At 60.0% G+C, this 113,262-nt stretch carries 111 protein-coding genes (2 of these 111 cut by a window edge); 35 read left to right on the top strand and 76 right to left on the bottom strand.

The window, feature by feature from the left end:
- From IB250_RS02635 to norR, 9 genes are all read right to left on the bottom strand, one after another.
- On the bottom strand, positions 1-1,857 hold the 5' portion of the coding sequence (locus IB250_RS02635; RefSeq protein WP_123494299.1) for an efflux RND transporter permease subunit. 528 nt of this gene lie to the left of the window's left edge; 1,857 of the gene's 2,385 nt are visible here — the first part of the coding sequence; its start codon is at positions 1,855-1,857; its stop codon lies off the left edge, out of view.
- A gap of 28 nt (positions 1,858-1,885) precedes the next feature.
- Positions 1,886-2,953 (bottom strand): WD40/YVTN/BNR-like repeat-containing protein, encoded by a 1,068-nt coding sequence (locus tag IB250_RS02630; protein ID WP_192342847.1) that lies wholly within the window; start codon positions 2,951-2,953, stop codon positions 1,886-1,888.
- Positions 2,954-3,339: 386 nt separating this feature from the next.
- Positions 3,340-3,810, bottom strand: a complete 471-nt coding sequence (gene ubiT / locus IB250_RS02625) for a ubiquinone anaerobic biosynthesis accessory factor UbiT (RefSeq protein ID WP_192342846.1) — start codon at positions 3,808-3,810, stop codon at positions 3,340-3,342.
- Positions 3,804-4,694 carry a U32 family peptidase gene (locus tag IB250_RS02620; protein ID WP_192342845.1) on the bottom strand — a complete coding sequence of 297 codons (891 nt, stop codon included), beginning with the start codon at positions 4,692-4,694 and terminating at the stop codon, positions 3,804-3,806. The genes ubiT and IB250_RS02620 overlap by 7 nt, the downstream gene beginning before the upstream one ends.
- 10 nt (positions 4,695-4,704) lie before the next feature.
- On the bottom strand, positions 4,705-5,700 hold the full coding sequence (gene ubiU / locus IB250_RS02615; RefSeq protein WP_192342844.1) for a ubiquinone anaerobic biosynthesis protein UbiU: 996 nt from the start codon (positions 5,698-5,700) through the stop codon (positions 4,705-4,707).
- A gap of 132 nt (positions 5,701-5,832) precedes the next feature.
- On the bottom strand, positions 5,833-7,068 hold the full coding sequence (glp, locus tag IB250_RS02610; protein WP_192342843.1) for a gephyrin-like molybdotransferase Glp: 1,236 nt from the start codon (positions 7,066-7,068) through the stop codon (positions 5,833-5,835).
- On the bottom strand, positions 7,065-7,619 hold the full coding sequence (moaB, locus tag IB250_RS02605; RefSeq protein WP_192342842.1) for a molybdenum cofactor biosynthesis protein B: 555 nt from the start codon (positions 7,617-7,619) through the stop codon (positions 7,065-7,067). The genes glp and moaB overlap by 4 nt, the downstream gene beginning before the upstream one ends.
- Before the next feature lie 247 nt (positions 7,620-7,866).
- A complete protein-coding gene (gene pdxH, locus IB250_RS02600; RefSeq protein ID WP_192342841.1) occupies positions 7,867-8,514 on the bottom strand; it encodes a pyridoxamine 5'-phosphate oxidase in 648 nt (215 codons plus the stop codon).
- Between the two features lie 78 nt (positions 8,515-8,592).
- A complete protein-coding gene (gene norR / locus IB250_RS02595; protein WP_192342840.1) occupies positions 8,593-10,122 on the bottom strand; it encodes a nitric oxide reductase transcriptional regulator NorR in 1,530 nt (509 codons plus the stop codon).
- A 154-nt stretch (positions 10,123-10,276) separates the two neighbouring features.
- On the opposite strand from norR, the gene ytfE reads away from it, so the two are divergent.
- The gene (gene ytfE / locus IB250_RS02590; protein ID WP_008075057.1) at positions 10,277-10,951 is read left to right on the top strand and encodes an iron-sulfur cluster repair protein YtfE; all 675 of its coding nucleotides are present in this window, start codon (positions 10,277-10,279) and stop codon (positions 10,949-10,951) included.
- A gap of 75 nt (positions 10,952-11,026) precedes the next feature.
- Here ytfE and IB250_RS02585 read toward each other — a convergent pair whose 3' ends face one another.
- Together IB250_RS02585 and IB250_RS02580 are read right to left on the bottom strand one after the other, a co-directional pair.
- Positions 11,027-11,464 carry a hypothetical protein gene (locus IB250_RS02585; protein ID WP_192342839.1) on the bottom strand — a complete coding sequence of 146 codons (438 nt, stop codon included), beginning with the start codon at positions 11,462-11,464 and terminating at the stop codon, positions 11,027-11,029.
- Between the two features lie 28 nt (positions 11,465-11,492).
- A complete protein-coding gene (locus IB250_RS02580) occupies positions 11,493-12,683 on the bottom strand; it encodes an NnrS family protein (protein WP_192342838.1) in 1,191 nt (396 codons plus the stop codon).
- A 571-nt stretch (positions 12,684-13,254) separates the two neighbouring features.
- Between IB250_RS02580 and IB250_RS02575 the strand changes: the two genes are divergently transcribed.
- Together IB250_RS02575 and IB250_RS02570 are read left to right on the top strand one after the other, a co-directional pair.
- Positions 13,255-13,938 (top strand): Crp/Fnr family transcriptional regulator, encoded by a 684-nt coding sequence (locus IB250_RS02575; RefSeq protein ID WP_008075049.1) that lies wholly within the window; start codon positions 13,255-13,257, stop codon positions 13,936-13,938.
- A 5-nt stretch (positions 13,939-13,943) separates the two neighbouring features.
- Positions 13,944-14,129: a protein DnrP gene (locus tag IB250_RS02570; protein WP_225603289.1), complete on the top strand. Its 186-nt coding sequence runs from the start codon at positions 13,944-13,946 to the stop codon at positions 14,127-14,129.
- Positions 14,130-14,300: 171 nt separating this feature from the next.
- Here the strand turns inward: IB250_RS02570 and IB250_RS02565 are convergent, their stop codons facing one another.
- The 6 genes from IB250_RS02565 to IB250_RS02540 all read right to left on the bottom strand — a co-directional run bounded on the left by IB250_RS02565 (position 14,301) and on the right by IB250_RS02540 (position 19,978).
- Complete coding sequence (locus IB250_RS02565; RefSeq protein ID WP_192342836.1) at positions 14,301-16,142, bottom strand: nitric oxide reductase activation protein NorD; 1,842 nt, start codon at positions 16,140-16,142, stop codon at positions 14,301-14,303.
- Between the two features lie 78 nt (positions 16,143-16,220).
- Complete coding sequence (locus IB250_RS02560; RefSeq protein WP_063340224.1) at positions 16,221-17,648, bottom strand: cbb3-type cytochrome c oxidase subunit I; 1,428 nt, start codon at positions 17,646-17,648, stop codon at positions 16,221-16,223.
- Positions 17,649-17,651: 3 nt separating this feature from the next.
- The gene (locus IB250_RS02555) at positions 17,652-18,092 is read right to left on the bottom strand and encodes a c-type cytochrome (RefSeq protein WP_038982840.1); all 441 of its coding nucleotides are present in this window, start codon (positions 18,090-18,092) and stop codon (positions 17,652-17,654) included.
- A 263-nt stretch (positions 18,093-18,355) separates the two neighbouring features.
- Complete coding sequence (locus tag IB250_RS02550) at positions 18,356-18,613, bottom strand: cytochrome C oxidase subunit IV family protein (protein WP_192342835.1); 258 nt, start codon at positions 18,611-18,613, stop codon at positions 18,356-18,358.
- An 11-nt stretch (positions 18,614-18,624) separates the two neighbouring features.
- Entirely contained in the window at positions 18,625-19,212 is a 588-nt protein-coding gene (locus IB250_RS02545; protein WP_123494271.1) for a cytochrome c oxidase subunit 3, read from the bottom strand.
- A complete protein-coding gene (locus IB250_RS02540) occupies positions 19,196-19,978 on the bottom strand; it encodes a CbbQ/NirQ/NorQ/GpvN family protein (RefSeq protein ID WP_412548329.1) in 783 nt (260 codons plus the stop codon). The genes IB250_RS02545 and IB250_RS02540 overlap by 17 nt, the downstream gene beginning before the upstream one ends.
- A 208-nt stretch (positions 19,979-20,186) precedes the next feature.
- On the opposite strand from IB250_RS02540, the gene IB250_RS02535 reads away from it, so the two are divergent.
- The 11 genes from IB250_RS02535 to IB250_RS02485 all read left to right on the top strand — a co-directional run bounded on the left by IB250_RS02535 (position 20,187) and on the right by IB250_RS02485 (position 29,410).
- Entirely contained in the window at positions 20,187-21,878 is a 1,692-nt protein-coding gene (locus tag IB250_RS02535) for a cytochrome D1 domain-containing protein (RefSeq protein WP_192342834.1), read from the top strand.
- A 24-nt stretch (positions 21,879-21,902) separates the two neighbouring features.
- Positions 21,903-22,217, top strand: coding sequence for a c-type cytochrome (locus IB250_RS02530; protein WP_192342833.1), 315 nt, complete (start codon positions 21,903-21,905; stop codon positions 22,215-22,217).
- Positions 22,218-22,233: 16 nt separating this feature from the next.
- Positions 22,234-22,560, top strand: a complete 327-nt coding sequence (locus IB250_RS02525) for a c-type cytochrome (protein WP_192342832.1) — start codon at positions 22,234-22,236, stop codon at positions 22,558-22,560.
- Positions 22,557-23,735: a cytochrome D1 domain-containing protein gene (locus IB250_RS02520; protein WP_192342831.1), complete on the top strand. Its 1,179-nt coding sequence runs from the start codon at positions 22,557-22,559 to the stop codon at positions 23,733-23,735. The genes IB250_RS02525 and IB250_RS02520 overlap by 4 nt, the downstream gene beginning before the upstream one ends.
- A gap of 1 nt (position 23,736) precedes the next feature.
- On the top strand, positions 23,737-24,195 hold the full coding sequence (locus tag IB250_RS02515) for an Lrp/AsnC family transcriptional regulator (RefSeq protein ID WP_063340233.1): 459 nt from the start codon (positions 23,737-23,739) through the stop codon (positions 24,193-24,195).
- On the top strand, positions 24,192-24,707 hold the full coding sequence (locus IB250_RS02510) for an AsnC family protein (RefSeq protein WP_192342830.1): 516 nt from the start codon (positions 24,192-24,194) through the stop codon (positions 24,705-24,707). Before IB250_RS02515 ends, IB250_RS02510 begins: the two co-directional genes overlap by 4 nt.
- Positions 24,700-25,143, top strand: coding sequence for an Lrp/AsnC family transcriptional regulator (locus IB250_RS02505; protein ID WP_123494260.1), 444 nt, complete (start codon positions 24,700-24,702; stop codon positions 25,141-25,143). The genes IB250_RS02510 and IB250_RS02505 overlap by 8 nt, the downstream gene beginning before the upstream one ends.
- The gene (locus IB250_RS02500) at positions 25,118-25,633 is read left to right on the top strand and encodes a nitrite reductase (protein WP_192342829.1); all 516 of its coding nucleotides are present in this window, start codon (positions 25,118-25,120) and stop codon (positions 25,631-25,633) included. The genes IB250_RS02505 and IB250_RS02500 overlap by 26 nt, the downstream gene beginning before the upstream one ends.
- 198 nt (positions 25,634-25,831) lie before the next feature.
- Positions 25,832-27,010, top strand: a complete 1,179-nt coding sequence (gene nirJ / locus IB250_RS02495; RefSeq protein ID WP_192342828.1) for a heme d1 biosynthesis radical SAM protein NirJ — start codon at positions 25,832-25,834, stop codon at positions 27,008-27,010.
- 70 nt (positions 27,011-27,080) lie between these two features.
- Entirely contained in the window at positions 27,081-27,920 is an 840-nt protein-coding gene (gene cobA, locus IB250_RS02490; protein WP_192342827.1) for a uroporphyrinogen-III C-methyltransferase, read from the top strand.
- Complete coding sequence (locus IB250_RS02485) at positions 27,917-29,410, top strand: cytochrome D1 domain-containing protein (protein WP_192342826.1); 1,494 nt, start codon at positions 27,917-27,919, stop codon at positions 29,408-29,410. The genes cobA and IB250_RS02485 overlap by 4 nt, the downstream gene beginning before the upstream one ends.
- Before the next feature lie 796 nt (positions 29,411-30,206).
- Here IB250_RS02485 and IB250_RS02480 read toward each other — a convergent pair.
- From IB250_RS02480 to IB250_RS02435, 10 genes are all read right to left on the bottom strand, one after another.
- A complete protein-coding gene (locus IB250_RS02480) occupies positions 30,207-30,950 on the bottom strand; it encodes an SDR family NAD(P)-dependent oxidoreductase (protein WP_192342825.1) in 744 nt (247 codons plus the stop codon).
- Between the two features lie 115 nt (positions 30,951-31,065).
- The gene (locus tag IB250_RS02475; RefSeq protein WP_192342824.1) at positions 31,066-31,593 is read right to left on the bottom strand and encodes a nitrous oxide reductase accessory protein NosL; all 528 of its coding nucleotides are present in this window, start codon (positions 31,591-31,593) and stop codon (positions 31,066-31,068) included.
- A gap of 31 nt (positions 31,594-31,624) precedes the next feature.
- Positions 31,625-32,455 (bottom strand): ABC transporter permease, encoded by an 831-nt coding sequence (locus tag IB250_RS02470; RefSeq protein ID WP_063340241.1) that lies wholly within the window; start codon positions 32,453-32,455, stop codon positions 31,625-31,627.
- On the bottom strand, positions 32,452-33,375 hold the full coding sequence (locus tag IB250_RS02465; protein ID WP_192342823.1) for an ABC transporter ATP-binding protein: 924 nt from the start codon (positions 33,373-33,375) through the stop codon (positions 32,452-32,454). Before IB250_RS02465 ends, IB250_RS02470 begins: the two co-directional genes overlap by 4 nt.
- Positions 33,372-34,664, bottom strand: a complete 1,293-nt coding sequence (locus IB250_RS02460) for a nitrous oxide reductase family maturation protein NosD (RefSeq protein WP_192342822.1) — start codon at positions 34,662-34,664, stop codon at positions 33,372-33,374. The genes IB250_RS02465 and IB250_RS02460 overlap by 4 nt, the downstream gene beginning before the upstream one ends.
- A 27-nt stretch (positions 34,665-34,691) precedes the next feature.
- On the bottom strand, positions 34,692-36,611 hold the full coding sequence (nosZ, locus tag IB250_RS02455) for a TAT-dependent nitrous-oxide reductase (protein ID WP_063340244.1): 1,920 nt from the start codon (positions 36,609-36,611) through the stop codon (positions 34,692-34,694).
- A gap of 55 nt (positions 36,612-36,666) precedes the next feature.
- Complete coding sequence (gene nosR, locus IB250_RS02450) at positions 36,667-38,847, bottom strand: transcriptional regulator NosR (RefSeq protein WP_192342821.1); 2,181 nt, start codon at positions 38,845-38,847, stop codon at positions 36,667-36,669.
- 109 nt (positions 38,848-38,956) lie between these two features.
- Entirely contained in the window at positions 38,957-40,345 is a 1,389-nt protein-coding gene (gene hemN / locus IB250_RS02445) for an oxygen-independent coproporphyrinogen III oxidase (protein WP_192342820.1), read from the bottom strand.
- Between the two features lie 22 nt (positions 40,346-40,367).
- Positions 40,368-41,714, bottom strand: a complete 1,347-nt coding sequence (locus IB250_RS02440) for a coproporphyrinogen III oxidase (RefSeq protein WP_192342819.1) — start codon at positions 41,712-41,714, stop codon at positions 40,368-40,370.
- Positions 41,715-41,831: 117 nt separating this feature from the next.
- On the bottom strand, positions 41,832-42,275 hold the full coding sequence (locus IB250_RS02435; RefSeq protein ID WP_192342818.1) for a CopD family copper resistance protein: 444 nt from the start codon (positions 42,273-42,275) through the stop codon (positions 41,832-41,834).
- Between the two features lie 217 nt (positions 42,276-42,492).
- Between IB250_RS02435 and IB250_RS02430 the strand changes: the two genes are divergently transcribed.
- Together IB250_RS02430 and IB250_RS02425 are read left to right on the top strand one after the other, a co-directional pair.
- Positions 42,493-43,203, top strand: coding sequence for an SOS response-associated peptidase family protein (locus IB250_RS02430; protein WP_192342817.1), 711 nt, complete (start codon positions 42,493-42,495; stop codon positions 43,201-43,203).
- Positions 43,204-43,278: 75 nt separating this feature from the next.
- Positions 43,279-43,695 carry a CBS domain-containing protein gene (locus tag IB250_RS02425; protein WP_123494235.1) on the top strand — a complete coding sequence of 139 codons (417 nt, stop codon included), beginning with the start codon at positions 43,279-43,281 and terminating at the stop codon, positions 43,693-43,695.
- A 195-nt stretch (positions 43,696-43,890) separates the two neighbouring features.
- Here the strand turns inward: IB250_RS02425 and IB250_RS02420 are convergent, their stop codons facing one another.
- The 3 genes from IB250_RS02420 to IB250_RS02410 form a co-directional block, all read right to left on the bottom strand.
- Positions 43,891-44,145 carry a hypothetical protein gene (locus IB250_RS02420; RefSeq protein ID WP_192342816.1) on the bottom strand — a complete coding sequence of 85 codons (255 nt, stop codon included), beginning with the start codon at positions 44,143-44,145 and terminating at the stop codon, positions 43,891-43,893.
- Between the two features lie 170 nt (positions 44,146-44,315).
- A complete protein-coding gene (locus IB250_RS02415) occupies positions 44,316-44,621 on the bottom strand; it encodes a hypothetical protein (RefSeq protein ID WP_192342815.1) in 306 nt (101 codons plus the stop codon).
- Between the two features lie 120 nt (positions 44,622-44,741).
- Positions 44,742-44,936, bottom strand: a complete 195-nt coding sequence (locus IB250_RS02410; RefSeq protein WP_007895586.1) for a hypothetical protein — start codon at positions 44,934-44,936, stop codon at positions 44,742-44,744.
- 188 nt (positions 44,937-45,124) lie between these two features.
- Here IB250_RS02410 and IB250_RS28560 point away from each other — a divergent pair, with 188 nt between their 5' ends.
- On the top strand, positions 45,125-45,319 hold the full coding sequence (locus tag IB250_RS28560) for a hypothetical protein (protein WP_123494229.1): 195 nt from the start codon (positions 45,125-45,127) through the stop codon (positions 45,317-45,319).
- Between the two features lie 261 nt (positions 45,320-45,580).
- On the opposite strand, the gene IB250_RS02405 is transcribed toward IB250_RS28560, so the two are convergent.
- From IB250_RS02405 to IB250_RS02395, 3 genes are all read right to left on the bottom strand, one after another.
- Entirely contained in the window at positions 45,581-45,811 is a 231-nt protein-coding gene (locus IB250_RS02405) for a hypothetical protein (protein WP_192342814.1), read from the bottom strand.
- 116 nt (positions 45,812-45,927) lie between these two features.
- Positions 45,928-46,164, bottom strand: coding sequence for a hypothetical protein (locus IB250_RS02400; RefSeq protein WP_192342813.1), 237 nt, complete (start codon positions 46,162-46,164; stop codon positions 45,928-45,930).
- Between the two features lie 103 nt (positions 46,165-46,267).
- Positions 46,268-47,494 carry an RtcB family protein gene (locus tag IB250_RS02395; RefSeq protein WP_192342812.1) on the bottom strand — a complete coding sequence of 409 codons (1,227 nt, stop codon included), beginning with the start codon at positions 47,492-47,494 and terminating at the stop codon, positions 46,268-46,270.
- A 91-nt stretch (positions 47,495-47,585) separates the two neighbouring features.
- On the opposite strand from IB250_RS02395, the gene IB250_RS02390 reads away from it, so the two are divergent.
- Complete coding sequence (locus IB250_RS02390; protein WP_192342811.1) at positions 47,586-47,825, top strand: hypothetical protein; 240 nt, start codon at positions 47,586-47,588, stop codon at positions 47,823-47,825.
- Between the two features lie 11 nt (positions 47,826-47,836).
- The gene (osmE, locus tag IB250_RS02385; protein WP_123494221.1) at positions 47,837-48,199 is read left to right on the top strand and encodes an osmotically-inducible lipoprotein OsmE; all 363 of its coding nucleotides are present in this window, start codon (positions 47,837-47,839) and stop codon (positions 48,197-48,199) included.
- A gap of 153 nt (positions 48,200-48,352) precedes the next feature.
- Here osmE and IB250_RS02380 read toward each other — a convergent pair whose 3' ends face one another.
- Positions 48,353-48,556, bottom strand: coding sequence for an SPOR domain-containing protein (locus IB250_RS02380; protein ID WP_192342810.1), 204 nt, complete (start codon positions 48,554-48,556; stop codon positions 48,353-48,355).
- Positions 48,557-48,777: 221 nt separating this feature from the next.
- Here IB250_RS02380 and IB250_RS02375 point away from each other — a divergent pair, with 221 nt between their 5' ends.
- Positions 48,778-49,140: an NUDIX hydrolase gene (locus IB250_RS02375; protein ID WP_192342809.1), complete on the top strand. Its 363-nt coding sequence runs from the start codon at positions 48,778-48,780 to the stop codon at positions 49,138-49,140.
- A gap of 33 nt (positions 49,141-49,173) precedes the next feature.
- Here IB250_RS02375 and IB250_RS02370 read toward each other — a convergent pair whose 3' ends face one another.
- From IB250_RS02370 to IB250_RS02335, 8 genes are all read right to left on the bottom strand, one after another.
- Positions 49,174-49,947: a 1,6-dihydroxycyclohexa-2,4-diene-1-carboxylate dehydrogenase gene (locus IB250_RS02370; RefSeq protein WP_192342808.1), complete on the bottom strand. Its 774-nt coding sequence runs from the start codon at positions 49,945-49,947 to the stop codon at positions 49,174-49,176.
- 206 nt (positions 49,948-50,153) lie between these two features.
- On the bottom strand, positions 50,154-51,167 hold the full coding sequence (gene benC, locus IB250_RS02365) for a benzoate 1,2-dioxygenase electron transfer component BenC (RefSeq protein ID WP_192342807.1): 1,014 nt from the start codon (positions 51,165-51,167) through the stop codon (positions 50,154-50,156).
- 9 nt (positions 51,168-51,176) lie between these two features.
- Positions 51,177-51,665, bottom strand: a complete 489-nt coding sequence (gene benB / locus IB250_RS02360) for a benzoate 1,2-dioxygenase small subunit (protein WP_008012367.1) — start codon at positions 51,663-51,665, stop codon at positions 51,177-51,179.
- A complete protein-coding gene (benA, locus tag IB250_RS02355; protein WP_008072149.1) occupies positions 51,662-53,026 on the bottom strand; it encodes a benzoate 1,2-dioxygenase large subunit in 1,365 nt (454 codons plus the stop codon). The genes benB and benA overlap by 4 nt, the downstream gene beginning before the upstream one ends.
- A gap of 255 nt (positions 53,027-53,281) precedes the next feature.
- Complete coding sequence (locus tag IB250_RS02350; protein WP_123494213.1) at positions 53,282-54,241, bottom strand: AraC family transcriptional regulator; 960 nt, start codon at positions 54,239-54,241, stop codon at positions 53,282-53,284.
- A 193-nt stretch (positions 54,242-54,434) separates the two neighbouring features.
- Positions 54,435-55,364: a catechol 1,2-dioxygenase gene (gene catA, locus IB250_RS02345; protein ID WP_192342806.1), complete on the bottom strand. Its 930-nt coding sequence runs from the start codon at positions 55,362-55,364 to the stop codon at positions 54,435-54,437.
- A gap of 51 nt (positions 55,365-55,415) precedes the next feature.
- Positions 55,416-55,706: a muconolactone Delta-isomerase gene (catC, locus tag IB250_RS02340; protein WP_192342805.1), complete on the bottom strand. Its 291-nt coding sequence runs from the start codon at positions 55,704-55,706 to the stop codon at positions 55,416-55,418.
- Between the two features lie 10 nt (positions 55,707-55,716).
- The gene (locus IB250_RS02335; protein WP_192342804.1) at positions 55,717-56,877 is read right to left on the bottom strand and encodes a muconate cycloisomerase family protein; all 1,161 of its coding nucleotides are present in this window, start codon (positions 56,875-56,877) and stop codon (positions 55,717-55,719) included.
- A gap of 127 nt (positions 56,878-57,004) precedes the next feature.
- On the opposite strand from IB250_RS02335, the gene IB250_RS02330 reads away from it, so the two are divergent.
- On the top strand, positions 57,005-57,895 hold the full coding sequence (locus tag IB250_RS02330) for a LysR family transcriptional regulator (RefSeq protein WP_192342803.1): 891 nt from the start codon (positions 57,005-57,007) through the stop codon (positions 57,893-57,895).
- Position 57,896: 1 nt separating this feature from the next.
- Here IB250_RS02330 and IB250_RS02325 read toward each other — a convergent pair whose 3' ends face one another.
- The 5 genes from IB250_RS02325 to IB250_RS02305 form a co-directional block, all read right to left on the bottom strand.
- Positions 57,897-58,148 (bottom strand): DUF1652 domain-containing protein, encoded by a 252-nt coding sequence (locus IB250_RS02325; protein WP_192342802.1) that lies wholly within the window; start codon positions 58,146-58,148, stop codon positions 57,897-57,899.
- A gap of 245 nt (positions 58,149-58,393) precedes the next feature.
- Positions 58,394-59,293 (bottom strand): polysaccharide deacetylase family protein, encoded by a 900-nt coding sequence (locus IB250_RS02320; protein WP_192342801.1) that lies wholly within the window; start codon positions 59,291-59,293, stop codon positions 58,394-58,396.
- Positions 59,294-59,533: 240 nt separating this feature from the next.
- Positions 59,534-59,692, bottom strand: coding sequence for a hypothetical protein (locus IB250_RS02315; protein ID WP_008075203.1), 159 nt, complete (start codon positions 59,690-59,692; stop codon positions 59,534-59,536).
- A 67-nt stretch (positions 59,693-59,759) separates the two neighbouring features.
- Positions 59,760-60,071 carry an AzlD domain-containing protein gene (locus IB250_RS02310; RefSeq protein ID WP_162830927.1) on the bottom strand — a complete coding sequence of 104 codons (312 nt, stop codon included), beginning with the start codon at positions 60,069-60,071 and terminating at the stop codon, positions 59,760-59,762.
- The gene (locus IB250_RS02305) at positions 60,071-60,769 is read right to left on the bottom strand and encodes an AzlC family ABC transporter permease (protein ID WP_032830637.1); all 699 of its coding nucleotides are present in this window, start codon (positions 60,767-60,769) and stop codon (positions 60,071-60,073) included. The genes IB250_RS02310 and IB250_RS02305 overlap by 1 nt, the downstream gene beginning before the upstream one ends.
- 136 nt (positions 60,770-60,905) lie before the next feature.
- Here IB250_RS02305 and IB250_RS02300 point away from each other — a divergent pair, with 136 nt between their 5' ends.
- On the top strand, positions 60,906-61,292 hold the full coding sequence (locus tag IB250_RS02300) for a DUF2784 domain-containing protein (protein ID WP_052966899.1): 387 nt from the start codon (positions 60,906-60,908) through the stop codon (positions 61,290-61,292).
- A gap of 15 nt (positions 61,293-61,307) precedes the next feature.
- Here the strand turns inward: IB250_RS02300 and IB250_RS02295 are convergent, their stop codons facing one another.
- Positions 61,308-62,885, bottom strand: coding sequence for a sensor domain-containing diguanylate cyclase (locus IB250_RS02295; protein ID WP_192342800.1), 1,578 nt, complete (start codon positions 62,883-62,885; stop codon positions 61,308-61,310).
- 150 nt (positions 62,886-63,035) lie between these two features.
- A complete protein-coding gene (locus IB250_RS02290; RefSeq protein WP_192342799.1) occupies positions 63,036-63,563 on the bottom strand; it encodes a DUF3087 family protein in 528 nt (175 codons plus the stop codon).
- 226 nt (positions 63,564-63,789) lie between these two features.
- Between IB250_RS02290 and ppnN the strand changes: the two genes are divergently transcribed.
- Positions 63,790-65,163 (top strand): nucleotide 5'-monophosphate nucleosidase PpnN, encoded by a 1,374-nt coding sequence (ppnN, locus tag IB250_RS02285; protein ID WP_123360795.1) that lies wholly within the window; start codon positions 63,790-63,792, stop codon positions 65,161-65,163.
- Between the two features lie 272 nt (positions 65,164-65,435).
- On the opposite strand, the gene IB250_RS02280 is transcribed toward ppnN, so the two are convergent.
- The 7 genes from IB250_RS02280 to IB250_RS02250 all read right to left on the bottom strand — a co-directional run bounded on the left by IB250_RS02280 (position 65,436) and on the right by IB250_RS02250 (position 80,077).
- Positions 65,436-65,795 carry a DUF6124 family protein gene (locus tag IB250_RS02280; RefSeq protein WP_192342798.1) on the bottom strand — a complete coding sequence of 120 codons (360 nt, stop codon included), beginning with the start codon at positions 65,793-65,795 and terminating at the stop codon, positions 65,436-65,438.
- A 414-nt stretch (positions 65,796-66,209) separates the two neighbouring features.
- Positions 66,210-66,743, bottom strand: coding sequence for a hypothetical protein (locus IB250_RS02275; protein ID WP_192342797.1), 534 nt, complete (start codon positions 66,741-66,743; stop codon positions 66,210-66,212).
- The gene (locus IB250_RS02270; RefSeq protein ID WP_225603251.1) at positions 66,740-75,229 is read right to left on the bottom strand and encodes a DUF637 domain-containing protein; all 8,490 of its coding nucleotides are present in this window, start codon (positions 75,227-75,229) and stop codon (positions 66,740-66,742) included. The genes IB250_RS02275 and IB250_RS02270 overlap by 4 nt, the downstream gene beginning before the upstream one ends.
- Positions 75,230-75,259: 30 nt before the next feature.
- Positions 75,260-76,969: a ShlB/FhaC/HecB family hemolysin secretion/activation protein gene (locus IB250_RS02265; protein ID WP_225603287.1), complete on the bottom strand. Its 1,710-nt coding sequence runs from the start codon at positions 76,967-76,969 to the stop codon at positions 75,260-75,262.
- A gap of 484 nt (positions 76,970-77,453) precedes the next feature.
- On the bottom strand, positions 77,454-78,881 hold the full coding sequence (locus IB250_RS02260; protein ID WP_192342795.1) for an FAD/NAD(P)-binding protein: 1,428 nt from the start codon (positions 78,879-78,881) through the stop codon (positions 77,454-77,456).
- A gap of 158 nt (positions 78,882-79,039) precedes the next feature.
- A complete protein-coding gene (locus IB250_RS02255) occupies positions 79,040-79,384 on the bottom strand; it encodes a hypothetical protein (RefSeq protein WP_192342794.1) in 345 nt (114 codons plus the stop codon).
- A 129-nt stretch (positions 79,385-79,513) separates the two neighbouring features.
- Entirely contained in the window at positions 79,514-80,077 is a 564-nt protein-coding gene (locus tag IB250_RS02250; protein WP_192342793.1) for a helix-turn-helix domain-containing protein, read from the bottom strand.
- Between the two features lie 15 nt (positions 80,078-80,092).
- On the opposite strand from IB250_RS02250, the gene IB250_RS02245 reads away from it, so the two are divergent.
- The 7 genes from IB250_RS02245 (at position 80,093) to IB250_RS02215 (ending at position 87,356) form a co-directional block, all read left to right on the top strand.
- Positions 80,093-81,100 (top strand): DMT family transporter, encoded by a 1,008-nt coding sequence (locus IB250_RS02245; RefSeq protein ID WP_192343198.1) that lies wholly within the window; start codon positions 80,093-80,095, stop codon positions 81,098-81,100.
- A gap of 180 nt (positions 81,101-81,280) precedes the next feature.
- Positions 81,281-84,211: a monovalent cation/H+ antiporter subunit A gene (locus IB250_RS02240; protein WP_192342792.1), complete on the top strand. Its 2,931-nt coding sequence runs from the start codon at positions 81,281-81,283 to the stop codon at positions 84,209-84,211.
- Positions 84,211-84,555: a Na+/H+ antiporter subunit C gene (locus tag IB250_RS02235; RefSeq protein WP_008029186.1), complete on the top strand. Its 345-nt coding sequence runs from the start codon at positions 84,211-84,213 to the stop codon at positions 84,553-84,555. The genes IB250_RS02240 and IB250_RS02235 overlap by 1 nt, the downstream gene beginning before the upstream one ends.
- Entirely contained in the window at positions 84,552-86,237 is a 1,686-nt protein-coding gene (locus IB250_RS02230) for a monovalent cation/H+ antiporter subunit D (protein ID WP_192342791.1), read from the top strand. Before IB250_RS02235 ends, IB250_RS02230 begins: the two co-directional genes overlap by 4 nt.
- Positions 86,234-86,722, top strand: a complete 489-nt coding sequence (locus IB250_RS02225; protein WP_192342790.1) for a Na+/H+ antiporter subunit E — start codon at positions 86,234-86,236, stop codon at positions 86,720-86,722. The genes IB250_RS02230 and IB250_RS02225 overlap by 4 nt, the downstream gene beginning before the upstream one ends.
- On the top strand, positions 86,719-86,997 hold the full coding sequence (locus IB250_RS02220; RefSeq protein WP_123494180.1) for a K+/H+ antiporter subunit F: 279 nt from the start codon (positions 86,719-86,721) through the stop codon (positions 86,995-86,997). Before IB250_RS02225 ends, IB250_RS02220 begins: the two co-directional genes overlap by 4 nt.
- A complete protein-coding gene (locus IB250_RS02215) occupies positions 86,994-87,356 on the top strand; it encodes a Na+/H+ antiporter subunit G (protein ID WP_123360814.1) in 363 nt (120 codons plus the stop codon). The genes IB250_RS02220 and IB250_RS02215 overlap by 4 nt, the downstream gene beginning before the upstream one ends.
- Positions 87,357-87,501: 145 nt before the next feature.
- Here IB250_RS02215 and IB250_RS02210 read toward each other — a convergent pair whose 3' ends face one another.
- From IB250_RS02210 to IB250_RS02195, 4 genes are all read right to left on the bottom strand, one after another.
- On the bottom strand, positions 87,502-87,939 hold the full coding sequence (locus tag IB250_RS02210; RefSeq protein ID WP_192342789.1) for a DUF3995 domain-containing protein: 438 nt from the start codon (positions 87,937-87,939) through the stop codon (positions 87,502-87,504).
- A gap of 228 nt (positions 87,940-88,167) precedes the next feature.
- A complete protein-coding gene (locus tag IB250_RS02205) occupies positions 88,168-89,184 on the bottom strand; it encodes an ABC transporter substrate-binding protein (RefSeq protein WP_192342788.1) in 1,017 nt (338 codons plus the stop codon).
- 119 nt (positions 89,185-89,303) lie between these two features.
- Entirely contained in the window at positions 89,304-89,507 is a 204-nt protein-coding gene (locus IB250_RS02200; protein WP_192342787.1) for a hypothetical protein, read from the bottom strand.
- A complete protein-coding gene (locus IB250_RS02195; RefSeq protein WP_008067697.1) occupies positions 89,507-89,977 on the bottom strand; it encodes a hypothetical protein in 471 nt (156 codons plus the stop codon). Before IB250_RS02195 ends, IB250_RS02200 begins: the two co-directional genes overlap by 1 nt.
- Positions 89,978-90,387: 410 nt before the next feature.
- Here IB250_RS02195 and IB250_RS02190 point away from each other — a divergent pair, with 410 nt between their 5' ends.
- From IB250_RS02190 to IB250_RS02180, 3 genes are all read left to right on the top strand, one after another.
- On the top strand, positions 90,388-90,636 hold the full coding sequence (locus IB250_RS02190) for a hypothetical protein (RefSeq protein WP_192342786.1): 249 nt from the start codon (positions 90,388-90,390) through the stop codon (positions 90,634-90,636).
- A 157-nt stretch (positions 90,637-90,793) separates the two neighbouring features.
- On the top strand, positions 90,794-91,024 hold the full coding sequence (locus IB250_RS02185) for a hypothetical protein (protein WP_192342785.1): 231 nt from the start codon (positions 90,794-90,796) through the stop codon (positions 91,022-91,024).
- Between the two features lie 137 nt (positions 91,025-91,161).
- Complete coding sequence (locus tag IB250_RS02180) at positions 91,162-91,401, top strand: DUF2789 domain-containing protein (protein ID WP_192342784.1); 240 nt, start codon at positions 91,162-91,164, stop codon at positions 91,399-91,401.
- Positions 91,402-91,426: 25 nt separating this feature from the next.
- Here the strand turns inward: IB250_RS02180 and IB250_RS02175 are convergent, their stop codons facing one another.
- The 14 genes from IB250_RS02175 to IB250_RS02110 all read right to left on the bottom strand — a co-directional run bounded on the left by IB250_RS02175 (position 91,427) and on the right by IB250_RS02110 (position 109,537).
- Positions 91,427-92,650 carry a methyl-accepting chemotaxis protein gene (locus IB250_RS02175; RefSeq protein WP_412548328.1) on the bottom strand — a complete coding sequence of 408 codons (1,224 nt, stop codon included), beginning with the start codon at positions 92,648-92,650 and terminating at the stop codon, positions 91,427-91,429.
- A gap of 594 nt (positions 92,651-93,244) precedes the next feature.
- The gene (locus IB250_RS02170; RefSeq protein ID WP_007907888.1) at positions 93,245-93,649 is read right to left on the bottom strand and encodes a TraR/DksA family transcriptional regulator; all 405 of its coding nucleotides are present in this window, start codon (positions 93,647-93,649) and stop codon (positions 93,245-93,247) included.
- Positions 93,650-93,976: 327 nt separating this feature from the next.
- Positions 93,977-94,999 carry an ABC transporter permease gene (locus IB250_RS02165; RefSeq protein ID WP_007907889.1) on the bottom strand — a complete coding sequence of 341 codons (1,023 nt, stop codon included), beginning with the start codon at positions 94,997-94,999 and terminating at the stop codon, positions 93,977-93,979.
- Positions 95,000-95,055: 56 nt separating this feature from the next.
- Positions 95,056-96,621 carry a sugar ABC transporter ATP-binding protein gene (locus IB250_RS02160; RefSeq protein WP_123494373.1) on the bottom strand — a complete coding sequence of 522 codons (1,566 nt, stop codon included), beginning with the start codon at positions 96,619-96,621 and terminating at the stop codon, positions 95,056-95,058.
- Positions 96,622-96,690: 69 nt separating this feature from the next.
- On the bottom strand, positions 96,691-97,617 hold the full coding sequence (locus tag IB250_RS02155; protein WP_007907891.1) for a sugar ABC transporter substrate-binding protein: 927 nt from the start codon (positions 97,615-97,617) through the stop codon (positions 96,691-96,693).
- A gap of 367 nt (positions 97,618-97,984) precedes the next feature.
- Complete coding sequence (locus IB250_RS02150; RefSeq protein ID WP_192342782.1) at positions 97,985-99,037, bottom strand: Gfo/Idh/MocA family protein; 1,053 nt, start codon at positions 99,035-99,037, stop codon at positions 97,985-97,987.
- Between the two features lie 153 nt (positions 99,038-99,190).
- Positions 99,191-100,051 (bottom strand): sugar phosphate isomerase/epimerase family protein, encoded by an 861-nt coding sequence (locus tag IB250_RS02145; protein WP_192342781.1) that lies wholly within the window; start codon positions 100,049-100,051, stop codon positions 99,191-99,193.
- A gap of 152 nt (positions 100,052-100,203) precedes the next feature.
- Positions 100,204-101,229: a Gfo/Idh/MocA family protein gene (locus IB250_RS02140; protein ID WP_192342780.1), complete on the bottom strand. Its 1,026-nt coding sequence runs from the start codon at positions 101,227-101,229 to the stop codon at positions 100,204-100,206.
- Between the two features lie 31 nt (positions 101,230-101,260).
- Positions 101,261-103,192, bottom strand: coding sequence for a 3D-(3,5/4)-trihydroxycyclohexane-1,2-dione acylhydrolase (decyclizing) (iolD, locus tag IB250_RS02135; RefSeq protein WP_192342779.1), 1,932 nt, complete (start codon positions 103,190-103,192; stop codon positions 101,261-101,263).
- Positions 103,193-103,343: 151 nt separating this feature from the next.
- The gene (locus IB250_RS02130; RefSeq protein WP_192342778.1) at positions 103,344-104,165 is read right to left on the bottom strand and encodes a TIM barrel protein; all 822 of its coding nucleotides are present in this window, start codon (positions 104,163-104,165) and stop codon (positions 103,344-103,346) included.
- Between the two features lie 26 nt (positions 104,166-104,191).
- Positions 104,192-105,694 carry a CoA-acylating methylmalonate-semialdehyde dehydrogenase gene (locus tag IB250_RS02125; protein WP_192342777.1) on the bottom strand — a complete coding sequence of 501 codons (1,503 nt, stop codon included), beginning with the start codon at positions 105,692-105,694 and terminating at the stop codon, positions 104,192-104,194.
- Positions 105,695-105,738: 44 nt separating this feature from the next.
- On the bottom strand, positions 105,739-106,548 hold the full coding sequence (iolB, locus tag IB250_RS02120) for a 5-deoxy-glucuronate isomerase (protein WP_192342776.1): 810 nt from the start codon (positions 106,546-106,548) through the stop codon (positions 105,739-105,741).
- On the bottom strand, positions 106,545-107,438 hold the full coding sequence (gene iolE, locus IB250_RS02115) for a myo-inosose-2 dehydratase (protein WP_192342775.1): 894 nt from the start codon (positions 107,436-107,438) through the stop codon (positions 106,545-106,547). The genes iolB and iolE overlap by 4 nt, the downstream gene beginning before the upstream one ends.
- A gap of 161 nt (positions 107,439-107,599) precedes the next feature.
- Positions 107,600-109,537 (bottom strand): bifunctional 5-dehydro-2-deoxygluconokinase/5-dehydro-2-deoxyphosphogluconate aldolase, encoded by a 1,938-nt coding sequence (locus IB250_RS02110; protein WP_192342774.1) that lies wholly within the window; start codon positions 109,535-109,537, stop codon positions 107,600-107,602.
- 310 nt (positions 109,538-109,847) lie between these two features.
- Between IB250_RS02110 and IB250_RS02105 the strand changes: the two genes are divergently transcribed.
- Positions 109,848-110,768: a MurR/RpiR family transcriptional regulator gene (locus IB250_RS02105; protein ID WP_007907898.1), complete on the top strand. Its 921-nt coding sequence runs from the start codon at positions 109,848-109,850 to the stop codon at positions 110,766-110,768.
- A gap of 88 nt (positions 110,769-110,856) precedes the next feature.
- Positions 110,857-111,468 (top strand): glutathione S-transferase, encoded by a 612-nt coding sequence (locus IB250_RS02100; RefSeq protein ID WP_192342773.1) that lies wholly within the window; start codon positions 110,857-110,859, stop codon positions 111,466-111,468.
- A 250-nt stretch (positions 111,469-111,718) separates the two neighbouring features.
- On the opposite strand, the gene hcnC is transcribed toward IB250_RS02100, so the two are convergent.
- A complete protein-coding gene (gene hcnC / locus IB250_RS02095) occupies positions 111,719-112,978 on the bottom strand; it encodes a cyanide-forming glycine dehydrogenase subunit HcnC (protein ID WP_192342772.1) in 1,260 nt (419 codons plus the stop codon).
- On the bottom strand, positions 112,971-113,262 hold the end of the coding sequence (hcnB, locus tag IB250_RS02090) for a cyanide-forming glycine dehydrogenase subunit HcnB (protein ID WP_192342771.1). It continues 1,118 nt past the right edge of the window; only the last 292 of its 1,410 coding nucleotides appear in the window; its start codon lies beyond the right edge, outside the window — the gene reads right to left on this strand; the stop codon is at positions 112,971-112,973. The genes hcnC and hcnB overlap by 8 nt, the downstream gene beginning before the upstream one ends.

Here is a 113,262-nt window from a genome sequence, read left to right as displayed (position 1 = left end):
CTCGTTGGTGGCCGCTTCGATCCCGGCATTACCGGCGGCAAGGATGAATTCCAGGCCTTCCTTGTTGTTCTCTTTGGCGAAGTCCTGCACCGCATGCACCGCCCGGTCCAGGGTTTCGGCCTTGTGGTCGTTGAGGAATACCAGCACCGGTGCCAGGGAGCAATTGTTGTTGTACAGGCCATCGGCACGGGCGATGGAGTTGTTCAGCACGTCCGGGTTGCGCGACAGGGTTTCCCATTTCAGGTTGCCCTCGTTCATGCCCTTGATCATCTGCTTGGACACGGTCACCAGGGAAATGGCCGACTGCACGCCCTCGGTGTTCTGCATCTTCCACATCAGCTCGTCGATCGGCGCCATGGCCTCGTAGCGCGAGCAACCTTCAGACTTGGTCTTGACCATCACCACCAACACGTCGGAACTGGTGGAGTAGTTATTGATGATGAAGCTGTTGTCCTTGTTGTAGCGCGAGTCCGGACGCAGTTCCGGCGCGCCCTGGTCGAGGTCACCGATTTTCAGGTTCTGGCTGTACCAGAGGCCACCACCGAAAGCGATCAGCGCCAGGGCAATAGAGATCGGGGCGACTTTGGGGCTGGCAAAATTCGACAGCAGGCGCCAGAAAGGATGCTCGCGGTGCGCGTCTTTCTTGCTGCGTTCGACCGCGCGTTTGCTGATACCGACGTAGGAAATCGCCACCGGCAGCAGGATCAGGTTGGTGAACACGATCACCGCCACGCCGATGGACGCGCCGATGGCCAGCTCACGAATCACCCCGATGTCGATGATCAATAGCGTGATGAAGCCCACCGCATCCGCAAGGATCGCGATCATACCCGGCAGAAACAGCTGACGGAATGTGCGCCGCGCTGCGGTCAGAGCATTCTCCGCCTCGCTGGACTGCAAGGCGATACCGTTGATTTTCTGCACGCCGTGGGAAATCCCGATGGCGAAGATCAGGAACGGCACCAGCATCGAGTACGGATCAAGCCCGAAGCCGAAGAAGTGCATCAAGCCCAGCTGCCAGACCACCGCCACCAGCGTCGTGCTCAATACCGCAATGGTGCTGCGCATGCAGTTAGTGAACCAGTACAGCAGGATCAGGGTAATGACGAAGGCTACGCCGAAGAACATCACCACCATGACCAACCCATCGATCAGGTCGCCGACTTTCTTGGCGAACCCGACAATGTGGATCTTCACATTGGGGTTTTGGGCTTCGAACTTGTTGCGGATCTTGTCTTCAAGTTCGTGGGAGAACTTGCGGTAGTCCAGCGCCAGCAACTTGCCCTGATCCTGCGGGTCCGGGTAGGACTCCAGCAGCGGGATGTCGACGATGCTCGACTTGAAGTCGTTGGCCACCAGGCGCCCGACTTGCCCGGACTTGAGCACGTTATTACGCAGCAGGTCGAGGCTTTGCTGGGAGCCGTTATAGCTCTGGGGAATCACTTCACCACCGGCGAAGCCCTCCTCCGTCACCTCGGTCCAGCGCACACTCGGGCTCCACAGCGACTTGAGGCCGGAACGGTCGACGCCGGAAATGTAGAACACCTCGTCGTTGATCTGACGCAGGGTCTCCATGTACTCCTTGGAGAAGATGTCGCCGTCGGTGGCTTCCACGGAAATCCGCACCGTGTTGCCCAGGTTCGCCAGATCGTTGCGGTGCTCCATCATTTTTTCAATGAACGGATGCTCGAGCGGGATCATTTTTTCGAAACTGGTGGACGGCCGGATCAACGTCGCCTGCCAGAACAGGAAAACACTGACCAGCAGGCAGATAACGATGACTGCCGGGCGGTTGTTGAAAATCAGGCGCTCAAGAAACGTCGCCTTATCCTGATGAGGAGTGCTTAAGGATGTCATAGACCCGCCTTCTTATTATTTGCCCGGCTCATTTGGACGACCCGTTTTTTCCATTCTCTGCTCCGGTGGGCGAAGTGACGCGAACGCCACCCTGTCCGGCCAGAATCAGATTGCCGTTGCCTGCCGCAGTCACCGCCGAAACGGAAATGCGATCCGGACGGTTGAACACGCTGAAGGTTTCGCCGTCGTCGGTGCTGCGAATCACGCTGCCGCCATTGCCGACGATCACGATGGAACCGTCATCGAGCAGCGTGGCGCCAGACAGGCCGAATTCCAGTGTGCCACGTGCAGCCTTGAGCTCGACCTGCTCCCAAGTGCTGCCGAAATCCGTGGAGCGGTACAGATTGCCGCGCAACCCGTAGGCCAGCAGCGTGGCCGGTTGCGCGGTGCCAATCACACCGAACAGCGAGCCTTCATAGGGGCCTTCAAGCTTTTCCCAGGTCTGCCCATCATCGGCGGAACGGAACATGCTGCCCTGTTCACCGACGATGAAAATGCCGGAATCCTTGACCGCCGCAATAGCGTTGAGGTGGTACTGGTCTTCGTTGTCGAGGCGATCGCTGACGTTTTCCCAGTTTTTACCGCCGTCGGTGGTTTCCAGCAAGGCACCGTAAGCGCCCACGGCAAAGCCGCTGTTAACGTCCTTGAACCAGACGTCGAGCAGCGGCGATTCGCGTGTCAGGTCTTCGAATTGTTTGCTCCAGGTGACGCCGCCGTCTTCGCTGGCGAGGATCTGCGCGTCATGGCCAACGGCCCAGCCGTGTTTGTCATCGACAAAAAACACTGCCGTCAGCAGTTGCCGGGTCGGCACCTTGGCCTGGGTCCAGGTCACGCCCTGGTCATCGGAATACAGAATGTGCCCGCGATCGCCGACCGCCACCAGGCGTTTGCCCGCGTGTACGACATCGAGCATCAGGCCTTTGCTGGCCTTGGCGGATTCAACGGAATAAACCACATCGGAGGCCGACGCGGCAGCGGCCAGCGCAGGCGCCGACAGCACGGTACAGCCCAACAGCGAGAGCGCTGTAGCCAGCAACGCGAACCGGCGTAACGCTGGCGGGCGGCAAATACTCACACCCATGACAGGCTCACTCATAGACCTTCCCTCACATTATTATTGTTAGGTCGTTCAACCCTTCAGGGCGCCGTAAGGGATGCGCATCGGGATTGACCTATTCAGGAGCATAGTCCTGAAACCCGCAATCCAGAGCCCCTTCGGAAGCTGGCTTATCCTATCGGGGTTTGGAAAGGTCTGACAATCGACGCCACGTTATGTTTTGTTAACTGGAGGGGATATGGGTTGTGGGTGAATGAGGAGGTATTCGGAGGGGTGATTGGGGTTTGGGGTTTGGGGTTTGGGGTTTGGTGTACATATCCGTTTCTGCGGTAGCGCAGAAACGGATATGTACACCATCAAAAATCCCGGTCGGCTATCAGGCCGCCATCGCAGGCAAGCCAGCTCCCACAATTGAACGACGTCGATTACCCCGCCGCCAACCCCTTCCCCGCCCGCTCCAGATTGCGCCACAACCAAACAGGCAACACATCAGGATCCAGACTGTCGATCAGATTCTTCAACGCCAGCCCAAGTTCGGTATCACCCTCAATCACCAAACGCCGGCGAAAGAACAGCGTATCTGGATCCTCCTGACGACTCGCCAACAGTAAAAACTCCCGCCAGTTGCCACTGATCGTCACATGCGCCACGGCCTGCTCGGCAATCCGCAACCCTTTACCGCTAAGGGTCAGGTACCAGGACAACCCCAGATCGGGAATCCGCAAGCACAACCAACGCCCACGTAAAACTTCAAACTCACCATCGCGCAACGGCCCGGCGAGGCAGCGATTCAGCGCCTGTTGCAACGCCAGACGCTGCACGGCAAAAGGCACCCGGCGCACCAGCGGCAGTAACCGGTCGGCACCTTTCAACAGCCACTTTTTTCCATTCAACACAGGCCGACCTCCTCGACGCGCAGCATGCCGGCCTGGCCATGCCAGTAACCATTGCACCCTTCGACAAACAGCGGCGGTGTCTCGCCCAGACGAACCCGTTGATAGGCGGCAATCACTTCGGCCATGCCCTGAGCGCGAGGGCTCAAGCGCAACAGATCGGCACCGCAGGCCACCAGCCCGGAATAATCGGCCAGCAGATTGGTCACCTCGGCCGACATTGTCTGAATACCGTTGATGGTGAACAGCGCCTGCCCTTCCTGGCTGGTCAGCGCCAGGCCGTCGGGGTAGTTGATGCAACAAAACTGGCAGTCGTCCTTGGGCCGGTTTTCCGCTCGGGCCGTAAAGCAGCGGGCGGAATAGGCCAATGGCAAATGCCCATAGGCGAAGATTTCAACTTCCGGCACTGCACGGCCCAGTTCGCGTACCTGTTCGATCACATCACCAATCAGCGCCGCCGAACACTCCACGGGGGGCACCCAGCGGGTCATGCCGCAGTCAAGCAATTGCGCCAATGAGTGACCGTTGTACAGATTGAGGGCCGGGCCGCCCACGAACGGCAACTTGCGTTCGGCCAAAAACTGCACCGCGCCCATGTCGTTGGCTTCCACCAGCAATTGGCCGTTGTCGCACAACCGGCGCAGGCTGGAGAGTTCGGACGCCGCTTCGATCAGCGTCAGGCTGGAAAGCACCAACTGCGCCTGACTGCATTCCTGCAACTCGCGTCCCAGCCCCAGCCATTGATCCAGCGAAAATGCCCGGCGTTTCGAGCACACGGTTTCTCCCAGGTAAATCACATCCAGGGGCAAGGCCGACATCTCGGCGTAAAAATTGCTGAGTTGCTCCTTGTCCCAATAAAACAGGACCGGTCCCAGGCTGAGTTTCATGTCGAATCCCTCATTGCCATGATCGATGATAAGCACCCAGGGTGGTCTGGCTGCCTTCGGACAAACCGGCCAACACCTGACGCCATTCCTCCTTGACCCGAAAACTGCCCGGTGCGCCACGATGGGCGTCCAGTGCCGCACGCCAGACGCGGGTGACTTGTTCGACATAGGCCGGGCTGCGTTGGCGGCCCTCGATCTTCACGGCTTCGACGCCGATGGCCGTCAGTTCCGGCAGCAAGTCCAGGGTGTCGAGGCTGGTGGGCTCCTCCAGCGCATGAAAGCGTTTGCCGCCGACCAGGAAACGGCCCTTGCACAAGGTCGGGTAACCGGCCGGTTCGTCAGGGGTATAGCGATCGATCAGCACTTCGCTGAGACGCGCGCTCAAGCCTTCGGCGTCCTCGCTCCAGCGCACCGCCTTGGCAGGCGAACAGACACCGCACAGGTTCGGCGACTCGCCGGTAATGTAGGAAGACAGATGGCAACGCCCTTCGGCCATGATGCATAAGCTGCCGAAACCAAACACTTCGATGGGAACCGGGCTGCTGGCGGCGACCTGGCGTACTTGCGCCAACGACAACACCCGCGGCAGCACCGCGCGGCGAATGCCGTAGCGCTGCGCATAAAACTCCAGCGCGGCGGCATGGGTCGCCGACCCCTGGACCGACAGATGCAACGCCAGATTCGGGTGACGCTGACTGGCGTAGTTGAGCACTCCGGGGTCGGCGGCGATCAGCGCATCGACGCCGAAATCGGCGGCACGATCCACCGCCCGCTGCCAGCGCTCCCACCCCTTGGGCTGCGGGTACGTGTTGACCGCGACGTAGAGTTTGCGTTGATGCTGACGGATATGGGCGACCGCGGCGTCGAACTGTTTGTCGTCCATGTTCAGCCCCGCGAAATGCCGGGCATTGGTGTCATCGCGAAAGCCGACATAGACGGCATCGGCGCCTTGGCGCACCGCCGCTTTAAGCGCAGGCAGGTTCCCTGCCGGGCAGACCAGTTGCATGGGTAATCCTCATGAAAAAACGCATCCGGGCCATCGCCTGATGCCCATGACGCGAAGGTCCGGGGTGATCGAAAAAGGCGCTGCCAGTCTAGCGAGACCGGCAGGCACGGCCTTGACGGCAATCAATTGCCATCAATGCATCAGGTCGGCGAAGGACAGGAACATCACGTTGTCGTGCTTGAGCACTTGCTGCTCGCACTCGATCACCGCCAGCCCGTCGGCCCAGCACGCGGCGGTCAACATCGCCGAGCTTTGCTGAGGGTGCAGTTCCACACTCAACTGGCCATCGGCGCCGGGCGTCAATCGGGCCCGCAGGTACTGCCGACGCTTGTTACGCTGCAACCAGTCGAACCCGGCGGGCACGGCCAACGGCACCGGCAGTACGTCAGTCACGCCTTGGGCCCTGAGCAGGAACGGACGCACCACCACCAACGCGGTGATCAGCGCCGCCGAAGGATTTCCCGGCATGCCGATCCAGGGTTTGCCGGCCACTTCACCAAAGGCCAGTGGCTTGCCCGGCTGAATGGCCAACCGCCAAAAATCGACGTTACCCAGTTCCTCGATCGCCTGTTTGAGGTGATCTTCCTCGCCCACCGACACGCCACCGGAACTCAACAGCAAGTCGCATTCCGAAGACGCCAGGCTCAAGGCATGCCGGCTGGCCGCCAACTCATCGACCATGACGCCATAGTCGTGCACCTCGACGCCCCAGCCGCGCAATAACGCGGCAAGGCAATACCGGTTGCTGTTGTAAATCTGCCCCGGCGCCAAGGGATCGCCCGGCTCACGCAGTTCATTACCGCTGCTGAGCAGGCACACCTGCAACGGCCGATAGACCTCGACCCGCGCGATACCAGCGCCAGCCAGCAACCCCAGTTCTTGTGCGCGCAGGCGTTTCCCGGCCTTGAGCAACAGATCCCCGCGACGAACTTCCTCACCCTCCTTGCGCACGTGATCGCCCACGGACACGGACGGGAACCAGACGCGCTCGCCCTCGACCCGGCAGCGCTCTTGCGGCACCACGGTATCGGCGCCCGGTGGCAATGGCGCGCCGGTAAAGATCTGCACCGCCTGCTGCGCGAGCAAGGGCATGCACGCTTGATCCCCCGCCGCAATGCGCCCGCCAATCGATAAACAGCCACCCGCCTGGGGCAAGTCAGCCGCCCTGAGGGCATAGCCGTCCATGGCACTGTTGTCCCAGGCCGGCAGGTTCACCGGGGAATGAATGTCCGCCGCCAGCACCCGCCCCATGGCTTGATCCAGACGCACCATTTGCGCCGGGGGCGGCGGCGGTGCCTGGTCCAGCAGACGGCTGATGGCCTCGTCCACGGGCATCAGGTTGCCGATGTCGCACACCCGGCCAGTCATGTGCGCGTCTCGCAGGCGTCGATGACCCGCTGCGCTTGCGGTTTCAGATGCGGGGCGAAATTGCACGGACCGGTGCGACTGTCCAGTTGTTCGAGCAGGATCTTGTTCCAGGCAGTCCGGCAGGCACCCGGCGAGCCGGGAACGCAGCACACCAGCACGCCGTTACTCATGCCGGCCAGTGCCCGGGACTGCAGACTGGACATGCCGATTTCCTCCAGAGACACCTGGCGGAACAGTTCGCCGAAGCCTTCAACGTGCTTGTCCAGCAATGGCAAGACTGCTTGCGGTGTGTTGTCGCGAGCGGTGAAACCGGTGCCGCCGGTCATCAACACCACTTGCACCTTGGGGTCGGCGATCCATCGGGAAACGGTGGCGCGGATCTGATAAATGTCGTCCTTGACCAGATCACGATCGATCAACACATGCCCGGCTGTTTGCAGCAAATCCGTCAGGGTCTGTCCCGACGTGTCGGTGTCAAAGGTGCGCGTATCGCTGATGGTCAGCACGGCGATGTTCAGGGGTTCAAACGTGCGTTGCGCCAGATGGGCCATATCCAGGTCTTCCCGTAGATGAGGGTATGGCCCGAAGCCTGAACTGGAATAGCGAGCGAGCCTATTCCTCCAAGGAGGTACCTCGTCGGGGACATAGAGAGAATGTGCCGGACACAAAACCTGTGGGAGCGGGCTTGCTCGCGAATGCGGTGTGTCAAACAACATTAATGTCGACTGACACACCGCATTCGCGAGCAAGCCCGCTCCCACACTGTCCTCCATCGCTACAGGTCCCGCGCAATGGGGCTCAAGGCGCCAAGCGATTTCGTTGCCATGCACCATCGCGCAAACGATAGTCGACACGATCATGCAAGCGGTCAGCCCGCCCCTGCCAGAACTCCAGACGCTCAGGGTGCAGGCAGTAGCCGCCCCAATGTTCAGGACGCGAGACGGCCTGGCCAACGAAGCGTTTGATGGTTTCAGCCAGCATGGATTCCAGCGCTGCGCGACTGGCCAGCGGACGGCTTTGCGGTGAAGCCCAGGCACCCAGGCGACTGGCCATGGAACGAGAATCGAAGTACGCATCCGACAACGCTGGGTCGAGCCTGGACACCTGCCCTTCGATACGCACCTGACGCTCCAGCCCCGGCCAGAAAAACGTCATCGCGGCATAGGGATTGGCGACCAGTTGCTGCCCCTTGTCGCTCTGGTAATTGCCGAAGAACGTAAAACCTTCATCGCTCAACCCCTTGAGCAGCAGAACCCGACAGTGCGGCCGTCCTTCAGGGTCGACCGTCGCCAGCACCATGCTATTGGCCTCGACAGGCGCGCACTCGGTGTCGCGGGCCTGTTGCAACCACTGCCGGAACATCGCCAGCGGATCGTCCAGCGCCGCCTCATCTTGCAGACCATTAAGGGTGTAGTTACGGCGCATCTGAGCCAGGGAAAGCGGCATGACGGTGATCTCCGGAAGGTTTTACGCAGTGTGCGAGGCACTGCGCAAAGCCACCTTGACCGCCATCAACACTGTCGCCTACTTGAGACGCAGCCGCCGTGCCAGTTTGTGCAGGTTGCTGGGGTCAACTTCGAGGATTCGCGCGGCGCTGGCCCAGTTTTCCCCGGACAGGCTCAGGGCCTGGAGGATTTTCTTGCGCTGGTAATCGTCGACGGCTTCGCCCAAGGGCTGGAACGGCAAATCAGCCGTAACGTCCGGGGATGGCTCGACCACCGCCCCCGATGCCGCCATCGCGCTGTCGAGATCGAGAATTTCAGGCTCCAGCGTCATGATCAACGCGCGACTCGTACCGCGACTGAGCTGCTTCAACGCAGCCCGACTGATCACGTGTTCCAGTTCGCGCACATTGCCCGGCCAGGTATAAAGCAACAGCGCGCGTTCGGCCGCCGGCGAAAGGCGCAAACCACGCAGGCCGAGCCGCGCCCGATTGAGTTCAAGGAAATGCCCGGCCAGCATCAACACATCGTTACCGCGCTCGCGCAGGGGCGGAATCGGCACCGGGTACACCGAGAGCCGGTGATACAGATCGGCGCGAAAAAAGCCGTCGCGGATGCTGTCCGGCAGATGCCGGTTGGTGGCGGCGATGATCCGCACATCCACGTGCAGCGGCTTGTCAGCACCGAGGCGCTGGATCTCGCCGTTCTGCAAGGTGCGCAATAACTTCGCTTGCACGCTCAAGGGCAACTCCCCGACTTCATCGAGAAACAGCGTGCCACCGTTGGCGGCATCGAAGCGTCCGGCACGGTCACTGGTGGCGCCGGAAAAGGCGCCTTTGACATGCCCGAACAACTCACTCTCTGCCAGCGACTCCGGCAAAGCGGCGCAGTTAACGTGTATCAGCGGTTTGTGGTGGCGCCTTGAAAGACGATGCAAACGCCGGGCGAACAGCTCTTTGCCAACGCCAGTCTCGCCCAACAGCAATACCGGCAGATCGGAGTCGGCCAGTACGTCCAGCTCATTGAGCAACTGATGCAACACCTCACTCTGCCCGAGGATCTCGCCCTCCTCGACCGGCATTCGCAAATCCTGGGGATCGCTGCGGGACAGACGCAAGCTGCGGTTTTCCTGCTCGAGCCGGGTGACCCGCACAGCGGCTTCAATCTGCAAGGTGCAGCGTTTGAGCTCTTCCCGCGCCCGGCTGTCAAAGGTCCCGGCGTGCAGCGCATCGAGGGTGATCGCGCCCCAGATCCGCCCTTCGACATACAGGCTCACGCCCATGCAGTCATGCACCGGCAGCGGTTCGCCGACGTGGTTGTCGAGCAAGCCGTCATAGGGATCTGGCAGGCGACTGTCGGGTTCGAACCAGGTCGGCTCGCGCGACGCCATGATCGCCGCCAGCCGGGGATGCTGGGCGATGACGAACCGGCGCCCCAACGCTTCATGAACCAGCCCCACCGTCGCAACGGGCCTGAGGCTGTCATCATCCAGACGCAACAAGCCCACGGCGCCACTGTTGAAGTATTCGCGCAGGGTCTGGACCAATCGTTGCAACCGCACGGCATTGGGCAACTCGACGATCAGGTCGGCTGCCAGGCTTTCTCGCAGCATGGTAGTAATCACCCTCTATGGTTGGATTCACCCTAAAGCGTCAGGGTGCCTATCACCACAACTAAAAATTAATCCATGTTTTTCAATCACTTAAATATGGCATGCCGGATGCAATGAGCCTGGGGAACCGTCGAAACCCAAACAAGGAACCCTGATGAGCCAGACCCTATTGGAACAAAGCCTCGGCCAACTGGCCTGCGACATTCCCGGTGCCACCCGGATCTTCCATACCTTCAAACTGGACTTCTGTTGCGGCGGGCATAAAAGCCTGCGTGAAGCGGCCCTGGGTAAAAACCTCGATCCGGTCCTCATTGCCGACGCCCTGAACATTCTGCAAGACGCCGGCGAAACCCAGCACGACTGGCGCAACGAACCTTTGGAACTGTTGATCGCCCACCTTCTGGCGCGCTACCACGCCCGTCACCGCGAGCAATTGCCGGAACTGATCCGCCTGGCCCGCCGCGTCGAGCAGGTCCATGGTGCGCGCAGCAGCTGCCCCAACGGCCTGGCCGATCTCCTGACCGACATGCAGCAAGAGCTCGAAGGCCACATGCTCAAGGAAGAACAGGTGCTGTTCCCGATGCTGCAACAGGGCATCGGTGCTCAAGCGGCTCCGCCGATCCAGGTGCTGCGCTTCGAACATGATCAACATGGTGAAGCACTGGAGAAAATGCTCGCCCTGACCAATCACATCATCCCGCCTGCCGATGCCTGTAACACCTGGCGCGCTCTCTATCGCGGGCTGCTGGAATTCAAAGACGACCTGATGCAACACATCCATCTGGAAAACAACGTGCTGTTCATCAACGCCCTGAACCCTCGTCATTGATCGATCGCCAGTCACACCCAACCCGCGTCAGCCCATCGGTTGGCGCGGGTTCTGTTTATCCTGGACTGCTTGTGATCAACCATGCCAATAGAACATCGCCTTGGCCAGGATCACGATCAACACCATGTGCCCGAGGATGCTGCGGCGAATCCAGCTGGCGCGAGTCGTGGTCAGGCGCGAATGGGTCAGCCAATAGGCCAGCAGCAAGTAATGGCCGATGATGCTCAGGGCCAACAGGATCTTGAGGCTCAGCAACAGGCCAAAACTGCTGGCCAGCGGCTGACCCAATGCGCCCCGGTACTGCCACGCCAGGCCGATGCCGGCGCCATACAACAGCAACACCACGCCATGCAGTACCTTGCGCGAACGCACGGCAATCGCCTGATCCGCCGTGGATTGCGCGGTATCCGCCAACTGCTGGCGTGCGCGATACCAGATGACCACCTCGAAAAACAGCGTGCCGATGAAGACAATCGCTGCCAGCAAATGCGTGACCAGCAAAAAGGGATACATCAGCGCCAGCCTCTGTCAGTTCGCCTGCTCATCCCGGATGACCGTCCACCCGGGCCCGCAGCAGCATCGGCCCATAACGCCAGGCATACAGCGAAAACGCCAGCGCCCAGCACAGACCGGCCAGCCACAATGCCGGCAAGGGAAAGAACTCGATCAACACGACCCGGCTCAGACACGCCAGATTGAGCAAGATGAACGCCAGGGTCATCCCCGACGGCGGCTCCAGCGCACGGCCGGTATGCCCAAGGCTGACTCGCGCGATCATCGCCAACACCAGGCCGCCCATGGCCCCGATCGTCAGGCAATGCACCGCCAGACTCGGGTTAATCGGCGCGCCGAAATGCCACAGCGCCATCCCGAGACAGGCCACCGCCAACCAGCCATAAGCCAGGTGCAGCGACCACAGCAACGGTACGTGCCAGAGTGCCCGGTCATGCCAGCGCACCAGTCGCACCAGATGTCCCGCCGCCAGCACCGCGAACAGCAGGCCCACCCAGGCATTAGGGTTGAGCGCAGGTCCTGCGGCATATAACAACGCCACCAGCGGCGAGCCCACCAACAGCAATCGATCCAGCCAGGGCCAGGCTGCAACGCCTTCCACCCGACCAAGTCCACGCTGGGTGAAGAATGGAATCACCCGCCCGCCAATCAACCCCATCATCGCCGCCACCAGCCAGATACCCGTCAGCACGCCCTGGCGCTGCCAGCCTTCATGCCCCTCGACCAGCCCGTACAAAGACAACCCGTCGGCCACGGCCAACAACAGCAAGACCACCACAATCGGGTAGTTACGTTTCTGCCGCACCTTCCACAAGGTGAAGCCCATGAGCACCGCCACCGCCAACGGGAACGCTATTTCCAGCACCGCGAGCAACGGCCACGGCGCGTTGGCCAGCCAGGCCACTCGCGCCAATAACCACAGCAACGCCAGAGCGGCCAACGGCTTGCCGCTGAGGCCGGGGCGACCGGTCCAGGTCTGCACGGCCGTCAGCAAAAAGCCCGCGATAATCGCCAAGCCGAACCCGAACAGCAATTCATGCCGATGCCAGCCCAGCCAACCGCCTGCCGGCTGCCAGTCGGACATCGAACCACTAAAAGCCGCCAGCCACAGCGCAATGGCCAGCACCGCCAACAGGCAGCCAGCGAGGAAAAACGGCCGAAAGGCCAGCCGTAACAGCGGCGCGATGGCCATCGCTTTACGGCGGTCAAGCACTTGCATAAAGCCACTCCTCTACCTGTTTGCTGACCTGGCGCCAACCCGTACGCGCCGAGGTAAATCCAGGGCCAATCATCGGCTATTACCGATTCATTGCCTTTGTCGCAGATCAAGTGTGCAAGGGACGTGCCCCCGATGCTCATTCGAACCCCTGTAGCGAGAGGACTTACCCTTGTGGGAGTGAGCCTGCTCGCGATAGCGGCGGTACATTCAGCATCAATGTTGGCTGACCCACCGCTATCGCGAGCAGGCTCGCTACCACAGGGGTGATCGGATCAGGGTACAAATGACCCTTTGATGGTCATTTAAACCCTATAGATCACGGTACTTTTAACCCTGATCGATGACACCCCCAATAAACAAGGCCCTCCAAGCCTGGCCCGCGTCTTGCTCTGCATGGGCAACCTTTTAGAAATCCTGGATCCCTTTCGATTACCCGGAGTCGTCATGAAAAAAGTCATCCAGCCACTGGCCTGGTTTGTTGTGTTGACCTCAATCCTGGCCCTGGCCAGCGGCGTCTCCCTGGGTCTCGTCTGACCTGATCCTCCTTTCTCTCTCTTCAGGATGAATTTTCATGGTGCTTCATCGCGTCCATCACCAGATTCTGCGCAGTCATCACTTGTTCGAGCCGTTGAACGAAGAACAGCTGGATGAACTGATGAGTACCAGCCACTTGCTGAGCATCGACAAAGGCGAGCCGTTGTTCCGTCAAGGTGAGCCGGCCGATTCGTTCTATTTCATCATTGCCGGCGCGGTGAAAATCTACCGGCTGACACCCGATGGGCAGGAGAAAGTGTTCGAGGTCATCAGCGATCGGCAAACTTTCGCCGAGGCGATGATGCTGATGGACACCCCGAACTATGTGGCCTCGGCCGAAGCGATCTGCCCCACCCAGCTCTACCGGTTATCCAACAGCACCTACATGCGCCTGCTGCAGAGCAACAGTCGGCTGACCTTTGCGCTGCTGGGCAAGCTCTGCGTTCGCTTGCATCAACGGGTCAACGAAATCGAAACCCTGTCACTGAAAAACGCCACCCACCGGGTCGTGCGTTATTTGCTGACGCAACTGGTACGCCAGCAAACCGTTGACAGCCAATTCGAGCTGCCGATGGCCAAGCAGCTGATTGCCGGTCATCTGTCGATCCAGCCGGAAACCTTTTCGCGGATCATTCGCCGCTTGATCGATGAAAACATCATCACTCAAGACGGCCGTCAGATCGCCATTCTTGATCGTCTGCGCCTGGAACAGTTCGAGTGAGTGCCATGCCCGTCTGCCTCTATTGCCAACATGCCAACCCACCACAAGAAGTCGAGTGCCGCCAATGCGGCATGTCCCTGCCGGCATTGGCTGCACAGGCGGGGGAACGCCGGCAGCGCCGATTCATGTGGTTCTGCGTTGGCCTGACGATCTTCTGCGTGACGATGTTTTTCTGGCTGCCGCGCAGCTGAAGACCGCATATATCCCCTGTAGCAGCTGCCGAAGGCTGCGTTCGGCTGCGAAGCAGTCGTAATCCTGAGCCCACGGTACTACTGAAACACCGCAGTGAATGGTTTTACGACTGCTTCGCAGCCGAACGCAGCCTTCGGCAGCTGCTACAAGGACGCAGGTGGTCAAGGACATTACGGTTGAGTCAACTGCCGATACAACTGCGGCAAGCGCAGCGGTAACTGCTCAGGCTGGCGGATCAAGGTGTAGCCATTGGCGCCGAACATGTACGGCAGGTAATCCCCGGCTTCGCGATCGATCGTGATACAGAACGGCGTCAACCCCTGACGCCGCGCCTGCAGCACCGCCTCGCGGGTGTCTTCAACACCGTAGCGCCCTTCATACAGATCCAGATCATTCGGTTTGCCATCCGTGAGCAGCAGCAACAGTTTGCTGCGCCGCTTGCTCGTGCCCAATAGTTGCGTGGCCTGGCGAATGGCGGCGCCCATGCGCGTGTAATACCCCGGCTTGAGACCTTGAATGCGACCTCGGGTGGTGTCGTCATAACGCTGGGTGAACGCCTTGAGTTCCTGCATGCGCACTTGCTGACGGCGCAGCGAGGAAAACCCGTAAAGGGCGAAATCATCGCCCAGCACCGACAAGGTTTCGCCGAACAGCAGCAGACTGTCGCGGATGACGTCGATGACGCGGTGCTCATCGTTAAGGTGGGCGTCGGTGGACATCGACACATCGGCCAGTAACAGGCACGCGAGATCGCGGCGGGTCTGCCGCTGCTCCATGAACAGACCGCGTTCGGCACACTGGCCATGCTCGCGCTCAACGTGAAAATCCAGCCAGGCCTGCATGTCCAGCTCAGAGCCTTGGGGTTGCTGGCGTAACCATTGGCGGTCATTACGCAGGTGCTCAAACTGGCGCCGCAAGCGGTGCGCCGACGCCTTCAGCCGTAATGGCAACGGCTGTGCCTCACAGTCGCGGGGCACCATCATTTGCAGATTGACGAAGCTGTCCTGCATTTGTTGTTTGCGGTAGTCCCACTCCGGCAACTTGATGCCCTCGCCCAGGGGAATATCGTCGACATCGGCCGGTGGCAAATCCAGGTGCAGCTTCAGACCGCCGCCCTTGCGCAGACGGGTGCGAGATAGCGTCAGTTCATCCAGGTCATCGGCAACTCGGGCGGCGTCCGGGTCTTCGCTGTCGTCCGACCAGCGATCCAGGTCCACGTGCTCGGTCCAGCTGAACAGGTTCTCCAGACGCACCACCAACAGCCCGCCTTCACGGGTGCTTTCATCGATCCGCGTCGCGCGTTTACGCCCGCTTTTCTGTTCGCCGGGCGGCGTGGTCAAAGACTCTTCGGATTCATCGCCCAGATCCGCAGCCTGCGGGCTGGCGAGGTTTTGTGGTGGGTACAACCACAGCGGCAGCGGCCACGCGGCCCGTTCGCTGCGAGGAAAATACTCGACACTGCCGGGTTCGCGCAGCGCCTGGCATAGCGCCCGTTCGAGTGCCGCTTCGCTGGCGTTCAACGAGGCCGGATCGGGGCGCAATTGCAGATGGGCATCGACCAGTCGTTTGTAACGAGCACGCAGCGCGGGATAGCGCCGCAACAGCTGTTGCGTCCAGCGTTGATTGTCCCGACCCCAGTGACGCATCTGGCCGGCCTGTGCCGCCAGCAACGCGAGCCAACGATAGAGTTCCTCGTTCAATGCAACTTCAGGAAACACCGCCAGGCTCGATGGCAGCCGCAAATGACTCGCGTCACACCACGCCAACGGCACTTGTTTGCAGGTGCCGGCGATTTGCTGCAACACGTTTCGGCGCAGCAGCAGATCGCGGTCGCTGGCCGCTTCCACACCGATGCCATTGGCACCGCCCATGGCGCGAAACAACAGCGCCAGCGGGCGTTGCTGGCTGGCCAGTTCAACCCGTGCTTCAGGGAAGTCCGGGCTGGCACGCCGGGTGATGAAACGATGCCAGACACTGCCTACCCACTCTTCCAGTTCGACGGTAAACGCCATGATGCTTGCCCTTCCCGGAAACCAAAAAAACGGCCCGCTGTATCAGCCGGGCCGACCTTTTCTAGCTGTTGCACTCGCTCATGAAGGTACTACCGCAGCCGGGGCGCGCAAGGCGGCGCGGCTGCGTTGCTTGAAGCTGAGCAGGTAACAGAGCAAGCCTGCGAAGAAGCCGAGACCGGCGCCCAGACGCGCCCAGAACAGCACCTGCAGATGTTCGACCGTGGCCATGAATGGCAACGCGATCCCGTCGGCCTGCCAGCGTTGCAGGTAAACCTGGACAACACCGGCAGCGGTGAGGAACAGCGTGATCATCACCATCGACAGGGTCATCAACCAGAAGCCCCAGATTTCCAAGGTCTGCGAACGCTCATCAGCGGCTTCACCCAACCCGCGCAATCGCGGCATGGCGTAGCTGATCAAGGTCATCACGATCATCGCGTAAGCACCGTAGAAGGCCAGGTGACCGTGCGCCGCCGTCAGTTGCGAACCATGGGTGTAGAAGTTGACTGGTGCCAGGGTGTGCAGAAAACCCCAGACACCCGCACCGAAGAACGCGGTGACTGTGGTGCCCTTGGCCCACAGTGTGGCGGCGCGGTTCGGGTGTTGCCGGCGACGGTTCTTCACCATGCTGAAGGCGAAGATCACCATGGCCAGGAACGGTAGCGGTTCGAGTGCCGAGAAGATCGAGCCGACCCACAACCAGACCTCAGGCGCACCGATCCAGAAGAAGTGGTGACCGGTGCCGATGATCCCGGTAATCAGCGCCATGGCGATGATCACGTACAGCCATTTCTCCACGACTTCCCGGTCGACGCCGGTGATCTTGATCAGGACAAAAGCGAGCATCGAACCCATGATCAGTTCCCACACACCTTCCACCCAAAGATGCACCACCCACCACCAGTAGAACTTGTCGCGGGCCAGGTTGCCGGGGTTATAGAAGGAGAACAGGAAGAACACCGCAAGGCCGATCAGCCCGGTCATCATCACCATGCTGACGGTGGTCTTGCGACCTTTGAGCAGGGTCATGCCGATGTTGTAGAGAAAGCCCAGGCACACCACCACAATGCCCATCTTGGTGATGGTCGGCTGCTCCAGGAACTCCCGGCCCATGGTCGGCAACAACTCGTTGTGGGTCAGTTTGGCCAGGCCCGCATAAGGCACCAGCAGGTAGCCCAGGATCGTCAGCACGCCAGCGGCGGCGAATACCCAGAACAGAATGATCGCCAGTTTCGGACTGTGCAGTTCGCGGTCGGCCTCTTCCGGAATCAGGTAGTAGGCAGCGCCCATGAAGCCGAACAGCAGCCAGACGATCAGCAGGTTGGTGTGCACCATCCGCGCCACGTTGAAGGGAATGATCGGGAACAGAAAGTCCCCCACCACGTATTGCACACCCATGATCAAACCGAACAGCACCTGACCGAGAAACAGCATCAGGGCAAACACGAAGTACGGTTTGGCCACGGCTTGCGAGGCGAATTTCAGATGCGGATTAGCCATGCTCATCTCTTAGCCCTCCTTGTTTGGCGGCCAGCCATTGGTGTTGATGTTCGAGCTCCATTTGAGGAACTCGGCGATGTCATCCACCTCTTGCTCGCTCAACTTGAACTGCGGCATCGCGCGCCGGCCCGGTACGCCCAGCGGCTGCATTTTCATCCAGGCATGTAGAAAGGGTTTGAAGCCCGCCTCCCCGCCACGCCGCTGGAACACGTTACCCAGCTCAGGCGCAAAGTAGGCGCCCTCGCCCAACAGCGTGTGGCAGCCGATGCAGTTGTTTTGCTCCCAGACCGTCTTGCCGCGGATCACTGATTCAGTTAACTGCGCTTCATTGCTGCGCTCTGGAAAGGTCTGTTCCGTGTGATAGGTCAAGGCCAGGAATATCAGGAAGAAGAAGATGCTTCCCCCGAAGTAGATATTCCTGGCCATGCCTTTGGTGAAGGTCTCTGACATGGTCGCTTCCTCTTTGCTTGGCGTGCCCATGATAGAAAGCGAAGGGTTGAAACCTGCTTGATGGCGATCAAGAAAGGCAGATGGTTTTGGTCGGGTAATACGCTTAAGTCGTACTCGGTCCATGTAGCAGCTGGCGAAGCCTGCGTTCGGCTGCGCAGCAGTCGTAAATCCTGCCGCCTCGGTCCATCTGAAACACCGCGGTGGCTGATTTCACGACTGCTGCGCAGCCGAACGCAGGCTTCGCCAGCTGCTACATGGATTGGTTAACCGATTGAAGCCAGCGTCAGCCCTACAACGGCGGCCAACACCACCCCCCAACTCACCATCAACAGGCGCCACAATCGCGGGGCATGGCGCATTTCCATAAAGCCATCGGCAATCAGCCAGGCCTTGCCGACCGCCACCAGCAAAATGGCCACCGACAGCAGCCATGTCGCGCCCATCTGTGCCAGCACCACCGTGCACACGCTTAACGTGGCCAGCGCTGCCCAACAGACCAGCAAAAACCTGGAAGCCAACATCAGAACCCCCGTCAATTCAGAACGTAGACCAGCGGAAACAGCACCACCCAGATCAGATCGACCATGTGCCAATACAGCACACCCGATTCAAGCCCGCTGCGGTTGGCGGCGTTGTACAAACCACGACGGCAGCGCTCGGCGAGCCACCCGAGGATGACCATGCCGAGCAGTACATGGAGAAAATGAAAACCGGTGAGGATCCAGTAGAGGGTGAAAAACGTGTTGTGCTCCATGCCCAGCCCCGAGGCCAGCAAGTGCCGGTATTCCGTGATCTTCAACACCACGTAGACACTGGCGGCGAGCAACGCTGCCAGCAGGTAGACAGCGCCGTGGCGAGACCGGGAGCGCTTGACTTGCTCTTGAGCCAGCGCGGCGAACAGCCCGGCGGTGAGCAGGCTCAGGGTCATCGCCAGGCCGGTAGAGGTGTTGAGCAACTGACGGCTTTCACCGAACAGTTGCGGTTTGAGTGCCTGGGTCACGGCGAACGCCAGAATCAGAATGGCGAACACCGACAGCTCGGCCAGAATGAAAAACCACATCGCCAGATCGCCTGGCAAGTGCCCCGGCGCAACGCGTCTGGCCTCAGCCGAAGTGGACATCAACCACGCCCATCAGCGCCGCAACCGTCAGCGGATCATCGCTCAGCGGCTCGGCCAGGCAGGCCATGCATGCCTCACGCGGGCTCATGCCGGAGCGGATCATTCGCGCGGTGAAAATCAGCAGCCGCGTCGAGGCGACTTCCTCCAAATCATGTTGATCCAGCCGGCGCAGTGCCTGCCCCAGCCTCACCACTTGCGCCGCCAGCGCGCTGTCTACCTGCGCTTCCCGGGCGACAATGCGCTCTTCGTCGGCCACCGGCGGATAGCCGAAACGCATCGCCACGAAGCGTTGTCGGGTGCTGGGCTTCATGCCTTTGAGCAGGTTCTGGTAGCCGGGGTTGTAAGACACCACCAGCATGAATGACGACGGTGCCTGCAGCACTTCGCCAGTGCGCTCCAGGAACAACTCGCGACGATCATCAGCCAGTGGATGCAACACCACCACTGTGTCCTGGCGCGCCTCGACCACTTCGTCCAGATAACAAATACCGCCTTCACGTACCGCTCGGGTCAATGGCCCGTCCTGCCACCAGGTGCCTTGGGCACCGATCAAATGACGGCCAATCAAGTCGGCGGCGCTCAAATCATCATGGCAGGCCACGGTGTACAGCGGCAGTTTCAACCGATGGGCCATGTGCTGGACGAAGCGGGTCTTGCCGCACCCCGTCGGGCCTTTGATCAGCACCGGCATGCCGTGTCGCCAGGCTTGCTCGAACAGCACCTCCTCATTATTGAGCGGTTGATAGAAGGGTTCGCAAGACTGGATTCGGTCCATGGGCTGTCTGTTCCAAAAGCGGATTCAAGCCACACGCTACGGGCCCCTGCGACAACCTGGCAAGTGACATGGCCGGCAAACTTGATCGCGGTCAAGCGAGCATTGGCCTGCTCGGGCATAGCCTTGCACGGCACTAAGAACCTGCGTTCTGCGCTGCCGTTTCAGCACATCGCAAAGGTCTTGCCTGAGGAGAAATGGAATGCTGATCAGCAATAGAAAAACGTTTGCTCTGACTGTCGCCACATTGTGTTCGACGCTGGCCCTTGCGGTGACTCATGCGGCCCGGGCCGACGAGCCCGCTGCCGCTGCGGCCAGCCCGCTGATGGTCAAAGCCGCCGGGGCGCCCGACATGAGTCAGGCCGAGTTCGACTCTTCCAAGGAAATTTACTTCCAGCGTTGCGCCGGCTGCCACGGCGTTCTGCGCAAAGGCGCCACCGGCAAGCCACTGACACCGGACATCACCCAGTCCCGCGGGCAACCGTTTCTGGAGGCGTTGATTACCTACGGTTCACCGGCGGGCATGCCGAACTGGGGGACGTCCAATGCGCTGACCAAGGATCAGATCACGTCAATGGCCAAGTTCATTCAGCACACGCCGCCGACGCCGCCGGAATGGGGCATGGCCGAGACGCTGAAAACCTGGAAAGTGCTGGTCAAGCCTGAGGATCGTCCGAAGAAGCAACTGAGCAAACTCAACCTGCCCAATCTGTTTTCGGTGACGTTGCGCGATGACGGCAAGATTGCCTTGATCGACGGTGACAGCAAGAAAATCGTCAAGCTGATCGAGACCGGTTATGCGGTGCACATCTCGCGAATCTCCGCCTCCGGTCGCTACCTGCTGGTGATTGGTCGAGACGCGCGGATCGACATGATCGACCTGTGGCCGGTGGAGCCGACCAAGGTCGCCGAAGTCAAAGTGGGCATCGAGGCGCGCTCGGTGGAGACCTCCAAGTTCAAGGGCTACGAAGACAAATACACCGTCGCCGGCTCCTATTGGCCGCCGCAATTCACCATCATGGATGGCGAAACCCTGGAGCCCAAACAGATCGTCTCGACCCGAGGCATGACCGTCGACAAGCAGGAATATCACCCTGAACCCCGGGTCGCAGCGATCATCGCCTCCCACGAATGGCCGGAGTTCATCGTCAACGTCAAGGAGACCGGCAAGGTCATGCTGGTCAATTACCAGGACATCAAAAACCTCACCATCACCTACATCGATGCCGCGCCCTTCCTGCATGACGGCGGTTGGGACAGCACGCACCGCTACTTCATGACCGCCGCCAACAACTCCAACAAAGTCGCTGTGATCGACTCCAAAGATCGCAAGCTGGCAGCGTTGGTGGAGGTCGGCAAAACCCCTCACCCGGGGCGCGGCGCCAACTTCAACCACCCGACCTACGGCCCGGTCTGGGCCACCAGCCATCTGGGTGATGACGGCATTTCCCTGATCGGTACCGACCCGGTCAAACACCCGCAATTCGCCTGGAAACAGGTCGCCTCACTCAAGGGCCAGGGCGGCGGATCGCTGTTTATCAAAACCCACCCTGATTCCCGTCACCTGTATGTCGACACCACCCTCAACCCCGACGCCAAGCTGAGCCAGTCGGTGGCGGTGTTCAACATCGACAAACTCGACGCCGGCTACACCGTGTTGCCCATTGCCGAGTACGCCGGCATCAAGCAAGGCGCCATGCGGGTGGTACAGCCGGAATACAACAAGGCCGGCGATGAAGTCTGGTTCTCCGTGTGGAGCGGTCAGTCAGAGGAATCGGCGCTGGTAGTGATCGACGACAAAACGCTGAAGCTCAAATCAGTCATAAAGGACAAACGACTGATCACCCCCACCGGAAAATTCAACGTCTACAACACCCAACACGACATCTATTGAGCTCCATCAATGCAAGGAATCCCCATGAAAAATATTCTGTTTTCACTGTTCGCCCTGACCGCTGCGCAGAGTGTGCAGCCGGCCATGGCCCAAGACGGCCAGGAGCTGTTCAAGAGCAAACCCTGCGCCGCCTGCCATTCCATCGACACCAAGCTGGTCGGCCCGGCGCTCAAGGATGTCGCGGCCAAGAACGCCGGCGTGGCCGGGGCCGTGGACACCCTGGCCAGCCACATCAAGAACGGTACGCAAGGCAACTGGGGCCCGATGCCAATGCCGGCCAACCCGGTGACGGATGAAGAAGCGAAGACACTTGCAACCTGGGTCCTGAGTCTCAAATAGCCAACTGGAGGGCGTCATGAAGGTTTATCGACACGCTACGATTCTGGCGGCCCTCCTCCTCATTTGCGCAACCACGGTTGCCGCGCCCGACGCCAAGCGTCAGGCACAACTCGAACACCTGCTGGCCCAGGACTGCGGCGCCTGCCACGGACTGCACATGACCGGCGGGCTGGGTCCCGACCTGACCCGCGCAACGTTGGCGGGCAAGTCCAGGGACAGCCTGATAGCCACCGTCAGCCAAGGCCGGCCCGGCACGGCGATGCCCGGTTGGGCCCCGCTGCTCAGCCCGGATGACATCGGTTGGCTGGTCGATCTTCTTCTCCAGGGATATCCCGCACCATGATCCGATCAATCCTGCTTTTAGCGGCGACCGGGCTGTTGTTGTCCGCGTGTATTCAGCCACCGTTGCGCGGTACCGGCGATCTGGGGGTGGTGGTGGAGCGTGCCACCGGCAGCGTGCAAATCATCGAAAGCGACACCCGCACGGCACTGGTCCGACTCGAGGGTTTGGGCGATCTGTCCCATGCCTCGGTGGTGTTTTCCCGCGACCAGCGTTATGCCTATGTGTTCGGCCGCGACGGCGGGCTGAGCAAGATCGACCTGCTGACCCAACGCATCGATCAACGGGTGATACAGGGCGGCAACAGCATCGGCGGCGCGATCAGTCAGGACGGCAAACTCATCGCCGTGTCCAATTACGTGCCCGGCGGGGTCAAGGTGTTCGATGCCGAAACCCTGCAACTGGTGGCCGATATTCCGGCCACGCCCCTGGCCGATGGCAGCAAGCGCTCACGGGTGGTCGGCCTGGTCGACGCGCCCGGTCAGCGGTTTGTGTTCAGCCTGTTCGATACCGGCGAGATCTGGACCGCCGATTTCAGTCAGGGCAACACGCCGCAAATCAGCCGATTCACCGACATCGGCCAGCAACCCTACGACGCGCTGGTTACCCCCGATGGTCGCTATTACATGGCGGGACTGTTCGGCGAAGACGGCATGGCGCAACTCGACCTCTGGCATCCGGAGCGCGGGGTGCAGCGAGTGCTCGGTGATTACGGACGCGGCCAGGCGAAATTGCCCGTCTACAAAATGCCGCATCTGGAAGGCTGGGCCGTCGCCGATCACCAGGCCTTCGTGCCCGCCGTTGGCCGGCATCAGGTGCTGGTGATGGATTCGCGCACGTGGAAGCAGACCGCTGCCATCCCGGTGGCTGGCCAACCGGTGTTCGTCACGTCCCGACCGGATGGTCGGCAGCTGTGGGTCAATTTCGCCTACCCGGACAACGATCGGGTTCAAGTCATCGACAGCGAAACCCATGCCGTGGTCGCCGATCTGCGGCCAGGGCCGGCGGTGCTGCACATGGAATTCACCGCTCGCGGCGATCAGTTGTGGTTGTCGTTACGCGATGGCGATCAGGTTCAGGTCTGGGACCCGTACAGCCTGAAGCAACTGAGCACCCTTCCCGCCACCGCGCCGAGCGGCATCTTCTTCAGCAGTCGTGCGCAAAAAATGGGCTATTGAAATGAACCTCGACCTGCTCAGCCGCCAACTGATCGACCGCTTCCAGCACGGCATGCCGCTGTGCGCGGAGCCTTACAAGGAGATGGCGCGGATTCTCGGTTGTCGCGTAGCCCAGGTGATGGCTTGCCTGGAAGAAATGGATCAGGCCGGCACCCTCTCACGGATCGGCCCGGTGTTCGAACACAGTCGTGCCGGGGCCAGCACCCTCGCCGCCCTCGCCGTGCCCGCCGAACGCTTGCAACAGGTCGCCGAGCACGTCAGCCAATATCCCGAGGTCAACCATAACTACGCGCGGGAGCATTTCTACAACCTGTGGTTTGTGCTGACCGGCCCTGATCGCCAACACATCGAACGGGTTCTCGAACAACTTGAGAAAGACACCGGCCTCATGCCGCTGGATCTGCCGATGTTGACCGCTTACCGCATCGACCTCGGTTTTGCCCTGGGAGAAAGCTCATGACGCCGGGGTTGAGTCCCAAACAGGCACTGGCACTGCGTCGGCATCTGGAAGGCGGGTTGCCGCGGGTATCGCGCCCCTACCTGGCCCTCGCCGAACGGATAGACGCCGACGAAAACCAGGTGCTCGCGCAAATGCATCAGTGGCACGAACAAGGGCTGTTTCGCCGGATCGGCCTGGTGCTCAACCATCGCGCGCTGGGTTTTACCGCCAACGCCATGCTGGTGCTGGATGTTCCGGACGCGCTGATCGACGAAGTCGGCCAGCGCCTGGGCCGGGCGCACGGCATAACCCTCTGCTACCAACGGCCGCGGCGCCTGCCGCAGTGGCGCTACAACCTCTTTTGCATGGTTCATGGGCGCCAACGCGCGCAGGTCGAGGCGCAGATCCAGGCGTTGCTGGAAGAACACCTGCTGAGCGACCTGCCCCACCAACTGCTGTTCAGCACTCACGCATTCAAACAGTGCGGCGGACGCTTTACCCCCTCACCAACTGGAGCCCCCACCCATGGATGACCTCGACCGTCGGCTGATCAACCGCCTGCAACTGGGCCTGCCGCTGGTGCGCCACCCGTGGCAGGCACTGGCCGCCGAACTGGAGAGCAGCAGTACCGAACTGCTCGACCGCCTTCATGAACTGCTGGAAGACGGCATGCTCACGCGCTTCGGCCCGATGTTCGACATCGAACGCCTCGGCGGCGCCTTCACCCTTGCCGCATTGGCGGTGCCGGAGGAGCGTTTCGAAGACGTCGCCGAGCAACTGCATGCACTGCCTGAAGTGGCGCACAACTACCGACGCGAACACGCCTGGAACATGTGGTTTGTGCTCGGCTGCCCGACCGAACAAGGTATCGCCGAAACCCTGCAGCACATCGAAACCCTGACCGGCCTGCCGCTGCTCAACTTGCCCAAAGAGGAGACCTACCATGTCGGTCTGTACTTCCCGGTCTGAAGACACCCTGGCTCAGCGTCTGATCGAGCTGACCCAGGCCGGCCTGCCGTTGCTGGACGACCCGTGGGCCTGGCTCGCCGAACAGCTGGAGCTGAGCATCGAATCCACCCTGGATTTGCTCAAGCGCTTACAGGCCGAGGGCGCCATCCGGCGCATCGCCGCCGTCCCCAACCACTATCGCCTGGGTTATCGCTACAACGGCATGACGGTCTGGGATGTGCGCGACACAGATATGCCGCGCCTTGGCGCACTGATCGGTGCGCAGCCCTTCGTCAGTCATTGCTATCGGCGCCCGCGACGAACCGCGTGGCGCTACAACCTGTTCGCCATGATCCACGGTCGCAGCCGCGAGGAAATCGACAGCTACCGCGAGCACCTGCGCTACTTGCTGGGCGACGCCTGCGCCGCCGACGAGATGCTGGTGAGCAGCCGCATCCTGAAGAAAACCGGTTTGCGCTTAACGCCGGTCAGTTCAACGCATGCCGTGTAGCAGCTGGCGAAGCCTGCGTTCGGCTGCGCAGCAGTCGTTAAATCAGGCAGTGCGGTATGTCAGACACATCACGCACGCAGGTTTTACGACTGCTGCGCAGCCGAACGCAGCCTCGCAAGCTCGGCAGCTGCTACGGGCATCAGGTTTGCGTTTACCACCCGCTTCGCGCTGAACACACCCCGACTCAAGGAGATTTGCATGTTGAGGATCAGCCAATACCTGCGTGCCCTGACCGGCCAGGCGCCTGCCCCCAGAACCAGCCCACCGGGCAGCAACCGGCCGCCGGTGGTGATCTGGAACCTGCTCAGGCGCTGCAACCTGACCTGCAAACACTGCTACGCCACGTCCGCCGACAGCGTCTTTTGCGATGAACTGGATACGCCCGCCGCACTGACCGTAATCGACGATCTGCACGACGCCGGGGTGAAGGTGCTGATTCTTTCCGGTGGAGAACCCTTGTTGCGCGACGATCTGTTTGTGCTCAGCGCCCACGCCCGCACCAAGGGTTTCTTTGTGGCGTTGTCCACCAACGGCACGCTGATCGATGAGCAGAACATCACGCAGATCCGCGCGGCGAATTTCGATTATGTCGGGATCAGCATCGATGGCCTGGAAGCCACCCATGATGCGTTCCGCCAACTCAAGGGCAGCTTCGCCAGTTCCATGCGGGCGATTCGGCTCTGTCGTGAACAAGGCATTCGCGTCGGCCTGCGCACTACGCTGACCCAGGAGAACCATCAACAATTGCCGCAATTGCTGGCGCTGATGCGCGAGTACGACGTGCAGAAGTTTTATCTGTCGCACCTCAACTACAGCGGTCGCGGCAAACGCAGCCGCAAGCTCGACGCCCGGCAGCAGATGAGCCGCGAAGCGATGACACTGATCTTCGAACGGGCCTGGGAAGACATCGAGCAGGGTCGCGACAGCGATTTTGTCAGCGGCAACAACGATGCCGACGCGATTCTCTTGCTGCAATGGGTGGGCCTGCATCTACCCGAACATTACCCGCGTCTGGAACACATGCTCCGCGCCTGGGGCGGCAACGCCTCGGGCAGCGGCATCGCCAACATCGACAACACCGGCGAAGTGCACCCCGACACCTATTGGTGGCAGCACTCGGTGGGCAACGTCCGGCACACGCCGTTCCGCACGCTCTGGCTGGACCGGCCGGACGCCTTGTTGCAGCAGTTGCGCGCGCATCCGCGCGCCGTCGGTGGCCGTTGTGGCCAATGCCGCTGGTTGAACATCTGCAACGGCAATACCCGCACCCGTGCCTGGGCCGAAGGCGACCTCTGGGGCCAGGACCCCGGTTGTCACCTCAGCGATGAAGAAATCGGTATGCCTCCATTAATCACCATCCCTTGCGTCATGCACTGAAGCACCCGCCTGGCGAGCCATCTGGCAAAGGATGGGGCCGGCCCACCTGATGAAGAACCAAGGACGTCCCATGCACCCATCGATTGTTTTACCGGCCGCACTTGCGTCCCCGTTCAGACCGGGCGAAGTGGCCCTGGTCGGCGCCGGCCCCGGTGATCCACGCTTGCTGACCTTGCGTGCCTGGAGCCTGTTGATGCAGGCCGACGCCGTGGTTTACGACCGCCTGATCAGCCCCGAGCTGCTGACGCTGATCCCCCTCACCTGCGCCCGGCATTACGTCGGCAAGGCCAGCGGCTGCCATAGCCTGCCCCAGGAACAGATCAACGAACTGCTCGCCGACCTCGCCGATCAGGGGCAGCGCGTGGTCCGACTCAAGGGCGGCGACCCGTTCATATTCGGCCGTGGCGCCGAGGAGCTGGAGTATCTGCTGCAACGCAACATTGACTGCCAGGTGGTCCCGGGCATTACCGCCGCTTCCGGCTGCAGTGCTTACGCCGGCATCCCGCTGACCCACCGGGACCTGGTCAACTCCTGCCGCTTCATCACCGGTCATTTGCAACGCGATGGTGAGTTGCAACTGCCCTGGAGCAGCCTCGCCGACAGTACCCAGACCCTGGTGTTTTACATGGGGTTATCGAACCTCGGAATTATCGCCCAGCGCTTGATCGAAGCCGGAATGGCCGCCGATACACCGGCGGCGCTGATCAGCAATGGCACGCGTCCCGACCAGCACGTCGCCCGAGGCAAGCTGCACCAGTTGCCGACCCTGGCGCTGGATTGCCCACCGGGCATTCCGACGCTGACGGTGATCGGCAAAGTGGTCGATCTGTTCGCCACCCAACAGCAGGAATACCCGGCGCGCTTTTACTCCGCTCCCGTGTTGCAACGCCACGGCAAGGTGGCGATATGAGGCGCATGCTGCTTGCCCCATTGTTATGGATCAGTGCAGCCCATGCCGGTGCAGCGCTTCCATCCTCCGACGCGGCCGCCGACCTCTACCAACAACATTGCCAGCGCTGCCATGGCGCCAACCGTTTCGGCGGTACGGGGCCGGCCTTGCTGCCGGAGAGTCTGAGCCGGATCAAACCCGATGAAATCCGCAGCGTCATCCAGAACGGCCGCCCCGCAAGCCAGATGACCGGGTATGCCAACCTGTTCAGCCCGGCACAGATCGACGCGCTGGTGGACTATCTTCAGCAACCCCCCGCCACCCCGCCCACCTGGAATAACGACGACATTCGCGGCAGTCATTCCATCCTCGCCGACATCAGTAAACTGCCCGACACGCCCCAGCATGGCGCCGATCCGCTGAACCTGTTTGTGGTGGTGGAAGCCGGCGACCACCACATCGACATCCTCGACGGCGATCGTTTCGCAGTGCTGGCGCGGTTTGCTTCGCACTTTGCGGTGCATGGCGGGCCGAAGTTCTCCCCGGATGGACGCTTCGTCTACGTCGCCTCACGCGATGGCTGGGTCAGCCTGTACGACCTGCACAACCTGAAGCTGATCGCCGAGGTCCGCGCCGGGCTCAATACCCGCAACCTGGCGGTGAGCAAGGATGGCCGCTGGGTGCTGGCGGGCAACTATCTGCCGGGCAATCTGGTGGTGCTCGATGCCCGCGATCTGTCACTGGTCAAAACCATCCCCGCAATCGGCCAGGACGGCACCGCGTCTCGGGTCAGCGCGGTCTACACCGCCCCGCCACGGGACAGTTTCATCGTGGCACTCAAGGATGTGAAGGAAGTCTGGGAGTTGTCGAGCGCCGGCACACCGGACTTCGAACCACGACGGATCCAGGCCGAGGATGTGCTGGACGACTTTTCCTTTTCACCGGACTACAAGCAACTGCTGGCCACGTCGCGCAAGGCCAAGGGCGGCCAGGTGATCGACCTCGACAGTGGCAAGGTGGTCACCGACATACCGCTGCCAGGCATGCCGCATCTGGGGTCGGGAACCTACTGGAAACGCAACGGTGAGTGGGTGTTCGCCACGCCGAACATCAGCAAGGGACTGATCTCGGTCATCGACTTCAAGACCTGGAAACTGATCAAGGAAATTCCGACCCTGGGGCCGGGGTTCTTCATGCGCAGTCATGTCAACTCGCGGTATGCCTGGACCGACGTGTTCTTCGGGCCGGACAACGATGCGATCCACTTGATTGACAAACAGACTCTGGAAATCGCCCACACCTTGCGCCCGATGCCTGGCAAGACGGCTGCCCATGTCGAGTTCACTCGCGATGGCCGCTACCTGCTTTTGAGTATTTGGGCCAACGATGGCGCGTTGATTGTGTACGACAGCAATACCCTTAAGGAGATCAAACGCCTGCCGATGAACAAGCCGTCGGGTAAGTACAACGTGGGGAACAAGATTGAGTTTGTGGAGGGGACTTCGCATTAGGGCTTGGGTTTGGGTTTGGGTTTGGGTTTATATCCGTTTCTGCGGTAACGGCTGCTATTGGTTCCGCTCTTACAGCGGGTTACTTGGAAAAGCGCCAAGTAACCAAGCGCTTTTGCCCCTGTCGTTCGGTGCCTCGCCCAGGCTCGGCATGCCCTCGCTCCGGTCCTGCTCCGTGGGCCCGCCGCGATCGGCCATCCATGGCCGTGCGCGGCTAACCCGGCATCCATGCCGGGTTGCCCACTGCGCAGAACCTCCGCTCGGCCTCTCGAGGGGGCGAGTACCACAAAAGCACCGCGAGGCGGCCTACCGGCCGGCCTGCGTCCTCAACACCTGCGCGTACACCTGATCGTTCCCACGCTCCGCGTGGGAATGCATCCCGTGACGCTCCGCGTCACCAGTGCGCAGGACTCAAGTCTTGCGTCGCGAGCGGAACGCGGAGCGTCCCCGGCGGCATTCCCACGCAGAGCGTGGGAACGATCAGTGTGGGAAAGACTCCTGTTGCTTTGGCTTTGGCTTTTGATCTTGATCTGCCCCGTCGGAAGGCCGAGCGCAGGTTCTGCGCAGTGGGCACCGCGGCATGGATGCCGCGGTAGCCGCCCCCGGCCATGGATGGCCGATGGTGGCGGGCCCACGGAGCAGGACCGGAGTGAGGGTACCCTGAGCCTAGGCGAAGGGCCGTACGTCAGGGGCGAAAGCGTTTTGGTTACTTTGGCGCTTTTCCAAAGTGACCCGCCGTAAGGGCGGAACCCTAAGCAGCCGTTACCGCAGAAACGGATATGTACGCCGAGCTCACCCATCACCTCAACGTATAACCGTTATCAACCTTCCAATCCTGCCCATAGACACCCCGGGCGCCTTGGGACAGTTGAAAAATAATCACATTAGCCACCGCCGACGCATCGAGAAAATGACCGGGCAGCAGACGTTTGCCCAAGGTGTCAGCGATATCATCGAGCTCCCCATCGCTCAACCCCAGGTTGTCCCACATCGAGGTCGCGGTCGGCCCCGGCGAGACCAGATTGATGCGCACGTCATAACGCGCAAACTCCACCGCCAATGTGCGTGCCTGAGCCGCCAGCGCGGCCTTGCTGGCAATGCAGGCGGCCAGACCGGGAAAGCTCGAACCGGTCAGGAAACTACCGACAAACACCACCGAAGCCGGGCTCGCCAACTCACCGCGCAACGCCGCCAGGGTGTTCAACGCCCCGGCCCCATTGACCGCCCATTGGCGCTGGAAGGCCGGCATGTCCAGGCTGTCGGCCATTTCGGCAATGCCCGCGTTGGGCACCAGATAATCCACCCGCCCCAGCGCCGCTGCCCTGCGGGCCAGCCCTTGCAAGTCTTCCTCGCACGTGACGTCCCCGGCGCACCATTGCAGCCGTTCGCCGTAGATCTGCTGCAAGGCTGGCAAATCACCGGCAGTGCGTGACATCGCCAGCACCTTGACCCCACGCGGCAACAGCGCGGCGCACAACGCCAGGCCAATCCCGGAGCTGGCACCGGTGATCACCGCCAGACGATCCTGAAACTCGGTTTGCATCATGTTCTCCTGGGCATCGTTAATGCCAAGCACTGGGGACGTTGTGAGCCCCTATCTTTGAACAGACGCAGAAATACTGACTTGACGGCGATCACTTTTCTCGATGGCGCGCCGCTCAATGAGTCGAGTGCGACATCGCTGGCTGCTGCTGAAGTACCGCCTGATCGATCTCGCTGAACCGCAGCACACGACCGCCCTGGTCGGCGGCCAGTTTTTCCGCAGCCTGCTGACTGGAGAAGGACGCCAACACCACACCCATTGCCCCCTTGAGCTGGGTGCCGACCACGTAAAACGCATCCTTGGCATCGATCAGATGGGCATCATTGGGTGCGTTCCACGGGCTGCGGCCCATGTCGTGGACATACAACCGGGCCTCGCCATGATGATTTTCCGGTTGCAGCCACCAACCGATCATCTCCGCCGTGGAGCAGAATTTCTTGATGCCGCTGCGCTCGACCACTTCGCCCTTGGGCCCGGGGAAGCCGTCGATGATCATGCCGCAAACATGGCATTCATCACTGGGATGGAAGGCAGCGGCGGCGTCGCTGTAGGTGGCTTGCACGGGTTTGTCACAGGCCGCCAGCAGCAGGCCGAACATCAGGCCCGCCACGGCACGTACCGTCGTCGAATACAGATTACTCATCGTCAGATGCTCCAAAAACCAGGGTGTGAATTCATGTCGCCCGTCGACGGAACAGCAACCAGGCCAAGCCCAAAGGCACCGCCACCCACAGCAACAGGCACAACCAGAGCATCGAGCCCGGCACAGGCAAATCGCTGCCAAGGGTCAGCACGCCAGCGCTACCGGCGCCGGGCTCGAAACCGGAGAGATTGATCAGGCGATAGACGTCGGCGGGGTTGAGTAGCAGTAACCAGGGCAATACTTTCGGGTTGAACTGCCCTTCGCTGAGCACCAGCAGTGCCAACAGCGCCAGGTCGAACACCAGCACGAAGAAGAACCACACCCCCAGCGCCAGACCGGCGGCGGTGGATTTCTCGGCAGACACACTGCTCAGCACATAGGCCAGCCCTAGAAAGCCCCAACCCAGTAACGTCGACGACAGCATGAATCGTCCAAACGCCCAGAGCAGCAGGTTCAGTTCGACGTCCTCCACCAGCACCGCAATCGCGAGCATCGCGCAGCCGAAACCGATGAGGGTCGCCAGCGCCAGGATCAATCCGTGGCCGACGAACTTGCCGAGCAGAATGTGCCCGCGCCCCAGCGGATAGGTCAGCAACAGCAATAACGTGCCGCTTTCGTCTTCGCCGACGATGGCGTCATAGGCCAGCAGCAAGGCAATCAACGGCATCAGGAACGTCGCCAGGCTGGCCAGGCTGGCGATCGTGGCGGGCACCGAGGTGAAGCCCAATTGCCCGGAAGCCGCCGCCCCCAACCAGGCGATGCCGGTCGCCAACACGGCGAACAACAGGCTGATCGCCAACAACCAGCGGTTGCGCAAACCGTCATTGAATTCCTTGCGGGCCATGTTCCAGATCGGGTTCATACGGTCTCTCCACTGGGGGTCGCACCGACCCGGCCCATGTAATAGCGGTAGATGTCCTCCAGGGACGGTGGGTCGATTTCCACGTCGGCCGGCTCGTGTTCATTGAGCAGTTGGCGCAACAGGTCCAATTTGTTGCCATTGAGCGCAGCCACTTCAAGGCCCTCCACGCCCCAGCGCTGAGTGACATGCCCGGCGTTGTTCCAGGAGCGCTGCAACGGCCCGGCGTGCTTGAGCCCGTTGGCGCGAATCAGCGTCGGCAACCCGGCTTCCTCGCGCAGGCTGCGCAGACTGCCGAGGGCCAGCAGGCGCCCCTGGGTCAGAATCGCGGCACGGTTGATATGCGCCTCGACCCCCGGCAATACGTGGGAACAGAGAATGATGCTGGTGCCCTGGCTGCGTAGCCGGTCGAGTAACCGATAGAGGTCTTGAGTGGCGATCGGATCGAGGCCGACGGTCGGCTCGTCGAGCAATAACAAACGCGGCTCGCCAAGCAAGGCTTGCGCCAATCCCAGACGCTGGCGCATGCCTTTGGAATAGGTCTTGACCCGTCGATGCGCCGCGTTCGCCAAGCCGACTTCCTCCAGCAGCACGTCCACCTGCGCGGGCGCTGCGCCTTTGAGTCGGGCGAAATGTCGCAAGGTCTCCAGGCCGCTCATCTGCGGATAGAAGGTCACGTTCTCCGGCAAATAGCCCAGCAAACGCCGAACCTGCGGATCACTGGGCGTGCGGCCGAACACCCTGACCTGCCCTTCACTGGCCTGGAGCAGGCCAAGCACCAGTTTCATACTGGTGGTCTTGCCCGCGCCGTTGTGCCCGAACAAGCCGAGCACTTCGCCTTCGCCCAGGCTCAGGTTCAACTGATGCAACACGGTGGTGTACCCATAGCGCTGGCTGACGCCTTCCATGTCGATGACGTTCATGCGGTGGGCTCCTGGGTCAGGGGTTGGGTGGTGGGATTCATCAGCGGATGGCTGTCCAGGACGCCTGGCGATTTCATCACCGGAAAGGCCCGTTGCACCCAGCGCAGCAATTCGATCCCGGGGCTGTTCATCAACAGCCGCACCTGCGGGTACAGCCACAGCAAGCGGTCGACGTTGTCGTTGGGTTCGTAGGCGATATCGCCCAGGCCATCGTTGTTGCGATCCCAGCCCAGGTAATCGCTCCAGTAATTGCCCCGGCCATCCGCCGACCATTCCTGCAAGCGGGTGGCGACATACTTGACCTGTCGTTGGTTGCCGACAAAGGCGTTGTCGGCGATGCGGTTGTCTTCGGAACCGGCGGTGAGGTGAATGCCCACGGCGCTGTGCTCGAAGTGGTTGTGTTCGATGCTGTTGAACAGCGAGTTGTAGATGAACAACGCCTTGCCCTCGGCGCCGCTGATCATGCTGTCGCCGGTCGAACCGTCGCGCACGTCCGTGACGAAGTTATCGCGCAAGGTTGAATAGGTGATGTAGTTCATCAGGAAGCCGTAGTTCTGATCCTGTTCGGAGCGGTTGCCAATCACCGTGAGCTTGCGGCTTTGCATCAGGGCGTAGCCGGTACGGGTACGGCGGGTGGTATTGCCGATCAACCGGTTGTCGTTGGCGAACATGTAATGCACGCCGTAACGCAGGTCTTCCAGGGTGTTGCCCTGCAGCAGGTTGCCGTTGGAGGTGTCGATGTAGATGCCATCGCGGGTGTCGCGCACCTGGTTGCCGATGACCCGGGCGCCATGCACCGCATACAAGTGGATACCGTTGCCGCGATCCTGGGAGCGCAGCGCCGGATCCCCCTGGATACGGTTGTCGATCAGGCTCGCATCCTGCGTCCCGTCGACCCAGATACCGAAACCCTGGCCTTGCAGGCGATTGCCTTTGATCACCGCGCCACGGGCCGTGGGCTGGAGGAACACCGCCGAATTCATGGCCGTGAGGTCGTGCCCCCAGTCCAGAAAGGTACAGCCCTCGATCCGCACATCAGGCGCGCTGACGATCACGCCGTTACCCTGCCCTTGCGCTTGAAACACCGCGCCGGGCTCGCAGAGAATCTGCATCGGTTGATCGACGCTGAACGAGCCACGGTACTCCCCCGCCGGCAAGTGCCAGCGTTGTTCAGCGTCAACCCGCAACGGCAACGTGGTGATGGGTTGCACCGCCGCCAGTGCGCCGCCTGACATCAACAGGAGCACAAGGGCAATGGCCTTCACCGGACTTTCCTTGATTTCGGTCATCGGCCCGCTCCCGTCGATTGGCAACTGTCAGGCCCGCTCGACCTTCATGCGACCGACCATTTCCATGTGCAGCGCATGGCAGAACCAGCTGCAGTAGTACCAATGCAGGCCGGCCTTGTCGGCGGTAAAGGTGATGGACGAGGTTTGCTGCGGGCTGATCTCCATGCTGGCGCCATGGTTGGTCATGACGAAACCGTGGGACACGTCCTCGATCTGGTCGATGTTGGTGATGATCACGGTGACCTCGTTGCCTTGCTTGACCGTGAACTCGGTCAGCCCATAGGCCGGGGCCATGGAGGTCATGTAGACCCGCACATGATTGCCGTCGCGGATGACCTTGTTGTCGGTCTCCAGGTTGATCCCGTCTTTCTTGGCCAGTTCCACGGTGGCGGCGAAGAACGGGTCGTTGCGGTTCCAGATCTTTTGGGTCTTGATCTGGTCCCGACGCGCCAGGATGCAATCGTGGGGTTCGGCAAACGCAGGGCCGTCATGCACCAGCTTCATTTCGTCGCCGGAAATATCGATCAGCTGGTCGTTCTCCGGGTGCAGCGGCCCGGTCGGCAGGAAGCGGTCCTTGGAGAATTTGCACAACACCACCAGCCACTTGCCGTCCGCTTCACTGGTTTCGGTCAGCGAGGCGTGGTTGTGGCCGGGCTGGTAATGCACGTCGAGCTTCTGCTTGATGTAATTGACCTTCTCGCCCTTGTAGGCGCGTATCGCTTCCTCCATGTTCCACTTCACCACCTGACTGTCGATGAACAGCGTGGTGTAAGCATTGCCGCGACCGTCGAAGGTTGTGTGCAACGGGCCCAGGCCCAGTTCCGGCTCGGCGACGATAACCTCGCGCGGATCCTTGAATTTATCGGCGAACAAGTCGTCCAGCCGGTCGATGGCAATCATCGAGACCGTTGGCGACAGCTTGCCGTTGGCAATGAAGTACTTGCCATCGGATGAGGTGTTGAGGCCGTGGGGGTTCTTCGGCACCGGGATGTAGCGAGTGAACTCGGAGTCCTTGCCGTCGGTTTTACGACCGTCGACCACCGGCACTTTCGAGTCTTCCAGGGTGATGAACTTGCCGGCCTTGATCGCAGCCTCGATGCGCGGGATGTTGAACACCACGACCCAGTCGCGCTCGTTGCGCATCATGCCGCCAAGGTCGTAAGCCTTCTCCGAGTTGTAGCAGGTGGACGCGGCGTACTTGCCGGTGTAATCGGCGTCGGAGTTGTCCAGGTTGCCGTCGACGATCACCTGGAAGGCCATCTCCATTTTCTCGGCATCGATGGCGTTGAACATGGTGAAGCTGTTCTTGTCTTGCAGATCGAACGTGCGGCCGTCATTGGGGTGCGGGATGACGAATTCAGCATTGGCGAACACGTACTTGGTGTAGGGCACTTTTTGCAGACGCAGGCCGTGGATGGCCTGCACGTTCGGCACGGTGAGGATCTTGTCGCACTTCATGATGTCCAGGCGGATGCGCGCGACCCGGGAGTTGGCCTTGTCGTTGATGAACAGGTATTTGCCGTCGTACTTGCCATCGGTCATGGAGATATGCGGGTGATGGCAATCGCCGTTCTGGAACTTTGCACTGTCGCCCAGGATCCGTTTGCTTTCGTTGGTCAGGCCCCAGCCGGTGGCCGAGTCGACGTTGAACACCGGAATACGCATCAGCTCACGCATCGACGGCACGCCGAGCACCCGCACTTCGCCCTGATGACCGCCGCTCCAGAAGCCGTAATATTCGTCCAGCTCACCGGGGCCGACATGGATTTTCGCCTGCGCATCCTTGACCGCCGCGGCCCACGACTCGCGGCTGAACACTGCGCCGCCCAACGTCGTCGCACCCGCCAGCACCGCACCGGTGACGGCGCTGCTGCCCAGAAAACCGCGACGGCTGAGTCCCGCGTGTTCTTCTTCCTGCACGGGTTTTGTGGATTCTGTGTCAGTCATGTTGCGTACTCCTTGAAGGGATAAAACGGTCACTGCGCAGGGGCGCTCGCGAGCTTCATTCAGCCGCCTGCACTTGCACGACGGGTATCAGCTGCACCGCCACGGGTGCCGGTTTGCCGCGCTTCTTGCGCTTGTTGATCAGCGGCGGGCATTTGTCTTCGTTGTGGTAGGTCATCTGGCAATCGAGGCAGTAGTGGCACTCGTTGGCATTGATCCGGCCATCAGGGTGAATCGCCTGGATCTCGCATTCCTTGGCGCACAACTGGCAGGGGCTGCCGCATTCCTGGCGGCGCTTGAGCCAATCGAACAAGCGCAATTTGGTCGGGATCGCCAGCGCTGCACCCAACGGGCAGATGTAGCGGCAATAGACTTTGCGCGTGAAAATGTTGATCACCAGCAGCGCCACCGCGTAGAGCACGAACCACCATTGGCGGTCGAATTTGAGGGTGATGGCGGTTTTGAAGGGTTCCACCTCGGCGAACAGCTCGGCGGCGGACATCGATTCCAGGGAGATGCCGAAAAGCAGCAGCAAGATGATGTATTTGATCGCCCACAGCCGCTCATGCACCGCAAAGGGCAATTCGTACTGGGGGATTTTCAACTTGCGCGCGGCTTCGTTGATCAGTTCTTGCAAGGCGCCGAACGGGCACAGCCAGCCGCAGAACACCCCACGGCCCCACAGCAGAATGCTCGCGGCGGTAAAGACCCAGAGCATGAAGATCAGCGGATCGGTGAGAAACAGCTCCCAGCGAAAGTGCTCGAACAGCGCATGCACAAAGGTCAGGACATTGACCACCGACAACTGCCCCAAGGCATACCAGCCCAGAAAGACCACGGTAAAGAGCAAGTAACCACGACGCAGCCAGTGCAGAAAGCGTGGCCGGCGTGTGAGCTTGTCTTGCAGGAACAGGATGGCCGTGAGCAGCAACAACGCGCTCGCGAGGACGGCGATCTGGAAGTGTTTCTGGTACCAGATGTTCAACCACATCGGCCGGCTGGCTTCCTCGATGGCCGCCCGTTCTTCGGCACTGGGCGCAGGTCGCTCAAGGTAGGGTTCGGGCAGTTGATAAGGCAGTTCGAAGCTGCTGAAGGTGCCGCTGACCGGTCCCGTCTGACGCCGCACCAGGAGCTCCAGGGACCAGGGCGACCCCGGATCGAAACCGGCCGGTTTGCGCACAATGAACACCGACATTTCAGTGAACTCGGGTATGCCCTTGGCAAATACGTCAGAGAGCCGCTGATGGTCCATGTCGCGAAAGCTGATGACGTTGCCGAACTGGCGCAATTGCACCCGATCGAAAATCCCTCCGCGCACATAACCCGAGCCTTTATAGGAAAACAGCCCACGCCCCAGCACCACGATGGCCTGTTCGCCGGGTTTGAGTTCCTGCATGAGGAAGCGATATTGATTGTCGCCCAGCAGCGCACGGCCAATGGTCGGTGGGTTCAAGTCGGCGGTGTACAGCTCGATAAAGGTGTCATCGACTTGATCCGGGCCGGCGTTGTCGACGCCTTCGGCGTCGGTGCCCTTGAAGGCGGCATCGACCTGCCCACGGGTCAGGTTCAACCGGCGAATGGCGCCGTTACCGGTCAGTTGCTCCCAGGTGGCGGGCTCGTAGAAATCCTGGCGCACGGTGGCAGGTTTGTTTACCACCCCGCCCCTGTCCTCGATCAGCTTCAACGATACGGCCACCTCATGGACGGCACGCATGATGACCTCATTGACCACCATGGCGGTGACGGTTGCGCCGGCGATGGCATCCACGGTGACCGCGCTCGGATCGCTGGAATGCCCGACGACGACCCGTTGGCTGACCTTGATCCCTTTGTATCGGGCGCTGAAACCGTGGAGTTTTTCTTCGGGGATGCCGATCAGCAGAATCGGTTCGTGGTGCTCCAGCACATAGGCGTCCTGAATCACCCCGGCGGTGTCGAGAATCACCTGGGTGTTGATGGGTTTGCCCGAGTAGGCCGGAATATCCACCACATCCAGGCTCTGGAATACATACCCGATGACCTTGCCGGCCGCCGACAGCGTGCGTACCTTGAACGTGCCTTCGGCGGCGGACACCGAATCGGTTTGAGGGAAAACCTTCTCGATGCGCTGCTGCTCGATGTCGCCGTATGACTTGGCCTGCACCGTCGCGAACGCGGCGATCATCAGCAAGACCATCACCGCCAGCCCGACGCTCCAGATGCGCGGATTGCCAGGTGTCGAAGGCTGATGGCTTGTCATGAGCACGCTGATTTCAAAGGGGCTTGCGGCCATGTTAGGGAGCGCTGTGTGCCTCGCCCTTGATTGAAATCAACTCGATAAAATTCCTCGAGCCAAACGTCCCGACGCTTCAAACGGTGCGGGAAAACCGGCCTTTTTGCTCCCCTCCCAGATAGGCGTCAAATGCCATCGCGGCACTGCGCATCATCAAATGCCCTTGCGGCAACAGCACCAATTGGTCGCTGTGAATCTGCAACAATCCGTCACGCACCTGCTCGTCCAGTTGCGCCAGCGCATCGGCAAAATACTCGGTGAAGCAAATACCATGACCCGCTTCGAACTTGGCGAAATCGATCCTGCCGTGGCACATCAGGTCGCTGATCACCTCACGGCGCAGCAAGTCGTCGGCGCTCAAGCGGTAACCTCGATGCACCGGCAACAAGCCTTGATCGATACGGGCGTAGTACTGCGAAAGCTCCTTGACGCTCTGGCTGTAGCTGTCGCCGACCTTACCGATCGAAGACACCCCAAGGCCGATCAGGTCGCAGTCGGCATGGGTCGAGTAGCCCTGAAAATTGCGTTGCAGAGTGCCATGGGCGCGGGCCAGCGCCAGTTCATCGTCCGGCAAGGCGAAATGATCCATGCCGATATAGACATAACCGGCCTCGGTCAGGCGGCGGATGGTCAGCTCGAGCAACTCCAGCTTGCGCTCCGGTGGCGGCATGTCCGCCGGACGAATCAACCGTTGCGCGCGCACCAGCTCGGGTAAATGGGCGTAGCTGTAGGCGGCAATCCGGTCCGGGCGCAGGGCGATGATCTTGTTGAGGGTGATGTCGAAACTCTGCACCGTTTGCAGTGGCAGGCCGTAAATCAGATCGACGCTGATCGACTTGAATTGCGCCTCACGCGCCGCCGCGACCAGCGCGTAAATCTGTTCTTCACTTTGCTGGCGATTGACCGCCGCCTGCACGTCGGGATCGAAGTCCTGCACGCCGAAACTCAAGCGGTTAAAGCCCAATTGACGCAGCGACTGGATCTGCTCGGTATTGATGGTGCGTGGATCGACCTCGATGGAAAACTCATGGTCATCGCTGTCGTCCATGTCGAACGCCTGGTGCAGGCAGTCCATCAGATCCGCCAGCTGCTCACGGGTCAGATACGTCGGTGTGCCCCCGCCCAGGTGCAGTTGCGTGAGTTTGCGCGTGCTGTCGAATAAGGCCGCCTGCATCACGATTTCACGTTTGAGGTACGTCAGGTATTCGACGGCCCGATGGGTTTTCCGGGTAATGATTTTGTTGCAGGCACAGTAATAGCAAAGGCTCTTGCAGAACGGGATGTGGATATACACCGACAACGGCTTGGGCACCGTCGCCAGGTTACTGTCGGAGGCGGCACGCTGATAGTCGTCGACGGCAAACGCCTGATGAAACTGCGGCGCCGTAGGGTAAGAGGTATAGCGCGGCCCGGGGCGGTCATACTTTTCGACCAGGGTTCGATCGAAATCGAATGCAGGTTTCATGATCAATCAACTCGCAGGTGGGTTAATGCCTTGCACTGCCCGAATCCTTTTCAAACAGGTTGCAGATGGCATCCACTTCCGGCCGGCCGGCGGGAAGAATGCTGATGAAACGGTCCGACAATTCAATCAACCCCTCACGACTCAATTGCTCCAGCAATGGCCAGACAGATGAAAAATACTGATGGAAAATCAGCCCATAGCGCCGCTCGATGGCGCGGATATCCAGCTCTTGATCACACGCCAGACGCTCCATGACCATGTGCCGTATCTGATCCCCCGCCTCGAAACGCCAGCCACGAGACGTCGGCAATTGACCCCGGTCCAGTTGCTGCTGATAGCGCTCGATTGCGTCGGTGTTTTGCGTGTACAAATCGTCGATCTGACTGATAGCCCCCAAACCGAAGCCGATATGGTCGCAATAGCCGTGACGGGTAAAACCGTCACACGTGCGACGTAACCGGCCGCGCTCCTGAGCGATCGCCAGATCATCGTCGGGCCGCACAAACTGCCCCATACCGATGTAGTGATAGCCCACGGCGATCAACTGTTCGAAGGCGATCTGGCGCATCGCGCCTTTATCGTCCTGGCTGCACAGTTCCCTGACCTTGTCGCCGAGCCTTGGCCGATAGCGGCGTGGTGGTCGGGCATAGTCGAACACCATCAGCCTGTCCGGCTCCAGCTCAATGATCGCCGCCAGCTTCAGCGCGAAGCTTTCTGGCGTTTGCCAGGCATGGCCAAAACCCAGATCGACATTGATCGATCGATAACCAAAGGTGCGGGCGGCATCGATCAGTGAATGAATGGGGGCCGGATTCTGATAGCAGGCCACCGACATGTCACAGTCGGTGTCGATATCCGGAATGCCAATGCTGACATGATTGAATCCCTGGTTGCGCAGCGCGCCCATGGTCGTCCAATCGGTATGGTGAAGGTCGACGTCAACGCTGTAGTCGCCGCACTCATGTTCGAGAAAGTTGAACCGGCCACGCAGATGACTCATCAGCCGCTCGAGATCAGCGCTGGTGGGTGTTCCGCCGCCCAGATGAAATTGTTCGACCCGCTGCTGCGAACTCAGGTGACAACCGACGAGGTCGATCTCGTGTTCCAGGCGCTGGAGGTACTGTTCGATGTCGCCATGCTCGCAGGAGGCATCGCGCGGGGAACAAAAGGATGGCTTGAGCCGGGAAGGCAGCTGCACGTTCAGGGCGATCGGGCGTCGTTTCTGGCGGCTGACGCGCAAGGCACGGAGCAAATCCAGAGAGCCGATGCCGTCATGAAACTTTTGCGTGTCGGCATGGCAGTTGGGGTCGAGTACGCCCTGATCGCACCGAGCGATCAGCTCGCCGGGGGCGTGAGAAAAATCGAGCATGACAGGTCTCCGAGACTGGCTGCGGATCAACAGTGTCCGGGATTGGCGATCAACGCTCCTTGACTTGTATCAAGCGCAAGCCAAGTGCTTGCAGGACAGACCATCGGTCAGAAACGGTCACCACGTCAGGTAAAACATCCCCTTGGCCAGCAGCACAATGACGACCATATGGCCGAACACACTGCCATGGATGAAATGCAGGTATCGAGCGTTCATTCGGCCGCTTTTGAACAAAAACATGGCGCCCAGGAAATGCAGCAGCACGCTCACGGCGACCATGATTTTCAACAGCAACAAGGTGCTGAACGATGAGGCCATTGGCGTTGCAAGAACGGGCAAATAGCGCAGCCAGACCATGCCCAGCCCCGCGCCGAACAATACCAGCAGCACCCAAGGCATCAGGGTGCGGGCGCGGCGGCCAATACCCTCCTCGACCAGCAGCATCACTTTGGTGGGCAACTGTTTGCGGATGCTTTCCAGAAAAAGGACTTCGAAGAACACCGTGCCGATAAAGATCAGGGCGGCAAACAGATGAAAGGTCAGAAACAGCGGATAGAGCATGATTTTTCGCCCTCGATTCAGCTGTCGGTTTCTCCGCAGAATACAGAGCAACTCGGCTCAGGCGATTGACATCAATCAAGAAACCCGCGAATCCCCAATGTGGCCTGGTCGCGTGTCGCAAATGACCCTGTTTTTTGAAGGCGTTACTGGTTAGGCAGCCTCAAAACTCACCTTGAAACTATTGTCTAAGCTTAAGCTTCAGCATGAGGGCTCAGCCATGTGCGGACGACTTTCGCAGTATCGAGGTATCCACGAGTTCGTGGCGGCGCTGAGTATGCCCAACGCCCTGGTCAACAATGCTGGCGACCAGCCGCTCGAGCTCTACAACGCCGCGCCGTCGACTCAGCTCGCCCTCTTCCACGAGGAAAGCGGCATGTTGCACGCCGACAGGGTTCGTTGGGGCTGGCGACCGCACTGGGCCAGGGATCACGCGACACCGATCAACGCCAGGGTTGAGAAAGTCGCCCACGACCCATTCTTCAAGGAGATATGGCCGCACCGGGCAATTATTGCCATCGACAACTGGTTTGAATGGGTTTACGAGGGCGGTCCGAAGAAACAGCCGTACCTGATCCGTCGCAAGGATCACGCGCCGATCCTGTGCGCCGCCATTGGTCAGTATCCAAGGTACGAAAAGGAGCCGGAAGAGCATGACGGCTTCGTAATCATCACCGCGGACAGTGAAGGCGGCATGGTGGATATTCATGACCGTCGGCCTGTGACGCTCAGTCCCGAACTGGCTCGGGAATGGATTGACCCCTACACGCCCAAGGAGCGCGCCGAACAGATAATCCTGCAGGAACGCGAACCCTGCGACGTCTTCGAATGGTTCAAAGTGAACATGGCCGTGGGCAACGTGAGGAACCAGGGCTCAGAATTGATAGAGCCGATCTCCGCCACCATGACGAGTGGAGGCAAAACAATCTGAACCCGCACTTCCCTTCCAAGTCGAAAAAATTGGCAGCCCTTAATCACAGAAGCATCACTTTAAAGGAGTCTTTTCATGAAGATTTCGGAAGTTATGACGAAAGATGTTTTAACAGCCAAACCAAGCCAGACGATCCAGGAGGCCGCGAATATGATGGCCAGGATCGATAGCGGCGCCATCATGGTTGAGGAGCAAGAGCGTTTGGTTGGCATGATCACGGACCGGGATATAGCCATTAGAGCCGTAGCCGAAGGACTCCCCGGCAAAACCCCTATCAGTAAAGTAATGACTGGCGGCATCCGCTATTGCTTTGAGGATGAAGACATAGAGCACGTGGCTAAAAACATGGCGGACGTGCAACTGCGCCGTCTGCCCGTGCTTAACCGGGACAAGCGTCTGGTGGGCGTCGTATCGTTGGGAAACATTGCCAGCACTCGATCTCAATCCGCCGCTGCGACGGTTTTGCGCGGAGTGGCACAGGCTCATCATTAACCGGGCCGCTAAGCGTTCATCAGGATTAAAACTCGCATGGATCTGGCACGCTCGCCTGGCCTGGAATCCTGTTCGAAACCCGTCTTCAGGGTCAGGCGAGTCCTTGTGCACACATCCACCGCAACCGTCTCGCAGAGATAACCTTCCCACACCCAGTCCGTCGTTCGCTGGGTCGCATGCTTATTGCACGACACATCAGTTTGGCTCGACGAGCAGGTCCTCGTCCTCCGCGCCTAGCGCCGGCTCTTTGTCTTCCAATTTGTCGGTTTCACGCTTCTTTTTCAGGCGGGCTCGAGCGCGCTCGGTGTCATAGATCTTTCCCTCGGCCAAGCTGCTCAGGGTTGTTGAAATCCGATAGAAACCACCGCACGGCTCGCAATGAATGCGCAAGCCACTCCCGTACGAAGAATCTTCCAGCGCATAAGTATTTCCACAAAGCGGGCAGTTCATAGCCACCTCCTGATCATTCAGCCATAGCCGCTTCAGCCCGCCATCAACGCTGACAACCTGGATAGGGAGAGTGACAAATAGCGGGGATGCTCTTCTGAAACTTGTTCCTCATCGACCTATCGTCCGATAGATCGAGCAAATGCCCGCGCTGACGGTGTTACAGCCAGGACCTAATCCGAAGTCTGCGGCTCCTTGGAGCGAATCGGCGCGATGACCGACCTCTCCTCGGTGTCGCGATGCAATAAGGCAACGTGGTAGTCATAGGTGGATATCAACGGCACCGGCTCATCAATTCGAGACATCTCAAGCCATCGTCTTGTGCGTTCGATGTCAAAGAACTCGTTCTTTAATTTCATTTTCGCCACAAGGTTCGCAGAGACCTTGTAGCGTCCACATCCGGCCGGGCATTTGATTTCTGACCAGTCGTCAGCCGCATGAACAGTATTAGAGGCCGCCTGACAAATTAGGCACTTCATGTTCGATCTCCGTATCCATGAACTACCAACTGTAGACGATCCGCGACCAAGGAGCGTTCACTTCGCAGAAAGATAAAAGCATCAAAAAGCGAAGAGCCCAGCGCAATGGCTGGGCTGCGGTTATCTTCTGTTTTCCAGCATCTTATCGGCGAGTGCTTTGGCCCTTTGGATTAACAGATTCTGCCTGTCTTCGTGGGTGGCTTCTCCTACCACCGGTGCCGTCAGATTGCTTTCGGCAATCAACGCGGCACAGAAGTATTGATCCCAAACAGCGCCTTGCTCCGACTCCTGTCTATTCATTTGGTCGGCGATCATATGCGGCTCCTTTTGATGAGGTAGCCCTTTAAGTTTACTCCCGAATCGTGGACTACCCGCGTCGCGAAGGATGACCGGCACCTCATTGCAATCCGTCGACTGGCGACAAGTCGTTTCCTCAACTAGGATTTTTAGCGCACAGGACTTCGCCCACTGTATTGTCGGGCGACTCATCAAAGGAGAGATAGATGACATCTACTCGAATTTCCGAGCAAACCTATCGTGGATGGTCCAACCCCATCTTGCTCGAACTCAAGGAGAGAGAACATCAGCTAAGCCCTTCGGCACGCCAGGCTCTGCAAAATGTCCTGGTGGAGAGAAGGCTTCTTGACACTGGCAATCCATCCGGCAGCGATCGGCGCAAGGCTGATCCAGTCGGGTAACGACAGGCATCAATAACGTTTGTCCACGCTCATCATCGACGCTGCTGGCTCTCTGCCGGCAGCGCGTTCGTAAGCCATTCCAAATTCCAGACAAAAAAAAAGCCCAGGCAGCTGATGGACGCCTGGGCTTTAAAAATGCATAAACCGTGGTGGTGAACGCGAGGCAATATTACCCAATCGCGCGACTTGTAACAAGATATTCTGACTCACTATCCAGTTACTAAATATCCTAACTCATTAAATATCCACACTATTTTTAAGTCATCTGCTGACTGTTCCACTCCCGACACCATCGCTTGTAGCGGAAAAAGCTCCCCGTGCATCGCGCACCAGCTCACGCCATTCGGCGTTGTTTATGAGCCCGGCTCCCTCCATTTCATCCGCAACTTTCAGCAATTTGTCGTAGTGTTCTTCACAATCCATCCCGACCTCCGGTTCTCTCAAGAGCCGGTACCAGGCATCGAGGGCTGCCTTTTTTCGATCATCATTCATGGCCAAACTCCCTGGGGCTGTCAGCTCTTGGAAGTTGATTCAGGAATGACCGTTCCTCAGTTCCGACATACGGCAGCTGCGGCGTTACAAACAATCCCGGACAGCCAGCGATGTCTCTAGAAAGGGGCTTCGCCCTGCCCCGGCTCAGCCCCCGAGCCGGACTCGGGATACGATCTCGCATTGAGGTACGTCATCCATCGCTCGTACGCTTCATGCTGCCATTTCATGACCCGCTCCCATTCCGGACCGCTCATCTGATGCGCCGAGATCAGTTTCATCATTTCCGTGGTGGCCGCATCCAGGTCAACGATCAGCTCATGTGCATGGTGTTTGAAATCATCGGTAGTCGTCATTTTCGAGATGGCCTCGCCCCAGCGAATAAATCACTACCTCAATACGACAGCAGAGCTGTTATCTCACGTTAATGTTCCCGACCAATGGAAGCACCTTCCATCACTATCCCTTCACGCAGACCACCTGCCGCAAAGTGTGCAGCACTTCCACCAGATCACGCTGTGCGTACATGACTTTATCGATGTCCTTGTAGGCCATCGGAATCTCATCGATGACCGCCGCATCCTTGCGGCACTCCACATGAGCGGTCGCGCGAATCTGGTCCGCGACAGTGAAGGTATTTTTGGCTTTGGTGCGGCTCATGGTCCGACCAGCACCGTGGCTGCAGGAACAGAACGATTGCTCGTTGCCAAGCCCGCGAACGATGAAGCTTTTGGCGCCCATGGAGCCGGGAATAATCCCCAGTTCGCCCTTCTTCGCCGACACCGCGCCCTTGCGGGTGACCAGGACGTCTTCACCGAAGTGCCGCTCTTTCTGCACGTAGTTGTGGTGGCAGTTCACTGCCTCCAGCGCGACCTCGAAAGGTTTGCGGATCACTTGCCGCGCTGCCTGAATCACCGCCTGCATCATCAATGCCCGGTTCTGCCGAGCGAAGTCCTGAGCCCAGCCCACCGCTTCGACGTAGTCATCGAAGTGCCGGCTGCCCTCCTTGAAATAGGCCAGATCGCGGTCCGGCAGATTGGCGATGTGCTGGCGCATGTCCGCTTGAGCCAATTGAATGAACAGAGTCCCGATAGCATTGCCAACGCCGCGAGAGCCGCTGTGCAGCATGAACCAGACGCGGTTGGCCTCGTCCAGGCAGACCTCGATGAAGTGATTACCGGTACCGAGGGTGCCCAGGTGCTGACGGTTGTTGGTGCTGGCGAGTTTCGGGTATTTGTCGGTGATCGCCTTGAACCGTGAGCTCAGCGCCGCCCAGGCTTGATCGGCCTGGTGTGGAACGTGGTTCCAGGCGCCTTCATCACGGCGGCCACGGCTCAACGTGCGGCCATGTGGCACGGCTTTTTCGATGGCACTACGCAGGCCGTGCAGGTTGTCCGGCAAGTCGTCGGCGGTCAGCGACGTGCGCGCGGCAATCATGCCGCAGCCGATGTCCACTCCCACGGCCGCCGGAATGATCGCGCCCACGGTGGGGATCACGCTGCCGATGGTGGACCCTTTGCCCAGATGCACGTCCGGCATCACCGCCAGGTGCCTGAAGATAAATGGCATCTTCGCGATATTGATCAATTGCTGCCGGGCTTCGCTTTCAACCGGCACTCCCTCGGCCCAGAGTTTGATCGGCTTGCCGTTGGCGACTTCCAGCAATTGGTAGACAGGTTTTTGCATGATTTCGACTCTCTTGCGATCAGACGAACATAACGCTCCAGACAGGTAAATAGGACTACTATTTCGTAGCGGGGAATTGCAGGAGGTCATCATGTGGCTTAACGAATATGAACAGCAACTTCGGCGCGACCTGCAAGGTGTAGCCTCGGACCTGAGGTGGTCGGCGGTAGAGCTTTTGCGCATCGCAGAGCAGTTGCGCCTGGCCGGCAATGATGTGGACGCAGAGGCAACACTAAGGCTGTGCGCGTTGTTCCAGGGCGATGAAGAGCGACTGGCGGGCTATGCTGAAGAAGTAAAGGCAAAATCCATCACTCGAACGAAAGCTCACTAGAGAGCGCTGCCATGAACAAGCGTCTATGCGCGCTGATCGCCGTGCTGGCGGCGTCAGGTGGCTGCAACACGGAATCACACATTTATCGAGACCAACCGCTGGTCGCCAAGGTCGAGACTGGCATGAGCAAGGAACAAGTCCAGCAGATTGGCGGCCAGCCTTTATCGATCACCAAGCGCACGGTGGAACCTGGTACCTGCTTTGACTACAAGCTGACCCAGGCCGGCCATCAGCAGCCGTACAACGTCAGTTTCGACAAGCTGGGCAAGGTCGACCACAAAAGCTTCATGACCTGTGCGCAATGGAGTCGTGCCCAACAAAAAGCCAGAGAATATTCCCCTTCCACAGGCGGGATGGGTGGCGGCGGCTACTGACCTGTAGCAGCTGCCGAGCCTGCGAGGCTGCGTTCGGCTGCGAAGCAGTCGTAACCTTGCATACAAGGTCATACTGAAACACCGCGCCGCCTGAAATCACGACTGCTTCGCAGCCGAACGCAGCCTCGCAGGCTCGGCAGCTGCTACAACGCACTATTTGTCTGGTTTGTGGCTACGCGACGCTTTACCCGACCGCGCTCTGTAGGCGGGAAGCGAAGCTGCATAAGCCAGCGCCTCCTCTCTGCTGCCAAAGGCTCCCAACCGGTCACCTTTGGTGCACACCCGCCAGGGGCCGTTATTCACGCTGAGTACGTCGTAGCCGTTCATGTGCATTTTGGTCAGCATCGGAACGCTCATAGTCACCTCCATTTCGGCAGTGATAGTCCTGGATCGACTCAACTACCTTACACCCGACCTTCACTGAAGTGCCAACCAGACGTCGCGTCAGGATTCCGGCATTTCATTGCACTTTCAGCCGGCCTGTCGACTCCAACCCTTGAAGCAGACACTTCTGCGGATTTCGGTCTGAATATTGCATTTTTATGTCTGTTTTGTGACAGATGGCAGTCGAGTAACCCATGAAAGTACGTGCAACCGTCATTTGCGAGCAGGATCGGCATATCCTCCTCGTGCGCAAACCCAGGGGGCGCTGGACCCTGCCGGGCGGAAAAGTCGAGCCTGGCGAAACTGCTGCGGGCGCGGCCACAAGAGAGCTTTACGAAGAAACAGGGCTTGAGGTCGACGACCTGCTGTACTTGATGGAATGGGAAACGACCAGCACTCGGCATCATGTCTACGAGGCGTTGGTCGTAAACTTGGCAGAGGCTCGACCACAGAATGAAATCTTTGACTGCATCTGGTATCCGCTGGACGCGGTACAAAACCTGAACACAAGCGACGCCACGCTCAAAATCGTCAAAGCGTTTCAGCGTCGCTTGTAGATCACAGGTATTAACCGCGCGACTGCAAGCCACTCAGCCCAGATCGCCGCCTCCGACCGGCATGACCATGCCGGTGATGTAAGAGGCTTCGTCGCTGGCCAGAAACAGGATAGCGCTCGCCTGCTCATCCAGCGTGCCGTAGCGCTTCATCAAACTGCTGTCGAGGGTCTGGTCGACAATCTGCTGATACCAAAGCTTTTCCTGAGCGCTCTGTTGCGCGGTGTTGCGTGGGATCAGGCGCGGTGGCGCCTCGGTGCCACCGGGGGCGGTCGCGTTGACCCGCACGCCACGACCGGCCGTTTCGAACGCCAGGCAAGCGGTCAGCGCATTGACCCCGCCCTTCGCCGCACCGTACGGCACGCGATTGACGCTGCGGGTGGCAATGGACGAAACGTTGACGATGGCACCGCTGCCTTGTTCGAGCATGAACGGCAGCGCGGCATGGCAACACCATAATGTCGGAAACAACGAACGGCGAACTTCGGCTTCGATCTGCGCCTCTTCATAGTGCTCGAAAGGCTTGGCCCAGATCGTGCCGCCAACATTATTGACCAGCACGTCGAGGCGACCAAAGCGTTCGACAGCGGTGCGCATCACGCGCAAGCATTCGCTGTATTGCTCAAGGTCGGCGGTCAGGGCGAGCACCTGGCTGCCCTGTCCTAATTCCTTCTGGAGTTCGAACACCAGCTCGGAGCGGTCGACCAAAATCAGTCGTGCACCTTCGCCGGCCATGCGTTCAGCCACACGCCGGCCGATGCCTTGGGCGGCACCGGTAATCAGCGCGACTTTTTCGTGGAATCTGTTCATGTGTACCTCGTGACGAAGGATGCCGGTCCGTTAGGACGTACCGGACGAAACACTGTCCTGTGGGAGCGAGCCTGCTCGCGATAGCTGTCTCACTGGCGACATCCCAGGTGAATGTTCCGGCCTCTTCGCGAGCAGGCTCGCTCCCACATTGGGATCTTTGCCGAGCACGGTATTTGTGTACGACTTCGCTCCCACAACAGCCCGGCTCAAGCCGCGCTGGCGGCAAATTTCTCGTAGTAGAAGTTCACCGGCGCAATGCCTTGTTCGCGGATGAACTGGCTGACCGCTTCGACCATCGGCGGCGGGCCGCACAGGTAGACGTCGACGTCGCCATCGTTCAAATGCCGTGGCTCGATGTGTTGGGTCACGTACCCCTTGAGCGGGTGCCGACTGTCGGGATTGGCCACGCAGGCACTGAAGCTGAAGTTCGCAATTCGTGCGGCGAAGGCTTCGAGGCGATCGAGTTCCACCAGGTCGAAATCGTTGGTCACGCCGTAGATCAGATGCAGCGGATGTTCGCTGCCCTGTTCGGCGATTCTTTCCAGCATCGCGGTAAACGGCGCCAGACCGGTGCCACCGGCCAGCAGCAACAATGGACGGCGGATGTCGCGCAGATAGAAGCTGCCCAAAGGCCCGGCGAGGCTCATGCTGTCACCGGCCTTGGCCATGCCGGTGAGGAAACTGCTCATCAAGCCGCCGGGCACGTTGCGAATCAGAAAGCTGACTTCGCCGTCGCGCTGCAACGAGCTGAACGAGTAAGCGCGGGTCTGCTCACTGCCGGGCACCCCGAGGTTCACATACTGCCCCGGCAGGAACGCCAGCTTGCTCAGGGCTTCGCCCTTGATCGACAGCGCGATGGTGCTGTCGGACAACTGACGCACGGCGCTGATGGTTGCGTCGTAACTGGCCTGACGGGTGCGGCAGACATCCGATGAAACCGGCACCCGCACCACGCAATCGCTCTGCGCCCGCATCTGGCAGGTCAGGACAAAACCCTGTTGCGCTTCGTCGGCGCTGAGGGCGTCTTCGATGTAGTCCTCGCCCAAATCATAGCGGCCAGCCTCGGCGAAGCACTTGCAGGTTCCGCAAGCGCCGTCGCGGCAGTCCAGTGGAATATTGATGCCCTGGCGATACGCGGCATCGGCCACGGTTTCCCCAGCATTGGCGTCGATGAATCGGGTGACGCCGTCTTCGAAATTGAATGCAATGGAATGAGTCATGACGCCGCCTCAGAGGTGGTAGACATCGATGACCTGGCGAACGTAGTCGTTCTTCAGGATCACTTTCTTGGCCTTGATCAACGGGTTCTCACCGCGCACATCCAGGGTGTAGAAACTGCTGCCGAAATAGCTGTCGACGGTCTTGTAGCGAAAGCTCAGGGTGTGCCAGTTGAAGCGCACCTTGCACAGCCCGTCGGCCTGTTCGAGCAGCTCGATATTGCTGAGGTTGTGCGAGGTGCGGGTGTCCGGCACGCTGGCACTGGAACGCTCGGTCTTGATGCGGAAGATGCGGTCTTCCAGGCCGGTGCGGTTGCCGTACCAGATCAGCGAGATTTCCCGCTGCGGGTCTTCTGTCAGCTCGTCGTTGTCATCCCAGGACGGCATCCAGAATGTCGCGTCCGGCGCGTACAACTCCAGCCAGTCGTCCCAATGTTTGTCGTCGAGGTAGCGTGCTTCGCGGTAGAGAAAGTCGCGCACCGCGTCATAGGTAATGGTCATTGCACGGCCTCCACTGCAATCAGTTCGGACTGCTCCGCGGCCAACGCCTTGAGCATCGTTTGCTGCCAATACTTGTGTTGCAGCACGAACAGGCCTTCGTCTTCGGTACGCACGCCGCTGAGCAGCGGATGCAGGTCGATTTCCTTGGCCGCGTCATCAGCGCCTTCGACCCAATGTTCGGCGCCACGGGACATGTCGTTCCACGTGGTGACGCTGCCCTGGTAACCCGTCTGACAGGAGCGAAACTCTTCCAGATCGTCCGGGGTCGCCATGCCGCTGACGTTGAAGAAATCCTCGTACTGACGAATCCGGCTCGAACGGGCGTGGTCGCTTTCGCCTTTGGGGGCGATGCAGTAAATGGTGATTTCGGTGCGGTTGACCGAGATCGGCCGGGCGATGCGGATCTGCGAGCTGAACTGGTCCATCAGGTACACGTTCGGGTACAGGCACAGGTTGCGCGAGTTCTCGATCATCCAGTCGGCGCGAGCCTTGCCGAAATCCCGGGCCAACTCGTCGCGACGCTCGTACAGCGGACGGTCCTCGGGGTTGGACCAACGGGTCCAGAGCAGCATGTGGCCCTTGTCGAAGGAATAGAAACCGCCGCCCTGCTTGGCCCAGGTGCCGGCGCTCATGGTCGGATTGCAATCGCCGGCTTCGCGCTGTTTGCGCTGGTTCTGGGTCGCCGCGTAGTTCCAGTGCACCGAGCTGACGTGATAACCGTCGGCACCGTTTTCGGCGGTGAGTTTCCAGTTGCCTTCGTAGATGTAGCTGGAGGAACCGCGCAGCACTTCCAGGCCATCGGCGGACTGGTCGACGATCATGTCGATGATCTTCGCCGACTCGCCCAGGTGCTCAACCAGCGGCACGACATCGGCCTTGAGGCTGCCGAACAGGAAGCCGCGATAGGATTCGAAACGCGCGACTTTGGTCAGGTCGTGGGAACCTTCGCAATTGAAGCTCGCCGGGTAGCCAGCCGCTGCCGGGTCCTTGACCTTGAGCAGCTTGCCGGAGTTGTTGAAGGTCCAGCCGTGGAATGGGCAGGTGTACGAACTCTTGTTGCCGGTCTTGTGCCGGCAGAGCATCGCGCCACGGTGGCTGCACGCATTGATAAAGGCGTTCAGTTCACCGTCCTTGTTGCGCGCGATGAAGATCGACTGACGCCCCATGGTGGTGGTGTAGAAATCGTTGTTGTTGGGGATCTGGCTTTCATGGGCGAGATACAGCCAATTGCCTTCAAAGATGTGTTCCATCTCGAGGTCGAACAGCCGTGGATCGGTGAACATCTCGCGCTTGCAGCGATAGATGCCCTGCTCAGGGTCTTCTTCAAGCAGGGAGTGAAGGTATTCGGGTCGCAGGGACATGGCCGCCGCCTCCATTGTTTTTATTCAGGCAGGGCCATGCTAGGACGAGAGGATGGGGCGGACTATCCGCAGGGTGCAGACCTGTATCCGTTTACTGCAATCCGTTAGTGCTGATGCCTGATCGTTCCCACGCTCTGCGTGGGAATGCAGCCCGGGACGCTCTGCGTCCCAATAGCGGACGGGGAGCGTCCGTTGAGGCATTCCCACGCGGGAGCGTGGGAACGATCAAACAGCGGTGGGGTGGCGTTTGCGAGGTCAATGACGGCGCTTGAGGGTGTCGGAAGGCAATTCGCCGAACTGTTTGCGGTAGCTGTCGGAGAACCGGCCCAGGTGCAGAAAACCGTAATCCATGGCCACTTGCGTGACGTTGCGCACGTTGCAGGTCGGGTCGCTCAGGTTGGCGTGAATGCGTTCGAGCTTTTTCTGCCGGATGTAGTTTTTCGGCGTGTCCCCCGCGTTGCGCTCGAACAACCCATACAGCGAACGCAGGCTCATCCGCGCCTGACGCGCCAGTTCTTCGCTGTCGATGTCCTGCTTGAGGTTGCACGCGATGTAATCGACCAGCGCCTCGAACGTGGCCGAGGGTGAGCCGGGATCGGTGCGCATGACGTTGGTCTTCATCAGGCCAAGCATCTTGCTGACAACGATTTGCGCATAGTGCTCCTGCACCCGGGGAATCTGCTCGGTGGCTTCCGCCTCCTGGCAAATCATCGCCAGCAGACCGACGAAACCTTCCAGCTCATTGAGCTGATAACGGTTCTCCAGAAACCGTACGCCCTGCCCCGGGTACCGCCAGCGCTGCTCTTCGCACACCGACTCCAGCAGCCGGCTGGGGACTTTCAGGATGAATTTTTCGCAATCACTGGAATAGGTCAGATCCACTGGATCGTCAGGGTTGATCAGCAGCAACTCGCCGGGAGCGAAGTAATGTTCCTGACCATGGCCACGCCACAGGCAGTTGCCGCGCAGCAGCACTTGCAAGTGATAGATGCTGTCCAGCGCATGGGACATAACCCGCACGCTGGCGCCGTAACTGATGCGGCACAGGTCGAGGCTGGCGAATTTGCGATGATCGAGGCTGGCCAGCGGCCGGCCGGCCCTGGGCATCCGCAGGCAATGATTGCCGACATGCTGATTGACGTAGCCCGACACCGCGTAGGGGTCGGCATGGTCGAAGACTCTGCTGCGATGACTCAACAATTGCGCTTGCATCATCGGATCACTCTCATTGTTGTTATCGATTGCGTCAGGCCATTCCAGGGCAGTGCTCATATCGATGTGTCAGTTGACCGACCTGTGGGAGCGAGCCCTGCTCGCGAAAGGGCCATCAGCTTCAACATCAACGTTGACTGACACTCCGCTTTCGCGAGCAAGCTCGCTCCCACAAAGGTTCGGCTGGTCGAGAGTATCAGTCCTCGAGCGCGCGAACCCGTTCGTGGCGTTGCTGCTCCTCAGGCTGGGCAGACGACTGCAGGGTGAAGTCAAAATCGATTTCGGCAAAGCGCCCGCTTACACCGTGGGCCGCCGCACGCTGCGGATCATCGCTGAAGGTGATCTTGGCGATCAGTTCGTCACGGGTGGCATAGGCGAAATCGTCATGCAGGTACTGATCGCCGTCGAGGTTGATCTGGGTGGTCAGGTGACGATGATCCGGCGCGGAGATGAAGAAGTGAATGTGCGCCGGACGCTGGCCATGACGGCCCAGTTGATCGAGCAATTGCTGGGTCGGACCGTCCGGCGGGCAGCCGTAGCCCGACGGCACGATGCTGCGAAAACGGTACCGGCCCTCGGTATCGGTAACGATACGACGACGCAGGTTGAATTCCGATTGAGTGGTATCGAAGTACGAATAAGTGCCGCCGGTGTTGGCGTGCCAGACATCCACCACCGCGCCAGCCAGCGGTTCGCCGGCGGTGTTGCGCACCTGGCCTTGCATGAACAGCACCACACCCGGATCGACGCCGTCATCCAGCCGCGCTTCGCCTTCCGATATTGGCGCACCGGCCACATACAGTGGCCCTTCAATGGTCCGCGGTGTGCCGCCGGCTTTGCCGGCCTGCTCGTCTTCGGCGTCCATCAGCAGGTCGAGGTAATGCTCCAGACCGAGCCCGGCCACCACCAACCCGGCCTCTTGACGCGCACCCAGCACGTTGAGGTAGTTGACGGCTTTCCAGAATTCTTCCGGGGTCACGGCCAGGTCTTCGATGATGTTCACCGAATCCCGCAGGATGCGATAAATCAGCGCCTTGACCCGCGGGTCGCCGGCTTCGTTATGCAGACCGCTGGCGTCTTCGAGAAACTTCTGGGCACTGGCAGTGTGGGAAATCTTGACGTTCATGGTGGTTCCTCATCTTGTAATTATTAGCGTAGCGAACTGAACAGGCTGGGTTCAGCGGTCATCCTCGCGAATGGAAGAAGGATGCCGGCACATCGCGGTGACTTCGATGGCCATGTACGGGTACAGCGGCAATTGCATCAGCAGGTCATGCAGTTCCTGAACGCTGTCGACATCGAACACGCTGTAATTGGCATAGAGCCCGGCGATGCGCCATAGATGACGCCACTTGCCTTGCTCTTGCAGGCGCTGGGCCAGGGCCTTTTCGTCGGCCTTGAGCTGAGCGGCGCGTTCCCGGTTCATGTCGACCGGTAAATTCACAGTCATTTTTACGTGAAACAGCATGATGCCCTCCTCAGGCTTGATGAACGGCAGTGGATATGGTCCTGGATACTTTGTCCCGACGGAAAAACGCCAGGCGCTCTTCATCCAGAACAAGGCCCAGCCCCGGTGTTTGCGGGACGTGCAGTTGGAAATCACGGTAGACCAATGGCTCGCTGAGAATGTCTTCGGTAAGCAGCAGCGGGCCGAACAGCTCGGTGTCCCAGCCCAGTGTGTTCAGCGTGACGAAGGCATGGGCCGAGGCCAGCGTGCCGATACCGCCTTCGAGCATGGTGCCGCCGTACAGGCCAATACCGGCCGCCTCGGCAATCGCGGCGGTTCGCAACACGGCACGTGGGCCGCCGTTCTTGGCGATTTTCAGGGCGAATACCGAAGCCGCGCCCTCCCGCGCCAGGTTGAAGGCATCTTCCACGCATTCGATGGATTCATCGGCCATGATCGGCGCCGGGCTCACGGTATTCAGGCGCACCATACCGGCGCGGTTATTGCGCGAGATCGGTTGTTCGATCAGGTCGATGCCGTTACTTCCGAGGATCCGGCACGCCCGCAGGGCAACCGCTTCGTCCCAGGCCTGATTGACATCGACCCGCACGCTGGCGCGATCGCCCAGTGCCTTTTTGATCGCAATGACGTGGGCCAGGTCGCGGTTGACCTCGCCTGCGCCGATTTTCAGCTTGAAGATCCGATGGCGGCGCAGGTCGAGCATTTGCTCCGCTTCGGCAATGTCCTTGGCGGTGTCGCCGCTGGCCAGGGTCCACGCCACCGAAAGCGCATCACGAACGCGACCGCCCAGCAGTTCGCTGACCGGCAGCCCCAGGCGCTTGCCTTGGGCGTCGAGCAAGGCGCTTTCGATACCCGATTTGGCGAAGGTGTTGCCACGAATGCTGCGCTCCAGGCGCAACATTGCGGCATTCACATTGCCGCTGTCCTGGCCGAGCAGCAATGGCGCGAAGTGTGTATCGATATTGGTCTTGATGCTGTCCGGGCTTTCGTTGCCATAGGCCAGACCGCCAATGGTGGTCGATTCACCAATCCCTTCAATACCGTCGGCACAGCGCACACGGATGATCACCAAGGTCTGGTTTTGCATCGTGTGCATCGCCAGCTTGTGCGGGCGGATGGTCGGCAGATCGACGATGATCGTCTCGATCGATTCAATGGCAGTTGCACGCATGTCGATACCCGTCAGGTTCTTAAAGTTCTGGAACGGATTCTCGTACGGCTTTTTCCGGGCGGCCAATATAGAATTGGTCTGGCTCGATACCTTAAAGGTATTTAACAGATCAGCGTCCGGAGGCCTCATGGAACTGCGTCACCTGCGGTATTTTCAGGTGTTGGCTCAAACCCTCAACTTCACCCGCGCGGCCGAACTGCTGCACATCGCCCAACCGCCGCTGAGCCGGCAGATCCAGCAGCTGGAAGACGAACTCGGGGTGCTGCTGCTGGAGCGCGGCCGACCGCTGAAGCTGACCGACGCCGGACGGTTTTTCCACGAACATTCCACCGCCCTGCTCGAACAACTGGGCAAGGTGTGCGACAACACACGGCGGATCGGGCTGGGCGAAAAGACCTGGCTGGGCATCGGCTTTGCGCCATCGACACTCTATGGCGTGCTGCCGGAACTGATTCGCCGACTGCGCAGCGGCGAACCTCTGGCGCTTGAGTTGGGGCTCTCGGAAATGACTACGTTGCAACAGGTGCAGGCGCTCAAGGCCGGGCGCATCGACATTGGTTTCGGGCGAATCCGCATCGACGACCCGGCGATCATCCAGACTGTTTTAACTGAAGACCGGCTGGTCGCCGCCCTGCCCGCCGGCCATCCATTACTGGCCGGACCGATCAGCCTTCGTGACCTGGCAAAAGAACCCTTCGTGCTCTATCCCGGCAACCCGCGGCCCAGCTACGCCGACCACGTGATCGCGTTATTCGAATCCTATGGCGTGCACATCAACGTGGCGCAATGGACCAATGAGCTGCAAACAGCGATCGGTCTGGTGGGCGCGGGAATCGGGGTGACGTTGGTGCCGGCCTCAGTGCAGTTGCTGCACCGCGACGACATTGGCTTCACCCCGGTGCTGGAAGACAACGCGACCTCGCCGATCATCCTCAGCAGACGCGTGGGCGATGTATCGCCGGGGTTGAATCATTGTTTGCAGATGATCGATGAACTGCTGCCGCGCGAAGGTTCGTAAATCAAGCCATGACTCCGGCAAACGCTCGGCGCCCGGCGCGCATTTCGGTGCGAAGTTCGCCGATCAGGTTGGAAATATCGCGGACACTGGTCAACTCGTCGGGCGATACGCCGGTAATCAACAGTTCAATCCGCCCGGTGCTGTGATCGAAGACCTTGATCCGCAATGTTTCATCGCGATTCACGGTGCATTCGCAGGACAACGGTTTGAAACCGGACTCCACAATGCTGCAAAGCTGGGGAACTGGAATCATGGCGAGCGCCCTCGGGGACGGTTTTCCGATTGGATCCACTCAGCGTAGATCAACTTGCGCAACTCGCCAGCGAGTTCTGTAGCAGCTGCCGAGCCTGCGAGGCTGCGTTCGGCTGCGCAGCAGTCGCGAATCCAGCTAACGCGGTTTGCCTGATACACCGCAAGTTCTGGTTTGACGACTGCTGCGCAGCCGAACGCAGCCTCGCAGGCTCGACAGCTGCTACACAGTTAATCGCCCGACATCGATCAGTGGGTATCTGCGCCCCATAACCAGTTCCAGATCCCTGGCAACTCAACCGCTTCTGAACTGTCACGGACAGTACGCGCCATGGCCGCCCGTTGCAGCGCTGCCGTATCGTCGTAAAACGCTTTCTGCGCCGTGGCCAGACCGGTGGCACTGGCACTGTCGAGGAGGATTTGCAGGTATTCCCGGGTATGCCGGGCGGTGTAGCGATTCAGGTCGTGAAAGGTCACCACCACCGGAATCACCCCGTCCACCGTCGGCAACTCGCCGAGGGCAATGCGCTCTCGGACTTCGGACAGTTGCCGCAGCATATTGGCCCGCCGACGGGGGCTGGCGTTGAAGCCCCAGATCTTGCCGTCATTGGCGCTCAGGTCGGTCAACAATACGTGCATGCCATGTTGTTGATAGGCCGCAAAGGTGCGCTTGTCGTAGTTCCAGAACGGCGGGCGCACCAGGGTCGGCGTGGTTTTGCTGATCGCGGTGATGTCTGCGCTGCCATCAGTAAGCGACTGTTCCAGCTCTTCCGGGTCCAGAGAACGATGGTTGGTGTGTCGGCGCGTGGCGGTGTGGAAGCCCAGCAGGTGACCTTCGGCGTGTTCGCGACGCATGATCTGTCGACCCGCTTCACTGCCGCCGGCGCGTGAGTCACGGGTCTGCACGAAGAACACCGCTTTAATGTCGGGTTGCAGCGGATTGCGCGCGAGGCTGTCGAGCACGGTGATGGTCGGGTTGTAAAAACCGGACGCGCTGGGCCCGTCATCAAAGGTCAGCAGAAAGCGGATCGGCGCTTGCTCGCGCAGACTTTGTTGCGTCTGCGGCGTCATTTCAATGGGCGCGGCAATGCAGCCCAGCAGGCCGACTGCGATGGCGAACGCGGAGAAAACCTTGACCAGCTGCTTCATGTTTTGCCTTGGACCAGACCTTGCGGTCATCACGTTTAATGGCAAAAACCCCTCGCCCATTCATCCCTCGACCGGCCCGCAGATCGCTGCAAGCCGAGGTTGGATAAGGGTACACAGTGTTTGGTTCCGGGGGGCGTCAAAAGGAAGATGAAGACTCTGTGCCATGTTCTGCAATTTTCAGGCATTGGAAGCTAAAAAGCCCCGCCATCAGTGGCAGGGCTTTTGGCAGGTGCAGATCTGTCAGGGCTTCAGCGGGCGCTCCTGGTCGCGGTCCGACAGTTCTTTACCGTCGTCGGGATGCTTCCAGTCAGGCGTCGAACGCCTCTGCCGCTCGAGCTCTTCCTCCGTCGGCTCATCGATGTCCTCATCCGGGTCCGGACGCTTTGGTTCAGTGGCCATGTCCACCTCCATTCCTCAAGGGATCAGTCATCTTCCTTAAGCGTAGAACAGTTTCTCCGGGGACGACTCAGAGCCACCACCGCAGCAAAAAGAAGAACCCCATGCTCAACAACATGCTGAGCAAGGTGTTACGGGTGTAAAGGACCAGGCCCACGGCCACCAGCGAACTGATCAGGTACGGGTTGTCCCACTGCAGGTTCAACTGCTTGTCGGGCATGAACACGATCGGCCCGCAGATGGCGGTAAGCATGCCCGGCACTGCGAAACCGAGGAACTGCCGGGCATTGCTGCTCAAGCGCACCGGCAGCCGAGGCTCGAGAAATACGTAGCGGTTCAGGAACACCAGCAGGCCCATCCCGATAATCACAGCCCAGACCATCATGTGCGCCCCACATAGAGTTTGTTGCAGATAAAGCCTGCGGTCATGCCCGCCAACCCCGACAACACCAGGGCCGAGCCCCATTGCCAATAGCTGAACAGCACCGAACAGAACAGTGAAACCGCCACGCAGACCACCGTCGGAACATTGCGCACCACTGGCGTGATCAAGGCGATAAAGGTCGCCGCGATGGAAAAGTCCAGCCCCAGGTGTTCCAGGCCCGGAATGCTGCTGCCCAGCACAATGCCCGCCAGGGTGAAGAGGTTCCACGCGATGTAAAACGTCAGGCCCACGCCCAGGGCATACCAACGATTGAACTGCTGTTTGTCATGCTGACTGGTCAGGGCGAACAACTCGTCAGTGAGCAAAAAGCCCAACCCCACACGCCAGCGACCCGGCAACGGGGAAATCACTGAACGCATGCTCATCCCGTAAAGCAAATGCTGGGAGGTCAGCAACAGCGTGGTCAACAGAATCGAAAAGACCCCGGCACCGCCCTTGAGCATGCCGATGGCGACCAGTTGAGCCGCGCCGGCAAACACGATGCTCGACAGCCCCTGGCCTTGCAGCGGTGTGAGATTGGCCTCGATGGCCATGGATCCGGCCAGCAACCCCCAAGGCGCGGTCGCCAGGGACAACGGCATGATGGCTGCGGCACCGCGAAGGAATGCACTGCGCGGCATGAGTGAGTTCGACATAACGCTCTACAACCAGGGAAAGACTCCAGACTGTGCCAGCAGTCACGGCCCATGGCTTGAACTATCTTGCGCACTTTTGGCGATTATCCGGCGCGAGTACCATGGAACGATTCACATAACGCGTCAGGGAATCGACATGCTTTACCGAATCGCCGCTGACGGGCTGGTCCTGTCTCACTTGTTGTTCATTCTGTTCGTGCTGTTCGGCGGGCTGCTGGTGCTCAAATGGCACCACCTGGCCTGGTGGCACCTGCCCGCCGCCGCGTGGGGCGTGATCGTGGAAGTTTTCCACCTGACGTGCCCACTGACCGATTGGGAAAACCTCATGCGCCACGCGGCCGGGCAAACCGGTTATGGCGGCGGTTTTATTGAACATTACGTGTGGCCGATTATTTATCCGGCCGGGCTGACCCCCACGATTCAGCTAGGGTTGGGCAGCGTGGTGCTGGCGATCAACGTGCTGATCTACCTGCGGCTGATCCGCTTATGGAAGCTGCGACATCCGACTCATTCAGGGCAATAACCGCTCTGGTTGAGTTCAGTTGGCAATGACGCTCATATTCCGGCCACTGGCCTTGGCCACATACAGCGCTTTGTCTGCGGCGCCGATCAAATCTTCGGGCTGGCTCTGCGCCGTCTGGTTGTAGGCACAGACCCCCAGGCTGACCGTGACGAGGCCTTCGGGGCTGCCGCTATGCTTGATGTCGATTTGCTGAACCGCGCGACGGATCTTTTCCGCCACCAGAAACGCCCCCACATAATCGGTGCCGGGCAGCACCACCGTAAACTCCTCACCACCGAATCGGGCAGCAAGATCGCCGGGGCGCTGGATGTTGTCGGTGATGACGGTGCTGATCTTGCGCAAACACTCATCGCCCGCCAAATGACCGTAGTGATCATTGAAACTCTTGAAATGATCGACATCGATCATCAGCAACGCAAGGCTGGTGTGGGTACGCCTGGCACGGCCCATTTCCGCCAGGATGAACAGGTCGAATTGACGCCGGTTGGAAAGGCCGGTCAGTGCATCCTCCAGAGCCAGCAACTTGAGGCTATGGTTGACCTCAATGAGTTTTTCCTGAGCCTCCAGCAATTCGTTCTGAATATTATTCTGCTGCTTCATGACACGGATCAGGCGATAGCCGAGAACGCTCACAAACCCCAGCAGCAATGCGACGATCCCCGCACTGAGCATTGACTCCTGCACCCAGCTGGCCAGGACTTCTTTTTTGTCGAGCGCGGCAAAAACGATAAGCGGATAACCCTCCACCCGCCGAAACCCCACCACCCGCTCCACCCCGTCCACGTAGGATCTGACGATTGCCGTACCGGAATCGCCCTTGGGCAACAGTTGGGTAAACAGCGGCCCCTTGGCGACGCTGGTGCCGATATCGGTTTCCTTGAACGGGCGGCGAACGACGATGGTGGCGTCGTCGGCGATCAAATTGACCACCCCGTTACTGCCCATGTCGATGCTGTTGTACAGGTCCAGGAAATGGTTGAGAAAGATCGAAGCCACCACCACGCCGGCAAACCGGCCATCGGCGTGATTGATCCGGCGTGACACGGTCATGATCCACTCACCGGTCGAGCGACTTTTTATCGCCGGACCGATATGAGGGCCGCGGTCGGGATGATCACGGTGGTAGATGAAATATTCACGGTCGGAATTATTGGCATTGGGCGGTATGACGTTAATGGCGTTGGCGAGCCAGCGTCCTTCTTCGTCGAATACGAATAACCCATGGATCTGCGCCAGCTCACTGCGCTGGGCGTGGAGCAAACGTTGCAGTCTGGGCATTTTCGCCGGTTCCATGCCGTCGATTTCGAGGCGATCCACCAAGGCAAACAGCAGCGTGTCGGCCTGCTTGATCGATGCCTGCGCCTGCGAGGCGAGGGTTTGCGCCAGGTTGGACATCTCCACTTCGCTGCCGCGCAAATGATACTGACGGGCATTCCAGCCTTCACCGATCACGATGGCCGTCATGGACAGGCACACCGCAACGAGCAGGAAGACTGCGTATCGAACCTTGAGTTTCGACTCAACCTGCCCGGGTAACCAAGGCGTGGCGAGTCGGGTGCTTTCGATACGATCTTTGACGGACGGATGCCCCATGACGCTCCCTTAATCCCTTATGACATGGCGAATTTTCCCGTTCGCCCTTTTAGCGCCAGCCAGCCGTGGCTGGCGCTCAGACCACTATGACTCATCAACGAATACGATAGGTGATTTGCGCGAAAATGCTCATCGCCAACAATCGCAAGGCTACATCTGCGTCTGTTTCACCGCCTCAAGCCAGGCCGGATTCAATTGCGTCTGTTCGGTCTCGATGCCCAGCGCTTCCATCCGCGCCTTGTGTTGGTCCATCTCACGGGTCAGCTGGCTATGGTCGCTGGAGTTGCCGTCCAACTGGTGCATCTGACTCAACCCCAAGTGATAAAAACGCAGCAGCTTCATGGCGCTCGGATCGCCCTTCTCCACTGCCGCCGTCACCTGGTGCATGACGTTGGTGATGCTCATCAGGCTGCGCTTGAGCTGCCAACCATAGACCGCTGGCGCCATCCATTCCTGGGTCCAGAACTTGCCGCGCATCAGCGCCGCCATCAGCAACAATGCGGCAAACACGCCGCCCACGTTGAAACGCAGATTGTCGCCGCCGGGCTCGCCGAACAGCGCCACCGCCGCCGTGGACAGCACCATCGCCAGCGCCAGGAACATCAGGGCGATGATCACCGTGCTGCGCCGCGTCTGGCGTCGATAGGTTTGGGCATTCATCGGCTGGATTTCGAACATCGCGACGGGATTCCTTACGTCAATGGAAAAGGCTCTGTGGCAAAAAGAGTGCGGGGCATTATCGCCTCCCCGAAGGATTTAGCTATGCTGGGGCTCCTTTTCATCTTTCCATCGTCAAACGGGGAACATGGCGATACAGCGCAGTTCGTGCCATCTTCTCCATGGATACACACTATTCGGATGCCATGCGCCTGCCGGCGGGTGACATCGTTTTAAGGATCATTGAATGACCCAACGACATGTAATCAACGCCTCGGTCAGCCCTAAAGGCAGCTTGGAAACACTGTCCCAACGTGAAGTACAGCAACTGAGCGAAGCCGGAACCGGCCTCACCTACACCCTTTTCCGCCAGTGCGCCCTGGCCATCCTCAATACCGGCGCTCACGTCGATAACGCCAAGACCATTCTGGAAGCCTACAAAGACTTCGAAATCCGCATTCACCAGCAAGACCGCGGCGTACGCCTGGAACTGCTGAACGCCCCGGCCGACGCTTTCGTCGATGGCGAAATGATCGCCAGCACCCGTGAAATGCTCTTCAGCGCCCTGCGCGACATCGTCTACACCGAAAACGAACTCGACGCCTTGAGCATCGACCTGAGCACCTCCCAGGGCATCAGCGACTACGTCTTCCACCTGCTGCGCAACGCCCGCACCCTGCGCCCCGGTGTCGAACCGAAAATCGTGGTGTGCTGGGGCGGCCACTCGATCAACACCGAAGAATACAAATACACCAAGAAAGTCGGCCACGAGCTCGGCCTGCGCAGCCTGGACATCTGCACCGGTTGCGGCCCGGGCGTGATGAAAGGCCCGATGAAAGGCGCGACCATCGCCCACGCCAAGCAGCGCATCCACGGTGGCCGCTACCTCGGCTTGACCGAACCCGGGATCATCGCCGCCGAAGCGCCGAACCCGATCGTCAACGAACTGGTGATCCTGCCGGACATCGAAAAACGTCTGGAAGCCTTCGTCCGCGTCGGTCACGGCATCATCATTTTCCCGGGTGGCGCGGGCACAGCCGAAGAATTCCTGTACCTGCTCGGCATCCTGATGCACCCGGACAATGAAAGCCTGCCCTTCCCCGTGGTCCTCACCGGGCCGAAAAGCGCCGCGCCGTATCTGGAGCAGTTGCACGCCTTCGTCGGTGCCACCCTCGGTGAAGCCGCGCAGCAACACTACGAGATCATCATCGACGACCCGGTTGAAGTGGCGCGGCAGATGACTCAGGGCCTCAAAGAGGTCAAACAGTTCCGCCGCGAGCGCAACGACGCGTTCCATTTCAACTGGCTGCTGAAGATCGACGAAGGCTTCCAGCGCCCGTTCGACCCGACCCACGCCAACATGGCCAACCTGCAACTGAGCCGCAACCTGCCCTCCCACGAACTGGCCGCCAACCTGCGCCGCGCGTTCTCCGGCATCGTCGCCGGCAACGTCAAGGACAAGGGCATTCGCCTGATCGAAGAACACGGGCCGTACCAGATCCGTGGCGATGCGGCGGTGATGCAGCCGCTGGACAAATTGCTCAAAGCCTTCGTCGCCCAGCACCGGATGAAACTGCCGGGCGGCGCGGAATATGTGCCGTGTTATCAGGTGGTGGCGTAACAATATTGATGTGAGCTTTAACATCACCCCTGTGGGAGCGGGCTTGCTCGCGAAGGCGGCGTAACAGTCGACATCTCTGTTGAATGTTAAGCTGCTTTCGCGAGCAAGCCCGCTCCCACACTTTGACAAGAAACCCCGCGTGCTGCGGGGTTTTGATCGTTCCCACGCTCTGCGTGGGAATGCCTCAACGGACGCTCTGCGTTCGGCTCTGGAAGGGACGCGGAGCGTCCCGGGCTGCATTCCCACGCAGAGCATGGGAACGATCATCCTCGCTAACCTCGCGGATCGAAGTTATCCAGCACCCGGTTCACCGCCAGCTCTCCGAGCATGACCACCGATTGAATCCCCAACATCATGTTGCGATGTGGCATGTCCATCAACCCGGCGAACTCACTGAGCATCATGCTCGCTGACGCCAGGGATTCGCAGGCGTTGACCAGCAGGGTTTCGTTATCGACCTCGGCGCCGACATGGTAAATGGTGCTGGGTTTGCGCTTGGTGTGTTTGGGGATGGGCGGTTTGAGGTAGTAATCGAGGGCGCGGTCGGCGGCTTCGTTGAGTTTTTTCGAATCGAGGGATTCGTAGGGGGATGTTGGATCGGTTTCCGGTGGGTTGGGTGTGGCTTTGAACATGGTAATGCCCCTTGATTAGTGGAGCCGCCACGGTTCGCTGCGAAACGAAGATAGGTGGCAGCTGTACGCAGGTTCGCAGACCGGGAATCAAGGAACCCGGCAGACCCGAAGATCTCCCGCGCACAGCCGCCATAACGCAATTCAGCGAACGAAAAACGTCATCTGAAAAGGAGCGGTGGCGCTGTGCGCCTTGATTGACCCGGGCTGCGAAACCCGATCGCTGATTCGTCAGCAACCCGGAAACGATAGAGCCCGGCCTCAAGGCGCACAAGCCGGCGGATTCTGGCGTAGTCGTAGGCAGCGGCGCAAGAATGTGTAGCCTGAGTGAGTATCTGGAGATGTCGATTAAACATCGCCTGTTTAGCGGTCTCACGTCGGGTTTTGCGGTGGATGGGCCGCCCCCTTCCGCCATAACTAATAGCGAATCCACTTTCCCGTACTTATTATTTCTGGACTATTACAATCCACCAAATAAAGCCATTCTGGATCATGCCCTACCGTACCTACCAAAACCCCTAGCGTGTCAGGATGATCGGGCATCGCACCGGTGTGAATTGCTCCAATATAACTATTTTCACCCTCGGGATTGTGCAGTTGAAAACGCAATGACCCGTCGGCATTGTAGATCGCAGCATTATCGGGAAAACCAAAAAACCAGGGAGCTTCAGGGCAACTAAATTTTGAAGGTTCTTTATCAAAAACAACCAAAACCCCAGTTCTATCAGGCAGTATGCAGGGGGTACCCGCAACAGGAAACTCGACAGCCGCCCCCCCTTCAGACACTACAAATTTCATCACCTTCACGACTGGACTGACCTTCACATACCTGAGGTGTTCCATTTCAACTTCAAAATCAGTTCTGCCACCCTGCCAATCATAGAACTCCTCGAAGACTGCTCCATCAGCATGAGTCACCACACTCCTTACACATGCAACAAGACCACTCATTTCAACAACCTCAAACTGCCAACATCAACATTATAGAATTCAGGATTTTCACGAGGAGTTTTATCCATAAAATTGACTTGATTTGCTCCACCCGGCAGCCTTATTTTTTGAGTGGCATCCCACATATCACCAGCAGTGCCCTCACGAACTCCGACACCTGGCCTTATAGTGAACTCAACTTTATACAAATTCCCGTCTTTAAATTCGCTGGAAATCGCCAGTTTATTTCTAACATCCGCTATCGAATTTACCGGAAAATCTGTAGCCCAGCCCCCTAGAGAAGAAGCCGGATTTGATCCGGTTTTTTCGCTATTACGCATAGCGTCGTATTGTCTCTGGTCTATAACCATAGTCATGGTACGCGGCTGCTCTAAAACCTTATCGGTCACTATTGTTCCTTCTTTCCAGGCCGCGCGCTGCGTTCCCCAATAGGGAGGTTTTACCCCACCCGCTTGCTCCGTCAAAAGCAGGTCGTTCGCTTTCTTCTCATCATCGACACGTGGAAGGCCATCACGGTCCGTAACCTGCCCTGCGTTGATGTTTTCCGCACGATGCTCCTTTCCTGGAACGAAGTCACGCTGCGCGGTCTGCCCAAACCCTTCAGCGTCACGAGTAGAGTTCAACTCGATGAGGCGCTTCTCCAATACCGTTTTCTCAGCTTTCGCCAAGGTATCCCGGGCGACCAGCTCCTTCAAAACCGCAAGAAGGCTGCCCTTGGCCATCTTGCCGGCCGGCATCACCTCAAGAAGCAACTCGAGATCAATATTCGAATTGACCCCGCCACTCGCCAGAACACGTAACCGGTCCATTTGCTCTGCTTGGGTCCCGGCATCGGCACTGAGCGCACCAATTTCAGGAAGCTTCCTGATAGCAATGGACTCTCCATATTGCTCAGCCCACTTGTCCGGTACTACACCCATGCCATCTGGGGCGTTGTTGTAGGTGGAGTTGCTCGAAGGATTGAAGAGACGCGAGTCGTTGTACTGCCTGTCCGTAGACGTGAACGCAACGACCTTGTCGCCGTTCGCGACGATGGGGCTCCCATCCGCCCACGTCAAAAGCACCTTCTCGTTCTGCAGTTGAGTGACCACTCCTCGGGCAACACGCAGATCGTCAGCCAAGTGCTGACCCTCTGGGTTATTCGGGCTATAGCCGGACAGAATTCCCTGTAGTTCATTGTTGGTCTGCTTATCGACCTCACCACCTGCTACGAATGTCAGTAGAGCGTTCCATTCGAAGCCAGATTGGCTTTTGCCAGTTGAGGCATCTAAATTCTTGGCCTCAAGAGCAAGTCTTTTCTCTTCTTGAACGTGTAATTTGCGGTTGTAAGACTGCGCATTCCCGGCGATTTCCGAGCCTAGAGAAACGTCGCCATCAACACTGGCTGCCGCCAGCAACCCCACCAGTTTGGACGCAGCGTTTACCAACCGGTCGTGCTCTGCGGGATCATCGCCACTGAGTAACGGTGTTTTATCCAAGGTCGCGATAAGCGCCTCATTAGCGCCCGCAGCGATCGCCCCCGTTTTAAAATCGCCACCCATTGCTTCTGAAAGCAACCCACCCACGACAGCATGCAGGGCGGTTTTACTTAGGCCGCTGTCTTGAAGTTTGAAGGCATCGCCAAAATCACCAACACCTGTGAAAGCAGTAGCCTGAAGCACATCGAAGACGCTGCCCTTCATTGCGTCCTTGAAGCTGCCTTGCCCAAGGGCTTCGGAAAGCGTTCCGCGCACCGCTCCGCCCGCCAATTGGATCGTACCGAACCGACCAATAGCTGCCGGGTCGTTCCAATGAGGTACTACGCTGGGACCACTCACTTTGTTAGTGATAGGGTCGCTCTGTGCGCCAAACCAGTTGCCACTGGCGTAATTCACAAATCCTGCTGAGGCGCCCGCGATCAGCGCTTGTTTCATGCTGTCGCTACTGAAGGTTTCCTTGAATGCGGCTCCCAGGTTGCCCTTGTTGTTTATCGTGCTGACCACGCCCGTACTGGCAAGGGAGGTCAACGACGCGGTGGCAATGATGTTTCCCAGACCTGCTGCCGTACCTGCGACAGCCGCACTGGTCGTCGTTGCAGCTGTGGCTGCCGTTGCCGCCGCCATAGTCGAGCCGGCGCCTGCAGCACTACCGGCTGCTGCCGCAAACGTACTGGCGGCACCTGCCGTCAATACCGTTACGACGATGATGATCGCAAGCATCGCCCCCTGACCAAGGCTGGAATGGCTGTACTTGAAGGAATCATGCAACTCCTTCACATGCCGCCAATCCACATCCCCGCGTTTCTCAGCCTCTTTCAACCAAGCCAATTGCGGATCAGCCTTCACCATCACATCAATGGTCTGGCTAACCGTGTTCTGATTAATCTGTCTGATATCAATCTTCAAGCCATCTACGGCCTTGATCGCCAACTGCCCCTGCGCCACCAACTCACTCTGGCGCAGCGTCTCGTCGGTATTGCCCTTGCCCTTGGCGCTGGTCCACGCCAGGTCACTCTTACTCTTCTCGTGACTCTCCTGATGCAGGTCCTTGACCGCCTCAAACGTCACCGCGCCGCCGCTGGCAATCGTCAGGTCGTTACCACTATTGAGCTTGGCCCGCTGATACAGCTGATCGCCACCACTGGCCAATGTCAGGTCGCCACCGGTCTTGATTTCTGTCCCTACGTTTGTGACGCGGGTAACTTCATCACGCTGGGTTTTCTTGGCGCCCCAGCCGCCTTTTTCTTTCATGTCGTAGAGGGTGTAGGTGCTGTTCTGCGCGGCCAGCAGGTTCAACCTATCCCCGCTGTACAGATACGCCTCATTTCCCGCACTGATCTTGCTCGCCACAATCGTCGTGTCGCGCCCAGCCTGGCTGGTGAAGTTCCTGCCCGCCGTCAGCACACTCGCCACTTGCGTCGTCTGATCATCCGAAGTCTTGATGCGCTTCTTGCCGTGCTTTTCCTTGCCCTCAACGTTGTGCATATCGCTGACCGACACGATGTTCAGGTCGCGCGCGGCCTGAACGTTCAGGTCTTTGCCGGCGGTCGCGGTGCTGCCGATAACGTTGACGTCTTGCCCGGCCTTCATGTTGAGGTTGCCGCCGACAGTAACGGTCGCGGCGAGGTTCTTCACGTCAGTGGTGATGCTCGACTTGTGGCCGCCGTCGCTGAATTCGTGTTTCTCGCTGGTATCGGTTTTGGCCGCCAGGTTGATGTCCCGGCCCGCCGTCAGGGTCGCGTTGCCGCCACTGCTCAAGGCGCCGTGGTTGGTCAGGTCGCGGCCGGCCGCAACGGCCAGGTTTTCCCGGGCGCTGATGCTGCTGCCCGCATCGGTCAGGGTGCGCATGCCGGCGCCGTCACGAACCTGAATCGCGGTGCGGTCGTTGATGATGTCGCCCTTGAGCGCGACAAGGCTGACCTGGCTGGCGCGGATCTCGCCGGCCATGGCGTTGCGAATGCTGTCTTGCGCCAGTATTTGCAGGTCGTTACCGGCCTCGACCAGCCCGCCCTGGTAGACGCTGCCGGCGCTTTGGACGTTGAGGTTGTTGCTCGCGCGAAGCGTGCCGACGTTGACCAGATCGCCGCCGGTGAACAGGTTCAAGTCCCGACCCTGGATCAGGCTGCTGCCGCGTACGTTGCGGCTATCCGCCTGGGCCAAGTACAGCACCGGCACGAGGACTTTTTGCCCGTCGACGATGCGGTTTTCCATCCAGACAATGTCATGGGTCAGCGCGCTGACCTGCTCGCCCGTCAACGAGACGCCAAGGCTCAGGCGCAGTGCGTCTTTGCTGGCGAGGGCGTTATCCATCAGGTAGCGGTATTGCTCGTAATCGCTGGTCAAACCGTCGGCGAGAAAACGCTGGCCGGTTTTCGCCAGCACCGCATCGCGAATCAGGCGCTGCTCGTAGAGGCCATCGCCGAGTCGACGCCAAGTGCTGTCGGCGTTGACGTTCAACAGCTTGAGCAGGTAGTCCGAACCAAAGAACTGCGACAGGTTCGTGAGGTTCGGGTTGGTCTCGATCAGGTAGCGGCTTGTCGGGTCGGGGTTCTTGATGAACAACCCGTAATCGCCCTTGGGCGTTTGGAAATTCGGCCCGGCCGTCGGGTCCACAGAGGTGAAAGGTAGCCCGCTGTAATCCACCGGTTTGAAGACGGTCTGTACGCTGCCATCCGCCGCGATACGCTCGATGGGTTGCACAGCGGCAGGCGTCACGGCGGCGGCACCGGTCGCCTGCGGGGTGAGGTTGATATTGACCTCACCTACCCCGACGCCGGTCTGGTCGTCGCCCAGCGTACCGGTCAGTTGTTCGAGCGTGTTCTCGTGCAGCGTGCCGTTTTGCACGGTACGCGTGACGCTGAGGTTGACGGTGGCGCCGGCTTGAATCGTGGCGGCGTAGGTCGGCTCAGGGTTGTCGGTCCAGACGGTGACATTGCTGCGCTCCTGGAAGCGGCTGTCGCTGGAACGCGATTTCAGCAGTTCGAAGCGGGCGTCGTCGTAGTTCCCGGCGGCAACGGCCGCGTTGAAGGCCGGGACGTCGACGTACTCCATCTGATCCCAATAACCGGTGGAAATGCGCCTCGGTGTACGGATCACGATGGTGTTCTGCCCGGTGCGAGTGGACGCGCCCTGGTTGAGCAGGTCATCGGCAATGATGGTCAGGTTGTTGTTGGCGGCCAGCAGGCTGTAGCGGTTCTGCACGCTTGAGGCCTGGATGTTGAGGTCTTTGCCTGCAACCAGGCGCGCCGAAGCAGAGTCTTTGATGGCGCGCTCGATGAACGTTTGGCCAATGGTGATCCAGCCGCGTTTGAAGGAGTCATGTCCGCCACAGTGTTGGCTGCACGCCCACTTCAAGGTGCCGCTCACCCGTTGTTGGTCCAGCTCGAATTCGGCTTTGGCATTTTCCAGCGAGACGGCGTGAAGGCTGATATTGCCTTGGCTTTCGACGGTCCCGGAGAGGTTTCTGAAACTTTGCGCGGCGGCGCCGTCGATGCCGGCGAAGCTAAGATTGCCGGCGCTGTAGAGGTCGCCATACCAGTTCAGCAGGCTACTGGCGCGCAAGCTCATGTCGCCGCCGCTGAACAGCAATGTATCGGCGCCGTTGGTGATGCCGCCGGTGGCGGTGAGGTCGACTTTGCCTTGGGCACCCAGTGTGCCGTGGTTGTCGATTTGCGCTGCGTCGATGCGCAGGTTCTGGCGGGCAGTCAGGTAGCCGAGGTTATCCAGCGTACCGCTCAGGTTGAGGCGTGTGTCGGTGCCGGCCCCCATGCGTCCACCGTTCTGGCGGACGTCATGGGCGGTGATAGTCAGCATTTTCTGTGCGGATAACCGACCGCTGTTGTACAGATCGCCCGTAAGGTTCAGCGTGAGGTCGCCATCGCTGAGCAGCTCGCCGCCGTTGCTCAGGCTGCCAAGGTTGAGCACCAGTGCGGTGCTGCTGGCCAGGCGATCGCCAGACTGAAGCGTCAGCGAATCGCTGGTGTAAGTCAGGGCCTCGTTGAGCTGTGCACGCCCCAGCCCATCCACCGCGCCAAAGTTCCAGTCGCCGCGGCCCAGGCCGGTGATATCACCACCGGCACCGGTCAGGCGATCGAGGTGCAGGGTAAATAACCCGGTGTTGGCGTGTTCGAGGGTCCCGGTACGGTTATCCAGCGTGCTGGATTTGAAACTGAACGACGAGTTACCGACCTCGATGGTGCCGTTGTGGTTATTGACGGTGTCGCTGAAATCGAGCGTGCTGATGTCGTCTGTCGAGACGTGAAGAGTACTGACGTTGTTGCCCAGCGCACGGATTCGCCCGGAAGCACTGTTGTCCAGCGTGCCGCCCTGGAGTGCAAGCCAGGTGTTGGATTCGATCAGGCCGCCCTGGTTGGTCAGTTGGTCGGCCGTCAGGTCAACGGTGTTGCCACTGAGCTGTCCACCGCTGTTGTCCAGCGTGGAGCCTTTGAACACCAGCGCGGTCTTGGCGAAGAGTTTGCCGGCGCGGCTGGTCAGTGAATCGACGGTCAGCTTCAGTTCACCCGCCAGGCTGGCGATCATGCCGGCCTTGGTGCCATCGCTGCTGTTATCGAGACTGCCGGCGGTCACCTCGACGGTGTCGCCCTGGATCGTGCCGCCAAGGTTGCCGATGCTGCCCTTGCCGAGCTTCAGGCTGGCAAGCCCACCGTCGGCGAGAATAACGCCGCCGCTGTTGTTCAGTTGGTTCCCGCGGTAGGTCAACCCACCGGACCCTGCGACCAGTTGCCCCTTCTGACCGTTGAGCAAAGTGCTCGCCTGAAGGTCCAGTCGCTGGCCGCGAATCGTGCCGCCCTGGTTATCGATCAGGCTCGCGCCGGTGACGGTGGCCGTGTTGTTACCGGCATCGATCACACCGGTCAGGTTGCTCAACAGGTTGCTGACATTCAGGACAACGTCGTCGCCATTGCTGACCAGTGCGCCCTTGCCGTTGTTGATCAGGCGTTGAGCATCGACCTGGATGGTTTTACCGAGCACTGTGCCCGCGCTGTTGTCCAGCCAGCCACCTTGCAGCAAAAGGCCGCCGTCGCTCTGAATGTGCCCCTTGTTATTGAGCAACTGCGCCTTGATGGCCGCCGGATCGAAGATCAGGCTCATGCCCTGGGCGCCTGCCGCCAGCAGCCCCGCGTTGCTGTTGTCGAGCCCCGAGGCGTTCAGATCAATGCGCTCGCCGACGATTTTCCCGCCGCGGTTGTCGACCTGCCCCCCCGGCGCGCGAATGCTGACCTTGGACCCCAGCACGCTGCCGAGCTGGTTATCGAGGCTCGAGGCTTTCAGATCGAGGTCACCGTTGACCGCCAGCAGCCTGCCGCCCTGGTTGATGACCTCCTGGCCCGTGACTGAAAGCTGGTTTTGCGCCTGGAGAGTGCCCGAAGTGTTATCGAACCTGCCGCGGGTGTTCACCCGCGCATTACCGGCGCTGGCAGAAAGCAGGCCGGAGCGATTATCAAGCGTGGTGGTATCGACAATAAGGCCGCCGGCGTCGATTTGCCCGCCATGGTTATCCAGCTGGCGAGCGGTGATTGTCAGGCTGCCGCCCAGCACTTGGATCAAACCTTCGCGGTTGTCCAGGCTGTCGAGTTGCAAGGACGCCGCCTGCCCCGCGCCAAAGCGGATCACCCCTGCCAGGTTGACGATGGCCGGTGTATTGATCACCAGCGACTGGTCACCGACGATTCGCGCAGCAGCGCCCTGATTGGTAACCCGGGCGCTGGTCAGATCGACCGCCGCGCCCTGAACCACGCCTTGATTGGTCAGAGTTGTGCTCGCACGGATACTCAACGAGCGACTGGCTTCAAGACTGCCGCTGTTGGTCACGGAGGGGCTGGTGATGCTCAGGTCGCCCGTGGTGTTGCGGCTGTTATCGGCCTCGATGCCCGCGGCAATCACGCCGGAGTTACTGAGTTTGTCGGCATTGATGTCGATGCGGTTGCGGGCGGCCAGACTCTGCCGGTTGACCAGCTCGCCGGGCGTACGTACATCGACGCTGCCGGCGTAAGCCTTGCCGGTCATCTCGACACTCTGCGCGTTGACCCGCAAGGCACCTTGGGCCGATGTCTGCGCCATGCTCAGATGGCCGCCGGCATCGATTTGAATATCGCCGGCACTGGCGGCCATGTTGCCCGCCAGCTTGACCCCGACGCCCTGCTCGGTGCCCACCAGTTTGATGGTGTTGGCATACATCCCGCCCAGCGCCGCCGCATCGATTGCCAGTTGAGGCTTGTCGGCATCACGGGCCGCGCGAGGGGTGGTGGCCAGGCTGTCGGCGTTGACGTTGTTGGCACCGGTAATGACATTCAATTGCCGGGCATGGATGTCTGCGTTGATCTTCGCCGAACGGGTAATCAGGTCGAATTGATCAACGTTGGCCGCATCAAGCCCCATGCCATCGATGGTGATGCTGCCGCCATCAACCTCGAAGTGATCAAGCTTGCCGCTGCCGTCGAGTACAGGCTTGCCGGTGCTGAGGGTCACGCGCGGCGTGTTGATGAAGCCGCAACCGTTACAGCTCACGCCGTAAGGGTTGGCGATGATGACCCGCGCTGACTGGCCTGCCACTTCGGTGTAGCCGTTGAGCTGGCTGGGGCTACCGCCGTTGACTTCGTTGAGAATGGTGCCGGCTGCCCGTCCACCGAGCTGGCTGTTGCCCAGGATGTGGCCGCCCAGTTGGGTGTTCTGCACTGCGTTCGTCGCGTTGTTGAGGATCACGCCCTGGCGACCGACGTTGTAATCCTTGAACTGGTTGTGCGAGAGCCCGGCACCGTTGGGCGCGGCAATATTGATCACCGGTACGCCGTTGCCGGCCTGCCCTATGCCGGTCTGGGTGTTGCCGCTGACGGCGATGCCCTCGGCCTGGGCCCAGATCGGCTGCCAGAACATGACGTTCGCCAACAGCAATGCCAGCAAGCGTTTGGGCATGCCCAGGAAGTGCGTGCGAGGGGCCACGGCAGCCGAAGGCTGACGGGACAGAAAGGCAAGCTGGTGAACGTCCATATTCAGAATCTCGACGCGATAACAAATGAATTAAAGAAACAGGTCGACCTGGAAGTAGATCGGCGCCTCGCGCTCGGTGAGCACGGTGGGGCGTTCCAGCGAGTGGGCGAACGTCACGCGAGTGGCGAGGTACTTGCCACGGGCGAAGAGTTCCAGAGAGTTGCTGGACATTCGGCCATGCACTTCGCTGTTGTATCGGTCATTGCTGATCACGCCTTGGTCATAGCCGACACTGGTGCCGTACTCGCTCAGTGCCGGGCGCAGCCAATCGACAGTCACCGGGCGGGTCCAGCGCAATTCGTTGCGCCAGTAGCCGCCGCTGTCCCCGGATAAAAACTGGTCTTTATAGCCACGCACCGATGAACTGCCACCCAGGCTGATGCGTTGCGGGCTGAACAACACGTCTTCACTGCGCTGGCCCGTGGCGAGGCTGCTGAACGTGAAGGACTCGCCCAGCCAGTTGAACGGCAACAGGTAACTGGCCGTGGCGGTGTACTTTCGATAGCGAGCGTTGGCGGTAAGATTGCCGGCATCATCACGACGCTGGTCGTTGCCTTGTGCATCCAGCGCGCCGATGCCCTGCTGCATGCCCAGGTCCAGGTTGACGAACGACTGGCCAATACGCCGGCCGTGGTTGATACCCAACTGGGCTTCGGTAATACGCTGGCTGCTGTTATCCAGGCGGCTATCTTCGATGTAGTTGTTAGTGCGCAGATGGGCGAAGCCGGCATTGATCGACGTTTTGCTCACCGCATCGCGATGGACGAGGCGCTCGGCGCGAAATTGATGATTCTCGCTGTCGCCGCTCTGGCTGAAGTTGAAACCATTGCCTTGGGCCTGGGAGCGGTATTCGCTCTGGCTGTAGGTATAACTGAAGTTCCACCAGCCCCAAGGCACGTTGTAATAGAGCATGGCGTTTTTCGAGGTTTTCTGGTGATCGCTCACCGCGTCATGGCCGCCGCGCAACATCAACTGGTCGGCCAGCCCCAGCGGGCTGTCCCACTCAAAGCCTGCGCCCCACTGCTGTTCACCGGTGCTTTTCTGACCGTCGTTGTTACGCGACAGGCTGGCACGCCAAGGCTTTTGCGGGTTGTTCTTGACCAGCACGTTACTGCCGCCGACCTGAACGCCGGGGGTCAGTTCCATTTGCGCCTGGTTGGAGGGCAAGCGGTTCAACTGATCCACCAGTTGTTCTATTTCACGAAGATTGAGCAATTCGCCCGTTTTACCGGGGAAGGTCATGGACAGTTCCCGATCGGAAATATGGCTGTCGTCAGCGCCCTTCAAACCCTCAAGTTTGCCCTCGACTACAAATACACTTAAGTGGCCGCTGGAGAGGTCTTGCTGCGGCAAGTAAGCGCGGCTGGTGATCATGCCCTTGCCGATGTAATGGTCGGTGATGACCTTGAGCAATTCGTTGAGTTGCGAGACGCCCAGGCATTGACCGATATAAGGCTTGAGCAAGCGCTCGCGGTCGGCAGCGGACAGACTGTCGGCGCCCTTGAGTTCGATGTCTTTGATAGGAAAGCAACGTGTATCTACTGGGCCGGCAGGTGTTGCGGGCAATGTTGGCTTGCCCGGCAGGTCCTTGAGTTCTTCCAGTCGACGCTGCTGTTCTTCAATCAGGCGGTTCTGGCGATCGCGGATCAGGTCCTGGTCGCCCGGCGTTGGCAGGCTGGCGCCATCGGCGCTGCTCTGTGTACCCAAGCCAAGCAATAGCGCGCACAGCACCGGCCACATCCGTGGGGAGATAAGCATAACGCTCCATGTCATAAGTGCTGAGGGCGTACATTGATGCCCGCAGGGGAAGGGTCGTGGTCACCCTGAAATTGATGCCAGAAATGCTGGCTAAATGACGCCAGCCATCACGGACGGTAAACAGACCCCACACATTTTGAAAAATTCAGCCGACAAGGAAATTAATATCAATTGTGTCAGACCAACTGAACCACGCGGCGGGCTCGATACAGCAGCGAGAGGCTTGCCCCCGTTGGGTTGCGGCCAGCAGGGTTGCGTTATCGACCTCGGGGTCAACGTGGAAAAGAGTGTCGTTTAAACAATGCTTGTTTAGTGGCCTGAGCGTTGTAGTGACTGTACTGGCCTCTTCGCAAGCCCGCTCCCACAGGGGATCTTCGGCGAACACACTATCTGTGTATGCCTGAGATCAAATGTGGGAGCAGGCTTGCTCGCGAAGAGGCCCGAAAAGCCCCCCTCCAACTTTTGGTCAAACCACCAATCGCGCCGCAAGAGACTTGGCCTGGCTCGCCACGTCGGTCACTGCCGTGCTCTCCCACCACATCCCGCGCAGCGGCGGGCCCATGGCGAACAAACGGTTGGCGACCAGCCCATCAGCGCCTGACACCGCGCCGTCATCCGCGGCGGCAATGCCCAACGCCAATGGCCCCGGCCGCACCAACCCGCGCGCCAATAGCTGCTGCGGCAATGGCCGCGCCACCCGCCGCCAGTCGTATTCGATGCCGCTGGAATTGATCAGTGCCGCGCCGTGCACCACGCAGGTTTCGGCCTCGCCACGGCGACGGATGCGGATACTCACCCCACCGCTCAACGAAGGCTCCAACCCTTTGAACGATGCAGCATGAATCCGCAACCGCCCTTCCCCGTGCAGCCGCGCCACCAACTCGGCACTCAACGGCGGTGAGCGATGGTGATGGCTCTCCCACCACGGCCGCACATGGCGCACGAATTGCCGGCGTTGCACGTCCGTCGCCTGATTCCACAACCGCCCGATGTGCGCCCGCACCGTGTCGAGTGGCGCTTGCCAGTCGATGCCTTGGGCGATGGCGGCGCGGCAATGCCGGCGCAATTCGCGCATCAGCTGACGCGGTGTGCGAATGCTGTGATCCTCGGCCAAAAAATCCGCCCAGGCCGGCGGCTGCCTACGCACGTGGGGCAACAGCCCATGCCGGGAAAACACTTCGATCGGCCCGCGATGCCCGGCCTGCTCCAGCGACACCACGGCATCGACCATGGTCAGCCCGGAACCGATGATCAGCACCGTGGATTGTGGATCGAGCTGGCGCATGGAAGCCACGTCCCACGGGTCGAGGGCGGCGGCGTTCAGGCCGCTGGATTCGGTCTGTGGCGTGCGTGCGGCGGGGAACATACCGGTGGCCAGTACCGCATAGGCGCCTTGCAAGCATTGCCCATTACTCAAGGTCAATTGCACTGAATCGTCCCGGGTTTGCAGGTCCACCACTTCGGCACGCACATGTTCGACGGTCGAACCGTGGCGCTCACCCACTGCCTGCGCTTCGGCCAGACGCTGCTGCACATAGACCCCAAACAGCCCACGCGGCGGGAACAATTCACTGACTGGCACATGTTGCTGATCCGACTCCGGCCAGCCACCCGCCGCAATGTGTTCGGTGAGCCATTGGGTCAAATCATCAGCGTTGTCGGGATCGACACTCATGCGCGCCGCGTTGCCGTTAAGCGTATGCCCCAGTTCGACCGCGCTATAGGCCTCGCCCCGACCGAGTTCGGCGCGGGGCTCGATCACCAGCACCTGACGCTTGCCCGGCAAACGCAACAACTGCGCCGCCAGCATCGTGCCGCTCAGGCCACCACCGATGATCAGGATATCCGCGTGGCGGATGGGTTTGGTCGCCTGTCCGCTTGGGGTGTCAATCATGGCGCTCTCACTGGTCAATGTTTACCTGAATGGACATCGGGCATATCGCCCCATGCAGTCACTCATCGGCGCTGCCGGACAGCCCAGCGTAGAAGAAAACACATCAACTAAAAAATGCAAGATGTTCCACTGTTGCCCCGCCAACAGCCTGGCCGGTCTCACCAACGCATCGATACGCCCAAATCGAGCACTTGGCTTTTATGGAATGGCTCTTCGACCCAATACCGCAGCTGCATTCCCCCCACCCACAGACTGTTAATAAATGCGCAAGCAGGAATCAAGAATGATGCTCGCCCCTCTTGAAGGGGAATCACTAATCTATTGGGAGTGTTGCCAACCTTGTATTCAAGGGTCACCTGCGTGCCCGGATAGACGTTCCGGTTCAATTCAATATCGACCCGGGCACCGGCAATGACATCTTCGACAAAGACATTGTCGCCGTAGGCCACTGGTAGTACGGGTGCAGGTAAAAGCTCTGACGGCTTTTTGTGATTAATAGACATGTCTGAATCCGATGTTAAGGAGTAGGCCGCCATTCGCCGGCGCACTCATCATTGTTGGATCCGAGGCACATCGTCTACTGTGAGAAGCAACAGGTATATACGTGTTTTACGCGACAGAATCGGCACCGATCAAATCACCACATTACGCACAAAGCGCGCCGCCACGTCCCCCTCATTGCGATAGGAATGCGGCTGATTACTGGCAAACATAAAGAACTCACCGGCCGCGATTTTCTGCGGCTCGTTGCCGAGCATCAGGGTCAGGCAGCCTTCAAACACATAAATCTGTTCGCTATAGCCATCGGCATCCGGCTCCGAGGGGTAATGCTCGCCTGGCTCAAGGCGCCATTCCCAGAGTTCCACTTCACGAGTGGCGGTAGCTTTGGCCAGCAACACCGCTTTACTGCCAGGGATCGTGCCGGTCCAGGCCAGTTCATTGATGCGGCTCGGGTCGTGGGCTTCAGGGGCCTGGATCAAGTCGCTGAAGGCAACGTCCAGCGCTTCGGCCACGCGGTCGAGGGTGGTCAGGCTGACGTTCTTCTCGCCGGCCTCGATGGCCACCAGCATGCGGCGACTGACACCGGATTTTTCCGCTAGGGCGCTCTGGCTCATGTCGGCGGCATGGCGCAGACGTCGGACGTTCTGGCTGACGTGCTGGAGGACCGACGCCCGTTGGGTGGAATCTTTGTGCACTATATTGCTCACTTGATGGTGTTGCGCAGTATACTGCCCAACTTCCGGCGCATTGTGCGTCTCCCTCAGGTAGCACGCAAGGCCATGACGTCGGTGAACTCCTCCCCTGCTTCCTCCCGTTTCTCACGGTTCAGCAAAGCTGAATGCGTGTTGGTGCTGATCACTATGGTCTGGGGCGGCACCTTTTTGCTGGTGCAGCATGCAATGACCGTCAGCGGGCCGATGTTTTTCGTAGGCCTGCGTTTTGCCGCGGCAGCGATTATCGTTGCCCTGTTCTCCTGGCGTCATCTGCGCGAACTGACCCTGTTCGAACTCAAGGCCGGGGCGTTTATCGGCGTGGCGATCATGCTCGGGTATGGCTTGCAGACCGTGGGCTTGCAGAGCATTCCCAGCAGTCAGTCGGCGTTTATTACCGCGCTGTATGTGCCGTTCGTGCCGTTGCTGCAATGGCTGGTGCTGGGGCGGCGTCCGGGGTTGATGCCGAGCATCGGGATCATGCTGGCCTTTACCGGGTTGATGTTGCTGTCGGGGCCGTCCGGCGCTTCGTTCAATTTCAGCCCCGGTGAAATCGCCACATTGATCAGTGCCGTGGCGATTGCAGCGGAGATCATTCTGATCAGCACCTATGCCGGTCAGGTCGACGTGCGCCGGGTGACGGTGGTGCAGCTGGCGGTGACTTCGGTGCTGGCGTTTCTGATGGTGGTGCCGACTCAGGAAGTGATTCCGGGGTTCTCGTGGTTGCTGTTGTGCAGCGCATTGGGCCTGGGCGCGGCGAGTGCGGCGATTCAGGTGGCGATGAACTGGGCGCAGAAGAGTGTTTCACCGACTCGGGCGACGTTGATCTATGCCGGAGAGCCGGTGTGGGCCGGGATTGTCGGGCGGATCGCCGGGGAGCGGTTGCCGGCGATTGCGTTGGTTGGCGCGGGGTTGATTGTCGCGGCGGTGATTGTCAGTGAGTTGAAGACCAAGGGTAAGGTGGTTCTTGAGGTTGAGGACGATCTGGATCGCGAAGCCGAGCACTGATCGTTCCCATGCTCTGCGTGGGAATGCAGCCCGGGAGCGTGGGAACGATCGATAGCGATCTGAAACAATGATAAACACGAATTTGCCGTTTACTTTGTAGGATTCTGCGACAGCTTGGCGTTTGGTGATCGGGGAGCTGGCACGTATGATGCTTCACAAACTTCCGCAGATTAGAAGCCTATGTCTCTGATAGTTCTACTGCTTCTGCCTTTTATCGGCAGTTGTCTGGCAGCCTTGCTGCCGCACAACGCGCGTAATACCGAATCGCTGTTGTCTGGCCTGGTTGCCCTGATCGGCACCGTCCAGGTCGCGCTCTTGTACCCGCAAATCGCCGATGGCGGCGTGATCCGCGAAGAGTTCTTCTGGCTGCCCAGCCTGGGCCTGAACTTCGTTCTGCGCATGGATGGTTTCGCCTGGCTGTTCTCGATGCTGGTGCTGGGCATCGGCACGCTGGTTTCGCTATACGCCCGCTACTACATGTCGCCGGACGATCCGGTGCCGCGTTTCTTCGCGTTTTTCCTGGCGTTCATGGGCGCCATGCTGGGGTTGGTGATCTCCGGCAACCTGATCCAGATCGTATTTTTCTGGGAGCTGACCAGCCTCTTTTCATTCCTGTTGATCGGCTACTGGCACCATCGCGCCGATGCGCGACGTGGCGCCTATATGGCGTTGATGGTCACCGGTGCCGGTGGTTTGTGTTTGCTGGCGGGGGTCATGCTGCTTGGCCATGTGGTGGGCAGCTATGACCTGGACAAGGTCCTGGCCGCCGGCGATCTGATTCGCACACATGCCCTCTACCCTATTCTGCTTCCCCTGATCCTGATCGGCGCCTTGAGCAAAAGTGCGCAATTCCCCTTCCACTTCTGGCTGCCCCACGCCATGGCGGCACCGACACCGGTCTCGGCGTATCTGCACTCGGCGACCATGGTCAAGGCCGGGGTCTTCCTGCTCGCACGACTGTGGCCGTCGCTGTCCGGCAGTGAAGAATGGTTCTACATTGTCGGCGGGGCCGGGGCCTGTACGCTGTTGCTCGGTGCTTACTGCGCGATGTTCCAGAACGACCTCAAGGGCCTGCTGGCTTACTCGACCATCAGCCACCTGGGCCTGATTACGTTGCTGCTGGGCCTGAACAGTCCGCTAGCCGCCGTCGCTGCGGTGTTCCACATTCTCAACCACGCTACGTTCAAGGCCTCGCTGTTCATGGCCGCCGGAATCATCGACCACGAAAGCGGCACCCGGGACATTCGCAAACTCAGCGGCCTGATCAAACTGATCCCGTTCACCGCCACCCTGGCCATGGTCGCCAGTGCCTCCATGGCCGGCGTACCGCTGCTCAACGGCTTCCTGTCGAAAGAAATGTTCTTCGCCGAAACCGTGTTCATCAACGCGACGGCCTGGATCGAGATGACCCTGCCAATCGTCGCGACCATTGCCGGGACGTTCAGCGTCGCCTACTCCCTGCGCTTCACTGTCGATGTGTTCTTCGGCCCGACCGCCACCGACCTGCCGCACACCCCGCACGAGCCGCCACGCTGGATGCGCGCGCCGGTGGAGTTGCTGGTGTTCACCTGTCTGGTGGTGGGGATCTTCCCCGCTCAAGTGGTCGGCCCTTTGCTCGCGGCGGCGGCATTGCCGGTGGTGGGCGGGACGCTGCCCGAGTACAACCTGGCGATCTGGCACGGCTGGAACGCGCCGATGATCATGAGCCTGATCGCCATGTCCTGCGGCATCATCCTCTATCTGCTGTTGCGCAATCAGCTCAAGCGCGGGCGTTTCTCGCACCCGCCGGTGATCAGCCACTTCAATGGCAAGCGCCTGTTCGAGCGCAGCCTGGTGATCATGATGCGCCTGGCCCGTCGCTTGGAGCGGCGGATCAGCACCCGGCGCCTGCAAACCCAACTGTTTCTGGTGGTGCTCGCCGCGGTGCTGGCCGGGTTGATCCCGATGCTGCACAGCAGCCTGAGCTGGGGCGACCGACCGAAGATTCCGGGCTCGATCGTGTTCGTGATCCTCTGGCTGCTGGCGATTGCCTGTGCCCTTGGTGCGGCGTGGCAAGCCAAGTATCACCGGCTCGCGGCCCTGACCATGGTCAGCGTCTGCGGCTTGATGACCTGCGTGACCTTCGTCTGGTTCTCGGCGCCGGATCTGGCCCTGACGCAATTGGCGGTGGAAGTGGTGACCACGGTGTTGATCCTCCTCGGCCTGCGCTGGCTGCCACGACGAATCGAAGAGGTGTCGCCGTTACCGAGCAGCCTGCGCAAGGCACGCATCCGCCGTATCCGCGACTTGCTGCTGTCGATCGCGGTCGGAGGCGGCATGGCGCTGCTGTCCTACGCGATGCTGACCCGCCAGACGCCCAACGACATTTCCTCGTTCTACCTCAGTCGCGCCCTGCCCGAAGGCGGCGGCAGCAACGTGGTCAACGTAATGCTGGTGGACTTCCGTGGCTTCGACACCCTCGGCGAAATCACCGTGCTGGTGGCGGTGGCCCTGGCTGTGTTCGCCCTGCTGCGACGCTTCCGTCCACCGAAAGAAAGCCTGCAACTGCCGGCCCAGCAGCGCTTGCTGGCGCCCGACGTGGTCACCGACCTGGTCAACCCGCGTCACGCCAGCGACACCGCGCTCGGTTTCATGATGGTGCCAGCGGTGCTGGTGCGTCTGCTGCTGCCGATTGCGTTTGTGGTGTCGGTCTACCTGTTCATGCGCGGGCACAATCAACCGGGCGGCGGTTTCGTCGCCGGTCTGGTGATGTCGGTGGCGTTCATCCTGCAATACATGGTCGCCGGCACCCAGTGGGTCGAGGCACAAATGAGCCTGCGGCCGCTGCGCTGGATGGGCACCGGGCTGCTGTTCGCCACGGTCACCGGGCTCGGGGCGATGGTGGCCGGGTATCCATTCCTTACCACTCACACCTGGCATTTCGCATTGCCGCTGCTCGGCGAGATTCACATCGCCAGCGCACTGTTCTTCGACATTGGCGTGTACGCCGTGGTGGTCGGCTCGACGCTGTTGATCCTGACCGCCCTCGCCCACCAATCGGTACGCGGTCATAAAACCAGCGCGCAACCCAAGCCCGTGGCCAAAGCAGCTGCCACGCAAGGAGCCATCTGATGGAAGAAGTCATCGCAATCGCCATTGGCGTGCTGGCCGCGTCCGGCGTGTGGCTGGTGCTGCGGCCACGGACATTCCAGGTGGTCATGGGCCTGTGCCTGCTGTCCTACGGCGTCAACCTGTTCATCTTCAGCATGGGCAGCCTGTTCATCGGCAAGGAGCCGAACATCAAGGATGGCGTGCCTCAGGATTTGCTGCACTACACCGACCCGCTGCCGCAAGCGTTGGTGCTGACCGCGATCGTCATCAGCTTCGCCATGACCGCGCTGTTCCTGGTGGTGCTGCTCGCCTCCCGGGGCCTGACCGGCACCGACCATGTGGATGGCCGGGAGCCTAAAGAATGAATCCGATGGCGCACCTGATCGCAGCCCCCATTCTGCTACCGCTGCTGACCGCCGCGGTGATGCTGATGCTGGGCGAAAAACACCGCCCGTTAAAGGCCAAAATCAATCTGTTCTCCAGCCTGCTGGGGCTGGGCATTGCCGTGATGCTGCTGCAATGGACGCAAACCACCGGCGTGCCGGGCTCCATCGGTGTGTACCTGCCGGGCAACTGGCAGGTGCCGTTCGGCATTGTGCTGGTGGTCGATCGTCTGTCGGCGCTGATGCTGGTGCTGACCGGGATCATCGGCGTCAGTGCCCTGCTATTCGCCATGGCGCGCTGGGACGGCGCCGGCTCGAGTTTCCACGCGCTGTTCCAGATTCAGTTGATGGGCCTGTACGGCGCCTTCCTGACGGCGGACCTGTTCAACCTGTTCGTGTTTTTCGAAGTGCTGCTGGCCGCCTCTTACGGGCTGATGCTGCACGGTTCGGGCCGGGCGCGGGTGTCGTCGGGGCTGCATTACATCTCGATCAACCTGCTGGCCTCGTCGCTGTTTCTGATTGGCGCGGCGCTGATCTACGGCGTTACCGGCACGCTGAACATGGCCGACCTGGCGCTGAAAATCCCGCTGGTGCCGGAGGCCGATCGCGGCTTGCTGCATGCCGGCGCGGCGATTCTGGCGGTGGCGTTCCTGGCCAAGGCCGGGATGTGGCCCCTGAATTTCTGGCTGGTGCCGGCCTACTCAGCGGCCAGCGCTCCAGTGGCGGCGATGTTCGCGATCATGACCAAGGTCGGCGTCTACACCTTGCTGCGTTTGTGGACGCTGCTGTTCTCCGGCCAGGCCGGGGCATCCGCGTATTTTGGTGGCGACTGGCTGATCTACGGCGGCATGGCGACCATCGTTTGCGCCGCCGTGGCGATCCTCGCCGCGCAACGCCTCGAACGCATGGCCAGCCTGAGCATTCTGGTATCGGCAGGCATCCTGTTGTCGGCCATCGGTTTCGCCCAGCCGAACCTGATCGGCGCAGCGCTGTTTTATCTGGTCAGCTCGACCCTGGCCTTGAGCGCGCTGTTCCTGCTCGCCGAGTTGATCGAGCGCTCGCGGTCGGCCAACGAAATGCCGCTGTTCGATGACGGCGAGTTGCTGCCACGGCCCCTGGAATCCTTGCAGCCGCCCAAAGGCTTCAACCTCGATGACGACCGCAAAGCAGTGGTCGGCCAGGTGATTCCCTGGACCATGGCGTTCCTCGGTTTGAGCTTTATCGCCTGCGCCCTGCTGATCATCGGCATGCCGCCACTTTCCGGGTTTATCGGCAAACTCAGCCTGCTCAGCGCTTTGCTCAATCCGCTGGGGCTGGGTAATGGCAGCGACGAACCGATATCGAACGGCGCGTGGGGGTTGCTCGCCCTGTTGATTCTGTCCGGGCTGGCCTCGCTGATCGCTTTCTCGCGTTTGGGCATCCAGCGTTTCTGGACCCCGCAAGAGCGGCCGTCGCCCTTGCTGCGGCGCCTGGAATGCGTGCCAATCGTCGTTCTGCTGGGGCTGAGCATTGCGCTGACGTTCAAGGCTGAACCGCTGCTGCGCTACACCCAAGCGGCGGCCGATGCATTGAACAACCCGCAGCAATACGTGATGGCGGTGCTCGAAACCCGTGTAATTCCAGGCCCGCAAGCCAAGGCAGCGCTGCTGGAGGTGCAACCATGAAGCGCCTGTTTCCTGCACCTTGGTTGTCGTTGGCGTTGTGGCTGCTGTGGCTGGTGTTGAACCTGTCGATGAGCCCCGGCAATCTGCTGTTGGGCGCGATATTAGGGCTCTGCGCGCCGTTGATGATGCGCAAGCTGCGGCCGCGGCTGGTCCGCATTCGTCGGCCAGGGGTAATCCTGCGTTTGTTCTTGCTGGTCGGGCGCGATGTGATCGTGTCCAACCTCGCCGTGGCCTGGGGCGTGCTCAACGCGGGCCGTCGTGCGCCCCGCTCGCGGTTCATCAAGGTGCCGCTGGATTTGCGCGATGCCAACGGCCTCGCGGCGCTGTCGATGATCTGCACGGTGGTGCCCGGCACGGTCTGGTCGGAATTGGCGCTCGATCGCAGCATTTTGCTGCTGCACGTCTTCGATCTGGATGATGAAAGTCGATTCATCCAGCACTTCAAGACGACCTACGAGCGCCCCTTGATGGAGATCTTCGAATGAGCGCATTGCTGTCGAACGCGATCCTGCTGAGCCTGTTCATCTTTTCGATGGCAATGATTCTGACCCTGATCCGGCTGTTCCAGGGCCCGTCGGCCCAGGACCGGGTTCTGGCCCTGGATTACTTGTACATCATCGCCATGCTGATGATGCTTGCGCTGGGCATTCGTTATGCCAGTGACACTTACTTCGAGGCGGCGCTACTGATCGCCCTGTTCGGCTTCGTCGGCTCGTTCGCCCTGGCCAAATTCCTGCTGCGTGGCGAGGTGATCGAATGAGGCCTGAATTGTCTCTGTGGGTGGAAATTGCGGTGGCGATTCTGCTGGTGCTGAGCAGCCTGTTTACGCTGATCGGTGCGGTCGGGCTGCTGCGAATGAAGGATTATTTCCAGCGCATGCACCCACCGGCACTGGCCTCGACCTTGGGCGCGTGGTGCGTGGCACTGGCTTCGATCATTTACTTTTCGGCGCTCAAGTCGGCGCCGGTGCTGCATGCCTGGCTGATTCCGGTTCTGCTGTCGATCACCGTGCCGGTGACCACGCTGCTGCTGGCCCGGGCGGCGCTGTTTCGCAAGCGCATGGCGGGGGATGATGTGCCGGCTGAGGTGAGTAGTCGGCGCACGGAAACGGGGAGTTAAATCCGCGGGTTTTGTGTTGATTGATAGGGCCTCTTCGCGAGCAAGCCCGCTCCCACATTGGATCTGTGCCGTACACATCATCTGTGTTCACTGAACATCCAATGTGGGAGCGGGCTTGCTCGCGAAGGCGATTGCCCGGTCACCCTCAGATCCAGGCCACTGTCAGCAATCCGGCCCCCAATACCACACACAACGGCGAATACGCCCACGTATCCAGGTGGGCAAACTTCGAATCCTTGACCTGCTTGAAGAACCCCACCAAATTCGAATCGCCGATCGCCCGGGCGAACATCAGCATCGCGATCGCGCTGATCACCCATTGCAGCGACCAATGATGCACGGTAGGCAGATACAGCCCGACCCGCAGGCACACCAGCATCGCGATCAGCAGTAAACCCACCGCCACCAGCAACGTGGCAAAGCCCGACGGCTTGAACGCCGGCCTTGATGCCTCGCCGCCCTCCCCGGGCACACGCGGCACCGCCGCCTCGCTGCCCCATTTGCCACCCGCGGCCCAATACAGGTGGACCAGGCTGATCAATAAAAAGATTGCAGCAATCCATTGCGCGACCAAAAGACTCATATTCAGGCATCCGGTGTGAAATGTTGCAGCAGGATGAACTTCCTTACGCGTTTTTGTAAGGGTATTCGTCATTGACGGAGTTCCCCTTGTGGGAGCGGGCTTGCTCGCGAAGACGGCGGCACATCCAACCTGGAGGTGACTGACGAACCGCTTTCGCGAGCAAGCCCGCTCCCACACTGGATTCGCGTCGGCCAGGAATACCGGGATCAATCCAGTCCTCTGCCCCCTCTATTTCAGGGCCGCAGAAACTTTATCCGCCACATCCTTCGGCACCCAGGCCTGCCACACGTCCGGGTGCGCCTTCATGAAGGCCTCTGCCGCTTGACGTGGCGGGGTGTGTTTTTCGCTCATGTCGGCCAGGGCCTTGTTCAACGCTTCGATCGGTAAATCGACCTTGGTGAAGAACTCGGCAATCTGCGGGTATTGTTTTTGAAATGGCGTGGACACACCGATGGACAGCTTGGAGGGCAGTGAACGCGTCGGTTTCGGATGGGGGTTGTCCGCGTCGGTCAGGGTTTTCCAGGCGTCGGCGTCGAACGGTGGCTCTTGCAACTGAATCAGCTTGAAACGGCCGAGCAACGGCGTCGGCGACCAGTAATAGAACAGGACCGGCTTGCCGCGACGAATCGACGAGCTGATCTCTGCGTCCAGCGCCGCCCCCGAACCACTGCGAAAATTCACGTAACTGTCGTCCAGCCCATACGCTTTGAGCTTCTGCTTGTTGACCACCTCCGACGTCCAGCCGATCGGGCTGTTGAGAAAACGCCCCTTGCCCGGGGTTTCCGGGTCTTTGAACACATCTTTGTAGCGTGGCAGATCACTGATACTGCGCAGATCCGGCGCCATCGGCTTGATGCCCTTGGCCGGGTCGCCCTTGATCACATACTCCGGCACCCACCAGCCCTCTGTAGCACCTTTGACCGTATCGCCCAGGGCCATGACTTTGCCCTCGGCCTCAGCCTTGACCCAGACCGGACTGCGACCGGCCCATTCCTCGCCAATAACCTGAATGTCATTGTTGGCCAGCGCGGTCTCCAGGGTAATGGTCGTCCCCGGCAAGGTGTCGGTCGGCAAGCCATAGCCCTTCTCGACGATGATCCGCAGGATATCGGTGATCAGGCTGCCGCTTTCCCAGTTCAGGTCGGCGAAATGGATCGGCGCCTGGGCAGAGAACACCGGAACGGGTGAAGCCAATAAACCGAACGTGGCCAGGGTAGCGGCCAGTAACCGTCGAAATCCCCTCATGCTTTTGCACCTCGCGCTGTTCACAGCAATAGCAGGATGGCCTGACAAAGAAGACCGCAAGCCTCTGAATACTCAGTCATCTGACTGTAGTTGAGGTTCCTGCTTTCGAGGGACGAGGATTAACTTTCGCAAGGTTCCTGCAAGCGTGCAAGCTCTCTTCTGACCATGCTGGCGTACGCCGCCGGACGCAACAGGTAAATCTGTGACGCCACCCAACTCAGCCAGGCTCCCTGTAGAACGGCCTTTTGAGCCAACAGACGCTGCGCCTCGGTGTGCGCACTGGCCTGGTTCTGTTCGTGGAAGTCGGCGCGGGTCAGGGTCATTACTCGCTGGCCTTGAAGGTCACCAGTTCGCCCTTGCGCCATTTGGCGGCCTTGGCGGTCACGGCTTTCAGGGTTTTGGTCAGGCCTTCCTGCAATTGTTGATGGGCCGCGAACACCATCACCACGCTATGACCTTCCTTGAACACAATGCCGTGGCCGTCTGCGGTGGTCACGAACGCGTAATCCCCCAGCCCGTACACCGTCAGTTTGATTTCGCGGAACTTGATGTCCAGCTTGCCGCCTTCGCGGCTGGGCAATACGGAGGCGCTGAAATGGTCGCCGACCTTGAGTTTAAGCCCTGGTTTGTCATCCACCACCAGCGCTGCTTCGGTGTCGAGCTCGGCAATGTAAATGCCTTCAGCGTTCTGTTCGGTGATGTAGACGAAACGTGACTGAAACTGTTTAACCAGCTTTGCGCGCAAATCACCCAGTACGAACAAAGCATGCATATCGAGATTACTTACTGCCAAGGAAACATCCCCACATCTGAAAATGACGCCGTACGCGGGAAACGCGCACAGCAGAAAAAAGCGGCAATGCCGAGGTGTAGCCAAATGACCCGGGTCGAATCCTGGAATGAGCAGAGGGCCCATTCATCGTGAGGTTTGAGAAGATTACTGGAACATCCCTCACGTCGTCTTGCCTGGCGGTCGTCAGATGTTGAAGGAAAACGCCCTTCTGACGGCCAGATAAAACCGGATTACCAACTTTAGGGAAAATTCTCTTTAAAAAAAGCACTTTTCCGACATATCGCCAGTAAAAAATTGCTTTAGATGGGCATCAATCGCCAACCATCAATGGCGATTCTAGAGCAGCCATGCTCACCGAGACTACCCATAACACCGTACACACGTCGGTAAAACCACGAAAAGGACTTCATATGTGCACACTGACTCACTTTGCCCAGCCTCACATCCGACACACAAATGGCTCGTCATCTCTGCATTCGATGGTGTTCCACGAGCAGGATTTCCTGCCTGAAGAGCGTCTGCTCCCACGTTTTCAGGTGGTATTGGCCGGCAACGCCTTTTTCCACATCAGGGAAATATCCACCGGACGTGTAAGAGGTTTCCGCGGCAAGCATAACGATGCCTGCGCCCTTGCCCGTTTACTCGAGGCATGCAGTTGAGGAACCTGCAGCGCTCACTTCTATAGACGTTTCGTCACACCGATGACTTAACTCAGCCGCCGGCAGGCAACTACTGCCATACTGCCCGACCAATGAAACCCGCCCCCAGGGCGGACGGCGTTCAACACAATAACTATTTCCAAGGGAAGACTGCTACGTGACGGAATTTGATATCGGTGAATTTTTTATCCGGGGCGAAGCCAGAGAGGTCGAAGGCGAATTCCAGGCAGTCATTATCATGCGCGCCAAACCGCCGTTGACCACTGTGACGTCTCACCAGGTCGAAAAGGATCGCTGGTTCAAGACCGCGGATGTCGCGGCCGTTGCCGCCCAGGATGCCGCCAAGGCGCTGAAGCTTGCCGTCGATGAAGGTGCATTGAAGACCTGATCATCGGTTTGCAGTCTATGCTCATCCCTGCTTTGAATATCGCTATCGAACTCCTGAAGCGCGGTTCTCTCAGATGCAATGAAGCCGCACCTCGGATCTCGCACTCGACGCGACGGATTATCTGCAAGGAGATGAAGATGGACTCACCCACACATGATTTGAAAGGCCTGTTCGACCAGCTCGGTCTGGACTCCAGCGAAAAGGCCATCGACGATTTCATTGCCAGCCATTCTCCCCTGGCCGACAACAAGAAACTCATCGACGCCGAGTTCTGGACCCCGCAGCAAGCCGGCTTCCTCAAAGAACAACTGCGTGAAGACGCCGATTGGGCGCATGTGGTCGACGACCTGAACCTGCGCATGCACCAGATCCACTAATAACCGATAACAATTGCCGAGACCCTCAGCGAGGACTTTGCGGTTTGTAACCCAGGCGCAAACCACCCCAATGCCGGCCCTTGAGCATGATCGGCACCGACAGGTCGTGCATCAGTTCACCGGTATCGCGTGTGTAAGTCTGCAACAGCACGGCCTGTTGATGGCTGCCACAGCGGATCCCGGTGCGGTCGGCGAATTTGCGCTTGGTGCGGTTGTGCAGGGTATCGACCTGTACGTCACCGGTCAGCGGCTGGCTGAACACGGTGTTATGGGTCGGCACATAACCCTGCTGCGTGCAGGCGATGGCGAACACCAGGCCTTCATGGCGCGGCAGCAACGGTTCCTGAATCGCCGGCAATACCTGATCGGTGTAGCGGTCGAAACGGGTCTGGTATTTGGCCGGGCTGGTGTTGGGGATCGTCTGGTAACTGCGATCAAACAGGTCATCGAGGCTGATCCGGCCCTGATCGATATCCGCTTCGAAGCGTGCCGCAATCTGACTCGCCCCTTCGCGGGCCAGGTCGTAAATCCGCTGGTGATAGTCATCCAGCCCGACTTCGGCCAGGCGTTCGCTGATGGTTTCGGCCTGCCCTTCCATTTGCACCGCTGCCAGGGCAAGCCGCTGGGTCTGCTGGTCGCTGATCGCCAGATCGCTGCGCATCTGTTCGATGGCGTGGAACAGACTGTCGAGCTGTTCGCGGTTGGTGTCTGCGCCCTGAGCGATTTCCCCGACCTGCCTTTCGACGCCGGCGGCCAGGCGCGCGATGTTTTCCAGGTGCTGCCCGGTGTGCTCGACTTGCGCAACACCGGTATTCAGATCGCTCGCCAGTTGACGAATCTGTTCCACCACTTGCGCGGTGCGTTGCTGAATGTCGGCGACCATCTCCCCGACTTCACCGGTCGCCGTCGCTGTGCGCGCGGCCAGCCCGCGAACCTCATCGGCCACCACCGCAAAACCGCGACCGTGCTCGCCGGCCCGCGCCGCTTCGATGGCCGCGTTCAGCGCCAACAAATTGGTCTGGCTGGCGATGGACTGGATTACCAGCGTGACCCGCTGGATATCGTCGCTGCGCAGGCTCAGGGCTTCGATCAGCTCGCGACTGCTGCTGGCACGCTCACTGAGTTGATGCATGCGCGCAATCGACTCGACCAGTTCCGTACGCCCTGCCGCGCTGCTCTGATGGGCTTCGCTGGCGGCGTTCAGTGCTTCCCGACTGAGTTTCGACGTAGCGTGCTCGGTGGCGATCATCACTTCAGCGCTGCTGACAATCTGCGCCGCGGCGTTGAGCTGCGATTGCAGTTTGTCCGCCAGTTGCTTGACCGAATAGGCCACGCCGGCGGCCGACAAGGCGTTATGACTGGTGGTGTAGGAGAGATCGCGAGTCAATTCGGCGATGGCGCTAGAACTGTCTGCGGGGGTTGCCTCAGGGAGAGTGCGCGAGCGCAGGCGCGGCAGCCAGATAATCAGCACGGCCAATGGCAGGCCAAGGTAAAGCGACCAGCCAGCCAATGCCATGCCGCACAGCAATAGCATCAGAGCGATGCTTTGCAGGGTCGGCGTCAGCCAAAGGTTTTTTGGCAAAAGTGCTGGTGCAGGCATTGCCCCAACCAGAGATCCGTCCCTCGTCATCTTCGTCACCCCACACGTCTTCTAGTTGTTGTGATCGCATTAAACGCCACTACAAAGCCATTATCTATGGTCCGTTAGTAGTGGGGGGTTGAAGCAGATCAATAGAAGTGCGTGAAAATTTTTTGGGCGACAAAAAGCTTCGCGGGCAAGCCTCGCTCCTACAGATTATATCCGTAGGAGCGAGGCTTGCCCGCGAGGGGGGGCGCTACTGAATCAGGCCTGACGCTGGTGCTTGTCGATCTGCTCGTGACGCTCTTGAGCTTCGATGCAGTATTTGGTGGTCGGGCTGATCAGCAGGCGTTTCAGGCCGATGGCCTCGCCGCTGTCGTCGCACCAGCCAAAGCTGTCTTCCTTGATGCGTTCCAGGGCCTGTTCCAACTGAGGCAGCATGCGCTGGTCGCGATCGATAGCGTTCACCAGCCAGGTGCGCTCTTCTTCGACGGAAGCCGCGTCAGCCGGATCGGCCGGGGTGTCCAGGCTCTCGATGGCGATGCGATTCTGCTCGATGCGCTCATGGGTTTCGACTTTCATGTTCTGCAACAGCTCAGAGAAAAAAGCATGTTGCTCGGCATTCATGTAGTCATCCGCCGGCATGGCCAGCAACTTGTCCTTTGTCATTGATATCTCTATAAAAAAACGTGCATTAAGGCGAATTAGGGAGCGATCCGTTGAACCTGAAGCGTTCATTGGAAAGGCGCCGTTTATTCCAAGCGCCACCCGGCACTCAATTTACGAGGGGCGGCAGTCTAAGGCCGACTTGAGGCCTCAGCAACTGAAAAGACAGCAAATCTGTCCGACAAAGCCCTGAAAGTGCGCTACGGCAGGCTTTGAGGCGCTTATCGGAGTGCGTTTATAGCAAGAAATTCAGTCGAGCGGCTGTATATAGAAGACAAACGGCTGCGCCACGCGGGTCAGGCGTGGCGCATTTTCGCGTTTTGTCCGGCTTCAGCGCTTGAGTTTGCGCTTGTTGCGGTATTGGTCGATGACCACCGCCACCACAATAATCAGCCCCTTGATGATGTCTTGAATATAAGCATCAACTCCGACAAAGGTAAAGCCGCTGGCCATGACCCCGAGGATCAACGCGCCGATCACCGTGCCGGTGATCCGCCCTACGCCACCGGCCAGGCTGGTGCCGCCGATGACCGCCGCGGCAATTGCGTCCAGTTCATAAGACATGCCCATCCCGGCCTGCCCGGTCGCGGCCCGCGCCGACGCCACCACCCCGGCCAGGCCCGCAAGCAACCCGGCGATGCTGTAGACGATCACCAGATGCCGCTTGACGTTGATCCCGGAGGTGCGCGCCGCCTGCATGTTGCCGCCGATGGCGTAGGTGTACTTGCCGTACTTGGTGTAGCGCAGGGCGATGTGAAAGATCACCGCCACCACCAGAAAGATGATCACCGGCATCGCGCCGTGTCCGATGGCTGTGTAGGAATCCGAGAGCATGCTCACCGGCTGACCTTCGGTGTAGTAGCGCGCCAGGCCGCGGGCCGAGACCATCATGCCGAGGGTGGCAATGAATGGAGGAATCCCGGTGATCGCAATGATGCTGCCGTTGATCGCCCCCGCCAGCAATCCCACCCCGAGCCCGACGATCACTGGAATCCACACCGGCAAGTCGGTCAGGGACGGAAACACCGCACGGGCAAAGTCCGAGGTCTGGGCCAGGCTGGCGGCAATCATCGCCGACAGCGCCAGCACCGAACCGGAGGACAGGTCGATACCGGTGGTGATGATGACCTGGGTCACCCCGATCGCCAGCAGGCCGATGATCGACACTTGCAGGATCATCAGCACCAGACGCTGAGAGTTCATCAGGAAGCTCTGGTCCCGCACGATCCAGCCGAACATTTCGAAGACCAGGCCGATGCCGATCAGCACCAGGAAGATACTCAACTCGGTCGGAAAGCGCCGGCGACTCTTGACCGGTACCGCTGCAGGCTTGTTTTCCAGTATCGCGTTCATAACCACTCACCCTTCTATTGCGTCGCGACGGCGGCCATGGCCACCGCCAGCATCCATTAGTGAACCGCGGACATACCCGAGGCCAGTTGCATCACCCGTTCCTGGGTCGCTTCGCTGCGGTCGAGAGTGCCCATCAGGTCGCCCTCGTGCATGACCATGACCCGGTCGCTCATGCCCAGCACTTCCGGCAGTTCCGAGGAAATCATGATCACCGCCATGCCTTCGCTGGCGAGGTAGGAAATAAGCCGGTAGATCTCGGCCTTGGCACCGACATCGATGCCCCGGGTCGGCTCATCGAGAATCAGGATGCGTGGATTGGTCATCAGCCAGCGCGCCAGCAAGGCCTTCTGCTGATTACCACCGGACAGCGTGTCGATGCACTGCTCCAGCGACGGGGTTTTCACCCGCAGCTTCTTGCACATGTCTTCACATAACGCGCGCAAGGCTTTCTGCTGGATGAAGCCGTTGCCGACGTAATGGGGCAAGACTGCCATTTCCATGTTTTCCAGCACCGACAGGCACGGGAACAGGCCGCTGAGCTTGCGATCTTCGGTCAACAGTGCGAAACCCTTCTCGATCGCCATGTGTGGATCGCTGATGCGCACCACCTCACCGTCGAGGCGGATTTCACCGCCGTCGCTTGGGGTGATGCCGAAAATCGCTTCGGCGACGTTGGTCCGCCCCGAGCCCATCAACCCGGCGATGCCAAGGATCTCACCGGCATGCAGGTCGAAGGAGACGTCTTTGAAAATCCCGTCCAGCTTCAAGTCGCGTACCGACAGCAACAGATCGCCGATTGGCTTCTCGCGCACCGGGAACAACTGGCTCAGCTCGCGGCCGACCATCATTGAAATCAGGCTGTCGCCGTCCATGCTGTCGGCCCGCTGCAAGCCGATGTAGGCACCGTCACGGAACACCGCCACTTCATCGGCGATGCTGAACACTTCGTTCATTTTGTGGGTGATGTAGATGATGCCTTTGCCCTGGCTCTTGAGGTCGGCAATGATCGAAAACAGATGGGCGACTTCCTTATCGGTGATGGCCGAGGTCGGCTCGTCCATGATCAGGACGTCGGAGTCATAGGACACAGCCTTGGCGATCTCGACCATCTGCCGTTCGGCGATGCTCAGGTTGCCCACCTGTTCTTCCGGGTCGAGGTTGATCCGCAGACGTTCCAGCAGTTTGGCGGTGCAACGGTGCATCTCGCGATGGTCGATCATGTGCAGGCCGTTGAGCTGCTCGCGGCCGATCCAGATGTTCTCGGCGATGCTCATGTGCGGCATCAGGTTGAGCTCCTGGTGGATCATCGCGATCCCGGCCTGGAGCGCAGCCAATGGTGTTTCAAAGACCACCGGCTTGCCCCGCAGGCGCAACTCGCCGGCATCCGGCTGGTAGATGCCGGCGATGATTTTCATCAGGGTGGATTTGCCGGCGCCGTTCTCGCCCATCAGCGCCAGCACGGAACCGGGACGCACTCGAAGCTGTACGTCGGACAAGGCCACCACACCGGGAAATCCCTTGCTGACGTTGATGATCTCCAGCAGGTACGGCTCATCGACAGGTGTTGCAGTTGGCTGGACACCCATTAACGGGGTGCTCGAAGCAGTCGCTGAAGCGAACATGATCAGGTACTCCATCAGCAAGGTCGCGTTGCAACCTTGCGTGCTTATTGTTGTTATCGAACGGACGGACTATTTGAAGGTGTCGACGTTTTGCAGCGTGATCAGGCGATACGGCACCCACACGGCCGGCTCGACCGGTTCGTTTTTGGCCATTTTCACCGCCGTGTCGATCGAACCGTCCGCCTGACCCTTGGCGTCCTGGAACACCGAGACCAGCAGAGAGCCCTTCTTCACCGCGTTCAAACCGTCGGGCGTACCGTCGACACCGGCGATCAGCACACTGCCTTTGGCGACGCCAGCCTGTTGCAGGGCCATTGCCGCGCCAATCGCCATCTCGTCGTTGTTGGAGACCACCGCGTCGAATTTGCGGCCCTGGGTCAGCCAGTCGTTGACCAGGGTCATGCCCTTGTCCCGCGACCAGATGCCGGACTGCTCTTGCTCGATCTTGATGTTCGGGTACTTGGTCAGCACCTCTTTTACGCCCTTGGTGCGGTTGGTGGTGGAGTTGTTGGCCAAATCACCGAGCAGAATCACGATGTCGCCCTTGCCGCCCATTTTTTCGGCCAGGTACTGCATCTGCATCTGGCCGGCCTCCAGATCGTTGGAGGCGACAGTGACCACGCCTTTGGGCAGGTTCAGGTCATCGGGACGACGATTGACGTACACCAGCGGAATACCGGCCTTGACCGCCGCTTCAGTGATTTTTTTGGTGGCGGCGGTATCCACCGGGTTGACCACAATGGCGTCGACCTTCTGGCTGATGAAGCTTTCTACCTGGCTCAACTGCCTGACCACGTCGCTGCGCGCGTCTTCGAACTGCAGCTTGACGCCATCGGGATAGGACTTGGCTTTGGTGTCCATGGATTCGCGCAGGTAGGTCAGCCAGGTGTCATCGAACTGCGACATGCTGACGCCGATCTTCATGTCAGCGAGTGCGGCGCCGCTGGCGAACATCAGGGACAAGGCCAGCGAGGCGAAACGGATCTTGGTCTTCATGAAAAGTCTTTCTCCACATTCTTGTTGGTTTTATGGATAAGGCGTGACGATTTCAGTGAGCGGGCAAGCGGACTATCGGTGCACCCGGAATACAGCAGACCAGGGCGCCGTTGCGTTCGACGCAAAGCAAGCGAAAGAAGGAATGAAACGAGACGCGACACAGGTCGCGAGAGAGGTGCAGCGCGGAACGTAAAGCATGCAGAGCAGAGTTGAAGGTTTTCATCGACGGTACCTGGCTTTTGTTTCTTGTTTTTGGTGCGTCCTTCTCTCGTTCAAGACCTGCTTGAGCGTGATCGGACGTTGATAGTCGGCAACCTGGAAATGACTTTATTGGAAAATAATTTCTATATCAACTCATTTTAGAATTTTATTCTGATTTTATTCCATGGCTCTCGAACGGGCTCAGTGCCACCACTTGATGCCGCTCGAAACTGAGCCGCGCAGCGTCTAGTACGCGGGTGGTCGCCAGTGCATCACGGGCGTCGACCGGCAGTGGGCCACCGCTCTGTAACGCGGTTTGTAGCTGCAAATAGAACTGATTCCAGCAGCCACGCTCGGACGGTACCCGCTCACGCACCTCGCCCTGCTCGAACCAGCCCCAGCGCCGATGCTCTTCGACGCCCCAGCGCTCGCCTTCGGATTTCGGCGTGAGCCCGGCGAGGGTCGACGCCTCCTGCCCATCCAGACCGTCGACGCTGTAGCAACCCTGGGTGCCGGTCACGCGAAAGCGCGGGCCGGGGGTGTTTTGCAGGCAACTGCCGCCCAGGTGCGAGATCACGCCGTTGGCATGGGTCAGGGACATAAAGAAGCCGTTGTCGAAGGCCTGGCCTTTTTCGAGGTAATCCAGTTCGGCGTAAACCCGGGTGACGGGGCCGAACAACAAGAGCGCCTGATCCACCAGATGGCTGCCCAGATCGCGCAGGAAACCGCCGCCGCTGCCGTTGTTCACCGACTGCGGCGAATAGCGTTCGATCCGCGATTCGAAACGGGTGACCTGACCCAGCGCACCGGACTCGATGAGTTTGCGCACGGTGAGAAAGTCCGAGTCCCAGCGCCGGTTCTGGTAGACGCTCAGTTGCACGCCTTGGCGCTCGGCCATGGTGATCAGGGTTTGCGCTTGTTGCGCATCAGCAGCGAACGGCTTGTCGCTGACCACCGCCACTTCGTGTTCGATGGCGTCGAGCACCAGCGCCGGGCGACCTTTGAGCGGCGTGGACACGACCAGCACATCGACCCCGGCTTCGACCAGTTGGCCGATGCTGTCGAAAGCCGGCACACCGGGATGCTCCGCCGCCAGCAGTTGTCGGCGCTCAGCAGAACGGGTGACCACGCCTACAAAGGTCGCCGCCGGCAAACTGCTGATCAGCGGAGCATGAAAAAACCGGCCGCCATGGCCGTAACCGACAAGTCCGATACGCATGAAAGTATTCTCCTTATAGTTAATCACCGGATGCACACGGACCTTGTGGGAGCGGGCTTGCTCGCGAAGGCGATGTGTCAGGTGATATCAATGCTGAATGTGCCGCCGTCTTCGCGAGCAAGCCCGCTCCCACAGGTTTTGTGTATGCCGTGGTTAACGACAGAGTTCGCGGGTCACGCGTTCAAGCATCATGCGATTGGACTCGTCCGGCCGGTCTTCCCAGGCGAATACCGAGACGGTCGCGATGCCATCGAACTTGATCTCGCGCAACGTGCCGAAAAACGCCTCCCAGTCGACCTCGCCCTGGCCGATGTCCAGATGCTGGTGCACGGTGGCGCTGACGCCCGGCGGGTTGACGATGTAGCGCAAGCCCGAGGAAGCCTTGTGGTTGTAGGTGTCGGCGATGATCAAGTGGCTCAGTTTCGAGCCGGCGTACTTGAGCATCGAGGCGATATCACCGACACCGTCGTCATAGAAAAACGTGTGGGGAGCGGCGTAGAGGTAGTTGATCCAATCCCGGTCCAGACCGCGAATGATGTCGACCGACTCGTTATTGCGCTCGCAGAAGTCATAAGGATGGGCCTGGATATCGAGCTTGATGCCTTCGTGTTCGAACTCGGGGATCAGTTCGTCCATAGAGCGCATGAACTGGTTTTCGCACACCAGCGGGTTGTCCGACTGGCCGGTGAACTCGGTGTTGACCAGTTCGCAGTCCATCTCCACGGCAATCTGGATCGCGCGCTTCCAGTTACGCACGGCGGCCACACGCAAACCTTCATCGGCGGCTGCCCAGTGGTACATCGGTAATAAGGAAGAGAGTTTGACCCCAGTGTCGCTCAAGGCTTTGCGAAATTCCTTGATCCGCGCCTTATCAACCCGTGGAGCTTTATAGAACGGCAGAAAATCTTCCCGGGGCGACAGCTCGATGTGTTCGTAACCGAGCTCGGCAACCTTGTCGACCATCTTGCCCAGGGACAGGTTGCGGTACATGTAGGGGTCTAGTGCGATGCGCATGTTTTTTGTTCTCCATCACCTTACGCTGATCGTTCCCACGCTCTGCGTGGGAACGCCGCCATGGACGCTCTGCGTCCGTTTTGTGACGCGGAGCGTCACGGGATGCATTCCCCCGCAGAGCGTGGGAATGATCAGTTACAGAGGATCAGTGGTTAGCCGTAGAAACGGGGACGGTCTGGCAGGCTGACTTTGACGATCTGGCCGCTGTTCTGCGCTTCGATGCAGGCATCCGCCGCCACCGCTGCCGCGAAACCATCCCATGCCGACGGCCCGCCGACCTGCCCGGCCCGTACGCCATCGATGAACGCCTGCAACTCGACGTCGTATGCGGCGATGAACCGGTCCTTCCAGTCCATCAAAATTGCATTGGACAGCTTCGCCCCGCTGCGCAATTGAACCTGCGACGGCTCCGGCAGTTTGGCGATGCCGGTCTCCCCCACCACTTCGCACTGGATGTCGTAGCCGTACTGGCAGTTGACGAACACTTCCACATCGATGCGCGTGCCCTTGGCGGTTTCCAGCAGCACGATCTGCGGGTCTTTCAAATGGGCGTGGGCCTTGCTGGTCTTGCGTGGGAACACCACTTGCACCGACACATAATCGTCGTCGAGCAACCAGCGCAACACATCCAGCTCATGGATCAGCGTGTCGGTGATCGCCATGTCGGTCTTGTAGTTTTCACCCACGGTCGGGTTGCGGTGGGCGCAGTGCAGCATCAACGGCTCGCCGATCTGGCCGCTGTCGATCACTGCTTTCAACGCCCGATAACCCTCATCGTACGGGCGCATGAAACCGACCTGCACCAGCCGCTTGCCGTGGGCCACTTCGGCCTCGACGATCTTGCGGCAGCCTTCGGCAGTGACCGCCAGCGGCTTTTCGCAGAACACCGGCTTGCCGGCGGCAATCGCTGCCAGTACAAACTCTTCGTGGCTCGGGCCCCAGGAGGTCACGAGGATCGCTTCGACTTCCGGTGCCTTGATCAGCGCATGACCGTCGGGATAGACCTCGGCCGTCAGTTTCAGATCGGAAACAATCTTGGCCGCTTGCTGCAGATTGATGTCGGTGACCGCGACGACCTGACTGTTGAGCAAGGTCTGGCTGCAACGACGGATGTGGTCCTGGCCGATGGCCCCGGTGCCGATAACGCCGATCCGCAACGAATTGGAAAGCAAAGACATATAAACACTCCTGTGGGTTCGTTCAGGGCAATCAGTATTGACGGGCCTTGGCCAGTCGTTCGTTGAGGGTCTTGGCCACCGCATCGGTGCGGGCGCTGGTGGAGACTTGCGCCACGCCGACCCGCCACCACGACAGGTATTTGTGAATCATGGTTTTGGGCAGGACCTTGATATCGATAAGCGTCGACACCGTTTGCAAACGCGCATCCGCCAACGCAGCTTGCAACTCTTCAACGGTGTTCACCTTGTAGGTCTTGCAGCCGTAAGCCGCCGCGCTCATGGCGAAATCCACCGGCACGAAGCCGCCATCGAGCTTGCCGGTTTCCGGATTACGGAACCGGAACTCGGTGCCGAAGCTGTCCATGCCGTGTTCCATTTGCAGGTTGTTGATGCAGCCGAAGGTCATGTTGTCCAGCAGCACCACGTTGATCTTGCGCCGCTCCTGGATCGAGGTCGCCAGTTCCGAGTGCAGCATCATGTAGGAGCCGTCGCCCACCAGTGCGTAGACCTCGCGCTCAGGCTCGGCGAGCTTCACGCCCAGCGCGGCGTTCACCTCGTAACCCATGCACGAATAACCGTACTCGACGTGGTAAGTGTTCACGCCCTTGCTGCGCCAACTGCGTTGCAAGTCGCCGGGCAGACTGCCGGCGGCGGCGACGATTACCGCGTCATCGGCCAGGGTTTCATTGAGTACGCCGAGCACCCGGCTCTGGGTCAGGCAGGAGCCGGTCAGCTCGATGAATTCGCGCAGCACTGCCGGGTCCATGTGATCGTTGATTTCCGGGACGAAATCTTTCGCCTGGTATTCGACCTGATAAATGCGATCGACTTCTTCATCCAGTTGCGCCTTGGCCTGGCGAGTTTGATCACCCCAACTGGAGCGATAGTTGCCCAACACATCGGCCAAGGCGCTCAAGCCGGTTTTGGCGTCTGCCAGCAGTTGCACGCCGTCGAGCTTCAGCGCATCGCAGGGGCTGATATTGAGGTTGAGAAATTGCACATCCGCATTTTTGAACAAGGACTTCGACGCGGTGGTGAAATCGCTGTAGCGAGTGCCGACACCGATGATCAAATCAGCATCCTTGGCCAACAGGTTCGCCGCCAGGCAACCGGTTTCGCCGATCCCGCCAACGTTCAGCGGATGGCTGGACACCACCGCGCTCTTGCCGGCCTGGGTTTCAGCGAAGGGAATATCGAAGCGCTCGGCGAACGCCTGCAACGCTGCATTGGCGCCGGAATATTTGACCCCACCGCCGCAGATGATCAGCGGCTTGCGCTTGCCTTTGAACAGGGCCAACGCATCACCGAGCATCGCTTCGGTGGCCGGGCGGCGCTCGATGCGGTGCACGCGTTTTTGCAGGAAATAATCAGGATAGTCGTACGCCTCGGCCTGCACGTCTTGCGGCAAAGCCAGGGTCACCGCGCCGGTTTCGGCGGGGTCGGTGAGCACGCGCATGGCGTGGATCGCCGCGGTCATCAGTTGCTCGGGACGGTTGATCCGGTCCCAGTATTTGCTCACGGCCTTGAACGCATCGTTGGTGCTGATGCTCAGGTCGTGGAACTGCTCGATCTGTTGCAGCACCGGGTCCGGTTGGCGGCACGCATAAACGTCACCGGGCAACAGCAGCAAGGGAATACGGTTGGCAGTGGCCGTCGCGGCAGCGGTCAGCATGTTCGCCGCCCCCGGCCCTACCGATGAAGAGCAGGCGTAGATCTTGCGCCGCAGATGTTGCTTGGCGAAACCGATGGCGGCGTGGGCCATGCCTTGCTCGTTGCGCCCCTGATGCACGATCAGATCGCCGCTGTCCTGTTCCAGGGCTTGCCCCAGACCCAGCACATTACCGTGGCCGAAAATGGTAAAGATCCCGGCGACGAATTTGCTCTGGACCCCATCGACCTCGATGTACTGGTTATCGAGGAATTTCACCAGGGCCTGGGCCATGGTCAGTCTTGTTGTGGTCATGCTTGCACCTTTTCTGTATGCAAATCCGATCAATGTGGGAGCGGGCTTGCTCGCGAAGGCGGTGTGTCAGGCGACTTCAATGTTGAATGTGCCGCCGTCTTCGCGAGCAAGCCCGCTCCCACAGTTGATCTCCATCAGTTCAAAAACAATGTCAGCTCAGGGATTTCTGCAGGTGATCCATACTCGCGCCAATCGCCGTCTGGATATCCGCCAGGCCATGGACACTGTCGGCGAACGGCTCGAACGACAGGTAGCCGCTGTAGCCGGTAGCGAGCAAGGTCTCGATCTGCGCCGCGTTGCCGAGGATGTCGCCCTCGCCCACCAGCACCCGGTGGCCGTCGCGGATGGTCGCCAGTGGCGCCTCGGCATCTTCGACGCCGGAGATGTGCACCAGCCCGGTCAGCTCGGGGAAGAATTCATGTTCGCAGGCCAAGTGATGGTGAAAGGTGTCATGCACCAGACGGAACACATCCAGCCCACCGATGGCCTTGATCGCGTCGACCGCCGTGCGTTTGCGCCGCAGCGAGCATTCTTCGAAACCCAGCGGCTCGATGAAACCGAGGATGCCGTGATCGCGCAGGATCGGTGCCAATTCACTCAACGCCGTGCGCAGGCCGGCAGCACGCTGCGCCTCGGTTCGTGGATCGGCACGGTCATTCAACGGGCACATCACCAAACCCTGCGCTCCGCAATCACGGGCATAAACGGCGAGTTTCAGCGCGTGTGCGCGGCGCTCGTCATTCCAGACATCGAACGGATACAACGCGTTGATCGACAGCACGGTGATGCCTTTGGCCGCGCACAGCTCACGCACGTGTTCGGGCGCGGTGCCGTCCTCGATCTCGACACCCTTGAGGTCGTTGCGGATCTCGATGGCGTCGGCCTTGAGGGTCACCGCCAACTCGATGAACGCGGGCAGGGACAAACGTGGGGCGACCATACGGTTCAGGGCGAAACGCAGGGGTTTGCTCATTTTTTGTTGTTCTCCGCACAAGTGAATTATTTGGCTGTCGGCATGCTGAATTCAGGGCCCTTGGCAATACTGTCGGGCCAGCGCTGCATCACGCTTTTGTAGCGGCTGTAGAAGCGAATGCCTTCTTCACCGTAAGCGTGGTGATCACCGAACAGCGAGCGCTTCCAGCCGCCGAACGAGTGCCAGGCCATGGGCACTGGAATCGGTACGTTGATGCCGACCATGCCGACCTTGATGTTGCGGGCAAACGAGCGGGCGATGCCGCCATCGCTGGTAAAACACGACACGCCGTTGCCGAACTCATGGGCGTTGATCAGCGCCACGGCGCTGGCGAAATCCGGCACGCGCACGATGCCCAGCACCGGGCCGAAGATCTCTTGCTGGTAGATGCTCATCTCAGTGGTGACGTTATCGAACAGCGTCGCGCCGACGAAAAAGCCGTTCTCGGCCCCCGGCACCTTGAAGTTGCGCCCGTCGACAATCAGCTGCGCGCCCTGGGCCACGCCTTCACCGATAAAGCCCTCGACCTTGGCCTTGTGCTCGGCGGTCACCAGCGGTCCCATGTCGCTGTCGCCCTGCATGCCATTGCCGACCTTCAATTGGTCGATGCGCGGCAGCAGTTTGGCAATCAACTGGTCGCCGACTTCACCGACGGCCACGGCAATCGAAATCGCCATGCAGCGCTCACCGGCCGAGCCGTACGCCGCGCCAATCAGCGCATCCGCCGCTTGATCCAGATCGGCGTCGGGCATGACGATCATGTGGTTCTTCGCACCGCCCAGCGCCTGTACACGCTTACCGCGCGAGGTCGCTTGCTGGTGGATGTACTCGGCAATCGGTGTCGAGCCGACAAAGGAAATCGCCTCGATGTCCGGGTGTTGCAGCAAGGCATCGACCGCAGCTTTGTCACCCTGGACCACGTTGAACACACCGTCCGGCAGCCCGGCTTCGGTCAATAATTTCGCCATCAGCAAACTGGCCGACGGGTCGCGCTCGGAAGGTTTGAGGATGAAGCAGTTACCGGTGATCAGCGCGAGCGGGATCATCCACAGCGGCACCATCACCGGGAAGTTGAACGGAGTAACGCCGGCACACACGCCCAGCGGTTGGCGCAGGTTCCAGTTGTCGATGCCACCGCCGATGTTGTCACTGAAATCGGTTTTCAGCAGGTTCGGTGCGCCACAGGCGTACTCGACGATTTCGATGCCGCGCGTCACTTCACCCTTGGCGTCCGAGAACACCTTGCCGTGTTCGCGGCTGATGATTTGCGCCAGTTCGTTGTGATGACGGTCGAGCAGTTCCTTGAACTTGAACATCACCCGCGAACGGCGCAGGGACGATTGCTCGGACCACGCCGGGAACGCCTTCAGGGCTGAGGCGACGGCTTCGTCCACGGTCTTCTGGCTGGCCAGCCCGACCCGCGCCTGTACCGCGCCGGTGGCCGGGTTGAAGACATTGCTGAAGCGCTCGTTGCCGCTGTCTTGCACCTGACCGTCGATGTAATGGCCTATTACCGGGGCGTCACTCATTGTTCTTGTTCTCCGTTCGGATGTTGAAATTCAGGCTTTTTAGTTCAGAGCTCAAGCAGCCAACTGTGCTGCGGATCGTTATGGAACTGCCAGACGCGTTTCGGGCCGGCCATCACGTTCAGGTAATACGACTCGTAGCCGTAAGGCACGCTGACCGGGTGATAGCCCTTGGGCACGACGACCAGGTCGCTGTTCTCCACGGCCATGGCCTGGTCGATGCTGCGGTCGTCGGTGTAGACCCGCTGGAACACGAAGCCCTGGGGCGGGTTGATCTGGTGGTAATAGGTCTCTTCGAGAAAACTCTGGTGCGGCAGATCGTCGGTGTCGTGCTTGTGCGGCGGGTAGCTCGAGGAGTGCCCGGACGGCGTACGCACTTCCACCACCAGCAGCGAATGGGCTGGCTCGGTGTCTGGGAGGATGTCGCAGACGTAACGGGTGTTGGCGCCCTTGCCACGCACGCTGCGTTTCATGCTGTCGGGTTTGATCAGCCGTGGACCGAGGTTTTCGGCGGCCGCACCGGGCGCGGCGCAAACGGCGATTTGCACGTCGCTGAGTGCGACCACCTGCGCCTGACTGCCCGGTGGCAAGTACGCGGCGAACGGCGATTTGTCTTCGAACACCGACTGGCGATCGCCGATGTTGTCCCAATTGAACGCGCCCTGCCCCGGCGCTTCGCCTTTGATGCTGACCCGACCGCTGAGCAGCACCAGGCACAATTCCTTGTCACCGGCGCTGACCGGCAGAGTCTCGCCGAGGCTCAGGCGGTACGCGGCGAAGCCAACGTATTCCAGTGCTCCCTGCCCCAACTCGACCATGGTCCGGCCGCGTGCATTGCTTTTGACCAACAGGCTCATCCCTTAATCCTCTCGTCGAGCAGCGCACGCAACGTGTCGTAGCCTTTTTTGGCATAGACATAACTCGGTGCCACCGCCGGATCCTGCTCGGCCTCGACCACCAGCCAGCCGTGGTAATCGGCGCCCAGCAGGACGTCGAGCAAGGCGCTGAAGTCGATGTCGCCATCGCCGGGCACGGTGAACGTGCCATTGATGATGCAGTCCGGGAAGCTCCACAGGTTGTTGCGCGCCAGTTGCACCACCGGTTTGCGCACGTCCTTGAAATGCACGTGGCAGATGCGTTCGATGTGTTTGCGCAGCACCTGCAACGGTTCACCGCCGCCCATGTAGCAGTGGCCCGAATCGAACAGCAGGCCGACTTCGCTGCCGGTCAATGCCATCAGTTTGTCGATGTCGGCCGGGGATTCGACATAGGCGCCCATGTGGTGGTGATACGCCAGGCGCACGCCTTGGGACAGGGTAAAGCGTGCCAGTTCGGTGAGTTTGTCGGCGTAATCCTGCCAGGCCAGTTCGGTGTGAAAACGCGGGCGCTCGACCAGTGGAATGCGCTGGCCTTGAATCGAGTCGGCGACTTCGCCATAGACCAGTACCTTGGCGCCATTCTTCGCCAGTAGCTCGACATGGCTGGCGATGGCGTCGATTTCCTCGGCCACGGAACGGCGGGCCAGACGGCTGGAATACCAGCCGGAGACCAGCGCCAGATCGTAGGGCCGCAGCACGTCGGCGACGCCTTTGGCATCCTTGGGGAATTTGCCGTTGAGTTCGAAGCCTTCGTAGCCGATTTCCTTTCCTTCGCTGAGGGCAGTGCTCAACGGCGTCTCGCCACCGAGGGACGGCAAATCGTCGTTGCTCCAGGAGATCGGGTTGATGCCAATTCGGATAGCGGGCATGGCTGCACCTTTTATTGTTTTACACAAATCAGTAAGAACGACACAAAATCAATGTGGGAGCGGGCTTGCTCGCGAAAGCGGTGTATCAGGCGACATCGATGTTGAATGTGCCGCCGTCTTCGCGAGCAAGCCCGCTCCCACATTTGGGTTGCGTTAACTCATCAGGCACGGGCCGTGCACCAGGCGTCGATCAGTTCGACGAACGTGCCCTGCACCTGGCGGATCAGCGTTTCGTCGTCGATTTCACCGGCCATCCACGCGCGGCTCGGCTCCTGGAAAATCGTCCGGCCTACGGCGAAACCACGACAGGTCTGGCTCTGGCTGGCCTGCTGAAACCCTTCGGCCAACGCCGCCGCCGGTGCATTCAAGCCCAGCAGCACGACACCACGGCAGTACGGATCGCGTTCCTGAATCAGCTCGTCGAGTTGTTTCCATTCCTCGGCGCTTTGCGCTTCGATCTTCCACCACGCCGGGTAGATGCCCAGGTTGTAGAGGCGTTTCAGCGCGCGATACAGCACGTCCGGATACTGTGATGGGTGATCCTTGGGCGGAATGATCTCCAGCAGCAGTTCATGACCGCTGACTTGCGACGCCTGATACAAACCCTTGATCTGCGCTTCCTGCTCCAGACGCAGCAGGGGTTCATCGTCGGGATGAAATTGCACCAGGCACTTGATGATTTGTTCCTGCGGCCAGGCGATCAGGTTGCTGCCGATCGAGCGACCGTGTTCGAACGCCAATGGCCGCGAGCCCTGTACCTCCACCGGTCGTGCCACCCACCAGCCGCGACCGGTGGCAGCATTCAGCGAGTCCTGACCGAAACGTTGATCGGCCAGCAAGCCAACGTCGGCGTCGACGCCCTGCTCACGCAAATCCGCTTCGACCCGTTCCACAGCTTTGATAAAGAGTTGTTTGAGTTCGCCAATGCTGCTCAGGTCGCGCCCGCCCTTGTGGGCCAGCTCCACCAATTGCCCGCGATGATCGAAGGCAAAGATGAACAGCTGCTTCCACTGTTTGCGCGGCACGCTGACCTGATGCAGGCGCTGCAACACGGCGTCCTGATCCGGCCGGGTGATTGGCACCGGGCTATTGAATAGATAGTCGAGTTCGGCACGGGTCGGCATCGCCGGGGCGCAGGCGTGGCGCGACACCACCAGACCACCGCAGGCATTGGCCAACTGGCAGCAGCGCTCGTCGCTGGCGTCCTCCAGCCAGCCGCTGAGGAAACCCGACATGAAGGCATCGCCGGCCCCCAGCACATTCAGCACTTCGACGCGCACGCCGGGATAGATCGCGCCGTCTTCCAGACGCGCCGGAATCGCTCCGTGAATCACCGTGCAACCTTGCGGGCCGAGCTTGACCACCAACGTCGCCGCGCTCAGTTGCCGGACATTGCGCAGCGCGGTGAGCAAATCTTCGGAACCACCGGCGATCAAAAACTCCTCTTCAGTGCCGACGATCAGGTCGAAGCGCGGGAGGATTTTCTGCACGTGCTGGCTGACGTTCTGATCAGCCACGAACCGGGTTTCGCCGTCCGCCTTGCCGGCCAGCCCCCAGAGCACCGGGCGATAGTCGATGTCCAGCACTCGTTTGACGTTGTGCTTTTCGGCATAGTCCAGGGCCTGAATGCTCGCCTTGTAGACGCCGTCGGTGGAGAAATGGGTGCCGGTGATCAGCAGGGCTTTGCTAGAGGCGATAAAGGCTTCGTTGATGTCTTCGGCGCGCAACGCCATGTCGGCGCAGTTTTCGCGGTAGAACACCAAGGGAAAGGTTTCGCGGTCCTTGAGGCCCAGCAGGACCATGGCGGTCAGGCGTTCCGGATCGATCTTGATGCCGCTGACGTCGCAGCCTTCGCGGGTCAGCGATTCAACGAGGAAGCGACCCATGTGGTCGTCCCCTACCCGGCTCAGCATCGCCGACTTCAGACCCAGCCGAGCGGTGCCGAAGGCGATGTTGGCGGACGAACCGCCGAGGTATTTGGCGAAGCTGCTCACATCCTCCAGCCGCGCCCCGACTTGCTGCGCATAGAGGTCGACGCCTAGGCGCCCCAGGCAAATCAGATCCAATTGACGCCCACTGGCAAAACGAGTCTGGCCCATGCTGGCTCCTGTTATTTTTATCAGCCTGCGTTCGGGGCGATGAAGGCGCCGAACACTCTTGGTGGATGCAGACTAAAACGACCGGGACCGAACAATCAATAATTATTCTAAATATTTTTTACGTGGAATATTTTTTCCAATAAACTTCTACACAAGCGTTCCAGACACAGTGCATCGTTTCAGCAGACCCCAAGGCGGGCGCAAGCTCAAGATTTTATTCCGGCCTACCCTGTAGACTGCGCACAGCCAACCTATTGTCAGGGGATGACCCGCCTGTCATCTCTATAAGCACAAGCCAGAAGGATTCCTTATGTCCCGCACCGATCAGCCGGCTACGACCGAGAGCACGCCCGACAGCGATCTCGCCAGCCCTCCGATCAATGCCGAGCGTTTGTTGCAGCTGATCACCGATGAATACGAAAGCCTGCCGCGCCAGCTCAAACGCATCGCCAGCTACATGAGCCAGCAGAGCGACCGGATCATGGTCGACCGCATCAGTGACATCGCCCGTGAATGCGAAGTGCACCCGTCGGCCATCGTGCGGTTTTCCCAGCGTTTCGGGTTCAGCGGTTTCAGCGAAATGCAGGCGCTGTTTCGCGAGGCCTACACCCACAAAACCACGCCGGTGCAGAACTACCAGCAACGCATCCGCAGCATGATCGCCAACAAGTCGCAGAAGGCCAGCGGCGGCGACCTGGCGCGCGAGTGCATCAACGCCACCCTGTCGGGCATCGAGCGGCTGGGGCTGGAACTCGATGACCAGGCCTTCGACAAGGCCGTGGACCTGGTGGTGAATGCCGACAACATCTACGTGGTCGGGGTACGCCGCTCGTTCGCGGTGGCCGATTACCTGGTCTACAACCTGCAACACACCAACAAGCGTATCCATCTGGTGTCGGGCCTTGGCGGCAGTTACCGCGAGCAGATGCGCAGCGTGCGCGCCAATGACCTGGTGATCGCCATCAGCTTCACGCCCTACGGCAAGGAAACCCAGCACTGCCTGCGTATTGCCCAGCACCATCAGGCGAAAACCCTGATCATCACCGACAGCAACCTTTCGCCGTTGGCCAAGCGCGCCAACACCGTGCTGCTGGTCAACGAAGGCAGTTCGTTTGCCTTCCGCTCGCTGAGTGCGACCTTGTGCCTGTGCCAAGCGCTGTTCATCGCCGTGGCTTATCGACTGGAATTGAAGGTCGATGAGATTCATGAGCAGGTAGGTTTTGAGGATTAGCCTTTGAGGATTAGCGCGAGGCCGTTTGCAGGTTGCTGAACCTCAGCTAAGGTTGTCCATCCCCCAAGGACCGTCGAGGAGAGGCTCAATGAAACTGATCGGCATGCTGGATTCGCCCTACGTGCGGCGCGTCGCCATTTCCGCCAAATGCCTGGGCATACCGCTGGAGCACGAGTCCGTTTCGGTGTTCAGAAACTTCGCGCAGTTCCAGCAGATCAACCCCGTGGTGAAGGCGCCGACTCTGGTGCTGGATGACGGCGAGGTGTTGATGGATTCGACGCTGATCATCGACTACCTGGAGGCTCTGGCCGCGCCGGGTAAAAGCCTGATACCCAACGATCTGGAGCAACGCTTGCGCTCGCTACGGCTGACCGGCCTGGCGTTGGCAGCATGTGAGAAATCGGTGCAGCTTTATTACGAACGTAACCTGCGGCCGGCGGAGATTCAGTACGCGCCTTGGGTGGAACGGGTCGAAGGGCAATTGGCCGCGGCGTATTCGGCGCTGGAGCGGGAGCTGGAAAAACAGCCACTGAAGACCGACGGTTCGATTGCGCAGGACGGAATTACCCTGGCGGTGGCCTGGAGCTTTACCAATCTGGTGGTGCCGGATCAGGTGGAAGCCGCGCGGTTTGCGCGGATCAATGCGTTCACAGAGTATGCCGAGGGGCTTGAGGTGTTTGTCGGTACGCCGATCGATTGAGAGATGTGGCGGCAGCTCCGAAGCCATCGCGAGCAGGCTCGCTCCCACAGAGGGCTGCGTCGGAGGCAGAAATAGGTGACCGATGGAGATCAATTGTGGGAGCGAGCCTGCTCGCGATGATGGCCGTTCAGTCGATAGAGATGTCGCCTGACACTCCGCCTTCGCGGGCAAGCCTCGCTCCTACAGGTCATACGCCGATCATGCGGGCACTGATTAACTGTAGGAGCGAGGCTTGCCCGCGAAGGCGTCCTCAAACCATTTCCATTCCCGTCGATTCAACCTGCGCCCCCCCTGCAAACCGATCCGCCAGAAACGGTGTGATGTCCAGCGGCAACGGCTCGTTGTTCACCAGTTTGTCCAGCAACACGCCGGTGATCGCCGACGTCAGGATGCCGGTGCGGAAATGTCCGCAGGCATTCAGATAACCCTCTATCCCTTGCATCGGCCCGAGAATCGGCAGCTCGTCCGGCGAGCCCGGACGCAACCCGGCCCAGCAGCGTTTCAGGCTGATGTCGGCCAGCGCCGGAATACACCGCAGCGCGCCTTGCACCAGGCCGCTGATTTCCGGGTAGGTGGTGGTCACGTCGAACCCCTTGTCTTCGGTGGTGCTGCCGATCAGGATTTCGCCGTTGTCTTTCTGCGCCACGTAACAGTCGCTGGTGGTCAGGCAACCGTGCAGGATCTTCGGCATGCGCTCGGTCAGCAGGATCTGGCCCTTCACCGGGTTCACCGGAATGCGAATGCCGGTGGCCTGCTCGCTGAGGTCGGCGGCCCAAGCACCGGCGGCGTTGATCAGCGTATCGCAACGGAACACGCCGGCCTCGTCGGTCTGCACGCCGTTGACCCGCGAGCCGTGCTTCAACACGCCGGTGACGTTGGTGTTGAAATACAGATCCACACCGTTCTGCCGTGCGCCTTCGGTGTAGGCATCGGCCAGGCGGAACGGGCTGACCTGATGGTCGCAGAGAAACTCCAGCGCGCCCCTTGCCTCATGGCTGACGCTCGGTTCGGCTTCGCGCAAGGCCGCTTGATCGAGCCAGCGCACCTGATCCGCCAGATGCGGAATACAAGCGACGATGTGCTCGGCGTAGAGCCGGTCTTCATCGTCATAGATCACGAATTTCAGTCCGGTTTTCTCGAACTTGAAATCCATCCCGTGATTCTCCTGCAACTCCCGATGCAAGTCCGGGTACATCGCGTTGGACTGCAAGGCGAAATCGAAGAACGCCTGCGGCAGGATGTGCGGCGTGCTGGAGTCCACCGCCACGGCCGTACCCCGGGCTTCGCGCTTGCGATTGGCCGACATCATGCGAAAGAAGATCACCCCGCAACCCAGCCCCACCGATTCACCGATCGCCCACAGGCCACCGGCCGAAGCCCGGGTCGCGTTACCCGGACGCTTGGCGTCGATCAACGCGACTTTCAGGTGTTTGCGCTTGGACAATTGATAGGCGCAGGACGCCCCGATCACACCGCCGCCGGCGATGACCGCGTCGTAGAACTTACTCATGGCTGGCGGCCTCCGTGCCGACAGGCTGGAACGCTGAAAAAGGAATCGGGTCGACGGGGAAACGCGGTCGCAACCAACCCACATCCTGCCGGCCGGTGGCTTCGCGCAAACGGTCGGTGCAATAACCCACACACATGCGCCCCTGACAATCGCCCATGCTCACTCGGGTGCGCATTTTCAGGCTGGCCAGGTCTTGCACGCCCTGCTCCAGCGCCCGATCGATGTCGGCGCGGGTCGCGTGTTCACAGCGGCAGATCACCGTGTCGGCGGCCGGCAATGCGGTC

The sequence above is a fragment of the Pseudomonas sp. PDM09 genome (assembly GCF_014852305.1).
Lineage (GTDB): Bacteria > Pseudomonadota > Gammaproteobacteria > Pseudomonadales > Pseudomonadaceae > Aquipseudomonas.
Note: the sequence above shows the minus strand (reverse complement) of the source record. Positions and strands in the feature narration are given on the sequence as shown.

What these genes read in the sequence shown, in the direction of transcription:
- IB250_RS02555 (WP_038982840.1), bottom strand. Translation starts at nt 18,092, where the DNA reads ATGTCAGAGACCTTCACCAAAGGCATGGCCAGGAATATCTACTTCGGG.
- IB250_RS02260 (WP_192342795.1), bottom strand. Translation starts at nt 78,881, where the DNA reads ATGATTGACACCCCAAGCGGACAGGCGACCAAACCCATCCGCCACGCG.
- IB250_RS02460 (WP_192342822.1), bottom strand. Translation starts at nt 34,664, where the DNA reads ATGACCGAAATCAAGGAAAGTCCGGTGAAGGCCATTGCCCTTGTGCTC.
- IB250_RS02315 (WP_008075203.1), bottom strand. Translation starts at nt 59,692, where the DNA reads ATGGCCACTGAACCAAAGCGTCCGGACCCGGATGAGGACATCGATGAG.
- pdxH (WP_192342841.1), bottom strand. Translation starts at nt 8,514, where the DNA reads ATGCCGCTTTCCCTGGCTCAGATGCGCCGTAACTACACCCTTAATGGT.
- IB250_RS02470 (WP_063340241.1), bottom strand. Translation starts at nt 32,455, where the DNA reads ATGAACCCGATCTGGAACATGGCCCGCAAGGAATTCAATGACGGTTTG.
- IB250_RS02550 (WP_192342835.1), bottom strand. Translation starts at nt 18,613, where the DNA reads ATGTTGGCTTCCAGGTTTTTGCTGGTCTGTTGGGCAGCGCTGGCCACG.
- IB250_RS02535 (WP_192342834.1), top strand. Translation starts at nt 20,187, where the DNA reads ATGCTGATCAGCAATAGAAAAACGTTTGCTCTGACTGTCGCCACATTG.
- IB250_RS02430 (WP_192342817.1), top strand. Translation starts at nt 42,493, where the DNA reads ATGTGCGGACGACTTTCGCAGTATCGAGGTATCCACGAGTTCGTGGCG.
- IB250_RS02130 (WP_192342778.1), bottom strand. Translation starts at nt 104,165, where the DNA reads ATGAGCAAACCCCTGCGTTTCGCCCTGAACCGTATGGTCGCCCCACGT.
- IB250_RS02425 (WP_123494235.1), top strand. Translation starts at nt 43,279, where the DNA reads ATGAAGATTTCGGAAGTTATGACGAAAGATGTTTTAACAGCCAAACCA.
- IB250_RS02210 (WP_192342789.1), bottom strand. Translation starts at nt 87,939, where the DNA reads ATGAGTCTTTTGGTCGCGCAATGGATTGCTGCAATCTTTTTATTGATC.
- IB250_RS02290 (WP_192342799.1), bottom strand. Translation starts at nt 63,563, where the DNA reads ATGTTCGAAATCCAGCCGATGAATGCCCAAACCTATCGACGCCAGACG.
- glp (WP_192342843.1), bottom strand. Translation starts at nt 7,068, where the DNA reads ATGACTGGCCGGGTGTGCGACATCGGCAACCTGATGCCCGTGGACGAG.
- IB250_RS02270 (WP_225603251.1), bottom strand. Translation starts at nt 75,229, where the DNA reads ATGGACGTTCACCAGCTTGCCTTTCTGTCCCGTCAGCCTTCGGCTGCC.
- IB250_RS02105 (WP_007907898.1), top strand. Translation starts at nt 109,848, where the DNA reads ATGTCCCGCACCGATCAGCCGGCTACGACCGAGAGCACGCCCGACAGC.
- norR (WP_192342840.1), bottom strand. Translation starts at nt 10,122, where the DNA reads ATGCTGCGAGAAAGCCTGGCAGCCGACCTGATCGTCGAGTTGCCCAAT.
- benA (WP_008072149.1), bottom strand. Translation starts at nt 53,026, where the DNA reads ATGTCCCTGCGACCCGAATACCTTCACTCCCTGCTTGAAGAAGACCCT.
- IB250_RS02420 (WP_192342816.1), bottom strand. Translation starts at nt 44,145, where the DNA reads ATGAACTGCCCGCTTTGTGGAAATACTTATGCGCTGGAAGATTCTTCG.
- IB250_RS02335 (WP_192342804.1), bottom strand. Translation starts at nt 56,877, where the DNA reads ATGCGTGCAACTGCCATTGAATCGATCGAGACGATCATCGTCGATCTG.
- nosZ (WP_063340244.1), bottom strand. Translation starts at nt 36,611, where the DNA reads ATGACTGACACAGAATCCACAAAACCCGTGCAGGAAGAAGAACACGCG.
- iolD (WP_192342779.1), bottom strand. Translation starts at nt 103,192, where the DNA reads ATGACCACAACAAGACTGACCATGGCCCAGGCCCTGGTGAAATTCCTC.
- IB250_RS02280 (WP_192342798.1), bottom strand. Translation starts at nt 65,795, where the DNA reads ATGTTCAAAGCCACACCCAACCCACCGGAAACCGATCCAACATCCCCC.
- nirJ (WP_192342828.1), top strand. Translation starts at nt 25,832, where the DNA reads ATGTTGAGGATCAGCCAATACCTGCGTGCCCTGACCGGCCAGGCGCCT.
- IB250_RS02570 (WP_225603289.1), top strand. Translation starts at nt 13,944, where the DNA reads ATGCCCGTCTGCCTCTATTGCCAACATGCCAACCCACCACAAGAAGTC.
- IB250_RS02265 (WP_225603287.1), bottom strand. Translation starts at nt 76,969, where the DNA reads ATGTGGCCGGTGCTGTGCGCGCTATTGCTTGGCTTGGGTACACAGAGC.
- IB250_RS02125 (WP_192342777.1), bottom strand. Translation starts at nt 105,694, where the DNA reads ATGAGTGACGCCCCGGTAATAGGCCATTACATCGACGGTCAGGTGCAA.
- IB250_RS02305 (WP_032830637.1), bottom strand. Translation starts at nt 60,769, where the DNA reads ATGTCGAACTCACTCATGCCGCGCAGTGCATTCCTTCGCGGTGCCGCA.
- IB250_RS02375 (WP_192342809.1), top strand. Translation starts at nt 48,778, where the DNA reads ATGAAAGTACGTGCAACCGTCATTTGCGAGCAGGATCGGCATATCCTC.
- IB250_RS02205 (WP_192342788.1), bottom strand. Translation starts at nt 89,184, where the DNA reads ATGAGGGGATTTCGACGGTTACTGGCCGCTACCCTGGCCACGTTCGGT.
- IB250_RS02560 (WP_063340224.1), bottom strand. Translation starts at nt 17,648, where the DNA reads ATGAGCATGGCTAATCCGCATCTGAAATTCGCCTCGCAAGCCGTGGCC.
- IB250_RS02275 (WP_192342797.1), bottom strand. Translation starts at nt 66,743, where the DNA reads ATGAGTGGTCTTGTTGCATGTGTAAGGAGTGTGGTGACTCATGCTGAT.
- IB250_RS02310 (WP_162830927.1), bottom strand. Translation starts at nt 60,071, where the DNA reads ATGGTCTGGGCTGTGATTATCGGGATGGGCCTGCTGGTGTTCCTGAAC.
- iolB (WP_192342776.1), bottom strand. Translation starts at nt 106,548, where the DNA reads ATGAGCCTGTTGGTCAAAAGCAATGCACGCGGCCGGACCATGGTCGAG.
- IB250_RS02400 (WP_192342813.1), bottom strand. Translation starts at nt 46,164, where the DNA reads ATGACGACTACCGATGATTTCAAACACCATGCACATGAGCTGATCGTT.
- hemN (WP_192342820.1), bottom strand. Translation starts at nt 40,345, where the DNA reads ATGAAACCTGCATTCGATTTCGATCGAACCCTGGTCGAAAAGTATGAC.
- IB250_RS02485 (WP_192342826.1), top strand. Translation starts at nt 27,917, where the DNA reads ATGAGGCGCATGCTGCTTGCCCCATTGTTATGGATCAGTGCAGCCCAT.
- IB250_RS02155 (WP_007907891.1), bottom strand. Translation starts at nt 97,617, where the DNA reads ATGAAGACCAAGATCCGTTTCGCCTCGCTGGCCTTGTCCCTGATGTTC.
- IB250_RS02390 (WP_192342811.1), top strand. Translation starts at nt 47,586, where the DNA reads ATGTGGCTTAACGAATATGAACAGCAACTTCGGCGCGACCTGCAAGGT.
- IB250_RS02545 (WP_123494271.1), bottom strand. Translation starts at nt 19,212, where the DNA reads ATGTCCACTTCGGCTGAGGCCAGACGCGTTGCGCCGGGGCACTTGCCA.
- IB250_RS02435 (WP_192342818.1), bottom strand. Translation starts at nt 42,275, where the DNA reads ATGCTCTATCCGCTGTTTCTGACCTTTCATCTGTTTGCCGCCCTGATC.
- IB250_RS02505 (WP_123494260.1), top strand. Translation starts at nt 24,700, where the DNA reads ATGGATGACCTCGACCGTCGGCTGATCAACCGCCTGCAACTGGGCCTG.
- IB250_RS02405 (WP_192342814.1), bottom strand. Translation starts at nt 45,811, where the DNA reads ATGAATGATGATCGAAAAAAGGCAGCCCTCGATGCCTGGTACCGGCTC.
- IB250_RS02150 (WP_192342782.1), bottom strand. Translation starts at nt 99,037, where the DNA reads ATGCGTATCGGACTTGTCGGTTACGGCCATGGCGGCCGGTTTTTTCAT.
- IB250_RS02510 (WP_192342830.1), top strand. Translation starts at nt 24,192, where the DNA reads ATGACGCCGGGGTTGAGTCCCAAACAGGCACTGGCACTGCGTCGGCAT.
- IB250_RS02245 (WP_192343198.1), top strand. Translation starts at nt 80,093, where the DNA reads ATGGTGTTGCGCAGTATACTGCCCAACTTCCGGCGCATTGTGCGTCTC.
- IB250_RS02140 (WP_192342780.1), bottom strand. Translation starts at nt 101,229, where the DNA reads ATGTCTTTGCTTTCCAATTCGTTGCGGATCGGCGTTATCGGCACCGGG.
- cobA (WP_192342827.1), top strand. Translation starts at nt 27,081, where the DNA reads ATGCACCCATCGATTGTTTTACCGGCCGCACTTGCGTCCCCGTTCAGA.
- IB250_RS02255 (WP_192342794.1), bottom strand. Translation starts at nt 79,384, where the DNA reads ATGTCTATTAATCACAAAAAGCCGTCAGAGCTTTTACCTGCACCCGTA.
- IB250_RS02225 (WP_192342790.1), top strand. Translation starts at nt 86,234, where the DNA reads ATGAAGCGCCTGTTTCCTGCACCTTGGTTGTCGTTGGCGTTGTGGCTG.
- IB250_RS02295 (WP_192342800.1), bottom strand. Translation starts at nt 62,885, where the DNA reads ATGGGGCATCCGTCCGTCAAAGATCGTATCGAAAGCACCCGACTCGCC.
- IB250_RS02395 (WP_192342812.1), bottom strand. Translation starts at nt 47,494, where the DNA reads ATGCAAAAACCTGTCTACCAATTGCTGGAAGTCGCCAACGGCAAGCCG.
- IB250_RS02370 (WP_192342808.1), bottom strand. Translation starts at nt 49,947, where the DNA reads ATGAACAGATTCCACGAAAAAGTCGCGCTGATTACCGGTGCCGCCCAA.
- IB250_RS02530 (WP_192342833.1), top strand. Translation starts at nt 21,903, where the DNA reads ATGAAAAATATTCTGTTTTCACTGTTCGCCCTGACCGCTGCGCAGAGT.
- IB250_RS02580 (WP_192342838.1), bottom strand. Translation starts at nt 12,683, where the DNA reads ATGCAAGTGCTTGACCGCCGTAAAGCGATGGCCATCGCGCCGCTGTTA.
- IB250_RS02165 (WP_007907889.1), bottom strand. Translation starts at nt 94,999, where the DNA reads ATGAACGCGATACTGGAAAACAAGCCTGCAGCGGTACCGGTCAAGAGT.
- IB250_RS02145 (WP_192342781.1), bottom strand. Translation starts at nt 100,051, where the DNA reads ATGCGCATCGCACTAGACCCCTACATGTACCGCAACCTGTCCCTGGGC.
- IB250_RS02240 (WP_192342792.1), top strand. Translation starts at nt 81,281, where the DNA reads ATGTCTCTGATAGTTCTACTGCTTCTGCCTTTTATCGGCAGTTGTCTG.
- IB250_RS02320 (WP_192342801.1), bottom strand. Translation starts at nt 59,293, where the DNA reads ATGAAGCAGCTGGTCAAGGTTTTCTCCGCGTTCGCCATCGCAGTCGGC.
- IB250_RS02380 (WP_192342810.1), bottom strand. Translation starts at nt 48,556, where the DNA reads ATGAGCGTTCCGATGCTGACCAAAATGCACATGAACGGCTACGACGTA.
- IB250_RS02515 (WP_063340233.1), top strand. Translation starts at nt 23,737, where the DNA reads ATGAACCTCGACCTGCTCAGCCGCCAACTGATCGACCGCTTCCAGCAC.
- iolE (WP_192342775.1), bottom strand. Translation starts at nt 107,438, where the DNA reads ATGCCCGCTATCCGAATTGGCATCAACCCGATCTCCTGGAGCAACGAC.
- IB250_RS02500 (WP_192342829.1), top strand. Translation starts at nt 25,118, where the DNA reads ATGTCGGTCTGTACTTCCCGGTCTGAAGACACCCTGGCTCAGCGTCTG.
- IB250_RS02220 (WP_123494180.1), top strand. Translation starts at nt 86,719, where the DNA reads ATGAGCGCATTGCTGTCGAACGCGATCCTGCTGAGCCTGTTCATCTTT.
- ubiU (WP_192342844.1), bottom strand. Translation starts at nt 5,700, where the DNA reads ATGCAACTGGTCTGCCCGGCAGGGAACCTGCCTGCGCTTAAAGCGGCG.
- IB250_RS02190 (WP_192342786.1), top strand. Translation starts at nt 90,388, where the DNA reads ATGTGCACACTGACTCACTTTGCCCAGCCTCACATCCGACACACAAAT.
- IB250_RS02575 (WP_008075049.1), top strand. Translation starts at nt 13,255, where the DNA reads ATGGTGCTTCATCGCGTCCATCACCAGATTCTGCGCAGTCATCACTTG.
- IB250_RS02175 (WP_412548328.1), bottom strand. Translation starts at nt 92,650, where the DNA reads ATGATCGCCACCGAGCACGCTACGTCGAAACTCAGTCGGGAAGCACTG.
- nosR (WP_192342821.1), bottom strand. Translation starts at nt 38,847, where the DNA reads ATGACAAGCCATCAGCCTTCGACACCTGGCAATCCGCGCATCTGGAGC.
- IB250_RS02475 (WP_192342824.1), bottom strand. Translation starts at nt 31,593, where the DNA reads ATGAGTAATCTGTATTCGACGACGGTACGTGCCGTGGCGGGCCTGATG.
- moaB (WP_192342842.1), bottom strand. Translation starts at nt 7,619, where the DNA reads ATGGCCCATCTGGCGCAACGCACGTTTGAACCCCTGAACATCGCCGTG.
- benB (WP_008012367.1), bottom strand. Translation starts at nt 51,665, where the DNA reads ATGACCATTACCTATGACGCGGTGCGCGACTTTCTCTACCGCGAAGCA.
- IB250_RS02100 (WP_192342773.1), top strand. Translation starts at nt 110,857, where the DNA reads ATGAAACTGATCGGCATGCTGGATTCGCCCTACGTGCGGCGCGTCGCC.
- IB250_RS02110 (WP_192342774.1), bottom strand. Translation starts at nt 109,537, where the DNA reads ATGGGCCAGACTCGTTTTGCCAGTGGGCGTCAATTGGATCTGATTTGC.
- ppnN (WP_123360795.1), top strand. Translation starts at nt 63,790, where the DNA reads ATGACCCAACGACATGTAATCAACGCCTCGGTCAGCCCTAAAGGCAGC.
- benC (WP_192342807.1), bottom strand. Translation starts at nt 51,167, where the DNA reads ATGACTCATTCCATTGCATTCAATTTCGAAGACGGCGTCACCCGATTC.
- IB250_RS02585 (WP_192342839.1), bottom strand. Translation starts at nt 11,464, where the DNA reads ATGTATCCCTTTTTGCTGGTCACGCATTTGCTGGCAGCGATTGTCTTC.
- ytfE (WP_008075057.1), top strand. Translation starts at nt 10,277, where the DNA reads ATGAGCCAGACCCTATTGGAACAAAGCCTCGGCCAACTGGCCTGCGAC.
- IB250_RS02160 (WP_123494373.1), bottom strand. Translation starts at nt 96,621, where the DNA reads ATGTTCGCTTCAGCGACTGCTTCGAGCACCCCGTTAATGGGTGTCCAG.
- catC (WP_192342805.1), bottom strand. Translation starts at nt 55,706, where the DNA reads ATGCTGTTTCACGTAAAAATGACTGTGAATTTACCGGTCGACATGAAC.
- IB250_RS02215 (WP_123360814.1), top strand. Translation starts at nt 86,994, where the DNA reads ATGAGGCCTGAATTGTCTCTGTGGGTGGAAATTGCGGTGGCGATTCTG.
- IB250_RS02350 (WP_123494213.1), bottom strand. Translation starts at nt 54,241, where the DNA reads ATGATGCAAGCGCAATTGTTGAGTCATCGCAGCAGAGTCTTCGACCAT.
- IB250_RS02230 (WP_192342791.1), top strand. Translation starts at nt 84,552, where the DNA reads ATGAATCCGATGGCGCACCTGATCGCAGCCCCCATTCTGCTACCGCTG.
- IB250_RS02520 (WP_192342831.1), top strand. Translation starts at nt 22,557, where the DNA reads ATGATCCGATCAATCCTGCTTTTAGCGGCGACCGGGCTGTTGTTGTCC.
- IB250_RS02415 (WP_192342815.1), bottom strand. Translation starts at nt 44,621, where the DNA reads ATGAAGTGCCTAATTTGTCAGGCGGCCTCTAATACTGTTCATGCGGCT.
- catA (WP_192342806.1), bottom strand. Translation starts at nt 55,364, where the DNA reads ATGAACGTCAAGATTTCCCACACTGCCAGTGCCCAGAAGTTTCTCGAA.
- IB250_RS02525 (WP_192342832.1), top strand. Translation starts at nt 22,234, where the DNA reads ATGAAGGTTTATCGACACGCTACGATTCTGGCGGCCCTCCTCCTCATT.
- IB250_RS02620 (WP_192342845.1), bottom strand. Translation starts at nt 4,694, where the DNA reads ATGAAACTCAGCCTGGGACCGGTCCTGTTTTATTGGGACAAGGAGCAA.
- IB250_RS28560 (WP_123494229.1), top strand. Translation starts at nt 45,125, where the DNA reads ATGACATCTACTCGAATTTCCGAGCAAACCTATCGTGGATGGTCCAAC.
- IB250_RS02565 (WP_192342836.1), bottom strand. Translation starts at nt 16,142, where the DNA reads ATGGCGTTTACCGTCGAACTGGAAGAGTGGGTAGGCAGTGTCTGGCAT.
- IB250_RS02325 (WP_192342802.1), bottom strand. Translation starts at nt 58,148, where the DNA reads ATGATTCCAGTTCCCCAGCTTTGCAGCATTGTGGAGTCCGGTTTCAAA.
- IB250_RS02465 (WP_192342823.1), bottom strand. Translation starts at nt 33,375, where the DNA reads ATGAACGTCATCGACATGGAAGGCGTCAGCCAGCGCTATGGGTACACC.
- IB250_RS02480 (WP_192342825.1), bottom strand. Translation starts at nt 30,950, where the DNA reads ATGCAAACCGAGTTTCAGGATCGTCTGGCGGTGATCACCGGTGCCAGC.
- osmE (WP_123494221.1), top strand. Translation starts at nt 47,837, where the DNA reads ATGAACAAGCGTCTATGCGCGCTGATCGCCGTGCTGGCGGCGTCAGGT.
- IB250_RS02440 (WP_192342819.1), bottom strand. Translation starts at nt 41,714, where the DNA reads ATGCTCGATTTTTCTCACGCCCCCGGCGAGCTGATCGCTCGGTGCGAT.
- IB250_RS02180 (WP_192342784.1), top strand. Translation starts at nt 91,162, where the DNA reads ATGGACTCACCCACACATGATTTGAAAGGCCTGTTCGACCAGCTCGGT.
- IB250_RS02235 (WP_008029186.1), top strand. Translation starts at nt 84,211, where the DNA reads ATGGAAGAAGTCATCGCAATCGCCATTGGCGTGCTGGCCGCGTCCGGC.
- hcnC (WP_192342772.1), bottom strand. Translation starts at nt 112,978, where the DNA reads ATGAGTAAGTTCTACGACGCGGTCATCGCCGGCGGCGGTGTGATCGGG.
- IB250_RS02630 (WP_192342847.1), bottom strand. Translation starts at nt 2,953, where the DNA reads ATGAGTGAGCCTGTCATGGGTGTGAGTATTTGCCGCCCGCCAGCGTTA.
- IB250_RS02170 (WP_007907888.1), bottom strand. Translation starts at nt 93,649, where the DNA reads ATGACAAAGGACAAGTTGCTGGCCATGCCGGCGGATGACTACATGAAT.
- IB250_RS02300 (WP_052966899.1), top strand. Translation starts at nt 60,906, where the DNA reads ATGCTTTACCGAATCGCCGCTGACGGGCTGGTCCTGTCTCACTTGTTG.
- IB250_RS02410 (WP_007895586.1), bottom strand. Translation starts at nt 44,936, where the DNA reads ATGATCGCCGACCAAATGAATAGACAGGAGTCGGAGCAAGGCGCTGTT.
- IB250_RS02330 (WP_192342803.1), top strand. Translation starts at nt 57,005, where the DNA reads ATGGAACTGCGTCACCTGCGGTATTTTCAGGTGTTGGCTCAAACCCTC.
- IB250_RS02200 (WP_192342787.1), bottom strand. Translation starts at nt 89,507, where the DNA reads ATGACCCTGACCCGCGCCGACTTCCACGAACAGAACCAGGCCAGTGCG.